At 60.7% G+C, this 114,166-nt stretch carries 108 protein-coding genes, 1 tRNA gene and 1 other RNA gene (1 of these 110 running past the window's edge); 76 read left to right on the forward strand and 34 right to left on the reverse strand.

Annotation, left to right across the window (positions count from 1 at the left end; genetic code table 11):
• Window positions 1-261: 261 nt before the first annotated feature.
• The 3 genes from ACO9S2_RS07560 to ACO9S2_RS07570 form a co-directional block, all read right to left on the reverse strand.
• Window positions 262-1,605, reverse strand: a complete 1,344-nt coding sequence (locus ACO9S2_RS07560) for a TldD/PmbA family protein (protein WP_423721345.1) — start codon at window positions 1,603-1,605, stop codon at window positions 262-264.
• Entirely contained in the window at window positions 1,602-3,059 is a 1,458-nt protein-coding gene (locus tag ACO9S2_RS07565; protein ID WP_423721347.1) for a TldD/PmbA family protein, read from the reverse strand. Before ACO9S2_RS07565 ends, ACO9S2_RS07560 begins: the two co-directional genes overlap by 4 nt.
• Window positions 3,060-3,228: 169 nt before the next feature.
• The gene (locus ACO9S2_RS07570; RefSeq protein ID WP_423721348.1) at window positions 3,229-4,275 is read right to left on the reverse strand and encodes a glycerophosphodiester phosphodiesterase family protein; all 1,047 of its coding nucleotides are present in this window, start codon (window positions 4,273-4,275) and stop codon (window positions 3,229-3,231) included.
• Between the two features lie 83 nt (window positions 4,276-4,358).
• Here ACO9S2_RS07570 and ACO9S2_RS07575 point away from each other — a divergent pair, with 83 nt between their 5' ends.
• Window positions 4,359-4,661, forward strand: coding sequence for a transcriptional regulator (locus ACO9S2_RS07575; protein ID WP_423721349.1), 303 nt, complete (start codon window positions 4,359-4,361; stop codon window positions 4,659-4,661).
• 128 nt (window positions 4,662-4,789) lie between these two features.
• Here the strand turns inward: ACO9S2_RS07575 and hpnR are convergent, their stop codons facing one another.
• Entirely contained in the window at window positions 4,790-6,334 is a 1,545-nt protein-coding gene (gene hpnR, locus ACO9S2_RS07580) for a hopanoid C-3 methylase HpnR (RefSeq protein WP_423721350.1), read from the reverse strand.
• 262 nt (window positions 6,335-6,596) lie between these two features.
• On the opposite strand from hpnR, the gene ACO9S2_RS07585 reads away from it, so the two are divergent.
• Entirely contained in the window at window positions 6,597-6,821 is a 225-nt protein-coding gene (locus ACO9S2_RS07585) for a hypothetical protein (RefSeq protein ID WP_423721351.1), read from the forward strand.
• A 150-nt stretch (window positions 6,822-6,971) separates the two neighbouring features.
• Window positions 6,972-7,301, forward strand: a complete 330-nt coding sequence (locus ACO9S2_RS07590) for a PilZ domain-containing protein (RefSeq protein WP_423721352.1) — start codon at window positions 6,972-6,974, stop codon at window positions 7,299-7,301.
• Between the two features lie 4 nt (window positions 7,302-7,305).
• Here the strand turns inward: ACO9S2_RS07590 and ACO9S2_RS07595 are convergent, their stop codons facing one another.
• Genes ACO9S2_RS07595 through ettA form a run of 4 tightly spaced genes read right to left on the reverse strand, consistent with a single transcriptional unit; the run spans window position 7,306 to window position 11,365 of the window.
• Entirely contained in the window at window positions 7,306-8,118 is an 813-nt protein-coding gene (locus ACO9S2_RS07595) for a DUF1295 domain-containing protein (RefSeq protein WP_423721353.1), read from the reverse strand.
• On the reverse strand, window positions 8,115-9,002 hold the full coding sequence (locus tag ACO9S2_RS07600; RefSeq protein WP_423721354.1) for an SDR family oxidoreductase: 888 nt from the start codon (window positions 9,000-9,002) through the stop codon (window positions 8,115-8,117). Before ACO9S2_RS07600 ends, ACO9S2_RS07595 begins: the two co-directional genes overlap by 4 nt.
• A complete protein-coding gene (locus ACO9S2_RS07605) occupies window positions 8,999-9,670 on the reverse strand; it encodes an SDR family oxidoreductase (RefSeq protein ID WP_423721355.1) in 672 nt (223 codons plus the stop codon). Before ACO9S2_RS07605 ends, ACO9S2_RS07600 begins: the two co-directional genes overlap by 4 nt.
• A 9-nt stretch (window positions 9,671-9,679) precedes the next feature.
• The gene (gene ettA, locus ACO9S2_RS07610; RefSeq protein ID WP_423721356.1) at window positions 9,680-11,365 is read right to left on the reverse strand and encodes an energy-dependent translational throttle protein EttA; all 1,686 of its coding nucleotides are present in this window, start codon (window positions 11,363-11,365) and stop codon (window positions 9,680-9,682) included.
• A gap of 210 nt (window positions 11,366-11,575) precedes the next feature.
• Here ettA and ACO9S2_RS07615 point away from each other — a divergent pair, with 210 nt between their 5' ends.
• The gene (locus tag ACO9S2_RS07615; RefSeq protein ID WP_423721357.1) at window positions 11,576-12,292 is read left to right on the forward strand and encodes a lipid-binding SYLF domain-containing protein; all 717 of its coding nucleotides are present in this window, start codon (window positions 11,576-11,578) and stop codon (window positions 12,290-12,292) included.
• 35 nt (window positions 12,293-12,327) lie between these two features.
• Here ACO9S2_RS07615 and ACO9S2_RS07620 read toward each other — a convergent pair whose 3' ends face one another.
• From ACO9S2_RS07620 to ACO9S2_RS07645, 6 genes are all read right to left on the reverse strand, one after another.
• The gene (locus ACO9S2_RS07620) at window positions 12,328-12,495 is read right to left on the reverse strand and encodes a hypothetical protein (protein WP_423721358.1); all 168 of its coding nucleotides are present in this window, start codon (window positions 12,493-12,495) and stop codon (window positions 12,328-12,330) included.
• Window positions 12,496-12,605: 110 nt separating this feature from the next.
• Window positions 12,606-13,358, reverse strand: a complete 753-nt coding sequence (locus ACO9S2_RS07625; RefSeq protein WP_423721359.1) for an alpha/beta hydrolase — start codon at window positions 13,356-13,358, stop codon at window positions 12,606-12,608.
• Complete coding sequence (locus ACO9S2_RS07630; RefSeq protein ID WP_423721360.1) at window positions 13,355-14,080, reverse strand: alpha/beta hydrolase; 726 nt, start codon at window positions 14,078-14,080, stop codon at window positions 13,355-13,357. Before ACO9S2_RS07630 ends, ACO9S2_RS07625 begins: the two co-directional genes overlap by 4 nt.
• Before the next feature lie 25 nt (window positions 14,081-14,105).
• Entirely contained in the window at window positions 14,106-17,408 is a 3,303-nt protein-coding gene (locus ACO9S2_RS07635) for a hypothetical protein (RefSeq protein WP_423721362.1), read from the reverse strand.
• A 119-nt stretch (window positions 17,409-17,527) separates the two neighbouring features.
• Window positions 17,528-19,003, reverse strand: coding sequence for a protein adenylyltransferase SelO (locus tag ACO9S2_RS07640; protein WP_423721363.1), 1,476 nt, complete (start codon window positions 19,001-19,003; stop codon window positions 17,528-17,530).
• Window positions 19,003-19,374 (reverse strand): DUF2294 domain-containing protein, encoded by a 372-nt coding sequence (locus ACO9S2_RS07645; protein WP_423721364.1) that lies wholly within the window; start codon window positions 19,372-19,374, stop codon window positions 19,003-19,005. The genes ACO9S2_RS07640 and ACO9S2_RS07645 overlap by 1 nt, the downstream gene beginning before the upstream one ends.
• Before the next feature lie 380 nt (window positions 19,375-19,754).
• Here ACO9S2_RS07645 and ACO9S2_RS07650 point away from each other — a divergent pair, with 380 nt between their 5' ends.
• The 7 genes from ACO9S2_RS07650 (at window position 19,755) to ACO9S2_RS07680 (ending at window position 29,837) form a co-directional block, all read left to right on the forward strand.
• The gene (locus ACO9S2_RS07650) at window positions 19,755-21,443 is read left to right on the forward strand and encodes an NADH-quinone oxidoreductase subunit L (protein WP_423721365.1); all 1,689 of its coding nucleotides are present in this window, start codon (window positions 19,755-19,757) and stop codon (window positions 21,441-21,443) included.
• A gap of 218 nt (window positions 21,444-21,661) precedes the next feature.
• Entirely contained in the window at window positions 21,662-23,374 is a 1,713-nt protein-coding gene (locus ACO9S2_RS07655) for an NADH-quinone oxidoreductase subunit L (RefSeq protein ID WP_423721366.1), read from the forward strand.
• A complete protein-coding gene (locus ACO9S2_RS07660) occupies window positions 23,371-24,702 on the forward strand; it encodes a proton-conducting transporter membrane subunit (RefSeq protein WP_423721367.1) in 1,332 nt (443 codons plus the stop codon). Before ACO9S2_RS07655 ends, ACO9S2_RS07660 begins: the two co-directional genes overlap by 4 nt.
• Window positions 24,690-27,911 carry a DUF2309 domain-containing protein gene (locus ACO9S2_RS07665; RefSeq protein ID WP_423721368.1) on the forward strand — a complete coding sequence of 1,074 codons (3,222 nt, stop codon included), beginning with the start codon at window positions 24,690-24,692 and terminating at the stop codon, window positions 27,909-27,911. Before ACO9S2_RS07660 ends, ACO9S2_RS07665 begins: the two co-directional genes overlap by 13 nt.
• A 46-nt stretch (window positions 27,912-27,957) precedes the next feature.
• A complete protein-coding gene (locus ACO9S2_RS07670; RefSeq protein ID WP_423721370.1) occupies window positions 27,958-28,308 on the forward strand; it encodes a P-II family nitrogen regulator in 351 nt (116 codons plus the stop codon).
• 135 nt (window positions 28,309-28,443) lie between these two features.
• Entirely contained in the window at window positions 28,444-28,713 is a 270-nt protein-coding gene (locus ACO9S2_RS07675; protein WP_423721371.1) for a hypothetical protein, read from the forward strand.
• A 185-nt stretch (window positions 28,714-28,898) separates the two neighbouring features.
• Complete coding sequence (locus ACO9S2_RS07680; RefSeq protein ID WP_423721372.1) at window positions 28,899-29,837, forward strand: carboxylesterase family protein; 939 nt, start codon at window positions 28,899-28,901, stop codon at window positions 29,835-29,837.
• Between the two features lie 69 nt (window positions 29,838-29,906).
• Here the strand turns inward: ACO9S2_RS07680 and ACO9S2_RS07685 are convergent, their stop codons facing one another.
• The 3 genes from ACO9S2_RS07685 to ACO9S2_RS07695 all read right to left on the reverse strand — a co-directional run bounded on the left by ACO9S2_RS07685 (window position 29,907) and on the right by ACO9S2_RS07695 (window position 33,151).
• Window positions 29,907-30,458 carry a hypothetical protein gene (locus ACO9S2_RS07685; protein WP_423721374.1) on the reverse strand — a complete coding sequence of 184 codons (552 nt, stop codon included), beginning with the start codon at window positions 30,456-30,458 and terminating at the stop codon, window positions 29,907-29,909.
• A gap of 149 nt (window positions 30,459-30,607) precedes the next feature.
• Entirely contained in the window at window positions 30,608-31,645 is a 1,038-nt protein-coding gene (locus ACO9S2_RS07690) for a tetratricopeptide repeat protein (RefSeq protein WP_423721375.1), read from the reverse strand.
• Between the two features lie 18 nt (window positions 31,646-31,663).
• Window positions 31,664-33,151 (reverse strand): FAD-dependent thymidylate synthase, encoded by a 1,488-nt coding sequence (locus ACO9S2_RS07695; protein WP_423721376.1) that lies wholly within the window; start codon window positions 33,149-33,151, stop codon window positions 31,664-31,666.
• Between the two features lie 193 nt (window positions 33,152-33,344).
• Here ACO9S2_RS07695 and hisS point away from each other — a divergent pair, with 193 nt between their 5' ends.
• The 9 genes from hisS to ACO9S2_RS07740 all read left to right on the forward strand — a co-directional run bounded on the left by hisS (window position 33,345) and on the right by ACO9S2_RS07740 (window position 44,184).
• On the forward strand, window positions 33,345-34,610 hold the full coding sequence (gene hisS / locus ACO9S2_RS07700; protein ID WP_423721377.1) for a histidine--tRNA ligase: 1,266 nt from the start codon (window positions 33,345-33,347) through the stop codon (window positions 34,608-34,610).
• A 106-nt stretch (window positions 34,611-34,716) separates the two neighbouring features.
• Entirely contained in the window at window positions 34,717-35,037 is a 321-nt protein-coding gene (locus tag ACO9S2_RS07705; RefSeq protein ID WP_423721378.1) for a DsrE family protein, read from the forward strand.
• Between the two features lie 22 nt (window positions 35,038-35,059).
• Window positions 35,060-35,401 (forward strand): hypothetical protein, encoded by a 342-nt coding sequence (locus ACO9S2_RS07710; protein ID WP_423721379.1) that lies wholly within the window; start codon window positions 35,060-35,062, stop codon window positions 35,399-35,401.
• Window positions 35,402-35,419: 18 nt separating this feature from the next.
• Window positions 35,420-35,659: a hypothetical protein gene (locus ACO9S2_RS07715; protein ID WP_423721380.1), complete on the forward strand. Its 240-nt coding sequence runs from the start codon at window positions 35,420-35,422 to the stop codon at window positions 35,657-35,659.
• Window positions 35,660-35,996: 337 nt separating this feature from the next.
• On the forward strand, window positions 35,997-37,337 hold the full coding sequence (gene dnaA / locus ACO9S2_RS07720; protein WP_423721381.1) for a chromosomal replication initiator protein DnaA: 1,341 nt from the start codon (window positions 35,997-35,999) through the stop codon (window positions 37,335-37,337).
• Between the two features lie 24 nt (window positions 37,338-37,361).
• Entirely contained in the window at window positions 37,362-38,486 is a 1,125-nt protein-coding gene (gene dnaN / locus ACO9S2_RS07725; RefSeq protein ID WP_423721382.1) for a DNA polymerase III subunit beta, read from the forward strand.
• Between the two features lie 7 nt (window positions 38,487-38,493).
• Complete coding sequence (gene gyrB, locus ACO9S2_RS07730; RefSeq protein ID WP_423721383.1) at window positions 38,494-40,959, forward strand: DNA topoisomerase (ATP-hydrolyzing) subunit B; 2,466 nt, start codon at window positions 38,494-38,496, stop codon at window positions 40,957-40,959.
• A gap of 88 nt (window positions 40,960-41,047) precedes the next feature.
• A complete protein-coding gene (gene gyrA / locus ACO9S2_RS07735) occupies window positions 41,048-43,525 on the forward strand; it encodes a DNA gyrase subunit A (RefSeq protein WP_423721385.1) in 2,478 nt (825 codons plus the stop codon).
• Window positions 43,526-43,536: 11 nt separating this feature from the next.
• The gene (locus tag ACO9S2_RS07740) at window positions 43,537-44,184 is read left to right on the forward strand and encodes a hypothetical protein (protein WP_423721386.1); all 648 of its coding nucleotides are present in this window, start codon (window positions 43,537-43,539) and stop codon (window positions 44,182-44,184) included.
• On the opposite strand, the gene ACO9S2_RS07745 is transcribed toward ACO9S2_RS07740, so the two are convergent.
• Entirely contained in the window at window positions 44,111-44,614 is a 504-nt protein-coding gene (locus ACO9S2_RS07745; protein WP_423721387.1) for a DUF721 domain-containing protein, read from the reverse strand. The two genes, ACO9S2_RS07740 and ACO9S2_RS07745, sit on opposite strands and share 74 nt — an antisense overlap.
• A gap of 54 nt (window positions 44,615-44,668) precedes the next feature.
• On the opposite strand from ACO9S2_RS07745, the gene smpB reads away from it, so the two are divergent.
• A complete protein-coding gene (gene smpB, locus ACO9S2_RS07750) occupies window positions 44,669-45,151 on the forward strand; it encodes an SsrA-binding protein SmpB (RefSeq protein ID WP_423721388.1) in 483 nt (160 codons plus the stop codon).
• Between the two features lie 15 nt (window positions 45,152-45,166).
• Here the strand turns inward: smpB and ACO9S2_RS07755 are convergent, their stop codons facing one another.
• Entirely contained in the window at window positions 45,167-45,706 is a 540-nt protein-coding gene (locus ACO9S2_RS07755) for a hypothetical protein (RefSeq protein ID WP_423721389.1), read from the reverse strand.
• A gap of 305 nt (window positions 45,707-46,011) precedes the next feature.
• Between ACO9S2_RS07755 and ACO9S2_RS07760 the strand changes: the two genes are divergently transcribed.
• The 21 genes from ACO9S2_RS07760 (at window position 46,012) to ACO9S2_RS07860 (ending at window position 64,216) form a co-directional block, all read left to right on the forward strand.
• Complete coding sequence (locus ACO9S2_RS07760; protein WP_423721390.1) at window positions 46,012-46,461, forward strand: DoxX family protein; 450 nt, start codon at window positions 46,012-46,014, stop codon at window positions 46,459-46,461.
• 41 nt (window positions 46,462-46,502) lie between these two features.
• On the forward strand, window positions 46,503-47,249 hold the full coding sequence (locus ACO9S2_RS07765) for a pirin family protein (protein ID WP_423721391.1): 747 nt from the start codon (window positions 46,503-46,505) through the stop codon (window positions 47,247-47,249).
• A gap of 62 nt (window positions 47,250-47,311) precedes the next feature.
• Window positions 47,312-48,208, forward strand: coding sequence for a pirin family protein (locus ACO9S2_RS07770; protein WP_423721392.1), 897 nt, complete (start codon window positions 47,312-47,314; stop codon window positions 48,206-48,208).
• Window positions 48,205-48,867, forward strand: a complete 663-nt coding sequence (locus tag ACO9S2_RS07775) for a DsbA family oxidoreductase (protein WP_423721393.1) — start codon at window positions 48,205-48,207, stop codon at window positions 48,865-48,867. The genes ACO9S2_RS07770 and ACO9S2_RS07775 overlap by 4 nt, the downstream gene beginning before the upstream one ends.
• Window positions 48,867-49,283 carry a VOC family protein gene (locus ACO9S2_RS07780; protein ID WP_423721394.1) on the forward strand — a complete coding sequence of 139 codons (417 nt, stop codon included), beginning with the start codon at window positions 48,867-48,869 and terminating at the stop codon, window positions 49,281-49,283. Before ACO9S2_RS07775 ends, ACO9S2_RS07780 begins: the two co-directional genes overlap by 1 nt.
• Before the next feature lie 99 nt (window positions 49,284-49,382).
• Complete coding sequence (locus ACO9S2_RS07785; RefSeq protein WP_423721580.1) at window positions 49,383-49,829, forward strand: VOC family protein; 447 nt, start codon at window positions 49,383-49,385, stop codon at window positions 49,827-49,829.
• A gap of 527 nt (window positions 49,830-50,356) precedes the next feature.
• Window positions 50,357-50,617: a hypothetical protein gene (locus ACO9S2_RS07790; RefSeq protein ID WP_423721395.1), complete on the forward strand. Its 261-nt coding sequence runs from the start codon at window positions 50,357-50,359 to the stop codon at window positions 50,615-50,617.
• A gap of 129 nt (window positions 50,618-50,746) precedes the next feature.
• Window positions 50,747-51,043: an antibiotic biosynthesis monooxygenase family protein gene (locus tag ACO9S2_RS07795; RefSeq protein WP_423721396.1), complete on the forward strand. Its 297-nt coding sequence runs from the start codon at window positions 50,747-50,749 to the stop codon at window positions 51,041-51,043.
• Between the two features lie 112 nt (window positions 51,044-51,155).
• Window positions 51,156-51,599 (forward strand): Spy/CpxP family protein refolding chaperone, encoded by a 444-nt coding sequence (locus ACO9S2_RS07800; RefSeq protein WP_423721397.1) that lies wholly within the window; start codon window positions 51,156-51,158, stop codon window positions 51,597-51,599.
• A 152-nt stretch (window positions 51,600-51,751) separates the two neighbouring features.
• The gene (locus ACO9S2_RS07805) at window positions 51,752-52,114 is read left to right on the forward strand and encodes a c-type cytochrome (RefSeq protein ID WP_423721398.1); all 363 of its coding nucleotides are present in this window, start codon (window positions 51,752-51,754) and stop codon (window positions 52,112-52,114) included.
• A gap of 49 nt (window positions 52,115-52,163) precedes the next feature.
• On the forward strand, window positions 52,164-52,400 hold the full coding sequence (locus ACO9S2_RS07810; RefSeq protein WP_423721399.1) for a CDGSH iron-sulfur domain-containing protein: 237 nt from the start codon (window positions 52,164-52,166) through the stop codon (window positions 52,398-52,400).
• A 46-nt stretch (window positions 52,401-52,446) separates the two neighbouring features.
• Entirely contained in the window at window positions 52,447-53,187 is a 741-nt protein-coding gene (locus ACO9S2_RS07815) for a ferredoxin--NADP reductase (protein ID WP_423721400.1), read from the forward strand.
• 14 nt (window positions 53,188-53,201) lie between these two features.
• Window positions 53,202-53,591, forward strand: coding sequence for a DoxX family protein (locus ACO9S2_RS07820; RefSeq protein ID WP_423721401.1), 390 nt, complete (start codon window positions 53,202-53,204; stop codon window positions 53,589-53,591).
• 26 nt (window positions 53,592-53,617) lie between these two features.
• Complete coding sequence (locus ACO9S2_RS07825; RefSeq protein ID WP_423721403.1) at window positions 53,618-53,959, forward strand: c-type cytochrome; 342 nt, start codon at window positions 53,618-53,620, stop codon at window positions 53,957-53,959.
• Window positions 53,960-53,973: 14 nt separating this feature from the next.
• Window positions 53,974-54,852 carry a twin-arginine translocation signal domain-containing protein gene (locus ACO9S2_RS07830; protein ID WP_423721404.1) on the forward strand — a complete coding sequence of 293 codons (879 nt, stop codon included), beginning with the start codon at window positions 53,974-53,976 and terminating at the stop codon, window positions 54,850-54,852.
• A gap of 29 nt (window positions 54,853-54,881) precedes the next feature.
• Window positions 54,882-56,426, forward strand: a complete 1,545-nt coding sequence (locus ACO9S2_RS07835) for an FAD-binding oxidoreductase (RefSeq protein WP_423721405.1) — start codon at window positions 54,882-54,884, stop codon at window positions 56,424-56,426.
• 58 nt (window positions 56,427-56,484) lie between these two features.
• Entirely contained in the window at window positions 56,485-57,615 is a 1,131-nt protein-coding gene (locus ACO9S2_RS07840) for an NAD(P)-dependent alcohol dehydrogenase (protein WP_423721406.1), read from the forward strand.
• A 347-nt stretch (window positions 57,616-57,962) separates the two neighbouring features.
• Window positions 57,963-59,033, forward strand: coding sequence for an HlyD family secretion protein (locus ACO9S2_RS07845; RefSeq protein WP_423721407.1), 1,071 nt, complete (start codon window positions 57,963-57,965; stop codon window positions 59,031-59,033).
• The gene (gene rbbA / locus ACO9S2_RS07850; RefSeq protein ID WP_423721408.1) at window positions 59,033-61,834 is read left to right on the forward strand and encodes a ribosome-associated ATPase/putative transporter RbbA; all 2,802 of its coding nucleotides are present in this window, start codon (window positions 59,033-59,035) and stop codon (window positions 61,832-61,834) included. The genes ACO9S2_RS07845 and rbbA overlap by 1 nt, the downstream gene beginning before the upstream one ends.
• On the forward strand, window positions 61,835-62,956 hold the full coding sequence (locus ACO9S2_RS07855; RefSeq protein ID WP_423721410.1) for an ABC transporter permease: 1,122 nt from the start codon (window positions 61,835-61,837) through the stop codon (window positions 62,954-62,956). It abuts the gene before it with no gap.
• A 162-nt stretch (window positions 62,957-63,118) separates the two neighbouring features.
• Entirely contained in the window at window positions 63,119-64,216 is a 1,098-nt protein-coding gene (locus tag ACO9S2_RS07860; protein WP_423721411.1) for a Rieske 2Fe-2S domain-containing protein, read from the forward strand.
• A gap of 26 nt (window positions 64,217-64,242) precedes the next feature.
• Here ACO9S2_RS07860 and ACO9S2_RS07865 read toward each other — a convergent pair whose 3' ends face one another.
• Window positions 64,243-65,103 (reverse strand): lysophospholipid acyltransferase family protein, encoded by an 861-nt coding sequence (locus ACO9S2_RS07865; RefSeq protein WP_423721412.1) that lies wholly within the window; start codon window positions 65,101-65,103, stop codon window positions 64,243-64,245.
• 190 nt (window positions 65,104-65,293) lie between these two features.
• Here ACO9S2_RS07865 and ACO9S2_RS07870 point away from each other — a divergent pair, with 190 nt between their 5' ends.
• From ACO9S2_RS07870 to ACO9S2_RS07930, 13 genes are all read left to right on the forward strand, one after another.
• Window positions 65,294-67,915 (forward strand): sigma 54-interacting transcriptional regulator, encoded by a 2,622-nt coding sequence (locus tag ACO9S2_RS07870; RefSeq protein WP_423721413.1) that lies wholly within the window; start codon window positions 65,294-65,296, stop codon window positions 67,913-67,915.
• A gap of 244 nt (window positions 67,916-68,159) precedes the next feature.
• Complete coding sequence (locus ACO9S2_RS07875; RefSeq protein WP_423721414.1) at window positions 68,160-68,378, forward strand: heavy-metal-associated domain-containing protein; 219 nt, start codon at window positions 68,160-68,162, stop codon at window positions 68,376-68,378.
• Window positions 68,375-70,834, forward strand: a complete 2,460-nt coding sequence (locus tag ACO9S2_RS07880) for a heavy metal translocating P-type ATPase (protein WP_423721415.1) — start codon at window positions 68,375-68,377, stop codon at window positions 70,832-70,834. The genes ACO9S2_RS07875 and ACO9S2_RS07880 overlap by 4 nt, the downstream gene beginning before the upstream one ends.
• A gap of 231 nt (window positions 70,835-71,065) precedes the next feature.
• Window positions 71,066-72,199 carry an alkene reductase gene (locus ACO9S2_RS07885; RefSeq protein WP_423721416.1) on the forward strand — a complete coding sequence of 378 codons (1,134 nt, stop codon included), beginning with the start codon at window positions 71,066-71,068 and terminating at the stop codon, window positions 72,197-72,199.
• A gap of 22 nt (window positions 72,200-72,221) precedes the next feature.
• On the forward strand, window positions 72,222-73,187 hold the full coding sequence (locus ACO9S2_RS07890) for a VTT domain-containing protein (RefSeq protein WP_423721417.1): 966 nt from the start codon (window positions 72,222-72,224) through the stop codon (window positions 73,185-73,187).
• Window positions 73,188-73,197: 10 nt separating this feature from the next.
• The gene (locus ACO9S2_RS07895; RefSeq protein ID WP_423721418.1) at window positions 73,198-73,512 is read left to right on the forward strand and encodes a hypothetical protein; all 315 of its coding nucleotides are present in this window, start codon (window positions 73,198-73,200) and stop codon (window positions 73,510-73,512) included.
• Between the two features lie 99 nt (window positions 73,513-73,611).
• Window positions 73,612-74,847 carry an efflux RND transporter periplasmic adaptor subunit gene (locus tag ACO9S2_RS07900; RefSeq protein ID WP_423721419.1) on the forward strand — a complete coding sequence of 412 codons (1,236 nt, stop codon included), beginning with the start codon at window positions 73,612-73,614 and terminating at the stop codon, window positions 74,845-74,847.
• 3 nt (window positions 74,848-74,850) lie between these two features.
• Window positions 74,851-78,024: a multidrug efflux RND transporter permease subunit gene (locus ACO9S2_RS07905; RefSeq protein ID WP_423721420.1), complete on the forward strand. Its 3,174-nt coding sequence runs from the start codon at window positions 74,851-74,853 to the stop codon at window positions 78,022-78,024.
• Between the two features lies 1 nt (window position 78,025).
• Window positions 78,026-79,438 carry an efflux transporter outer membrane subunit gene (locus ACO9S2_RS07910; protein ID WP_423721421.1) on the forward strand — a complete coding sequence of 471 codons (1,413 nt, stop codon included), beginning with the start codon at window positions 78,026-78,028 and terminating at the stop codon, window positions 79,436-79,438.
• A gap of 5 nt (window positions 79,439-79,443) precedes the next feature.
• Entirely contained in the window at window positions 79,444-80,049 is a 606-nt protein-coding gene (locus tag ACO9S2_RS07915) for a nitroreductase family protein (protein ID WP_423721422.1), read from the forward strand.
• Between the two features lie 12 nt (window positions 80,050-80,061).
• The gene (locus tag ACO9S2_RS07920; RefSeq protein WP_423721423.1) at window positions 80,062-80,793 is read left to right on the forward strand and encodes a glucose 1-dehydrogenase; all 732 of its coding nucleotides are present in this window, start codon (window positions 80,062-80,064) and stop codon (window positions 80,791-80,793) included.
• A gap of 115 nt (window positions 80,794-80,908) precedes the next feature.
• Window positions 80,909-81,859, forward strand: coding sequence for an NmrA/HSCARG family protein (locus ACO9S2_RS07925; protein WP_423721425.1), 951 nt, complete (start codon window positions 80,909-80,911; stop codon window positions 81,857-81,859).
• 24 nt (window positions 81,860-81,883) lie between these two features.
• Entirely contained in the window at window positions 81,884-82,273 is a 390-nt protein-coding gene (locus ACO9S2_RS07930) for a RidA family protein (protein WP_423721426.1), read from the forward strand.
• Here the strand turns inward: ACO9S2_RS07930 and ACO9S2_RS07935 are convergent.
• Complete coding sequence (locus tag ACO9S2_RS07935; RefSeq protein ID WP_423721427.1) at window positions 82,260-82,439, reverse strand: hypothetical protein; 180 nt, start codon at window positions 82,437-82,439, stop codon at window positions 82,260-82,262. The two genes, ACO9S2_RS07930 and ACO9S2_RS07935, sit on opposite strands and share 14 nt — an antisense overlap.
• Window positions 82,440-82,470: 31 nt before the next feature.
• On the opposite strand from ACO9S2_RS07935, the gene ACO9S2_RS07940 reads away from it, so the two are divergent.
• From ACO9S2_RS07940 to ACO9S2_RS07955, 4 genes are all read left to right on the forward strand, one after another.
• Window positions 82,471-83,526 carry a methyltransferase gene (locus ACO9S2_RS07940; protein WP_423721428.1) on the forward strand — a complete coding sequence of 352 codons (1,056 nt, stop codon included), beginning with the start codon at window positions 82,471-82,473 and terminating at the stop codon, window positions 83,524-83,526.
• 3 nt (window positions 83,527-83,529) lie between these two features.
• Window positions 83,530-84,411: an MBL fold metallo-hydrolase gene (locus ACO9S2_RS07945; protein ID WP_423721429.1), complete on the forward strand. Its 882-nt coding sequence runs from the start codon at window positions 83,530-83,532 to the stop codon at window positions 84,409-84,411.
• A 144-nt stretch (window positions 84,412-84,555) separates the two neighbouring features.
• Window positions 84,556-86,190 carry a hypothetical protein gene (locus tag ACO9S2_RS07950; protein ID WP_423721430.1) on the forward strand — a complete coding sequence of 545 codons (1,635 nt, stop codon included), beginning with the start codon at window positions 84,556-84,558 and terminating at the stop codon, window positions 86,188-86,190.
• A 21-nt stretch (window positions 86,191-86,211) separates the two neighbouring features.
• Complete coding sequence (locus tag ACO9S2_RS07955) at window positions 86,212-87,159, forward strand: rhodanese-like domain-containing protein (RefSeq protein ID WP_423721431.1); 948 nt, start codon at window positions 86,212-86,214, stop codon at window positions 87,157-87,159.
• 48 nt (window positions 87,160-87,207) lie between these two features.
• Here ACO9S2_RS07955 and ACO9S2_RS07960 read toward each other — a convergent pair whose 3' ends face one another.
• Entirely contained in the window at window positions 87,208-87,879 is a 672-nt protein-coding gene (locus ACO9S2_RS07960; protein WP_423721432.1) for a class I SAM-dependent methyltransferase, read from the reverse strand.
• Between the two features lie 221 nt (window positions 87,880-88,100).
• Here ACO9S2_RS07960 and ssrA point away from each other — a divergent pair.
• Window positions 88,101-88,450: a transfer-messenger RNA gene (ssrA, locus tag ACO9S2_RS07965) on the forward strand.
• A gap of 422 nt (window positions 88,451-88,872) precedes the next feature.
• Window positions 88,873-89,880: an SUMF1/EgtB/PvdO family nonheme iron enzyme gene (locus tag ACO9S2_RS07970; protein ID WP_423721433.1), complete on the forward strand. Its 1,008-nt coding sequence runs from the start codon at window positions 88,873-88,875 to the stop codon at window positions 89,878-89,880.
• 25 nt (window positions 89,881-89,905) lie between these two features.
• On the opposite strand, the gene ACO9S2_RS07975 is transcribed toward ACO9S2_RS07970, so the two are convergent.
• Window positions 89,906-90,394 carry a macro domain-containing protein gene (locus ACO9S2_RS07975; RefSeq protein WP_423721434.1) on the reverse strand — a complete coding sequence of 163 codons (489 nt, stop codon included), beginning with the start codon at window positions 90,392-90,394 and terminating at the stop codon, window positions 89,906-89,908.
• 360 nt (window positions 90,395-90,754) lie between these two features.
• On the opposite strand from ACO9S2_RS07975, the gene ACO9S2_RS07980 reads away from it, so the two are divergent.
• The gene (locus ACO9S2_RS07980; RefSeq protein ID WP_423721435.1) at window positions 90,755-91,573 is read left to right on the forward strand and encodes a polyphosphate kinase 2 family protein; all 819 of its coding nucleotides are present in this window, start codon (window positions 90,755-90,757) and stop codon (window positions 91,571-91,573) included.
• 747 nt (window positions 91,574-92,320) lie between these two features.
• Here ACO9S2_RS07980 and ACO9S2_RS07985 read toward each other — a convergent pair.
• Entirely contained in the window at window positions 92,321-93,682 is a 1,362-nt protein-coding gene (locus ACO9S2_RS07985) for an APC family permease (RefSeq protein WP_423721436.1), read from the reverse strand.
• Window positions 93,683-93,772: 90 nt separating this feature from the next.
• Between ACO9S2_RS07985 and ACO9S2_RS07990 the strand changes: the two genes are divergently transcribed.
• The 3 genes from ACO9S2_RS07990 to ACO9S2_RS08000 all read left to right on the forward strand — a co-directional run bounded on the left by ACO9S2_RS07990 (window position 93,773) and on the right by ACO9S2_RS08000 (window position 97,087).
• Window positions 93,773-94,771, forward strand: coding sequence for a ParB N-terminal domain-containing protein (locus ACO9S2_RS07990; RefSeq protein ID WP_423721437.1), 999 nt, complete (start codon window positions 93,773-93,775; stop codon window positions 94,769-94,771).
• Window positions 94,772-94,843: 72 nt separating this feature from the next.
• Complete coding sequence (locus tag ACO9S2_RS07995; protein ID WP_423721439.1) at window positions 94,844-95,194, forward strand: 4a-hydroxytetrahydrobiopterin dehydratase; 351 nt, start codon at window positions 94,844-94,846, stop codon at window positions 95,192-95,194.
• A gap of 33 nt (window positions 95,195-95,227) precedes the next feature.
• Window positions 95,228-97,087 (forward strand): RiPP maturation radical SAM C-methyltransferase, encoded by a 1,860-nt coding sequence (locus ACO9S2_RS08000; protein ID WP_423721440.1) that lies wholly within the window; start codon window positions 95,228-95,230, stop codon window positions 97,085-97,087.
• Between the two features lie 36 nt (window positions 97,088-97,123).
• On the opposite strand, the gene ACO9S2_RS08005 is transcribed toward ACO9S2_RS08000, so the two are convergent.
• From ACO9S2_RS08005 to ACO9S2_RS08015, 3 genes are all read right to left on the reverse strand, one after another.
• On the reverse strand, window positions 97,124-97,456 hold the full coding sequence (locus ACO9S2_RS08005; RefSeq protein WP_423721441.1) for an arsenosugar biosynthesis-associated peroxidase-like protein: 333 nt from the start codon (window positions 97,454-97,456) through the stop codon (window positions 97,124-97,126).
• Window positions 97,457-97,526: 70 nt separating this feature from the next.
• A complete protein-coding gene (locus ACO9S2_RS08010; protein WP_423721442.1) occupies window positions 97,527-97,811 on the reverse strand; it encodes a hypothetical protein in 285 nt (94 codons plus the stop codon).
• Window positions 97,812-97,925: 114 nt separating this feature from the next.
• Window positions 97,926-98,753, reverse strand: coding sequence for an inositol monophosphatase family protein (locus ACO9S2_RS08015; RefSeq protein ID WP_423721443.1), 828 nt, complete (start codon window positions 98,751-98,753; stop codon window positions 97,926-97,928).
• Window positions 98,754-99,065: 312 nt separating this feature from the next.
• Here ACO9S2_RS08015 and ACO9S2_RS08020 point away from each other — a divergent pair, with 312 nt between their 5' ends.
• Window positions 99,066-99,578 (forward strand): winged helix-turn-helix domain-containing protein, encoded by a 513-nt coding sequence (locus ACO9S2_RS08020; RefSeq protein ID WP_423721444.1) that lies wholly within the window; start codon window positions 99,066-99,068, stop codon window positions 99,576-99,578.
• 239 nt (window positions 99,579-99,817) lie between these two features.
• Here the strand turns inward: ACO9S2_RS08020 and lpxC are convergent, their stop codons facing one another.
• From lpxC to rplI, 6 genes are all read right to left on the reverse strand, one after another.
• A complete protein-coding gene (lpxC, locus tag ACO9S2_RS08025; protein ID WP_423721445.1) occupies window positions 99,818-100,747 on the reverse strand; it encodes a UDP-3-O-acyl-N-acetylglucosamine deacetylase in 930 nt (309 codons plus the stop codon).
• A gap of 196 nt (window positions 100,748-100,943) precedes the next feature.
• Window positions 100,944-101,615 carry a response regulator gene (locus tag ACO9S2_RS08030; RefSeq protein WP_423721446.1) on the reverse strand — a complete coding sequence of 224 codons (672 nt, stop codon included), beginning with the start codon at window positions 101,613-101,615 and terminating at the stop codon, window positions 100,944-100,946.
• Entirely contained in the window at window positions 101,602-102,711 is a 1,110-nt protein-coding gene (locus ACO9S2_RS08035; protein ID WP_423721447.1) for a histidine kinase, read from the reverse strand. Before ACO9S2_RS08035 ends, ACO9S2_RS08030 begins: the two co-directional genes overlap by 14 nt.
• Window positions 102,712-102,825: 114 nt before the next feature.
• Complete coding sequence (gene nrdR, locus ACO9S2_RS08040; protein WP_423721448.1) at window positions 102,826-103,290, reverse strand: transcriptional regulator NrdR; 465 nt, start codon at window positions 103,288-103,290, stop codon at window positions 102,826-102,828.
• Between the two features lie 30 nt (window positions 103,291-103,320).
• The gene (gene glyA, locus ACO9S2_RS08045) at window positions 103,321-104,562 is read right to left on the reverse strand and encodes a serine hydroxymethyltransferase (protein ID WP_423721581.1); all 1,242 of its coding nucleotides are present in this window, start codon (window positions 104,560-104,562) and stop codon (window positions 103,321-103,323) included.
• A gap of 45 nt (window positions 104,563-104,607) precedes the next feature.
• Window positions 104,608-105,075 carry a 50S ribosomal protein L9 gene (rplI, locus tag ACO9S2_RS08050; protein ID WP_423721449.1) on the reverse strand — a complete coding sequence of 156 codons (468 nt, stop codon included), beginning with the start codon at window positions 105,073-105,075 and terminating at the stop codon, window positions 104,608-104,610.
• A gap of 155 nt (window positions 105,076-105,230) precedes the next feature.
• Here rplI and ACO9S2_RS08055 point away from each other — a divergent pair, with 155 nt between their 5' ends.
• A complete protein-coding gene (locus ACO9S2_RS08055; protein WP_423721450.1) occupies window positions 105,231-106,688 on the forward strand; it encodes a hypothetical protein in 1,458 nt (485 codons plus the stop codon).
• A 65-nt stretch (window positions 106,689-106,753) separates the two neighbouring features.
• Window positions 106,754-106,840 (forward strand) — tRNA-Leu (locus ACO9S2_RS08060).
• A gap of 248 nt (window positions 106,841-107,088) precedes the next feature.
• Here the strand turns inward: ACO9S2_RS08060 and ACO9S2_RS08065 are convergent.
• Window positions 107,089-108,009 carry a MerR family transcriptional regulator gene (locus ACO9S2_RS08065; RefSeq protein ID WP_423721451.1) on the reverse strand — a complete coding sequence of 307 codons (921 nt, stop codon included), beginning with the start codon at window positions 108,007-108,009 and terminating at the stop codon, window positions 107,089-107,091.
• Between the two features lie 494 nt (window positions 108,010-108,503).
• Between ACO9S2_RS08065 and ACO9S2_RS08070 the strand changes: the two genes are divergently transcribed.
• The 8 genes from ACO9S2_RS08070 to ACO9S2_RS08105 all read left to right on the forward strand — a co-directional run.
• Window positions 108,504-109,469, forward strand: a complete 966-nt coding sequence (locus ACO9S2_RS08070) for a formylglycine-generating enzyme family protein (RefSeq protein WP_423721452.1) — start codon at window positions 108,504-108,506, stop codon at window positions 109,467-109,469.
• 69 nt (window positions 109,470-109,538) lie between these two features.
• On the forward strand, window positions 109,539-110,600 hold the full coding sequence (locus ACO9S2_RS08075) for a formylglycine-generating enzyme family protein (RefSeq protein ID WP_423721453.1): 1,062 nt from the start codon (window positions 109,539-109,541) through the stop codon (window positions 110,598-110,600).
• A gap of 52 nt (window positions 110,601-110,652) precedes the next feature.
• Window positions 110,653-111,021, forward strand: a complete 369-nt coding sequence (locus ACO9S2_RS08080; RefSeq protein WP_423721454.1) for a hypothetical protein — start codon at window positions 110,653-110,655, stop codon at window positions 111,019-111,021.
• Window positions 111,018-111,863: a formylglycine-generating enzyme family protein gene (locus tag ACO9S2_RS08085; protein WP_423721455.1), complete on the forward strand. Its 846-nt coding sequence runs from the start codon at window positions 111,018-111,020 to the stop codon at window positions 111,861-111,863. The genes ACO9S2_RS08080 and ACO9S2_RS08085 overlap by 4 nt, the downstream gene beginning before the upstream one ends.
• 380 nt (window positions 111,864-112,243) lie before the next feature.
• Entirely contained in the window at window positions 112,244-112,570 is a 327-nt protein-coding gene (locus ACO9S2_RS08090) for a hypothetical protein (protein WP_423721456.1), read from the forward strand.
• A 46-nt stretch (window positions 112,571-112,616) separates the two neighbouring features.
• Window positions 112,617-113,534 carry a TIGR01777 family oxidoreductase gene (locus tag ACO9S2_RS08095; protein ID WP_423721458.1) on the forward strand — a complete coding sequence of 306 codons (918 nt, stop codon included), beginning with the start codon at window positions 112,617-112,619 and terminating at the stop codon, window positions 113,532-113,534.
• A 13-nt stretch (window positions 113,535-113,547) separates the two neighbouring features.
• A complete protein-coding gene (locus ACO9S2_RS08100; protein WP_423721459.1) occupies window positions 113,548-114,018 on the forward strand; it encodes a DUF4149 domain-containing protein in 471 nt (156 codons plus the stop codon).
• A 19-nt stretch (window positions 114,019-114,037) separates the two neighbouring features.
• Window positions 114,038-114,166, forward strand: the 5' portion of a protein-coding gene (locus tag ACO9S2_RS08105; protein ID WP_423721460.1) for a PDZ domain-containing protein. 324 nt of this gene lie beyond the right edge of the window; only the first 129 of its 453 coding nucleotides appear in the window; its start codon is at window positions 114,038-114,040; its stop codon lies beyond the right edge, outside the window.

Genomic DNA, 114,166 nt, shown 5'->3' on the forward strand with positions numbered 1-114,166 from the left:
GCGGAGGAGGCGAGGTTTGAAGCCCAACAGGACCAGAGACTATAGGACTCGATCGTATCTCATCGGTTCGTTCTCAATCACTTACAGAGGAGTCTGAGGCAGGGAAGGAACCGGTCAAACCTGATCGAACCAGATAGTTCTGCCACAGTCTGGCCACAGTGAGCGTGATGATATAGTTGCGCCGGGTGGTAACCAGAATGAGCCCTATGAGTCCATGTAAACTGTGACCCATGAGTCAGTTCATTGAAGGTGTGGACCCTGCTAAAAGCACGTCACGCTGGAGAAGTGGAACTCCGGCAGGACGATGGCGGGGACCAGCATTTTGCCCGTTTCCGAGGTGACCGCTTCCATAGGCGCAGTCCAGGCGTCCACGTGCTGAAAGGCCCGCAGCGGGCTCTCGTGGAAACGGAAGTTCTTCACCGCCGAGACGATCTCGCCTTTTTCCACCAGAAACGTCCCGTCGCGCGTCATCCCCGTCAGGGTAAGGTCGGTCTGGTTCACGGTCCGGAGATACCAGAAGTTGGTGACGAGGATCGCCCGATCCGTCGATTTGATCAGTTGCGCGAGGGATCCGGCAGGCGTGCCCTCTAGGGACAGACAGGGAGCCTCGATCGTCGGAATGACGCCGATCCGCTCCGCCTGCGCCGTAAACCGGTCGTAGAGGAGTTGTTGCAGGGCTCCGTGGCGGATCCAGCATGACGCGGTGGAGGGCAATCCCTCGGACGTAAAGCCGACGCCGAGGAGATCGGCGTGTCCCGGAGAATTGTCCAGCGAGATCCGCTTGTCGAGCATCCGCCGTTTTAACTTCCCGGCGAAGGGACTGGTTCCCTTCAAGTAGGACTTGGCGTCCAGCATCCAGATGATCCAGGACCAGAGACCGGCCACCGCCGCCGGTTCGAGAATGACCCGATAGCGGCCGGGAGGCAGCTCCTGCGGCTCAGCCCCCATTACCGCCTTGTGGATAGCAGAGAGCGTGCGCTCCTGCACCTTCAGCCGGTCGATGGACCGGTGCGCCGCCGAGGCCCAGCCGGTCGCGTCTCCGGATTGCACGGTGATGCTGAAACGCGCTTCCGTCCGTTCTTCGAACGAGCGCAGCCCCGTTCCCGCCGCCACGCCGACCGAGGCGCGGGATGACGAAAGAATCCCCGCCGCCGACAGGTTTTCCATCCGGCATTGGCCGATCGCTTCATTGGCATATTCCAGGCGCACGGCCGGACCGGCTTTGATAGTCTCGCTGCGCGCCGCCGGACAGGCGCCGTATTCCTGAGGACCGACGGGCGGCAGGTATTCAGGATCCTCGGGAGAAACGCGCGCAATGGCCTCCGCCCGCTTCACGGTCTCGCGCAACGAGCCGGCGGTAAAATCCGTCGTCGTGGCCGTTCCCTGCTGTTTTCCAAAGGCCACGGTCACCGCCACGCTCCCCCGGCGGGTATTCACATTTTGCACGACCTGGTTGTTGGCAAAGCGCGTGGTGCCGCCATCCTGATCCTGCAGCGTCACCAGGGTGTGGTCCGCCGTCGAGCACTTAAGGACCAGCTCGGCGATAAACTGAAACTCCTCGCGGCTGGTCATCTTCGGCCAGGGTTTGGCGCCGGTGGCCATCATGATCGCCCCTCGCCCCGGATCACCTGGATGTCGCGGAAACGCGCGTGCGACGCGGCGTGCGTCATCCAGCCGGACTGGCCGGGCTGACCTTTGCCGCACGTGATGAAGCCGTAGCGTTGCCGATGCGACCGGTCGGCCACGCCGTCGCAGCTGTTCCAGAATTCCGGTGTGATACCGTGGTAGATCACGTCGCGCAGCATATGGGTGCGCCGGCCGTTTTCAATGAGCCAGAAGGCGTCGCCGCCGAACTGAAAATTGTAGCGCCGCTGATCGATGCTGTAGGAACCGTGGCCGGCGATGTAGATCCCGCGCTTCACATCGGCCAGCAACTGGTCGAGCGTTGCCGGTCCCGCCTCCAATCCGATATTGGCGATACGGACCATCGGCACGCTCCCCCAACCGTCGGCCCGGTTGGACCCGCGCGAGCGGGCCTCACCGATCTTCGGCGCGACTTCGCGATTGGTGCAATAGCCCACGAAGATCCCCTCTCGCACGATGTCCCATTTCTGGCAGGCTACGCCGTCATCATCGTAGCCGGTCGCCGCCAGCGTCTCCGGTTCGGTGTTATCCGCCACCAGGTTGACGTGCGTGGACCCGTAGCGAAAGGTCCCGCGCTTCTCGGTCGTGAGGAAACTGGTGCCGGCATAGTTGGCCTCATAGCCCAGGGCCCGATCCAGCTCGCTCGGATGGCCGCAGGACTCGTGCATGGTCAGAGACAGATGCTCTGGATCGAGCACCAGATCGTACCGGCCCGCCTCGACAGCCGGCGCCCGCACCTTCTCGACCGCCTCGCGCGCCACCAGCGGAGCCTGTTGCAAGAAGTCGGCCTCTTCGATCAATTCATAGCCTCGCCGGAGATGCGGCGTATTGAACGACCGGCTGGCGAATCGCCCCTCGTGGAGGGCCGTCGCGGTACAGTCCCCACTCGACGCCACCAGATCGAACTCCAGATGAGTGCGCTCCGTGGAGGCAAACAGTTTCCGATCCCGACGTGCCCACAATCCGGCGCTGCTGCGGACTACGCCCGATTGCCCGTGGAGGGATTCCATCGTCGCCAGGAGGAGGTCGGTTTTCTGTTGGAGCGGGACTGTGAAGGGATCCAGCCGCAGGGGCGTCGCGATCCGGTCGCGATGGAGCGGCTCCCTGGCCAGGACGACCTTTTCGATGGCAATAGAGGCGGAGCCTTTGGCGATCTCGACGGCCAGGTCGGCGATACGCGGCACTTCTTCAAGAGAGAGAATCGAACTGGCCGCGAAACCCCAGGCCCCGTGATACAGGACGCGCACCCCGAATCCGACGTCGTCGTTGTCGCGGATCGACGCGATGCGGCGGTCTTCGCCTCTGATGGTCTGCGTGGTGCTGTGGACAATACGGATGTCGCCATATTCGGCGCCCGAGGCTGCCAGACGTTTCAGCGCCAGGTCGGCGAAGTCATCCCAGCTGGGAGCGCCCATCGCGTGACCGCCTTTGTGAGGAAGGAACGGACGTGGAACGACGTCAGTATAACAGGATCCGGGAGGAGATCGCAGATGGTCAGGGAACGAGAGACGCTCCGGTACCTGAAAGGCCCGGCATGACACAGCCGGTGGTTGTGGACGCCGGTGAGTTAGAGAGGCGAACGCCTCATTGGTAACCGATCCTGTTCCAGAGGCTGTGGAGATCCTCATGCCGTTCCCGGCCGTATGTCGCCAGGGCGAGCTCCGCTCGATTGGTGAAGATCCCGTCGGCGCCGCCGACCCGCACCATCCACATTTCCCACGGGTCGTCGATCGTCCAGGCATGCACGAACAATCCGGCCCGATGCGCGTCGCCCGTGTACCAGGGCCAGGTCATGATATGCCGGGTGGGCGCGTCCCGGAGCGACCAATGAGGTCCGAATGCCCATCGGTATCCATATGTCCCGATACCTGCGCCGACTTCTGTCGCCTTCTTCAAGATACCTTTCCAGCCGTCCTTGCTCGTCATGACCTCGTCGATCAGGAGCAGTCGCGGAACATCGGGAGCCAACTCTTTCAACCGGGCGAGACTATCCGGCTCAAAGGACTGAAAGATCAGCCGGGCGCGCCCCTGGGATCCTCTGCCACTCATCCACCCGTGAGCGGCAAGGGCTTCAACGAGTTGCCGCTCGATCCCCGGAAAGCGCTGCGCCGCCTTGGTCTCAATATAGATCCCGGGACGAGTCGTGCCGGACTCGGCTATTTCAATGATATCCTCGAGTCGGAGAATGCCGAGGCCCTTGAAAGAACCGCGGGCTCGCTCCGGGTTCTGGCGATTGAACCAGGAGCCGGCATCGAGCTGCTGCAATTCAGCGAACGTAAAGGTGTCGATCGTGTCCTTCTCGCGGCCGGGAAAGACCTCGGCCACATTGGTGGTGCGAGAGAGGTCATCGTCGTGCAAGGCAATGAGCACGCCGTCTTTGGTGCGCTGAATGTCAAATTCAAGGTAGTCCGCGCCGAGCTCACGGGCCATCAGGAACGCCGGCCGCGTTTCTTCCGGAGCGAGATAGGAAGCGCCACGATGGGCAATCACGGCGGGTCGAGGAATCCCCAAGGCCCGGACCAGTGTCCTGCCGCTGGAAGGGTCACTGATGAGTCTGGAGACAATCAGTACGATTATTACAGCCAAAACTGCAGCGGCAATCGCGGTGAGGAGCACTCTCAGCCAGCCCATAGCGCTCTTTTCTACCTTTTTCCGACCCCTGTCAAGCCGCAGTGCTTGGCTTCGGTGAGCCGAATCCCCTACGATGGGACATTATGTTGCCGCCGGAGCGGACCCCCCGACAACGAATCATCGACATGATCACCGGCACCAGGCTGTCATCCCATCAACTGGCGCAGATGCTGGGGATTGCGGAACGGCAGGTCGAGGATCATCTCACCCACGTGGTGAAATCGCTCGCCCGGGACAAGACCCGCCGATTCATCCTCGAGCCGTCCCGCTGCCGGGATTGCGAGTTCGTGTTTCGCAACCGCCGGAGACTCACACGCCCCAGCCGCTGCCCCAAATGCCGGAGCGAGGACATTACCGCACCTCGCTACGGCATCGATGGCCAATAAGTCCTACTATCGGCACCGGGAGCATTGGGTTCTGTTGAAGTCGGCCGCCCGCGGCGCTTCCCCTTTCGAGAGGATGGAGCACACAGCCCCTTCCAGGCGCTGCAGGTTGGACCAGAACAGGGACGCGGCTAGAGGCTGCTTCCCATGCGGGTGGTTTCGACGAACTGCTCGGTCGAGTCGTCGATGGCCCGTCCCTGCCGCCCTTTCGGTGGAAGAATGTAAAGGCTCTTCGCGTTCATGCACTCCTGTGCCGGCGGGGGGAGTCTCATCTCGTAGGACACCGGGCGCTGATGGTCGGCCATCTGAAGCTTCGGGTTATACACGCTGTTGAACTTCCAGAGCATCTTCACGAAGTTGGTCTGGCCCCGGAGCAGGTGCCCGGCCGCGAGGCCTGCCGTCGATTTCAAGGCGGCCCAACCCAGATGCTTCTTATTGAGCACCTGTTGCGTCCTGACCAGTTCATCGTAAAACTCGGGAAGCGGGAGTCTTGTCGGCAGCACGGCATGTTGAATGTCGAACAGACGGTAATCCCGCGTCTGAAACTCGCGCGTCTCCGTGTGCCAGCTTTCGGTTCCCGGATAGGGCGTATTGACGCTGATGTTGACGATTTCCGGGATCTCCAGGCACCATTGACGAATCACCTCGAAGCGCTTCCGGTCCCAGTCCGGATCCGCGATCAAATTGATGGCCACGGTGATACCCAGGGAACGGGCGAATTCCAGCGCCTCAAAATTCTTCCCCAGGGAGATCCGCTTCCGATGCATCCGGAGGCCCTCCTCATCGATCGCCTCCACCCCGATAAACATGTACTGAAGCCCGATCGTCTTCCAGAACTTGAAGACCTCCTTGTTGCGGAGCAACACATCGCCTCGGGTTTCCAAGTAATACTGCTTCTTGATGCCCCGCCGGGCGATGGCCTCACCGATCTCAAGCCCCTGTTTCGCCTGGATGAAGGCGACGTCGTCGACCAGAAAAATCCCCGGCTCCTGCACCTGCGCCAGCTCGTCCACCGCCTTCTCAGGGCTGACCATCCGATAGCTGCGGCCATAGAAGGTCCAAGCGCTACAGAAGGAGCAGTCCCAGGGGCAGCCCCGCGCAAACTCGATCGAGGCGCAGGGATCCAGCACACCGATGAAATACTTGCGCCGGTGCCGGAGCAGATCGCGCGCGGGCCGCAGGTTGTCGAGGCTCTCGACGAATTGGGCTGCGGGTCCTTCCCCGTCGAGGGTCACGACCCCGGGGACTTTCGTGATCGCCTTGCGGTCATGCTCGACGGCCGTCAGCAAGATGGGGACCGACACTTCCCCCTCGCCTTTGACAACACAATCAATCGCGCCCTCCGCATGTTCCAGGAACTCCCGGGCGACAAACGACGCGCTATGGCCGCCGACGAAGACGAAGGTGTTCGATCGCGTGGCTTTGGTCAACTTGGCCAGATCCACGATCTCCGGCACGTTCGCCAGATAATTGCAGGAAAACGCCACGACATCGGGTTTCCAGCTATTGAGACAGGCCAGGTAAGCCTTGTGGTCCTCGACCTGCAGGTCGAGGATGCGGACCTCGTGTCCCTCTTGTCGAACCGCCTGGGCCACCAGTTCGAGTCCGAGGGGCTCCAGGCGCAAGTAGATTTTCGTGTACATGAGGGGGCTGGGATGGACGGCTAGAAATTTCATCGCCTCGAACCTCCTTGAGGGAAATCGATGGGCTGATTTTCCGCTATCACCGATGATCCGACTACAATGCCGGTCTGGCCGGCACAGCTGATCTTGATTCAAAGACCGGAGAGGTCGTGATTTTGACAGACCGGTTGGTCCTATTCAATCCTAGCGAGCGCATTACCGCTCTTCGCTCCGGCATTGATGTGCTGGAATCCCCCGTCCCGCGAAGTGGAAAGTAGGGCGCCAACCCGGTAGTATGGCCGCTGAAAGGACCGTCATGAACATCCTACGCCTCATGCTCTACGCCCTGTTCCCCGCCCTCCTCCTGGCCTGCTCCGGCGACAAGGCTCAAGAGCTGCTCGACACCGCGCAATTGGAAGAACAGCAGCGCAACCTCCCCCACGCCAAGCAACTGTACGACGACGTGATCCGCCTCTACCCAAACAGCAAAGAAGCAGAAACCGCCCGTGCGCGCCTGGCCCAGCTCAACACCGGCCACTAGCCACGGACTCCTGTTCGGAGCGCTATCCCCCATCCGGGATTCGCATTCCCCCTCCTTTGAGGCATGGGCTTCGGCCTGGCCCCGGGGTACTCTTGCTCATGACAGCGCACCCGAATCACCGGGGCGCCTCTTATGTTCGAGGAGGACCGAATGGCGAAAACCTACACCCTGCGCAAAAGACCACGCATCCCGACGCAATGCACGTTTCTGTATTTCTGGAATGGGGCCCTGGCGCAGGGGAAAATTTGGGACCTATCGGAAACGGGATGGCGGGCGACCATGGAGCAGCCTCTCCCGGCCGGATCAGAAACTACAGTCTACCTGGCCCTCCCCGACGAGAGCGATTCGAAATACATGACCGTGGACTCTGCCACCCTCTGCTGGTCAGACGGCAAGACGGCCGGCTGGAAAGTCAAGCGGATTGATGAGCCAACCCGAGAACGGTTGCACCAGTATTTAGACTTTGACACGGAGGAATGAGCAACTACCGGCCGGATTGACCGGAGATCGATCTCGGCCACCATGGAATGAAGGCGTTCGTGGTTTCCTGATAACGGCGATACTCCTCTCCGCGCGTTCTGAGCGCCTCCGCCTCCGCCCAGGGAATCCCGGTGATCTTGACCAGCGCCACACCCATCACGACCGGACCGATCCAGGTCAGCAGCCAGCCGGGACTCCCGATCGCCATCACTACATAGGCCCACCAATGGACCCATTCGAAAAAGTAGTTGGGATGGCGTGACCAGTACCACAGCCCCTCGCGGCAGACCCGGTCGTGATTCCAGGGCTTGGATCGAAACCGGGAGAGCTGCCGATCGGCGACGGCTTCGCCCGCCACTCCGACCAGCCACACGACGACCCCGGCGAGTTCCCAGAGCCCGAACGGCGGCCGTGGATTCAGCATCACCGCTAGAAACGGGAGCGAGAAAAGGACGACGGCGGCCGCCTGCAGCTGAAAGTACCCGAACATCCTGATCGGCTCCGACAAGCGCCATTCACGGCGCAGCCGTTGATAGCGACGATCTTCTGCCTTGCCGATCACCCGATTGAAAAGAATGTACCCGCCCAGGCGCAAACCGTAGACTGACGCCATCACGAGCAGGAGAAGTTTCCGTTCCCCCTCACCGGCCGCAAACATGGCATATCCCGCCACGACAGCAACGAGGCCGAAACACCACCCCACGTCCGCGAGCGAGGCATTGTGCCGGTACCGCTGGATCACCCACAGGAGGCTCATCCAGCCCGCCATCGCGACCATGGCGAATTCAATAAGCGTCAAGGGATCGAATGTGGTCATGGATTCAGATCCGTTGTGGGATAGTCCCAGAGGTCCCTGCCCTGTCCCTGGCGGGAAGCCATCCAACTGCGTAGCCCTGCGATACGGAAAGACAAGAGGCGCTGAAGCTTGTCGCAGCGCATCGACAGATCGGGCGGTCGCTGCGGTCCGCGATAGGCACTCACTGATCCTGGCCGGAGGCCTGACGCCAACTCAGGGTACCACTGTGTCAGCGTTTCACCGATTTCCATTCGCGACAGCCGTTCAGCCCCTCCAAGATGATAGAGGCCGGACCGCTTTTGGCCGATCAATTCCCAGACTGCGCGGGCCACGACCCCTGCCGGCACAGGACTGCGAAACTCATCGGTAAACAGCGTGAGTCGTTGATGTGCGCCGGCGCTTCGACGCATGTCTTCCACAAAACTGCGGTCGCCGGTCGGCGAGGCGCCGGCCGTCAGTGCCAGGCGGATCACCGTGTGCCTGGGATGGCTCAAGACGAGTTGTTCGGCCGCGGCTTTGGTTTCTCCATACCGGTTGATTGGATTGATCCGGTCCGTCTCGACATACCAGCCCTGCCGACCGTCGAACACCTGATCGCTCGAAAAGAACAGGAGGGGCCGGTCGCCTGCGAGCGAGACGAGGAGAGCCGTGGCGTCGACGTTCATCTTCCGGGCCAGTTCGGGATCCTGCTCACAGACGGCGGGGCGGCTGATCGCAGCGCAATGAACGACCAGCGCCGGTTGATGCTCGCGCCAGAGCCGACGGACGGTTGCCTCGTCTGTCAGATCCACATCCTCTCTGGTCAGCCCGCGCACGTCCCAGTCAGGCCCCCACCGTGAGGCGGTCCGTACGAGATAGCTTCCGACCAGTCCCCCCGCGCCGGTAATCCATGCCACCGGCTTCACAGAGCGCCTCCTAATCGCCTGATCTCCGGCACCTCGATCACGCGAACCGACTCAGGAGGATGCTCGACGGCCCAGACGAGTGTCATGAGCATGTCGTGAATGGACACGAGACCAAGGCGAAGTGCCATGTCACGCGTTGGCGGGATCAGTTCCATGAGTCGATACGCCGGCTGCAAGACCAAGGGCCACCAATGACCGGGCCCCAGGATATACCAGGGTCTGAGAATGGTCGCACGCAGGCCGCTGGCCCGCAACTGGTCTTCGCACTCGCGACGCACGTCGATGTAGGGTTTCATGATCGGGGCCGGCTGCGCCACGCTGACATAGACGAAGTGTTCGACGCCTGCGGTCTTCGCGGCATCAATGGAGGCGCGACCCGACCGCAAATCGACGGCCCTGAACTGCGGACCTTTCCAGGGCGCCGGCTTCGGGACACCGACCAGTTGGACGACGGTGTCGCTGCCTCGCATGCCCTCTGCCAAGATCGCGCCGTTCAGAGGATCACCGATCATGGATTCGCAGCCGGGAGGAAGTCTGTCCGGTGAGGACCCGCGAGCGAGGGCACGCACGTGATGCCCTCGCTCGACGAGCAATGGAATGAGGCGGCTGCCGAGATAGCCGGTTCCGCCGGTCAGATAGATACGCCGCGCAGGGGACGCAACGGCCACAGACAAACCTTAGCTCCGCGTCAGTTTCCGGTACCGGATCCGGTGCGGCTGGTCGGCTTCTTTGCCGAGACGCTTTTTGCGGTCTGCCTCGTACTCGCTGTAGTTCCCCTCGAACCACACGACTTTACTGTCGCCTTCGAACGCCATGATGTGGGTGGCGATGCGGTCGAGGAACCAGCGATCATGGCTGCTGATCACGGCGCAGCCGGCGAAGCTCTCAAGTCCCTCTTCGAGGGCGCGCAACGTGTTCACATCGAGATCGTTCGTCGGCTCGTCGAGAATGATGAGGTTCGCCCCCTCCTTCAACATGCGGGCGAGGTGCACGCGATTGCGTTCGCCGCCGGAGAGGTCTTTCACCTTCTTCTGCTGATCGGTCCCGGCAAAATTGAACCGGGCGCAGTAGCCGCGGGCATTCACTTCGGCCTTGCCGAGCTTGATCGTGTCCTGGCCTTCAGAAATCACGTCGTAGACGGATTTGTTCGGATCGAGGCTCCGATCCTGATCGACATAGCCCAGCTTCACGGTTTCGCCGATCTTGATGGTGCCGGCATCCGGCTTTTCTTTGCCGATGATCATCTTGAACATGGTGGTCTTGCCGGCGCCGTTCGGCCCGATCACGCCGACGATCCCGCCTTTCGGCAGATTGAAGTTGACGTTCTCGTACAGCAGCCGATCGCCGAACGCCTTGCTGATCCCCTTGGCTTCGACCACCACATCGCCCAGTCGCGGTCCCGGCGGAATGTAGATTTCAAGATCCTCCGCCACCTGCTCCTGCTTCTGATTGACCAACTCCTCGTAGCGGTTCAGACGCGCCCTGCCCTTGGACTGGCGGGCCTTCGGCGACATGCGAATCCACTCCAACTCATGCTCGAGCGTCTTCTGGCGCTTCGACTCGGCCTTCTCTTCCTTTTCGAGCCGGTCCTTCTTCTGCTCCAGCCAGGAGGTGTAATTGCCCTGGAAGGGAATGCCGTGGCCGCGATCGAGCTCCAGAATCCAGCCGGCCACATTGTCGAGGAAATAGCGGTCGTGCGTGACGGCGATGACCGTGCCCTTGTATTGCTGCAGGTGTTGCTCCAGCCACTGGACGGATTCGGCATCGAGGTGATTCGTCGGCTCGTCGAGCAGGAGAATATCCGGCTCCTGAATCATCAAACGGCACAGCGCCACGCGGCGCTTCTCGCCGCCGGAAAGCACGCTGATCTTGGCATCCGCCGGGGGACAGCGCAGCGCGTCCATGGCGATCTCCAGCTCGTTTTCCAATTCCCAGCCGTTGGCCGCTTCGATCTTCTCCTGGATCTGCGCTTGCTTGTCGATGAGCTTTTCCATCTCGTCGGGACCGACTTCGCCGATCTTGTTGCTCACCGCTTCGTACTCGTGCAGCAGCGCGACCAGCTCCGCTTTGCCTTCTTCGACGACTTCCTTCACCGTCTTGTTCGGATCGAGCTGCGGTTCCTGTTCAAGCAGGCCGACACTGTAGCCCTTCGACCGGGTGATCTCGCCGGTATAGTTGGGATCGACCCCCGCAATGATCTTCAGCAGGCTGCTCTTGCCGGACCCGTTCAATCCCAGGACGCCGATTTTGGCGCCGTAGTAAAACCCGAGATAGATCTCGCGCAACACCTGCCGCTTCGGGGGATAGACCTTGCCGACATTGACGAGGGAAAAAATGACTTGTTTATCGTTGGTCGTTGCCATATCGCGTTCGTTCTCCTGGTAATCAGCCTGAATGGAAGGGTCACGATAACAAAGCCCGCCCCGATTCACAACCAGTTGCCGGAACCCGCGACTTGATGGAGAGGCCGGATACCTGCTTATATGGAACACACCTGAGATGCCGGGTTTCAGTGGGTCACTGTGCCGTTCCATCGGCAATGCGCGTTCCCCCAAAGAGGAGGAGGTTCCGCTATGGTCCCTCGAGCTGCTGCGACATTCGGTCATCGACTCGTGGTCCTGCTGCTGGTTCTGGTGATGATGGCCATCGCGCCGATAGCGAAGGCGTCGGATACCGATCGGGAGCAGCGCGACCTGGTGGATCAGGCCAGGATGACGCTCGATAATTTCATGGCAGACCCCAACATGACCTGGTTTCGCGATCACGTGAAGGACGCCAAAGGCGTATTTATCGTGCCGCAGTTTCTGAAAGCCGCCTTCTTTGTCGGAGGGGCCGGCGGCAGCGGGGTCTTTCTGGGCAAAGACGAGAAAACCGGTGAATGGAGCGAACCCGCGTTCTTTACCATGGGAGCGGGGAGTTTCGGCTTTCAGTTCGGCGCGCAAGCCTCCGAAGTCGTGCTGCTCGTGCTGACCCAGCGGGGCGTCGATTCGCTCTTAAGCGGCACGTTCAAGCTCGGCGCGGATGGATCGGTCGCGGTGGGACCGGTTGGAGCCGGCATGGCCGGCGCGACGACGCCCAATTTGAGCGCGGATCTCTTGTCCTTCGTCCGGGCCAAGGGACTCTTCGCGGGGGTGTCCTTGGAAGGCGCCGTCCTCGCCGCCCGGGACGAATGGAGCAGAGACTATTACGGCCGGCCCGTCAGCCCCAGGGACATTGTGATCCGCAGAGAGGTGAAGAACCCTCACTCCGAACACCTGCGGGCCCTGCTCCTCAAGGCCGGAGAAAAATAGTAGAGATCGAGGCATCCCGGCCGGCCTCCACCCGATCAGATGCCGAGTTCTTGCGACAGCCGGAGTTCCGATTCGTCGTCGATTTCTTCCAGGCACGTGAAGCAGGAAAACGGGAAGCGGTCGATGGGAATTGCGCAGACTTCCCCGACTGGCGACTCTTCCATCGCCGGGCCGCCGCACTCTTTATGAATCAAAACCAGCACGTTGCCCTCCTAATTTAGCGGCGTGAACGGGCGGGACTCGCGAGACGAGCAACACCTGACTCAGCCTGTCGCGCATTTCCCCCAAGTCCCGCCATGCTTGCATGGCTATTCTACTTCGGTAAGTCCAACACAAGACGCCGGAACATGTCGACATGCTCGGGGCTGCTTAAGCGATGATCGCCGGGGATCAGATCAAGTTCGATTGGAAACGCCGGAGCTCGTTCCAAGAGTGTTTCCACAAACCGCCTGCTGCCTTCCGGCAGGATCACGCTGTCTTGCATTCCGTGCAGGATGGCCGTACTCACCGGCCTGAGCCGGTCGAAGCTGGCCTTCCAATAGGCTTCACTCTCCTCCACCCACTTCCATGACAGCGGCCAGTCTTTGTGGAGGGGCTCGTCGTCCCAGGGCATCCACCCCGTCGTCTGCCAGGCCTGCCGCCGGGCTGCCGGAATCTGCGCGGCCCTTACTCCCATCATATTGAAAGCCGGGGCGATGAGGATGAGCCGATCCACGAATTCGAATTCCTGCGCCATCAACCAGGCGATCCAGCCGCCGAGCGAATTGCCGACTATAGTAGTTGCCGGGCCGTCCCTCAGCCCATTCAGGACCAGCCGCGCATCGGCGATCCAATCCGCTAGCGTGTAGTCCGTGAACGCTCCCTCCGAGTCGCCGAACCCGCGCACATCGTAGCAACAGAATCCCCAGCCTTGTTCCTGACACCATTGCGCCAGGGCCTTGCTCTTGTTCCCCCAGCGCTTCGAGAGAAAGCCGGTGATGAACAGTATCTGGCGGCCTTCTCCATCGGCTCGATCCCCACGGATCGCCTTACCATCGGCTCCCTTCAGTTCAAACCGGGTCATCATGTTGAGGATTTCATCAACCGCTTGATGAGAAAAGACCCGAGCCGATGAACGACCGGCTCTGGAATCTCATGCCCGCCGCGGAAACTGTGCCATTCGACGGCGAGACCGGCCTGGCTCAGCACATCGCGGAGTCGCTCTGCCCCGATGTAGGGCAGAATTTGATCCTGCAGGCCGTGGCTTTGAAACACCGGCAGCCCTTTGCGCTTCGGCAGGAGCGGGTCCCATACAGGCTGAGCCAATAAATTGCCGGAGAGTTGGATGAGCCCGGCATAGGGACGATCGCTGTGGAGCAGGGCGTCGCAGGAGAGCATGGCCCCCTGTGAGAAGCCACCCAGCACGGTCTTGCGCGGATCTGCGCCGAGCTTCTGTTCGATCTCTTTCAAGAAGACCAGCATCTTCTCGCGCATGGGCGCCAGCCCCTTTGGAATCTCCTGCGACAGGTCGCGCACCCGTCCCGCTTCCCGATCGGCCTGGATCCGCGCCATGTCGATCATCCACCAGGCGCGTGCCTTGCCATCGCCGAATCCGAGATTGAGCGGCCCTTCCGGAAACAGCCAGCGCGTCCCGGACGGGGCATCAATCACGTCGGCAAGCGGCACCAGATCGTCGCCCGGCGCGCCGAACCCGTGCAGCAGGATCACGACCGGACCATGTCCGCCACCCTGCCCGTCCACGCCGCCGGCCAGGCGAACGGTGAGACCCCCGAGTTGAACTGTGCGCATGCGATCCGCGTACCTTCAGGTTCTGTTAGCTCAGATACAAGTATTGGAGGAGCGCCAGCAGTCCATAAAACGACGATTCGACCACCGGCTGCTGCCACAAGGGCGAGAAGGCCCCTTGGCCGACCGCCTCAATGTCCTCGATGACCTGGCGGGTCAACTTCACGTCGGGCTCGCCCGCCGCCCCGCGATCCAGCCCCTGCAGAACCAGGTGATTGAGGCGCGCCACACCCGCATCGCGCGCCTGCTCCGCCGCCCGATAGAGCAGCAGCGCCGCAGCCACGGCCAGGAACACGTTCACCGCCCATCCCACCATCATCATCAGGGGAAAATGCCAGTTGTCGAAATAACTGTTGCGCGCCACCATCATGATGAGCAGCACGATGAACGGATACCGCACGAGGCGATTCACCAGGTCGGTCCGTTTGGCAATCAGTTCGATCTTCATCAACTCCCGGGCTTTCGCCACATTCTCGGCGGACTGCAATTTCAAGCGCTCCGTCAAGGCCTGCGGCCACCCCTCCGTCGCCTGCGCCAGAGAACCGATCCAGCGCCGGCACAGCAGCACGGCGTCGAACACAAACAGATTGAGGAGAGCCGCACAGACATAACTGGCCAGGACGAACACCAGATCCAGGCGGCAGCTGAACGTCCCGCGGCAGGGGCCTGAGAAATCTTCCGCGCCCATGACCTTCCAGAGCAGCACGAAGCACACGGCATAGACCATCGCGAGCAGGAGGATACGCGGGAGCCGATGCCGCCCCGACCCGGCCTCCCGGTAGAGATGCCACAAGTCGCCGACGTGCTCTTCCGACCGCCTGCCGCGAGGGGACAAGACCCACTGCATCGTGGCGAGGTACCGCCGCCATCCCTCCTGACGAGCCTCTTCAGGCTGCGAGCCGAACCCGTACCGCTCCGCCATGCCGTCGAGATTCGACTGGAGATCCCGCCAGGTCTTGACCAGAAAGATGAGCGCCAACAGCGTGGCGATTCCGCGCAGAATTTCCGTCGGCCAAAGACTGACCCCCTCCAGCCAGTAGAACGGTTCGCCCTGGTCGTGGTTCTGCAGGACGATATCCAGGAGAAACCGGTCGACGACGAAGGCGAGCCCGAAGGCGGCCCCGGCGCCGAACACAAGGATTCCCGTGTGCGCCGTCATCCACCGGTGGGACTTCGGTTTGGTCCATAAGACGAGGAACCCGATCACGTAGGCCAGACCGGCGCTGCCGTAGATGACGCCGGTTGAGGGACGCCGCCCGGTCGTTTGCGGGGAGTCCTCGGACAGATCCACGCGGGGGGCATGCAGGGTATACCCTTCTTCCGTCGCCCCGACTGAGATATCGACCGCGCCGTGACGTCCGACTTCGAATATCCGGGGCAGCTCCACCCCGCTGAACCAGACATGGTCGGCCGTCAAGTTGGCCTTGTAGCCGCAGGGCGACAAGGGCGTTTCGGACCGCGAGCCCGGCTGGCCGGCGGCCCCGGGCGGACAGGCGGCCAGCGGACGGATATGCCCCAGGGCCTGGAGAGTGGCGAAGTACCCGGACGTCTGATAGCTGCTTCGGAAGGGCGGCACGTCGCGCTGCAACATGCCGTACAATTCCAACCCGTAATGGGAAGCGGTCACGAGGTTCCTCGTCCAGCGATACTCGTCTGCATAGACCAGCCGGGTATCCAGATCCGTCGTGAAGAAGACGGCGCCGGGAAATCGCTCGCGCATGGCCTGCAGAATCAGCAGGGCGTCGTAGGCATCGCTGCCGAGGATGCCGATGGCCGCGACGGGATTCCGGTTGTCGTCTTCCGAATCCACGGCGGCATTGGCCACTTCGGTCATATCCCGCTCGATGCGGTCGGCCAGCCGTTGCGCGTAATCGAACTGACTCGTGCCGACCGGGCGCTCAAGCACCCGGCTGTCGAACAAGGCGCTCTTGACCGCCTTCGACGCGCTCCCCTTTGAGGCGTCCGCCTTGTCTCCGCCAGGGATTTCTCCGTCGAGCCCGCGGAGATAGCTGTACCGCCACACATTCAGGCCGAGTCCCCTCGTCCCGACCGGGCTTCTGACTTGCAGCTCGACGGCCTGATTGACCGTGGGACATTCCGATCGAATGCGCGCCAGGCGGTCCGCCTCGATCGTGCGATTCTCCTCGTCGGACCGATGGGCGATCCGGTTGCAGACAGCGGCGGTAAACTCGACCGGCAGCACCCGGCCGTAGAACGAATCCCATTCGGCAATGAGGACGACGGCATCCCGCTCGAACTTCACCCGGCGACGCTCGAGTTCCTGCGTCAAGGCGCCGAACAGCTGATCGTCTGATCGGATGCTGTATTTGAGCTCAATGCCGGCCCGCAGCAGAATCCAACAGAGTTGCTCCCGGTTCGGATCGGAGGACGCACACTCGGTGGATTCCGGGGGCTTCGCCGTCACGCTGAGCTCCTGCGTCAGGAGTTTGGGCATGGCCGTGGCCCAGGGCGAATACAATTCCACGCGACCGCCGGCATTCGCCCAGATCAGGTGATCCTCCCGTCCCTGAACCAGACTCGCGGCTTCCTCGAGGAGATTCCGGAAAGCGGACGAGCTCCGCGGCCCGATGATCTTGAACCGCACATGCTGTTCCCGGCGAGGGTCCAGCAAGACCGTCCCGTCCCGACCGGTCTGACAGGCATGGCGTCCGATGGCGCTCTCCTCACAGAGGATGGCCTGCGTCAGTCGCTGCAGGTTGCCGATAGGATAATCGCCGGAGACCTCACTGCTGATCCACAGGATGAGGACGGCCTGCGCCCAGGTGCTTTCAACTGAACATTTTCGCGGCCCTTCCCGGTACCACTCATAGGGCAACACCCGGCTCGCCCCGGCTTGGTCCCGCCATTCGACGTAGGACAGTTGGTCTTCATTTTGAGGGACATAACAGGCAATGCCGAGGGCGGAGCCGATCGCATAGCGATCCCGGATGCGGGTCTCCCTGCTTTCCCCCGATGATCCGCCTTCGGTCGTCACCAGCAGGACGGTAATGGGCCGTCCCTGGTTCTGGTCGATCTTGTCATCCACTTCCTGGCGGATGGCTCTGACCCGATCGATGTCGTCTTTCCCGTTTCCGACGGCCGGCCTGACTTCGCCGTCGAATTTCGCCACGCGGCGCGCGGCTTCCAGCGGGTCCTCCCACAGGCGGGCATGCACGACGCCTTCGGCGACCTGCGGCTTGACGTCGCCCACCATGGAGGGCGGCCGCGCGCTCTTCAACGGCTGCTGAACCAGCATCACACCGGCAATCGCCAGTCCCAGCGTAATCGTCCCCGCCACCGCCAGCTTGGAATCTCCGCCCTTCTTGGCCATGTAATCAGTCCCTGTATGCAGGTTGAGCGCGCAGGCTCAGGATGGGCCGTGCGTCCGGTTCGTAACTGGGGCGGGTCTATACTTACTCAAGAAACGAGGAGCGCGCAAGCACGCGACGGTCACGACGAGCAACTGACGGAGAGGTGCTTGCCCCAGTTCGGCGGAGCGGCGGCGTAGGCTTCCATCCCCGGCTGGTCGTCGAACGGATTCCGGAGCAGGGTCAGCAGCCGGTCGATCTCCGAGAACTCTTTCTGTTGCGCCTTTTCGATGGCCTGCTGCGCCAGATAGTTGCGCAGCACGTATTTCGGATTGACGCGATTCATGCGCGCGCGCCGCTCCTCATCCCGGCTCCCTGCCGCGCGCAATCGCTCCGCATAGCGGCGGGCCCAACGGTCAAAAGCGTCGCGATCAAGGAAGAAGTCGCGCAACCCGTCGTTCGGGTCTCCGGGCGCCGAGCGAAAATCTCCGAGCGCGCGAAAGAAGATCGTGTAGTCGACGCGGTGCTGGTGCATGAGCCCCAGCAGATCCTGGATCAACTCCGCATCCTCTTCCTGCCTATCGAGCAGCCCGACCTTGGCCCGCATCAGCTCCATGTACCATCCTTCGCAGACCGGCGTGTAGCGGTCCAGCGCCGCTTTCAGCTCGTCCTTCCCGGCCAATGGCAGCAACGCCTGGGCAAGACAGCTCAGATTCCAGAGACCGATGTAGGGCTGCTGACTGAAGGCATAGCGGCCGTTGTGGTCGGAGTGGTTGCAGATGAACCCGGGATCGTAGTCGTCGATGAAGCCGAATGGGCCGTAGTCGAGCGTGATCCCGAGGATCGACATGTTGTCGGTATTCATCACGCCATGGGCCCAGCCGACGGCCTGCCATTGGGCGATCAACTTCGCCGTGCGCTCGACGACCTCGTCGAAGAAGCGGGCGTATGGGTCCGGCGCCCCGGCGAGATGCGGATAGTGGCGGGCGATCACATAGTCGGCCAGGACTTTGAGCTGCTCATGTTGCTTCCGATAGTAGAAGACCTCGAACGAGCCGAAGCGGACATGCGAGGGCGCCATGCGCACCACGATCGCGCCGGTCTCCACCTGTTCGCGATAGACCTGGTGGTCGCTGCCGACGATGCAGAGCGCCCGCGTCGTCGGAATGCCGAGGCCGTGCATGGCTTCGCTGCAGAGATATTCGCGGATGGTGGAACGCAGGACCGCCCGGCCGTCTCCGTCTCTCGAAAACGGGGTGAGGCCGGCGCCTTTGAGTTGCAGATCCCATTTCTCGCCCCGCGCGTTTCTGACTTCTCCGAGGAGAATCGCGCGCCCGTCGCCGAGCTGCGGGACATAGACGCCGAATTGATGGCCGGCATAGAGCATCGCCAACGGCTCCATCCCCGGCACGAGCAGGCTCCCGCCGAACACGCCGGCGAATTCCGGCCGCGCCGCTTCCGCCGGATCGAGGTCGATGAGTTCCGCCGCCGCGGCATTGAAGCTGATGAGATAGGGGGAGCTTGAGAAGGGCGTGGGGTTCAGCTTCGCATGAAAGGCTTCGGGCAGACGGGCGTAGGAATTATCGAACGACAGCGCTTCCAATGCACGGCCGGCCATTACCGACCAAGCCCTTCCAGGTCCCGATCTACTGTAAAGACAAGAACTTTCTCGCCGATCTGGGCATTGATATCGGTAAAGAGCGCCAGCGCCTTGGCTCCGGTGATGCCGTTCACCTGCTCGAAGAGCCGCTCGCGTCCCTGGGCGATGAGGGTTTGCCGGATTCGTTTGACCATGTCCACACCTTCGGCGCTCTTGGCGAGTTGCCGTTCGGCCGGCGTCAGCACGCCCTTCAGGCGCACGACGACAAGATCCCGCACGATATAGGCCCGCACATCCTCCGGGCCACGCCCCATGAATTCCTGCTCGAACTTGATGATGGCGTTACGAATCGCCGATTCGATTTCGCCTTTGGTCAGTGCCTTGTTCATCACACAGCCTTCCCCAGCCAGATCGTAGAACCCAAGTATAGAGGTGCCTCTGCGGGGGTCACAAGAGCAAATCTGCAGCCCGGTGGGCCAAAAGGCATGACGCGTGGGCCCGAAGGCCTAGAAAGCTCAGGGCAATGTACCCGATGGCTTGACTCCTCTGAGACGGATCCTTGATAAGGAGATCCAGGTATTCATCTGAGGGTGTGTGCTGTCCGCCGGGGTCGCGCGGGATAGTCGGAACCATCACGATGAAAAAAGACAGAGGCGGTAGGGTGACCGGCACGTTTCGGGCCGGTTGCAGTACAAGCCAACCGTGGTGCGTGGACCTGTCGTCGCGTAGCACTGTTGGCTTTTGTGTTTTCTGAAACCGTGAGGTGCCCGTGTACGCCATCCTGCTTCCGTTCCTCCCGCTCCTGACGACGCTCATGGTCGCAGCAGGCAGCGATGAGTCGCGCCGCGCCCGCACACAGCTCGCCGCCTTCCCGATCGGGGCGGCGTTCTGCGGCGCCATCGCCACCCTCTATATGGTGGCCACGCAGGGACCGATCAGCATCCGCTTCTACGACCCCGCCTCGATGGTGTCGCTCACGTTTCCGATCGGCTTCTATATTGACCGGCTCAGCGCCGTGATGATGGTGCTGATTTCCGGTGTCGGCACGGTCATCTACGCCTATTCCATCGACTACATGTACCAGGATCCCCACGAACCCCGGTACCTGGCTCTCATCGGCCTGGTGATGTTCGTGCTGCTCTGCATGGTCTCCAGTGCGAACCTCATGATGCTGTTTCTCTTCTGGCAACTCCTGAGTTATCTGCTGTATCTCCTGGCCCATAACCATACCCATGCGGGCACGCTGGAAGGCGCCTTCAAGACGTTCACGCTGTTGCGGGTCGGAGACATCGCGTTCCTTGCGGGAATCGTCCTGGCCCATGCCCTCTACGGCACGTTGGAATTTCCGGCCCTGTTTGCCAGGGCCGCCGAGTCGACGGCCGTCATTTCTCTCCTGCCGGGACTCGATATCAGCGGCGTCACGGCCGTGACGCTCCTCCTGTTCATCGGCGGGATGAGCAAGTCCGCGCAATTCCCGTTCCATATCTGGCTTCCCCACTATCTCTATGCCCCGACGCCCGCGACGGCCTTGCTCCATGCCGGGATCATCAATGCCGGGGGGTTTCTGATCAACCGGTTGGCCCCGCTGTTCGGGCTCAGTTCGACAACCCTGCACGTCGCCTTCGTGGTGGGCACGTTGACCGCCGTGCTGGGCGCCACGATGATGCTGGCGCAGAACGACATCAAGAAAACGCTCGGTTTCTCCACGGTCGGTCAAATGGGCTACATGATCATGGAGTGCGGGCTCGGGGCGTTTTCGCTGGCCGTGTTTCATTTGATCGCCCACGGTCTCTTCAAAGCCACCGTCTTCCTGAACAGCGGCAATGTGATTCACAAGGCCCGACAAGAAGCGCATCTCCCCCATGCCCGCCAAGAGGAAGAGGAACAGACTTTTTCCCCGCTCACCTGGTCGACCGGATTCGTGACCACGCTCGCGATTCCCCTGGCCATCCTGCTGGTCACCCACGGGGTCCTGCGCATTCCATTGCTGGAATCCCAGGGCACCGTGATCTTCCTCTTTTTTATTTGGATCACCTCGTCACAAGCGATTCTGACCCTCACCCGCCTGCGAGCGGTGCCTTCCTGGGAAGTATCGGCCGCCATGCTGGTTACGCTCCTGTTTGTCGTGTTCATGTATCTCTTCGCCGTCGAGTCCTTCACCGCGTTCTTGTATCCGAACCCGGAGGAGGTCGCGTCGTATTTCAAGGCCGCCGCTCTTCCCAGCGGACTCTTTGACCTCATGATCCTGCTGGCCACGGTCATGACCGTCCTCAGCTGGTGCTATCTCTATCTGCGTGCCCATGGCCGGACCGTCTGGATGCCGCCCTGGATCGAGGGCCTGCGGATCCGGTTCTATGTGCTGTTTATGAACCGGCTCTATGTGGATGAACTCTATGATCGAATCGGCCGGGCCATCATGCGTATGGCCCATCGTCTCGATAAACCACCGGCGCGATGACGGGCTCGATTCCCGACGCGTGATTGATGGAGCGAACGCTTCCGAACTGCGACAGATCTGCCGGGAGCCTTCGGGCCGGCCCGGTGCTTGACGCTGGTCTAGACAACGTACTAATGATGGACCCTGCGAAAACATCCGCTGCGGTCGTCGATCGACGGATGCCCTGTCCGTGAGGGGTTTGAGACGGTTTCACACCATCCCGGGGTGATGAGGTGTTTGTGTCGTTTGCGTTGCTTGTCCCGCTCCTCCCGCTCCTGACGGCCTTCATGGTCGCAGTGGGCAACGATGAGTCCCGCCGCGCCCGCACACAGCTCGCCGCCTTCCCGATCGGGGCGGCGTTCTGCGGCGCCATCGCCACCCTCTATATTGTAGCCACGCAGGGACCGATCAGCATCCGCTTCTACGACCCCGCCTCGATGGTGTCGCTCACGTTTCCGATCGGCTTCTATATCGACCGGCTCAGCGCCGTCATGATGGTGTTGATTTCCGGCGTCGGCACGGTCATCTACGCCTATTCCGTCGGGTATATGTACCAGGATCCCCACGAACCGCGATATCTGTCCCTCATCGGCATCGGGACGTTCGTCCTGCTCTGCATGGTCTCCAGCGCGAATCTCATGATGCTGTTTCTCTTCTGGCAGCTCCTGAGCTATCTCCTGTACCTCCTGGCGCACAATCACGGCCATGCCGCGACGCTGCACGGCGCGTTCAGAACGTTTACGGTCCTGCGGGTCGGGGATGTCGCATTTCTCGCGGGAGTCGTCCTGGCCCATACCCTCTACGGCACGCTGGAGTTCCGGGAACTCTTCACCAGAGCGGCCGAAACCCCCGTGACACTCTCGCCCCTGCCGGGATGGGAGATCAGCGGCCCGACGGCGGTGACGCTGCTCCTGTTCATCGGCGGGATGAGCAAGTCCGCGCAGGTTCCGCTCCACTTCTGGCTGCCCCGGTCGCTCTATGCGCCGACGCCCGTGCATGCCTTGCTCCACGCCGGCATCATCAATGCGGGCGGCTTCCTGATCAACCGCCTGGCTCCCCTGTTCGGGCTGAGTTCGACGACCCTGCACGTCGCCTTCGTGGTGGGTACGTTGACCGCCGTGCTGGGCGCCACGATGATGCTGGCGCAGAACGACATCAAGAAAACGCTCGGCTTTTCCACGATCGGTCAAATGGGCTACATGATCATGGAGTGCGGGCTCGGGGCGTTTTCGCTGGCCGTGTTTCATCTGATCGCCCACGGCCTCTTCAAAGCCACCGTCTTCTTGAATTGCGGCAACGTGATTCATAAAGCCCGACAGGAACCGCATGTCCCCCATGCGGACCCCCAGGAAGAGGAGGAACACTTCTCCCCGCTCACCTGGTCGACCGGATTCGTGACCACGCTCGCGATTCCCCTGGCCATCCTGCTGGTCACCCACGGGATCCTGCGCATCCCGCTGCTCGAATCGCAGGGAACGGTCATCTTTCTCTTCTTCATCTGGCTGACTTCGTCACAAGCCATTCTGACGCTCACCCGGCTACGCGCGATTGCCTCCTGGAAGGTGTCGTCTGCGATGCTCGTGACGCTGCTCTTCGTGGTCTTCGTCTATTTGTTCGCCGTCGAGTCGTTTACCGCCTTCCTCTATCCCGATCCGGCTGAGGTCGCGTCGTACTTTCAAGCCGCACATCTGCCCAAATGGCTCTTTGAGGGCCTGGTTCTCATGGCCACGGTCATGACCGTCCTCAGCTGGTGCTATCTCTATATGCGCGCCCATGGCCGGACGATCCGGATACCGGGGCGGGTCTCACGCTGGGTCGAAGGCGGACGAAACGGGTCGTATGTCCTGTTCATGAACCGGTTGTACGCCGACGAACTCTACCAACAGCTCGGACGGACGGTCATGCGCATCCTCCACCGTTTCGACAAGCGTGAACGCGGATGGTCCCGATGATCGACGCGACCCTCATCCCCTGGCTCCTCGCGGGCATTCCCCTGCTGGGTGCCGCGTTGAGCCCGGCCTTCTGGGCACACCCGCACCGGCTCATGGCCTGGTCGGTCGGTGTCTCCGCGGTCAGTCTGGCTTCCGTCGCGGGATTCGCCGGCTTTCTGACAACTCCGCCAGAAGGTCTCCTCCTGCTCTTTCTGCTTCCGCTGGCCGCCGGAGTGTCTCTCCTGGGTCAACCGCATCACCAGGACCATCGCGCATCCTGGGTCATGACCCTGCTGTTTCTCAGCCTGGGACTCGGCGCGCTCGCGAGCCAGCCGGTCATCGGCAAACTGTTTCTGCTGGCGATCCATGGTTTCGTCATCGTGCTGCTCTATCGACATCACACGCCGCTCTGGCCCATCTCCTGGTGGGGCCTGGGCGCCTATACGCTCGGCGCGCTCTGCCTGCTGCTCACGCTGGTGGCCGCCCCGCCGCTGTCTTCTATGGCGGCGTTGCTGGCCTGCACCATTCTCTTGCCCGTCGTGCCGTTCCACGACGGCCATCTCACCGCGCTCACCCGATTGCCCGGAAACCTTCCGTCGTTCATGGTCCTGCTGTTTCCGGCGCTCGGGCTGCATAGTCTGGCCCCTCTCGCGGCAACGTTGCCGGATACCGTGGCCGGGATGATGAGTTTCCTCGCCCTGGCCGGTACCGTCTACGGCGCGGTCAAGGCGCTGGCGCAATCGCGTGTGCGGCTCCTGCTCGCCTACAGCAGTCTCTCGTTCTTTTCGATGCTCTGGTGGTGCGTGGTCACCACACGCTCCGCGACGCCGCGCGCCGCGCTCTTCGTGGGCGCCGTGGGACTGGTGATGTGCGGACTCCTGCTGGCCTGGCAGATCATCCGCACCCGCTACGGAGACGACGTGGACCCGCAGGCCATCAGCGGACTGGCCTCCACCATGCCGCAATACGCCGTGCTGCTGTCGCTGCTGGCGCTCGCGGCCATGGGGCTCCCGCCGTTCGGCGTCTTCGCGGGATTCATGGGTTTGCTGCTGTCGTCCACCGCCGCCTTTTCAGCCGGCATCATCGTGCTGGTCTCTGCCTGGCTCTCGTCGTCCTGGTACATCCTGGACCTGGTGCAGAGACTCCTGTTCGGAACCCGCCGCTCCGACTTGCGCTATGCCGATCTCCTCCAGACCGAGCTGGCGTCGCTGGTGATTGTCGTCTTGACTCTGCTCGCGCTGGGCGTGGTCCCGGTCAGCCTCTTCGGGCCGGACCGGACTCCGGCACCGACCGGTGCCAACTCCCAACCGGCCGGCGCCACCTCAGGATCGCTCGCATGGAACAGATAAAGCCGTCGATCGACATCGAATCCCGGCGGATGGAGCTGCGCGGCGTCGTCCAGCTCGCCGGCGAAGTGATTGCGCAGTACTGGCCGATGCGGACCTTCGTCCACCACAATCCGCTCCATAGCCTTGAGTATCTCCCCTTCGAAGAGACCGCCCGGCGCGGCAAGCAATTCATGGGAGGGCATAGTTATCTCCCCGGCGCGCTCTATCGCGAATATCTGAAGGCGGGCCGGATGCAGGTGGCCCATCTCGACGCCGCCTTGAAGCCACTCGTCCTGGATCAGTCTGTCACGATCGGCTTGCGCCGGATCACGCACGGCGAGGTCCTGCGGGCCTGTCTCACGGAAGGACTCTGCGCGCCGGTGGCAGAGCCGCTCGATGATCAACTGCACGATCCCGCGAAAGAGGTGATCGACGCGGTCGCGGCGAGCCTGTCTGTCGAGTGGGCGTTCCCCGATCTCCGCAAACGGATTCACCTCATCGTGGAAAGCGACCAGTCGGCGCTGGGCCGGTGGCTCACCCTCTCGCATTGGTGCGACGACACCTTCGGGACACAGATCGTGCGGCAGATCAACGACCAAATGATCAAATGGTGCGAGGCCTTCCTGGACGAAGGCCATGCGACCTGGTCCATGCCGGAGCGGGAGAAAGGGCTGTACAACGCCTGGAGAGACCTGGCCGCTCAGGAATGGTCGCCCTGCGGGATCGCGGACAGCCGCAGAAAAATTTCGCAGCTCCCCGACTATCCCGAAGACGCCCTGCTGCAGAGTCTGGACGCGCTCGCCATTCCCTCACACCTGCGCCAGGATTATTTGTCGCTGCAATTGACGGCGCTGCCTGGCTGGGCCGGCTTCATCAAGTGGCGCGCAGAAGAACGGGACTATCCCTGGCAGAAGGCCTACCCGGTCGGACTCGTCAAATTTCTCGCCATCCGCCTCTGGTATGCCAGCGAGTTGGTCCGGAAAACCTGCCGTGAAGAACTCGGCATCGAGGGCCGCTACGATACCATCGTCGCCTATATGCGCGAGCATCCCGACGAATACTACTTGCGACGCCAGCGGGTCGCCGGGCGGTTGCCGGCCCTGTATGCCGAGGAAGTGGACCGGCTCCGGCATCACAAGGGAGACGGCTGGGGACGCGTGATCGAGCGCTACCGGACGGACGTGGTCCCGCGGCAGGAAATTGCCGCCCGCCGCGGCGCCGCCAAGCGGTTGATCGCGTTGGCTCGCTCCCTGGAGCTGGATCCGGCGGTCCTGGCCGGGACCCCGCACGCCACGCTCAAACAGCTCTTCGATTGGATGGAGTCCTTTCCCGAATCAGACCATGGACCGGTCTGGCTCAAGGCGCTTGAAGCCGCCTACCAGCAGCGCCTGCTCGCCCAGTTGCAGACGCCGGCGCAGCAGCGAACCGTACCGGCGGACCAGCCGGGCACGAACCGGCCTTATTCGCAATCGGTCTATTGCATCGATGTGCGCTCCGAGCCGTTCCGCCGGCACCTGGAGTCCACCGGTCCGCACGAAACCTACGGCTTCGCCGGATTCTTCGCCGCCTTCATTCGCTATCGGGCCTGGGGGAAGGAACACGACACTGAACAGTTCCCCGTGATCATGCGCGCCAAGAACGAGGTGCGGGAGATTCCCCGGAGTTATCTCGATCACAAGGTCTCGAAACACGAGGCCCGCACCAAGTGGGTCCATGCCGGCCATACGCTGCTGCACGATTTGAAAGAAAACGTCGTGACGCCCTATGTCATGGTGGAATCGCTGGGCTGGTTCTACGGCCTTCCGATCTTCGGCAAGACCCTCTGGCCGTCGCTCTATCAACGCTGGACGTCGTGGTTGCGGCGCCTGTTTGTGCCGGCCATCGCCACGACGCTCACGGTGGACAAGATGGCCCCGGCCGAAACGGCGGAGATGCTGGCGGCCGAGCACCACGCCATCATCAGAAAAGTGTTGCATGAACGTGCGGGATTGCGCAGCTCGCGCATCACTCCGGCTCTCGTGGAAGCCTTGCGCCAACAGGCGTTGGGCGGGCAAGGAGAGCTGGAATCATCACTCGTGGACGCCGCGAAACCCGCCGATCTTTCGCCGGATCTGTTGCGTACACTCGTCGAGATCCTCCGCCGGCAATACGACCTCACCGCGCGATCGGCGTCCCGGCAGAAGGAGCGGATCACCCGCATGGGGTTCACCGTCGAAGAACAGACGCTCACGGTCGACACCGCGCTGCGGATGATGGGGCTGACGAAAAACTTCGCCCGGCTCGTGTTGTTCTGCGCGCACGGCAGCACGTCGGAGAACAATCCCTATGAGTCGGCCCTGGACTGCGGCGCCTGCGGCGGCAACGAGGGAAAACCGAATGCCCGAGTCCTGGCGATGATGGCGAACAATCCGCTGGTGCGGGAACGCCTGGCCAAGAACAACCTGGTGATTCCGCCCGATACGCATTTTCTGGCCGGCCAGATGGATACGACGACGGACGACGTCCAACTCTTCGATCTGGAGGACGTACCCCCGACGCATCGCGCGGACCTGGGGCGGTTGCAGGAGGATCTCAAGGAGGCCTCCGCCCTGACGAGCCTGGAACGGTGCACACGCTTCCCCGACATCCAGGAGTCGCTCGACGAGGGTCAGGCGCGATCACACGTGCGGCAACGGAGTGTGGACTGGAGCCAGGTCCGGCCGGAGTGGGGCCTCTCCGGCAACACCGCGTTTGTGATCGGGCGACGGGAACTGACCAGGGGGCTCAATCTCGAAGGGCGGGTGTTCCTGCAATCCTACGACGCGCGCCAGGATCCGAGCAGCCGCCTCCTTGAAGTGCTGTTGACCGGCCCGCAGGTCGTGGCCCAGTGGATCAATATGGAACATTATTTCTCCGCGGTCGACAACGACGTGTACGGCAGCGGAAGCAAGATCTATCATAACGTCGTCGGGCGGATCGGGATTATGTCGGGGCCCTGGAGCGACCTCCGGTTGGGGCTGGCGAGACAGACCGTGATGAACGGCGACGTCCCGTACCACGAACCGATGCGGCTCCTGACCATCGTAGAGGCGCCGCGCGGGCGCATCGACAAGCTGATCGAGCGGCACGAAGTGTTGCGGCACTATTATCATAACGAGTGGGTGCATCTTGTCGCCCTCGACCCCGATGACCAGGTGTGGTATCGGTATCGCCCCACAGGCGAGTGGATCCCCCTCGACAAAGCTCCATGAACAAGGACACGTCACAGACGGGCATAGCCAGGAAAGGAGTGCGTAGATGGGCGCGTTGACATTGCATCCGATGAAGGAAATTCGCGTGGTCGTCGCGGGGGAGCACCGGGCATTCGTGACCGAGTTGCTGGACCGCGTCAAAGCGACCGGCTATACGATCATCGGCAATCTGTCCGGGAAGGGACACCACGGGATCCGCGAAGCCCACTTCATGTTCAGCGAGCAGGAAAGTCTCGAGATGATCATGACCGTCGTGCCGGAGGACAAGGTCGAGCCGATCCTCGCCGGCCTGCGGCCGCTCTTCGACCGCCATTCCGGGGTGATGTTCGTGACCGACGTCTCGGTCAGCCGGCAGGAGTATTTCGGCAAGACCACGAAGAAGAGCGGCGGGGCCTGACCGACTGCCGACCAGGCCAGATCCGGGTCCGGAAACCGGCTGGTGGTGAAGGGCCCGGCTGGAGGGCCCTGCTCTTGTCTTCCACGCCAAGACTTGTCTAGAATGGGCCCCTCTTGCAGGGAAAGGGAGCACGCCATGAAGGGCTTACGGTTTGAACGGATCGGGCGGGACCGCTACTACAACGTCGTGTTTCACATCGGAAGCACCTATATTCCGGTGAGCGACGACACGATCGAAGAGCTGAAAAACCAGAGCCTGCTGACGCCCGAACGCTTCCTGGATCTCCTCGTAGACCGCGTCGGCTATTCCTCCTATCTCAAAGACCAGATCCGCACCGAGCTGAAGTCCTCCGGCGATCCGGTGACCCAGATTACGGTTCTGCAGGGCGCTATCCGCGATCTATAGAAGAACGCGTCGCTCGTCGTTCGTGACCCGTATCTCGTAAAATCCTCACCTTCTATACTTCCCTTGCTCTCGTCGTAGCACGAACTTCCTGCCGGTTGCAGTTGCGAAATTGTGTGGCCCCCTCAGCCCGCAACGGTATGATGGGTCTGCTGACACTGTGACCACAAGTGAACCGAGGGATACTGATGAAACAGACTCTGCTTTCGGCGGTACTGCTCTTGGGGTTGCTGGGACTTGTCACCTCGGCCTGTGGCGATCCGCTTCGGGAGCGGATCAAGGAGCGGCACGCGGCGACAGCGTCAGACGATGCCGCAGAAATGGAAATGGGCGAGTCATCCTCGTCCCCTGTGCCGCTGCCAGCTGGCGCAAGGTTTGAGCATGACCTCTCCTATGGCACCGATCCTCAGCAGCGTCTGGATGCGTATATCCCTGCCCAGGCCAAGGCTGCGCCGATCCTGTTCATGGTCCACGGCGGCGCCTGGATGCTGGGCGACAAGGCAACTTCACCCTTCGTCTCCAACAAAGTCGCTCACTGGCTGCCCAAGGGCTATCTCCTCGTCTCGACGAACTACTGCATGTCGAAGCATCCCAACCCGCTCGAACAGGCCGACGACCTCGCCCGCGCCCTGGCCTTCGTCCAAGCCAAAGCTTCGTCGTGGGGAGGCGACCCAGGCAAGGTGCTGTTGCTGGGGCATTCGGCCGGTGCGCATCTGGTCTCCCTGGTGACGGCAGACCCCCGCATCGTCACCAGCCAGGGTGGCGCACCGTGGCTGGGCACGATTTCGCTCGACAGCGCCGCTTTCGACGTCGTCGAGATCATGCAGGGCAAGCACCACGGGTTTTACGATCGTGTCTTCGGCAAGAACCCTGCGTTCTGGACTGACACGTCGCCCTACCACCGGCTGACGACAGCGCCGGCGCCGATGTTAGCCGTCTGCTCGACGAAGCGTAGCGACGCCTGCCCGCAAGCGAGCGCGTTTTCCGCTAAGGCCGTCAAATTAGGCGGACGAGTCGTGGTGCTGCCGGTGGACATGAAACACGGTGAGCTCAACAAAGAGCTGGGTCTCCCCAGCGACTACACCACGACCGTCGAAGCGTTCATGCGCTCGCTGGGGCTGCCCTAGTCGGCTGCTGAAACAGGCGCCCAACTTCGTTTCCGTTTCGACAACTTAAAAGCATGGCAAGCCGATATTTTACAATCCAGAATTTTGCCAAGTATCACGCGTTTTAACCGTCTTAACTTTAATAATGGCCAATACATGACCTGGATCAATTGGCTCTAACAACTGATCGGCAGATACGGATACTGAAGTAACCAGGGAGTCGTCTTCAAGCAAACAGAAGAACGGGTTTTCATATTCCGTAGGCTTGTCGCCCTTGGGCAATTCCTGTGAATTGTGCGGCATTCGAAGGCTGTCCAATAGTGTTTTTAGCCGATTATCAATGTCACCTCCGCCCGTGAGAATGACACCCTTTTGCTCTTGGCGCAGGAGCAATACTTCCAACTCGGCATGAAGAAATAGTCGCTTAGAAATCAATGGCGCAAACTTGAAGCCAGCATGTTCGAAAATTACTGACGACGCCATCACGTCTTGTTTGGCTAAGAGGTCTTCTCTCGATTTCAGCGGCTCTTGGCTCCAGAGCTGTTTCAGTTGCAGGTGGAAAGAACGACGGAGCGGCTGTTTGTCTTTAGCCTTAGCATTGTTCCCTTTGAGAGGGCCACGGTAGGTAAGTCGAAATTCCATTGCGCGTTCCCTCCTAGCTCCCCCACATCAAGAGGGTCCGCGATCTTTTCGTTCGACCGCGCGCATTGAGCGAGCACCGACCATGATGTAGAAATCCGATGGTTCCTGCGTGCGCGCTCAGCGAGCGAGGAACGAAGAGAGCGCGGGCCCTAATCCGGCACTTGGCCTTCTTGGAAGAGCTGATTCATGAGCGCGTTGCGCATTTCGGGGTCGCGGTAGTACTTCACCGCCTTGGAGTAGTTTTCCATCGCGCTCTGGCGTTTGCCGCGGATGGCGTAGAGTTCGGCGATGCCGTGGTAGGCGCGGGGATCTTCTTCGTTGCACTTCAGGGCGCGGCTGAACATTTCCTGCGCGTCCTGGAAGCGTTGTTTTCTGAGGGCCAGCCAGCCCAGGGCTGAGTGTGCCGGACCGAAGTCGGGATTGGCCTCCAGCGCGTCGCGATAGGACCGGTCGGCCAGATCGAGCCGCCCCCGTGTTTCGTACAACCCGCCCAGCGCGAAGTGGACTTCGGCGTCTTTCGGATTGAGCTTCAAAGCCGTTTTGTAGGACTGCACGGCCGGCTCCATCTTCCCCTGTTCGGCCAGGGCGCAGGCGAGGTTGGCGTGGGCGACGTGGTCCTCGGGGTTGAGCTTGATGACTTCGCGGTATTGCGGGATGGCCATTTCGAGACGGCCCTGCTCCTGATAGGCGACGCCGAGATTCGTGCGGGCCGGCGCATAGCCGGGCGCGAGGCGGACGGCTTCGCGATATTCTTTGATCGCCATTTCCAGATGGTTCGCCCGTTCGTGGATCTGGGCGAGGAAGTAATGCGGATAGGCCGACTCGGGAGCGAGTCGCGCGGCCTCTTTGTATGACTTCATCGATTGTTCCGACTCGCCGGACTGGGCGAGGAACAGCCCCATGACCAGATGGGCGTTGGCTTTGTCCTGCTTCTGCCCGACGAACCCTTCCACCCATGTCCGCACTTCCGCGATGTCGTCGGCTTCTTGCAGACAGCGTGAATGGGTCTGCCAGGCGTCGGCGAACTGGCCGCGAACGAGGTGCACGACGTTGAGCACGAAATGCGGCCGGGGATCTTTTTCGACCCCAGCCGGGAGGTGGCGGGCCCAGGCCCGGGCTTCTGATTCGGCCAGATCCCACTGTCCGTCGATGAGGGCCGCTTCACATTGTGCTTGGTGGTCAGACATAGATGAGTGTGTGCGTTGTTATCTGGTGAGGGTGTCTTCGATGTCGGGCGACGTGGCTTGGATGCGGTCACCCAGCGCAGGATAGCGCGCCGCCAGCTTGTGTTTCATGAGCCAGGCGATGGTGCGATAGGACCAATGGCCTTTGACGCCGGAACGCAGCTTGGCGATGTATTCAGCTTCGGCATAGTCCATCTTGAACAGGCAGCGGACCTTGAACCCGAAAGGGGTCGCGTAGAGCGAGCCTTCGGCGCTGGTTTTCTTCAACTGCTCGATGTCGCTGCGGACGGCGTTCATCGCCTGCCGATATTCCTGATCCAATCCCGCCTGCACAAGCGGCGGCGGGACATCATACCCGTGGATCGTCGTAAAGTTCTGCTGGATCTGCTGGCAGCGCCGGTGCCGGTGCATGTCGCGCCAGCCGCCGATATCCATCAGGATGTCGAAGGTGAAGGCGTAGCCGCTGCGGAACTCCTTGATGAGTTCGTCGTAGGGGCCGCGCTTGCTCATGGCGACGTCGATGGTGTCCTGCTTTTGCTTCTGCGACCAGTTCCGCACGACGGCGAGGATGCTGCGGTAGGGCGCATGGGAGACGCGGTACAGCAGCGTCGTGACGATCTCGTCCATGGGATCGTGCGGTTCGATCAGATCGACCGGCTCTTGCTCGCCCCAGTTCGCCGGTTGATCCAGCCCTGTGCCCTTCAATGCTTCTTTGGCGTACCGCGCCAGATCTGTATAGACCGTCGCTTGATAGTCGTTCGGCCTGGCGTGGCGCGCCAGCGTCGGCGCCAGCGGTTCGCTGAGCCCGGCCCCCTGGCCGCTGAGTTCGCCCCAGAGATTCACCGGCTGGCGCTGGCAGGCCTCTTTCAGATCGTCCCCGATGAGCCGCAGCTCGGGCATCTGCGAGGACAAGAGTCTGGTGATCTGCTTCTCCAGCGTGCGGATGCTCACGACCTGCCCGACGTTCGTCCGGGCGGCGAGCGGCAGCAGATAGCGCGTGACGTCAAAGGCGCGGGCGGCGATCGTCCGTTGATAGTCGGCCGGCTTCATCGACTCGGGGCGGGGCTCCCGTTCGGTGAGAAACTGGGTCAGCGGCTGGTGCAAAAGCTTATAGACTTCGGACAGGCTGCGCAGAATGCCTTCATAGGTGCCTTCCGTTTCCGATCCGCGCAGGGAATCCGGGATGTACCATGAGCCGGAGGCGAAGTTCTGGTAGCGGCTGGATTTGGCCTGCCCGTCCCAGAGGGGCTCGTCTTCGAGGCGAATGGCCGCCAGTTCGGAGATGCCTTCAAAGCAGATGATGACATGGCCGAGGTCGGCGATCGACGCGTGGCCGTAGTCGAAATAGAACTGGTCCCAGAATTTTTCCGACGAGTGGCCGTGGACCCACTTGATGCTGCTTTCGATCGAATCGGGGGACCGGCTGTAACGCGCCAGGGCGTAGGCGGACTTCTCCGGCGGCATGGGGGCCAGGGCGATGACGCGACGGCTGGATTGATCCTGATTCATGGAACGACAGACCCCGGTTCGGTGACGACATCCGCGAGGGCCGAACTATACCCCCCGTGCCGGCGAGGCGCAAGGTCCGATCCGTTGACTTGCCGCGGAATGCGCCGCTATAGTCCGTCCCCATTGGCGAGGGGCCAGAGGCGCCAGGCGAGAGGAGATCTCGCCTCGAAACCTCTGGCCTTGTGCGGAGCACATGATGATCAAAGGCATCAAGGGCGTCAAAGATCTGCTTCCCGAGGAAGCGCCGCGCTGGCGTTTCATCGAGGACAAGGCCCGGCATTGGGCTACGACCTTCGGGTTTCAGGAAATCCGCGTCCCGATTTTCGAAGTGACGACATTGTTCGCCCGCAGCATCGGCGCCTCGACGGACATCGTCGAAAAAGAAATGTACACGTTTCAGGACCGGGACGGGACGTCGCTGACGCTCCGTCCTGAAGGCACGGCCGGCACGGTCCGGGCCTATATCGAACACAACCGCGCGGCGGATCCCCTGCCGCAGAAATATTTTTACTTCGGGCCCATGTTCCGCCATGAGCGGCCGCAAGCAGGCCGGCTGCGGCAGTTCCACCAATTCGGCGTGGAGTCGTTCGGGATGGCCGACCCGCGCGCCGATGTCGAGGCCATCGCGCTGCTCTGGCAGCTCCTCTCGGACCTCACGCTTCCGGCCTTGACCCTGGAAATCAACAATCTGGGATACACCAGCGACCGCGAGACCTATAAACCGGTTCTGGTTTCGTACCTCCAGCAGCAGCTTTCGAAGCTCTGCGCCAACTGCCAGCGGCGGATCGAGACGAATCCCCTGCGGGTGTTGGATTGCAAGGTACCGGATTGCAGAGCAGCCACGGAAGCGGCGCCGAAACTGGCCGAGTCGATGTCGGACAAAGCCCGCACCTATTTTGACGCGGTTCTAAAAGGGCTTGATAGCCTGGACATTCCCTACCATCTCAATCACCGGTTGGTTCGCGGGTTGGACTACTACTGTCTGACGACGTTTGAGGTGACCACGACGAGCCTCGGCGCGCAGAACGCAGTCGGCGCCGGCGGACGATACGACGGGCTGGTTGAGACTCTCGGGGGACCTCCGACTCCGGCCGTTGGATTCGCCGTTGGAATCGAACGGGTCTCCATGATGCTGCCGGAGAGTCAGGCTCCTCCCCCTGCCGGGGATAGGACGGTCTATGTGGCGGCATTTGGGGATCAGGGAGCTTCAGTGGGTTTCTCCGTTCTTCAAGATCTCCGCCGATCTGGCATCCGCGCGGTGGTCGATTTCCGGTCCGGCACCCTCAAGGCTCACCTTCGTCAGGCTGATCGCCTGAAGTGCCGCTATACCCTCATGATCGGCGATGACGAAGTGACTAAGGGCCTGGCGCTCCTGCGCAATATGGAAACGAAGGGGCAATCCGATGTCCCTCTTTCAGCCGTTGTTGCGTCAATCAAGCCGTTGATTTCTCCTTCTTGATCCCCCATTTTCAGGGTTGACTTTCCTCCTAAAAGTTCGTAGTCTCACACCTGTGTGTAATTTTATAAGTGTTTGATTAATTAATGTAAATATCTGTGGATTTCCTATGAGCAATCGGAAGCTTGGATTGCTTCTTTCTGTCCCGCCGACACACAAGAGTGTCGATACCGTTTTTCAACTGTCTCAAGCCGCACTCCGTCAAAGGGATGAGGTCTACTTGTACCTCATTGATGAGGGAGTAAAGAACATCCGTGATGCCCGTTATGAAGAGCTTGCAGCCGGCGGAGTGAAACTCTTTGCCTGCGCCTATGGATGCCAGCAACACCAGGTCCCTACAGAGGGGATATCCGACAAGATCTCTCTCTGCGGTCTGGTGGTGCTCTCAGGACTCATTGAGGCTTGCGACCAGTTCTTAGCCTTCACGTAACGCTCTCGCGGAAGTTGGCATCATGGCAAAAAAAGTCGCCGTCGTGATTCGAGAAGATCCCCGCAAGACTCACCGCCCGGTGGAAGCCTTGCGGATTGCCCTTGGTCTTGTGGCCGGGACGCATAAGACGACCGTCGTATTGCTCAATGATGCCGTACGACTCTTATCAGAAGACCTTGATGATGTGGTCGATGCCGATATTCTGGAAAAATACCTTCCCTCAATTGAGCATCTCGAAATTCCATTTATTATTCAGCATGATACAGACCGGTCTCTGGTCCAATCCCAGTTTGCCGCGACATATGAGACTCCTGATGCGATCAGGACATTTCTCGAATCTGTCGATCGGACGCTGGTTTTTTAACCTGTCAGGAATTGTGATATGACGTCGAGTCTTTATTTAGTCAGGAGTCCCCTTCAGCAGGTTGAACAGAGCTTGCTGGTGCCGGGCGATGTTGCTTCCCCGGTGATCGGGATTGAGAAAGCCTTGTCTCCTGCTTCAACGAATTTTGCCGAAGTTCTTTGTGAAAATCAGGCAACCAGCCAGTTTTCCGGGCAGCCTCTGACGGCGGATGATCTATTGGAACTTGCCTTTAGTTGCCCCAAGGTTATTGTGCTCTGACTTCTTAATAGCTTGCTTAAGAGAGAAAGATAGTCGGAGCAGTCGGAGTCGTAGTAGTGCATGGGTACAGTGTGAAGAGAGGCTACGTTGTTGGAAGATAAGGACAATAATTGACCGGTCGCTGCGGATGACATTGGGGATTTCCTCTGAACTTGTCAGAGAGTTGATCGGGATAAGATGTGGATCGGATTGGGAAGAGGTAAAGTCCGGCTCGACATTAGGGCGGCTACATGATAATCAGCGATCTGTTTGCTGGGCCAGGGACGGGGAAATCAGGGGTAAGTGATTGGTTATCCACAGGTGTGTATAACCCTGTGTATAGGAAATTTAAAGGGTTATGAGCGTCGATACGGTCTGGCAAGAGGCTCTTCATTACATTCAGGGAAAGGTGCCGAAGCAGGTCTATGATACCTGGTTCACTCCCGTTCATCTGGATCGTATAGAAAACTCTACGGCCCATATCGGTGTTCCGAACAAATTCTTCGGAGATTGGCTGAGTAATCACTACGGTCCCCTTCTGGCGGAAGCTGTCTCCTCTGCTCGCGGGGGCGGAGAGATGACCGTATCGTTCTCAGTCTCGCAAAGAACGTCCAAGCCGGCAGAAGCCCCGGCCGTTCCTCCCGCGGCCAAGAGCCAGGCACAAACCAAATCGCGTCGCGGCATCCAGCTCAACCCGAAATATACCTTCAAGAATTTCGTGGTCGGCGCAGGGAATCAGTTTGCCCACGCGGCCTGCATGGCCGTCGCGGAGCAGCCGGGGAAGGCCTATAATCCCCTGTTTATTTACGGGGGTGTCGGTCTCGGCAAGACGCACCTGCTGAACGCCATCGGCAATCATGTGGCCGAGGGGACCGATCTCCGTATTGCATACCTGACGACCGAGCAGTTCACCAACGAGGTCATCAACTCCATCCGCTACGACAAGATGATGGATCTGCGGAAGCGTTACCGGCATATCGACATGCTGATGATCGACGATATCCAGTTTTTGGCCGGCAAAGAGCGGACGCAGGAAGAATTTTTTCACACGTTCAACGCCTTGTATGAAGGCCACAAGCAGATCGTCCTCTCCAGCGACCGGTTTCCGAAGGACATGCCGGACATCGAGGAACGGCTGCGGTCCCGCTTCGAATGGGGGCTCATCGCCGACCTTCAGCCGCCCGACGTCGAAACCCGCATCGCCATCTTGCGCAAGAAGTCCGAGGATGAAGGGGTCAAGCTGCCCGAAGACGTCATCCAGTTCCTCGCGACGACGATGAAGAGCAATATCCGCGAACTGGAAGGGAGCCTCGTGCGATTGGGCGCCTACGCGTCGCTGACCGGCCAGGTGATCACGCTCGAGATGGCGAAAAACGTGCTGCGCGATCTGATCGGGGACAAGAAAAAGATCGTCGCGATGGAAGATATCCAGGAAGCGGTGTGCACCCAGTTCCATTTGAAGATGACGGAACTGAAATCCCGGCGGCGCAGCAAAACGCTGGTGCATCCCCGGCAGATTGCCATGTATCTCTGCCGCGAGCTGACCGATGCCTCCTATCCGGAAATCGGCCGCCATTTCGGCGGGAAGGATCACACGACCATCATCCATGCCTGCCGTCAGGTCGCGAAGGCGAAGGACACCGATACGACGCTGAACGCTACGCTGGAGAATTTGAAAGAGCAGATTCTGAGGGGCTGAGTATTCTGCGAGGGAGAAGGGACGATGAAAGTACGCATTGGGCGCGATGAATTGTTGACGGGGCTCCAGCGTGTGCAGGGTGTGGTGGAGAAGCGGAACACGATGCCGATTCTGTCCAACATCCTTCTTGAGGCGAAACAGGACGGGGCCGAGATCGTGGCGACGGATCTGGAGATCGGAATGCGCGGGCTCTACAAGGCGACGGTGCTGCAGCCCGGCGGCGTGACGCTGTCGGCCAGGAAACTGTACGAGATCATCAAAGAATTGCCGTCCGGGGAGATCGAACTCACTGCGGGCGACAACAATTGGACGACGATTCAAGCCGGCAAGAGCCAGTTCAAGATCGTGGGCCTTCCCAGCGCCGAATATCCGGCCCTCCCGACCATCGACCGCGAAGGGCTCATTCCGCTCTCCGGCACCGGGCTCCTGGAATTGATCCGGAAGACCCTCTTTGCCGCAGGCGACAACGACGCGCGCTATATCCTGAACGGGTTGCTCGTGACCCTGATCATCACCGACAAGAAGACCGCGCTGCGCCTCGTCGGCACGGACGGTCATCGCCTGGCGGTGGCGGAACAGGAAGTGGGGAAAGCCGGCAAGGGGGGTCCGCAGGAGATCAAGGCCATCATTCCCAAGAAGGCCGCGCAGGAAATCCGGCGTCTCCTGGAAGAGGGGGGCGATGGCGAACCGCTGATCGGGTTTACGAAAAATTTGATGATCTTCCGCAAGAGCGGCCTGCTCATGACCTCGCGCCTGATGGAGGGCAATTATCCCAACTATCAGCAAGTGATTCCGAAGGACGGCGGCAAGAAGATCACCGTGAACCGCGCCGAACTGGAAAGCGCGTTGCGCCGCGTGTCCGTCCTGTCGAAAGACAAGGCGAATGCCGTCAAGGTCACCTTCTCACCGGGAAATATGACGCTGTTCTCGAGCAATCCGGACTATGGGGAAGCCACCGAAGAACTGGCGGCCGCCTATGAGGGTGAAGCGCTCAACACGGGATTCAATGCCCGCTACCTCCTGGACGTCTTCAGCGTCATGGATGGCGAGACGATTTCCCTGCAGATGGATACGCCCCTCAGTCCCTGCTTGATCCAGGAGTCCGAGAGTCCCGGATTCAAGTGTGTCGTGATGCCGATTAAAATCTAGGAGACGGATGACCACGAACGAGTCGATCAGCAAGCCCAAGTCCGACAGCTACAGCGCCGACCAGATCAAAGTCCTCGAAGGCCTCGATGCCGTGCGCAAGCGCCCGGCCATGTATATCGGCAGTACGGGCGTCGACGGGTTACACCACCTCGTCTACGAAGTCGTCGATAACAGCGTCGATGAACACATGGCGGGGTTCGGCGAGACGATCGAGGTCACGATCCACATTGACGGCAGCGTGACGGTGATCGATAACGGCCGGGGCATTCCCACCGGCATGCATTCCACGCAGAAGAAATCGGCGGCCGAAGTCGCCTTGACGGTCCTCCATGCCGGCGGCAAGTTCGAGCAGGGCGCGTACACCGTGTCGGGCGGTCTGCACGGTGTCGGCATTTCGGTCGTCAATGCGCTCTCCGAGTGGCTGGAGCTCGAAATCTGGCAGGACGGCCAGGTGTTCGAACAGCGGTACGAGCGCGGCAAGCCCGGCGCGCCCCTGCAAGTCACCGGCAAGACCAAGCGGCGCGGGACGATGGTCACGTTCAAGCCGGACGGGCAGATCTTCGAAACGCTCGAGTTCAGCTTCGACGTCCTGGCGCAACGGCTCCGCGAACTGGCCTTCTTGAACAAAGGGCTCGAGATCGCGCTGAAGGACGAGCGCAAGGAAAAGGAACAGGTCTTCAAGTACAAGGGCGGCATCGTCTCCTTCGTCGAGCATCTCAACGAGGCGAAGACGCCGATCCATAAGCCGATTTATGTGAACGTCGAAAAGCCGGACATGATCCTGGAGCTGGCGCTGCAGTACAACGACAGCTACGCGGAAAACCTGTTTTCTTTCGCCAACAACATCAATACGAAAGAAGGCGGCACGCACCTGGTCGGTTTCAAAGCGGCGCTCACGCGCACGATCAACAGCTATGCGAACGCCAACGATCTGCTCAAGAAAGAAACCGAATCGCTCAGCGGCGACGATGTCCGCGAGGGCCTGACGGCCGTCGTCAGCGTGAAGGTGCGCAACCCTCAATTCGAAGGGCAGACCAAGGCCAAGCTCGGCAACAGCGAGGTGAAGGGCATTGTCGAGGCGGCGGTGAACGACGCCCTCGGCACCTATTTCGAGGAGAATCCGACCGTCGCCCGGAAGATCATCGGCAAAGCCATCGACGCCGCGCGCGCGCGCGAGGCGGCCCGGAAGGCGAAGGAACTGATTCGCCGGAAGAGCGCGCTGGACGGAGGCTCGCTCCCCGGCAAGCTGGCCGACTGTTCCGAGAAAGATCCCGCGCAGAGCGAGCTGTATATCGTCGAGGGAGATTCGGCCGGCGGTTCGGCCAAGCAGGGCCGCGACCGGAAGTACCAGGCCATCCTCCCGCTCAAGGGCAAGATTCTCAACGTCGAGAAAGCCCGGTTCGACAAGATGCTGACGAGCGATGAAATCCGCACGCTCATCATGGCGCTCGGGACCGGCATCGGCCGCAAGCGGGAGGAAGGCGACAAGGCAGAAAAAGACGCCTTCGACATCGCCAAGGCGCGGTACCACAAGATCATCCTCATGACCGACGCCGACGTGGACGGCAGCCACATCCGGACGCTCTTGCTGACGTTCTTTTTCCGCCAGATGCCGGAGCTGCTCGAGCGCGGCTACATTTACATCGCGCAGCCGCCGCTCTTCAAAGTGAAGAAGGGCAAGACGGAGAAATATCTCAAGGACGAAGGCTTGCTCAACGAATACCTCGCCGATCTGGCCGTGGAGGACGTCGAAGTGTATGTCGAGGGCAGCCAGGGCTACGTCACGGGCCGCCGTCTCCTGCCGGTGCTGAAGAAGCTGATCGCCTTTGAAACGTTCCTGCTGCGCCTCAACAAGAAACAGCATGAGGCGACGATTCTCCGGGCTTTCGTGGACGAGCCGGGGCTCGATCGCGAGATGCTGAAGAATCGGGCCGCGCTGGCGGAGGTGGTGGCCAACGCCAAGCGGGTGCTGGAAGCCGTCTATCCCAAGTCCACGGCCAGTCTCGAGATCGTCGAGGATGAGGAGCATCAGTCGAACAAGGTGGTGGTACGCATCGCCGGAGCCGGCATGGTGCATACCCTGGACCTCACGCACGAACTGGTCGGCTCGGCGGATTTCCGGGAACTGCAGAAACTGGCCCCCTCGTCGATCGGGTTGGGCCGCGCTCCATACAAGCTCAAGGCCAAGGGGCAGGAGCAGGTGGTATCGGGGACGTCGGAGCTGGTCAAAGCCATCATCGACATCGGGAAACAAGGGTTGAGCATCCAGCGCTATAAAGGGCTGGGAGAAATGAATCCCTCCCAATTGTGGGAAACCACCATGGATCCCGAAACCCGGACGCTCCTCAAGGTGAAACTGGAGGATGTGCCCGGCGTGGACGAAATCTTTACGATCCTGATGGGCGACGAAGTCGAGCCGCGCCGCAACTTCATTCAAGAACATGCGCTCGAGGTCAGAAACTTAGACGTCTAACATCGTTTGTGCAGCGTGAAGTGAGGGCGGATCGGAGATTTCCCGCCGTACGTTTCACGTTTCACGAGATACGTTTCACGAGGATGCAATGCCGCCTGATGAACGCCTAGGTTATATCGCCATTGAAGATGAGATGAAGTCGTCGTACCTCGATTACGCCATGAGCGTGATCGTGGGACGGGCGCTGCCGGACGTGCGCGACGGGCTCAAGCCGGTGCACCGCCGCATCCTCTTCGGCATGAACGAAATGGGCCTGGCCCACAATCGGGCCTACCGCAAGTCGGCCAAGATCGTCGGCGAAATCATGGGCAACTACCATCCCCATGGGGACTCGGCGATTTACGACACGCTCGTGCGCATGGCGCAGGACTTCAACATGCGCTATCCCCTGGTCGACGGCCAGGGCAACTATGGCTCGATGGACGGCGATTCCGCGGCGGCCATGCGGTACACGGAAGCGCGCATGACCAGGCTGGCCGAAGATCTGCTGGCGGATATCGACAAGGAAACGGTCGACTTCGGCCCCAACTACGACGAGTCTCTGCAAGAGCCGCTGGTCCTTCCGACCAGAGTCCCGAATCTGCTGATCAACGGCGCGGGCGGCATCGCCGTCGGCTACGCGACCAATATTCCCACGCACAATATCGGCGAGGTGATCGACGGGTTGCTCCTGTTGCTGGAGAACCCCGAGGTGACCGTCGCGCAGCTCATGAAGAAAATTCCCGGCCCGGATTTCCCCACGGCAGGGTTTATATACGGGATGAGCGGCATCAAGGACGCCTACGAAACGGGGCGCGGCCTCCTGAAAGTGCGGGCGAAGGTCAACGTGGAGTCGGACGAACGGACCGACCGGGAGCGGCTGATCGTCACCGAAATCCCCTATCAGGTGAACAAAGCCAAGCTGATCGAGAAAATCGCGGAGCTGGTGCAGGAGGAGCGGATCAAGGGCATCGCGGACCTGCGCGACGAATCCTCCGATCGCGAAGGGGTGCGGGTCGTCATCGAATTGAAGCGCGGCGAGATCCCGCTCATCGTGTTGAACAATCTCTACAAGCACACGCAGCTGGAAACCACGTTCGGCGTCATCATGCTCGCGCTGGTGAACAACCGTCCGGAAGTCCTGAACCTGAAGCAGATTCTGCACCACTTTATCGAGCACCGGCGGGAAGTCATCGTTCGCCGGACCGCCTATGAGCTGCGCAAGGCCGAGGAGCGGGCCCATATCCTCGAAGGCCTCAAGATCGCCCTCGACAATCTGGATTCCGTCATCGCGCTCATCCGCCGCGCGCAGTCGCCGGACGAAGCGCGGGCCGGGCTCATGAGCCAGTTCGGCCTGAGCGAAATCCAGGCGACCGCGATTCTGGAGATGCGCCTGCAGCGCCTCACCCAGCTCGAACGCCAGAAGCTGGTGGAGGAATACCAGGAAGTCCTGAAGCAGATCGAGTACCTCAAGTCCGTGCTGGCCAGCGAAGCCCTGGTCCGCAAGATCATCCATGACGAGCTGGTCGAAGTCCGCGAGGCGTACAAGGACGAACGGCGAACGCAGATCGTCAAAGAGGAAGCGGAGTTCACCCTGGAGGATCTCATCGCGGAAGAAGAGGTCGTCGTCACGATTTCCCATACCGGCTATATCAAGCGGAACGCGGTCTCGCTCTACCGCGCCCAGCGCCGTGGCGGGAAGGGCAAGATCGGGATGGGGATCAAGGACGAGGACTTCGTCGAAACGCTCTTTACCGCCTCGACGCACGACTCCCTCCTGTTCTTCACCGATGCGGGAAAAGTGTTCTGGCTGAAAGTTCACGAGATTCCGGAAGCCAGCCGGGGCGCGAAGGGGAAGGCCCTGGTGAATCTGCTCGCCCTCTCGAAGGACGAGAAGGTCACGGCGACCATGCCGGTGAAGGAGTATCGCGACGACCGGTATGTCGTCATGGCGACGAAACAGGGCGTGATCAAGAAAACGGAACTCTCGGCCTACAGCAACCCGCGGCAGGGCGGCATCATCGCGCTTTCTCTGGATCCGGGAGACAAGCTCATCGCCGTGCATGTGACGGACGGCCAGCGGGAAATTCTCCTGGGAACCAAACAGGGTATTACGATCCGCTTCAAGGAAGAAGACGCCCGTCCCATGGGACGGACCGCCCACGGTGTGCGCGGGATCACGCTGGAAGAAGGCGACGAAGTCATCGGGATGGAAACCATCACACCCGATTCGACGACGGCGATCCTGACCGTCACCGAAGGCGGTTACGGCAAGCGGACTCCGGTGAATGACTACCGTGTCCAGGGCCGTGGCGGAAAAGGCATCATCAGCGTGAAGACGACCGAGCGGAACGGGCTGGCGGTGGGCTTCCTCCAGGTCCGCGAGGGCGACGAGATCATGTTGATGGCCGCGAAAGGCAAGTTGCTCCGCTGCAAGGTGGACGACATTCGCGAAGTCGGCCGGAACACGCAGGGCGTCCGCGTGCTCGAGCTCGAGGGCGAAGACGATCGGGTGATCGGCGTCGCCAGGCTGGCGGAAGTGGTCGAACGAGAAGACCCGGCTGCGGAGGAGACGCCCGGCGCCTGATCCGGCTGGTCATGCGGTCCACCGCGCCGGGCTGCGCACATTCTTCCATGCACGAGCAGGCCTCCGCCCCAACGTCCTCCTCAAGTCCGGCGCCCAAGAAGCGGCTGGACACGGTTGTCAAATTGGCGCTCAGCGTGTTCGTGGGCTCCTTCGCGCTTATCTGGGGCGGGATGTATCTCAGCCGCCCGGACCGGTCGATCCCTCCCTATAGTGTCGGCTCGCAAAACGGCCACCTCGTCGCGACGCATGTCCCTCCCGCGACGACGGATCAGCAGATTGAGACCTTGCTGAACCGGTTTCGAAAGGTGGGTCACCAGACACACGATTTCGGTCCCATGAAGATCCGGCCCACCACGCCGGAAGATCCCGGTGGCCGGTATCGGCAAGTTCTGATCTATGTCTTTGACGATGACGGATGGACCGATCCCGAGGTGCTGGCGAAGTATGTGGCCGGGGATGCGGCAGTTGCGAAAGAGTTCGAGAAGTCCGTTCGGGGCTATTATTGGCTGCGCGATCAGGACGAAGAGGGCGGAATCGGTCCTCTGCCCAAGCCCGGCATGATTTCCGATGCGACGCGTGTGCTGTTCAAGGGACGCGTGACGGATCCCCTCCCGGTGGAGACGGAGTCCGAGCAGGATAAGTCGATATCACCTCTGTAAACCGCTGACGTATGTCAGGGTCCCGGATTACGGCCGTGTGAGATGCGGCTTCGGCTTGTGAGACCCCGGGAACGGGGGACGGTCCAGTAGCGGTAGAGGCTCCGGAAGAGTCCGCGGCGCGCGCGGGGATCTCGCCCAGGCGCAGCACAATGTCGGTGACCAGCTCCGTTCCGGCTTCCGCGTTCAGTTTGGCCAGCAAGGTGGGTTTCAAGAACGTGAGTTGTTGAAGCCAGACGGAATTCGGGACGACGAGGTAGAGTGTTTTGGCGCGAAGCTGAGCGGGCCAGGTGTGCGACGCGATGGGCTCCCCGACGATCTCGCGCCAATGCTGCTGCAGACGCAGTTCCACCAAGTGGGACTCGAGACCCAGCCGCTTGGCGAGCCCCGAGAGAATGGCGCCGAATGAATCGAGGGGACCGGATCCAGCCATGGGGCATCTTAGGCCGTAGCGGAGAAACGGGTCAAGGCGGCGTCCAGGACATCTATGACCAAAGAGACGGAAGACCAATATAAAGTCGTCGCCACGAATCGCAAGGCCTACCACGACTATTTCATCGAAGAGAAGTTCGAGGCCGGGATTGTGCTCAAAGGAACCGAAGTCAAGTCACTGCGCGAGGGGCGGGTGAACCTTCAGGACAGTTACGCGTCCGTCCATGAAGGCGAGATGTTTCTCCATCACTGCCATATCAGCCCCTACAGCCACGGCAACATCATGAACCAGGATCCGATGCGGGTCAGAAAGTTGCTGCTGCATAAGAAAGAGATCAACAAGCTGCTGGGCAAGACCCAGCAGAAGGGGCTCACGCTCGTTCCGCTCCGCATCTATTTTTCCAAACACGGCCACGCCAAGGTGGAACTCGGTCTGGCGAAAGGCAAGAAACTCTACGACCGGCGGGAGTCTCTGAAAACCCGCGAAGCAGGTCGAGAGATGGAACGGGCGATCAAAGGCCGGAAGCGGGACGAGTAAGCCGCGAATCTGCGGCTACTTGCGGGCAGGCCCGATCCATATCACCAGGACTTGGGCCGACCTTCCTGAACCCTCCGCCTCCTTGTTCGCGACCACCCGCACAAAGAGATCGATAGGATCACCCGCTGCCAGCGTCGAGGCGCGCAACCGGCTGGTATTCCCGCCACAGGCTCCCTGATCGAACACCTCAATTGTTCCCGTCTCGCCTTCCAACCTCAGGATCGTCGGCTCGTAGGGTCGGCCACAACCTTGCGGGAGGACAACGGTCTGAACAGACTTGCTCGTCCCGGTCATCCTGATCTGTCGCAGGTGGTAATCGCCGGGATTCGCCAGGACCATTCGTATGGGGATGGGGTCGAACCAGGCTAGTGGCATGTTCGTGGGGCCGAAGAGCGGACTGCCTGGAAGCTGGTCTTGCGCCCGAGTTGTCCCTGGAAATCCCGCGTTCAGGAGGCTGATGACAGAGAGCGAGGCGGTGATCCACCGCAAGCCCCTCTTCTGAACCAGCATGCGTTGGCAGGGTGAATCGCCGAATCTGGAACGGGTGTCCGGCATGGTCACGTCCTTGTTGCCAGCCTGTCACAGTCCACTATGTTCTCACGGCGATACGCGATTCCGGCTCCTTGGAGGAGCCATGCACAATCGCCGTGGCTTTGCCGATTTAATCTCATTGCCGCGATGAGGCCCGGCGGCCACCTCGCAAAAAGCCGCCTATCGTAGCATGTCGTGGGATGGTGCGACGAGGGCCCTTGACTTTGTACTAGTTAGTACTATTATGGTCTGTACGGTCGCATGACGGGATGGCCGCCTGGCTGCATGAGGCATGCACTCATGCAGACCCAAACTTAGGAGGAGATGCCATGAGGAAGTTCTTTCAAACGGATGACGAGTGGACCGGGCTGATCCTCCGACTCACGGCGGGGCTCGTGATGTTTCCTCATGGGGCGCAGAAGCTGTTGGGCTGGTTCGGCGGATTCGGCTTCAACGGGACAATGGGATATTTCACGGAGACCCTGCATCTTCCCTGGCTTGTGGCGTTCCTCGTGATCGTCGGGGAATCGTTCGGCAGTGTGGCGCTGATGTTGGGGCTGCTGACGCGGTTTACGGCTGCCAGCTATATCGTGATCATGCTGGGGGCGATTACAATGGCCCATCTCCCCTACGGGTTCTTCATGAACTGGTTCGGCAAGCAACAGGGCGAGGGATTCGAATTTCATCTGTTGGTCATCGGGATCGCGGCTGCGTTGCTCGTAACGGGAGCAGGCCGGTGGTCGGCCGATCGTCTGATCGCGGAGAAGGCCGGGAGATAAGCGAGAGACGTGGCGGAAGACTCGCGAAGGGAGGCGTCACCATGAACAGGATTGACAGGAAGCTCTCCGAAATCGATATCCGTCGAGCCCATGAGCGCTTCCACACGGAGATCAGCTGGCTCGATTCCTGGCACAGCTTCAGCTTTTCGAACCACTACGATCCGGCCAATACCCATCATGGGTTGTTGCTGGTGAGCAACGACGATACCGTAAAGGCCGGGACCGGGTTCCGCACGCATCCGCACCAGGACATGGAAATCGTCACCTGGGTGCTGGACGGCGAGCTGGAACATAAAGATTCCGAAGGCAACAAGGGGATTATCTATCCGGGACTGGCGCAGCGCATGAGCGCGGGCACCGGCATCTGGCACTCCGAGATGAACCCGCGGGCCGATCAGGATGTGCATTTCATTCAGATGTGGGTCGTTCCTGACACCCAGCGGATGACCCCCGGTTATCAACAGCTCGACGTCAACGGGCAGCTGGCGAAGGGGGGGCTCGTCCCGGTTGCTTCCGGCAAGGGACAGGACAGTGCGATCTCAATTCATCAGAAGGGAGCGGTCCTGTGGGTCGGGCGGCTGCAACCGGGAGAAACCGTGACCGTCCCGGATAATGCACACGTTCATCTGTATGTAGCGAAAGGCTCGGCGCAGCTGGAGCAGGCCGGCCGTCTGGACGCAGGCGATGCCGCGCGACTTACGGCAGCGGGAGCCCGGAGGCTCACGGCAGACGGGGCGAACGGCGCCGAGGTGCTCATCTGGGAGAGCGAAGGAACGATTGAATTCTAATGAGAGACGGTTACTACGTCTCTTGCCAGACGAGGTCACTGACGAACGGAAGGAGAACGACGATGAATAGACATGCAACCGCTGAGACGGCACAGGCAAAAGGAATTCTCGGAGTCTTTCAGCCAGGGTCGACGCATATGGTCGGGGACGGGTTTCCCGTGCGCAATCTCTTCCCGAGCAACGATCTCGATCGCGACGTCAGCCCTTTCCTCATGCTGGACTATGCGGGGCCGCAGTACTTCCCGCCGACGGACCATCCGCGGGGCGTCGGCGAACATCCGCATCGGGGGTTTGAAACCGTGACCATCGTATACGAAGGCATGGTGGCTCATCGCGATTCCGCCGGGAACGCCGGTGTGATAGGTCCGGGCGATGTGCAATGGATGACCGCGGCATCCGGCATCGTGCATGAGGAGTTTCATGAGAAGGAGTTTGCCAGGAAGGGCGGCACACTCCACGCCGTCCAACTGTGGGTAAACCTGCCGAAGGCCTCGAAGATGTCGGCGCCCGGCTATCAGACGATTCTGAACGGCGACATTCCGGCGATTGAGCTTGAGAGCGGAGCCGGCCGGTTGCGGGTGATCGCCGGGTCATTTCGCGGGCGCAAGGGCCCGGCTCACACCTTTACCCCGGTCGAGTTGTATGACCTGCAACTAAACAAGGACCATCACGTTCAGCTCGACCTGCCGGGCGGGCAGAACGCCTCGATCCTCGTGTTGCAAGGCCGCGCCTCGGTGAACGGATCGCATGAAGCGGGAGAAGCGGAATTGATTGTGTGCAAGCGGAGCGGGTCACAAGTCACGGTGGAGGCCCGGGAAGACAGCCGGCTCTTGGTCATGAGCGGAGAACCGATCGAGGAGCCGATTGCCCGCTACGGTCCGTTCGTCATGAATACCCGTGAAGAGTTGATTCAGGCCGTGCAGGACTATCAAGCGGGCCAGATGGGGCACTTGTCATGACGGATCGCGGACTCCATATCGAGGTGTATTCCGACGTGGTCTGCCCGTGGTGCTACGTCGGGAAGCGGCGGCTTGAACGAGCGCTCGCCTCGTTCGGCGGAGACGCACGCGTGACCTGGCGGCCGTTTCAGCTGAATCCGACAATGCCGAGAGAGGGCATGGATCGCACGGCCTATCTTGAGGCGAAGTTCGGGAGCCTGGAGGCATTCCGGCAACTGGAGGAGCATGTGCTGGCTGCGGGCGCGTCGGAGCGGATTTCCTTCGCCTTCGAGAAGATCGCGCGGACGCCGAACACGTTTGCCGCGCACCGGTTGATCTGGCTTGGTGAACGGGAAGGTTGCCAGGACGCGGTGGTCGATTCGCTCTTCCGGGGCTACTTCGAGGAGGGAGCGGATATCGGCTCGGTCCCTACCCTCCTTCAACTCGCTTCTCGTGCAGGATTGAGCGCGGAGCTTGTGGAACGTGTTTTCCGGAGCGATGAAGGAACAGCGGAGGTCAAGGCTGAAGAAGCGGCCGGTCACAAGCTCGGCATCCGCGGGGTCCCCTATTTCGTCGTCGACGGGGCCTACGCGATTTCCGGAGCGCAACCGGTGGACATCTTTGTGTCCGCGCTCAAGCGGGTGGTCGCGGACCGGGCTGAACGAAAGGCAGGTGTGTGATGGCGGTACAGGTCTATGGTTGCAATCATGTAGTCATCGAAGTGACCGATGCGAAGAAGGCCGTGAAATTCTATTCCGACGTGTTCGGCCTCACCATGCTCCGCGGGGGCGAGGGGGCCGCCTGGTGCAAGCTCGGCGAACATCAGTTCATGGCCATCTTTGAGGTCGAGCAGCTGCAGCCGGATCGCGTGAAGCACTTCGGTCTGATGGTCCGCGATGCCAAGCAGATCAAGGAAGTCAGACAGAAGCTGACGAAGAAGTACAAGCTGAAGCTGCATCCGGGTTTCCGTTGCGACTTTCGCGATCCCTGGGGCAATCGCATCCAAGTCGGCGACCTGAGCGACGAGTCGCTGGTCTGGCTCCTCCCCTACCAGGAAGTCCAGAAAGCCGGCATCACGTTCAAATCAACGAAGTGACGTCAATCGTATTTCGTGAAGCGTGAACCGTCGAGAATGTAAGCCAGGCTATTGTCTCGCGAGAGACGAATAACGCGTCACAGACGACAGGAGCGAATGATGAAAGCGCACTATCTCGGTCATGTCGTGTTCTATGTGAAGGACCTGCAACGTTCCCTCGCCTTCTATCGAGACCTCTTGGGCTTCAAGGAGGTCGGGAGGATTTTCAACGGCGCAGCGGCGGCACTCACCTCCGGCCGCACGCATCACGAGTTGTTGCTGATCCAAGTGGGCGATGCGCCTGGCCCGCCGGAAGGCCGCAGGCGCGGGCTGTATCACATCGGCATCAAGGTCGGCGACAGTCTTGATGAACTGCGCGCCGCGAAGCGTGAACTGGAAGATGCCGGTGTGACCATCGACGGCATGAGCGACCACACGGTGAGTCAAAGCCTCTATCTTCGCGATCCCGACGGCAACGAAGTCGAAGTGTATGTGGATGCGGATGAGTCGGTGTGGAAGAACAATCCGGCCGCAGTTGTCTCGCCGATCAAGCCGCTGCACATCTAGAAAACTCTTAGGAGGAATCCCAAGGGAGATGACAGATCGAGCTCCGGGACGGTCTCTCATTCGCTTGGTGCTGCCGAGGCCGGCGATGAGCGTCACCCTCTTAATCGAAGCATCTTCCATTCTCTCTATCTTATTCGGACGTTAGCAGCACAATGGTCATGTGCCCCTTTTTTCCCCAGATCCAAGGGGGAACTGTCGCGGATCTCCCCGATCTTCTTGTGAGGTTGCTCTATAAGTGATGGAAATACCAGACTTTGTACATGGCAAGGGTTTCGCACTATTACTTATCCCATGGCATGTGGGGACGGTGGCGAGACGAATCAAGAGACGAGAGTCTCACAACAGAGGGGCAACTATTATGAGTAAGACGACGGTTCTTGGTGCGATGGTCCTGGCCTGGTGATGCTGGCATCCCAGGGGTTTGCCGACGAGGGGGGCAACACCGAAAATCGACGCGCATGAAGGTCGATGGTGTCGTCTCGAAGTTGCTGTCAGGTCATACGACTGTGAAGACCTCATGGGGGTCGATGACGTTTTCTACTTCCACCGGGCTGAACAATCTGGAAGTCGGCGAAGAAGTGGCAATGCAGGTGAATGAGAACAATGATGGAAAAGAAAAGCATATGAAAGGAACTCACCGCCTGATTTCTGGCAAGTTGATCCGCACCGGCCCCAACAAGAATCAGGTCAAGTTCTCCACTCCGGAAGGAGAGAAAGTGTTCCCGCTGGAGCGGATGGAGGTGAAGACCAAGCACATCGCGGAGGCGCCAATATCGTGGTGGAGCTGAACGAGGAAGGCCCAATAACCAATAAGTAGGCGGAAGGAACTGGTCGTCCTGGGATGGCCAGTTCCCTCAGGATGTCACCTGCTCCTGAGAAGCGGATTGTCCCCCCTGCAGCCAAATATGGAGGGTGCCATGCCGGTAACATTAATCAACGTGTTTTCTGTCCCGAAAGCGAAGGAAGAAGAATTTGTGAAGTGGTGGCAAGACGTCAAGGACAACATCACCAAGCAGCCGGGGTTCATCAGCGGCAAGTTCCACAAGAGCATCAAGCCGGACAGCAAGTTTAACTTCATTAACGTTGCGATCTGGGAAAATGAGGATATCTACTGGAAAGCGTACGAGAAGAGCGTCACGCCCATGAAGGCGAAGTTGCAGCAGTTGGAGGTTGAGATGACGCCGGCTCTCTATCATGTCGCCTTCGAGTACTGATTCACCGTTCCTCACGGTGAAAGGGCTGTTCATGCGAAGGAGGGTGTCATCCAGGCGCTTGTGTTGACGGCTAAAGCTTGATGAAGGTCATCTGGTCTAAAAGGAGGACAGCATGGTAATACGCAGCACATTTAGAGTGGTAGTCGGGATTTTGGTGATCGCCGGGGCGCTCGCAGCTGCGGCTTGTCACCGCCATCATACGCCGGCGGAGCGAGCCGATTGGATGACGGGCAAAATCGCCAAAGAGCTGAAACTTGACGAACAGCAGAAAGCCAAGCTGGCTGCCGTGAGAGACGAAGTGTTGGCCGCTCGCGCCGAATCAAAGAAGGAGCGTCGCGCGATGATGGAGGAGGTGATCGCTCAGGTGCAAAGCGAGCGATTGGATCAGGCGAAGGTGAGCCAGCTTTTCGAACAACACCAAGCGGGGCAAACTCGCATGCTGACGCGTGTGTTACCCAAGGTAGCGGAATGGCACGCCAGCCTGCGACCAGAACAAAAGGCGGAAGCGGTGGAACACTTGCGGAAATGGATCGAACGCCATGAAGACGGGGAATAAGAGATTGGCCTGCCAAAGATCACGATGCAGAAGAACGGGCAACCGGTGAGGTTGATGTTGCAAGCCAAGCTTGCCGGCGCCTGGGTGGAGGACGCACGACAAGTGTGGCAAAGTCGATTGCCGAAGCATCCAACATTGGAGAAGGGTCGATCATGAGAAATGATCTGTTGTGGGTGGCTCCTCTGGTACTGCTTCTTGTATCGTTCGGAACGTGGATGACTGCGACACCTGCGCATGCGGCAGCGGGAGATGCTCGAAAGGGCAAGGCCGTTTACGAGAAGACCTGTGTGCTCTGTCACGGTCCTCAAGGGCGAGGAGACGGCTCCGTCGGAAAGACCACCAATCCTCCCGCGGCCGACTTCACCAGCGCGGCGAGCAAGAAGAAAACCGATGCAGAATTGCCCGACACGATCGAGCACGGCCGCCCGCCAACGGCGATGGTGGGCTGGAAGGGACAACTGTCGGATGCCGAGATTCAGGATGTCCTGGCCTATGTGAAAAGTCTGAGACAGTGATTCACGGGATGACAGGGGGGTGTAATTCAAATAACCAGGAGGAGAACTCATGGAAAAACCAGTCGTCGCAGCCAAGCAACCGGCGGTGTTGGAGTTGGAACCCGGCACGTACTATTGGTGCCGGTGCGGCCGTTCGAAGAAGCAGCCGTTTTGTGACGGGTCTCACAAGGAAACCAGTTTCACGCCTATGGAGTTCACCACGACCGAGAAGAAGACGGTCGCGTTGTGCCAGTGCAAGCAGACCAAGAACCCCCCGTTCTGTGACGGGACGCACAAGACGCTCTAAGCTGACGGGTTGAATAGTACGAACGGTGCGCGACAAAAGGTGAGCCATGAGCGAAGCGCTGAACGAGGATGGATATACGGTAAGGCTGACCGAGCGACGGCTGGTGGCGGAGGGGACGATGGCGTTCCATTTCGAAAAGCCGGCACAGTTTGTGTTCGCGCCGGGGCAGTTTGTCGATTTCACGCTGCTTCAGCCATCCGAGACCGATGCGGCCGGCAATACGAGAACCTTTTCTATCGCGAGCGCGCCGCAGGAATCGACCCTGATGGTGGCGACGCGGTTGCGCGATACGGCATTCAAACGGGAATTGCAACGGATGCCGATCGGCGCAACCCTCCGGATGGAAGGGCCATTCGGGAAATTGGTGCTGCATGCAGACCAGACCAGGCCCGCCGTGTTTCTGGCGGGAGGCATCGGGATTACGCCGTTCCGCAGCATGGTAGTCCATGCGGCGCTGCAGCGATCGCCGCACCGCATAGTGCTGTTCTATTCCAACCGGCGGCCGGAGGATGCGGCATTCCTGGATGAACTGCAGGCCCTGCAAGAGAAGAATCCGCATTATACGTTCGTGGGCACCATGACCGAGCCGGGGAAGTCTTCTCGTGCCTGGCAGGGCGAGACGGGATACATCAACGCCGCCCTGCTCTCCAAACATCTCGTGAATGTGGAGAAGCCGATCTACTATGTGGTCGGTCCGCCCGGCATGGTGACCGGGTTGCGGACCATGCTGAAAGACGCCCACATCGACGATGCGGACATTCGAACTGAAAAGTTCGCGGGCTATTAACCGAGGAGGCGCCCATGCCGTCTTTCGTGCGTTCTTATGCCAGCCATACCTATGCCTTGATGCGCATCGTCACCGGATTCCTATTCCTCTGGCACGGCACCCAAAAACTCCTCAGCGTGCCGATGCCCCCGCCCCCGCAGGTCCCGCCGTTCGTGATCGCCATTGCCGGGCCCATCGAGCTGATCGGCGGCATGCTCGTGATGATCGGGCTATTCACCGGCTGGGCGGCGTTTCTCTGCAGCGGGCTTATGGCTTTTGCCTATTGGATGGCCCACGGCACGCAGGCACTGTTGCCCATTCAGAACATGGGCGAGCTGGCCGCGCTCTATTGCTTTGTGTTCTTGTACATCTCGTCTCACGGCTCGGGCATCTGGAGCATGGACGCGGCTCGCGGGGCGGCGTAGGTCAGGCCGGATGGAGAGGAGGCCCTATGAAAGCGACCAGAGGAGAAGGGATTGCGTCCGCGTTGATCATGACGGTGTTGTTTGCGATGGGGGCAGCGGCAGGCATCGCAGGGGCGACGCCTCAGGAACCTCCTGCGACAGGGTTCGTCTGGAGGGACGGAGCCGAGGTCTATGCCAAGGTCTGCGCATTCTGTCATGAAGCCAAGGTCGGGCCGACGATTCGCGGCCGCGGCCTCGATCCCAACTACATCCGCTTTATAGCCCGCCACGGCAACCGGGCCATGCCAGCCTTCCGTGCAGCGGAAATCGACGACGAGTCGCTGGCGAAGGTGGCCGAGTATGTGTCGAAAGCAGCAGCCAACCAGTAGGGAGGGCTCACGCCATGGAGATTGATCGACGCAGCCTCATGAAAGGTCTGTTGGCGGGCGGAGCGTTGCTGGCGCTCGGCACTCCTCCCTGGGCGTTCGCGGATTCACCTACACGGAAACCCAGGCGGTGCCTGCTCTTCTTGGGAGGCAACAACGTGGACGACCTGTTTGAGAAAGGTGTCCGCGCGGCCTGTGTGGAGATGGGATATGACGGGCTGCAGACCGTGAAGGTGAACGGCGGTCTTCTATCCGATCCTGGCAAGATGGCCACGTTACTCGAACAGTCCGGAGGGGCTCGCTGGATTGCCGTCATGGACGATGCGAGTGCGGCGGTTTTTCAGGAACTGGCGCGGACGACAGGGGGTCGGCTGCTCTCCGTCGGCTCTCATGTGTCGGGGAGCGAGGGCCGTCCATCGCGGCATGTGTGGCTCGCGGCCTCGCCCGCTCAGGGTGCCGGCGGGCTCCTTGCCGCGCAACTCAGCGGCGCGCGTGAGAGTTTTGCGATCACAGAAAGCTTCCTCAACGAATCATCTGCCGCGAACAATCTGACCGGTTGGTCTGCACCGGGATTTTCCTCCTATCGGTCTGCCGGATCTGAATCGATGCATCTTCACTGCTCGGGACTCTCTGTCTCAGAGGCCTGTCGAGAACTGGGCCTTACCGGCCCCGAAGACTGGACGTCGATACCCCCGCATGTCTGCAAGCTTGAGACGGTTTCGCGGCAGTCTCCGCACTGGGTGGAATCCGTGGGTTATGCCGTAGCGGCTTCGGCCCTCGGGGTACATTCGATTCAGGAGTCCTGCTCCACCCGCGCGTTCGTCCATCGAACCGGCGGCCTTGATGAGCGGATAGTGAGCAGCGCACGATTCGTTTCATTTGTCATGGATATTTAGGCTCGAGAGAACGAGGAGGAGGACGAGCGATGGCCAGCAAATATATCGCGTTACCGAAAGGCGTCTCCGAGAAAACCTTTACGGCGGCGATCGCGGAGTTTCGGAGGGTGGTGGGTCAGGACTCCGTCCTCGTGACGGCGGAGCAGCTTGCTCCTTACATTAAGACTATGATGCCGGTCCCGGATGCGGACCATACCCCGTCCGCGGCGCTCCTGGCGCAGTCGGTGGAACAGATCCAGAAGATCGTCGGGATCTGTAATAAATACAAAGTCCCGATCTGGATGATCTCGACCGGCCGGAACTTCGGCTACGGTTCCGCGGCGCCGGCCGAACGGGGCCAGGTGGTGCTCGATCTGAAACGGATGAATCGCATTCTGGAGGTCGATCCGGACCTCTGTTTTGCGCTGGTCGAACCGGGCGTCACGTATAAACAGCTCTACGACTACATCCAGGAGCACAAGTATCCGCTCTGGCTCTCCTGTCCCGCCCCATCCGCTATTGCCGGACCGACGGGCAATACGCTGGATCGCGGGGTCGGCTATACGCCCTATGGAGAACATTTTCTCTTCGCCTGCGGCATGGAAGTCGTTCTCGCAAACGGCGAGGTGCTGCGCACCGGGATGGGATCGCTGCCGAAGTCGAACACCTGGCAGGTCTTCAAGTGGGGATACGGACCCTACCTGGACGGGATCTTCACCCAGTCTAATTATGGCATCGTCACCAAGTTCGGATTCTGGCTGATGCCCGCCCCTCCCGCGTTCAAGCCTTTCGTCATCCAGTATGAGCAGGAAGACGACATCGTGGAGATCGTGGAGACCATCAGGCCGCTCCGTATCAGCGGGGTCATTCCCAATGCGGTCGTGATCGCCCATGCTTTGTATGAAGCGCCGACGAAGGCCAAGCGGAGCGACTATGTCACCGGGCCCGGGGCAATCACCGATGAGGCCGTGCGGCAGATCATGAAGGATCACAAGCTGGGGGCCTGGAATGTCTATGCGGCCCTCTACGGCACGCAGGAGCAGATTGACGTGAACTGGAAGATCGTGACGGAGGCATTCAGCAAATCGAGCAAGGCGAAGATCCTGACGGAGCAAGAAGCGGGCGATGACCCGGCCTTCCAGTATCGCGCGGCCTTGATGCGCGGCGACATGACCCTCAAGGAATTTTCCCTCTACAACTGGCGCGGCGGCGGCGGCTCCATGTGGTTTGCGCCGGTCTCGCAGGCCCGCGGGAGCGAGACGCTCAAACAGATGGCCATGACCAAACGCATTCTGGGGAAATACGGATTGGACTATTCCGGCGAGTTCATCGTCGGCATGCGGGACATGCACCATATCGTGGACGTGCTCTATGACCGGACCGATCCTGCCGTCGTGAAGGCCGCGTACCAGTGCTTCGATGAACTGCTCACGGAGTTCTCGGCGGAGGGCTACGGCACCTATCGCGTCAATACGGCCTTCATGGACAAGGTGGCGCACACCTATGGTCCGGTACAGCGCCATGTCCACAAAACGCTCAAAAAGGCACTGGATCCCAACGGGATTCTTGCGCCGGGGAAATCCGGCATCCGATAGCCCGGCGGCTCGTTTCGTTCAGCCGATGCGATGAATATCGCGCGTGAAGGAGCGACACATGACCAACATACCCAAGATGCAAACCAGAGAGATTAAAGCGGCGGTGGTCCGCAAGAAAGGCGGACCGTTCCAGGTCGAGACACTCACCTTGGAAGCGCCCCGTCCCGACGAGGTCCTGATCCGGATTGTCGCGACCGGCATGTGCCACACCGACATGGTGGCACGAGACCAGCTCTATACCGTCCCGCTACCGGTTGTCCTCGGCCACGAGGGGGCCGGTGTCGTCGAAGGGGTCGGCAGCAACGTCAAGAAACTCGCGCAGGGCGATCATGTCGTGCTCACCTACATGTGGTGTGGCCACTGCAAACCCTGCCTGCGCGGCGACCTGACCTACTGCGCGAATTTCTATTCATTGAATTTCGGCGGCGCCCGTGAAGACGGAAGCACCGCCACGCGCGACAAACAGGGCGCGGTTCACGACCACTTTTTCGGGCAGTCTTCGTTCGGCACCTTTGCGCTCGCCCACGAGCGTAACGTAATCAAGGTTCCGACCACTGCACCGCTGGAATTACTCGGCCCGCTCGGCTGCGGCATTCAAACCGGCGCGGGAGCCGTGCTGAATGCCTTGAAGGTTAGGCCGGGCAGCAGTTTCGCCGCGTTCGGCGGCGGCGCCGTCGGGTTGAGTGCCGTGATGGCCGCCCGTGTGGCCGGTGCGACCACCATCATTGCCGCTGATGTTGTCCCGTCGCGTCTTGCACTGGCCAAGGAACTCGGAGCGACCCATACCGTCAACAGCCGTGAAACGGATCCCGTCGAGGCCGTGCGCAAGATCACCGGCGGCGGCGCCGACTTTTCACTCGAATCGAGCGGGCGTCCTGCCGTGCTGCGCCAGGCTATCGACGCGCTCGCGATTCGCGGGGCCTGCGGCATCGTCGGGGCTCCGGCGTTGGGTACTGAAGCCAGCTTCGATGTGAACGGCGTCATGACGACCGGCAAACGGATCATCGGCATCATCGAGGGCGACAGCGTCCCGGATCTCTTCATCCCGAGCCTCGTCGAACTCTATACGCAGGGACGTTTCCCGTTCGACAAGCTGGTGAAATTCTACAGCCTCGACCAGATCAATCAGGCGGCGGAGGACAGCGAGAAGGGCATCACGATCAAACCGATCGTCCGTATCGGATCGTGAACGCTGGTCACTGGGCATCTCTCCTTGTGTCTCGGCTGCTGGACCGGAGTGTTAAGGAATCTTGAAGATCGCATTGATGGGAGCCACCGGCTTTGTCGGGTCGGCTATTTGACAGGAAGCGTTGAATCGTGGGTATTCTCAGACAACGGGTATTCCTCAACGGGCCGCTTCGTCGAGCTCCGGCGAGGCGCCCACTCACTAGTGTGTGTGGGCAACGCGCAGAAGATAGAGCGGATGATCTTTTCGATCGTTATCCGGTTCAGCCTTAGGGACGTCGGCGCACCGTTCGCCACTACTAAAAATCCCATACGTCACCGCCGACGCGGCAGCAGTCACCGGATACCGGAATGATGAAGTTGAATAAGATTTGGCTCGTGAGGATCGGATTCATTGCGGTGGCGGCGGGGCTCATCTTTCTGGCCTGGCGCTATTTGCAACCGAAACACCTGGGTGATGGCTTTGCGAGCGGCAACGGCCGCATCGAGGCAGTGGAGATCGACATCGCCGCCAAGACCCCGGGCCGTATCAAGGACATTCTTGTGAATGAGGGAGACTTCGTCACCGCCGGGCAGGTCCTCGCGCGCATGGACACCGAGGTGCTCGAGTCCCAACGCCGGGAGGCCGAGGCGCAGTTGCGACAGGCTCAGAGTGCGGTGGAACGATCCCACAGTCTGGTGGCGCAGCGCGAGGCCGAGAAAGTCGCGGCCCTGGCAGTGGTGGCGCAGCGCGAAACGGAGCTGAAGCTGGCGCAAAAGCGCCAGGCGCGCTCCGAACCGCTCGCGGCCGATCAGGCCATTGCCCTTCAGGACCTGGACGATGCTCGCGCCGCTGCCCGTGGTGCGCAGTCGGCGGTCAGCGCGGCAAAGGCGCAGGTGGCGGCCGCGGAGGCCGCGATCGCGACGGCTCAGACTCAGGTGCTCGAGGCCCAATCCGTGGTCGAAGCGGCGCGGGCGACGATCGAACGACTCCAGGCGGATATCGACGACAGTACGCTGAAAACACCCCGGGACGGCCGTGTGCAGCATCGCATCGCCCAGCCCAGCGAGGTGCTCAGCGCCGGCGGCAAGGTGCTCAACCTCCTCGATCTGGCCGATGTCTACATGACCTTTTTTCTCCCCACGGCTGCCGCCGGCCGGCTCGCGATCGGTTCCGAGGTGCGCCTGGTGCTCGATGCCGTGCCCCAGTACGTCATCCCCGCGAAGGTGTCCTTCGTAGCCGACGCCGCCCAGTTCACGCCCAAGACCGTGGAAACTGCCATCGAACGTGAGAAGCTCATGTTCCGGGTGAAGGCGCAGATCGACCCGGAGCTCCTCAAGAAGCATATCCATCAGGTCAAGACCGGCCTGCCGGGGATGGCCTATGTGCGCCTCGATCCCAACGTCGAGTGGCCTGCCGCTCTACAGGTAAAGTTGCCGTAATGACCCACGACCGGCCATCTACCACCGCGATGGCAGCAGAGGAGGCGTCGGTCGTACGCATCTCCAACGTCAGCCTGCGCTACGGCAAGACACTCGCCCTGGATGGCATCACCCTCGATCTGCCGGCGGGGAAAATGGTCGGGCTGATCGGACCGGACGGCGTGGGCAAGTCGAGCCTGTTCTCATTGATCTCTGGTGCCCGCGCGATCCAGGAAGGGCGGATCGACGTGCTCGGCGGCGACATGGCCGAGGCGCGCCACCGTCTGGCCGTGTGCCCGCGCATCGCCTACATGCCGCAGGGTCTGGGCAAGAACCTCTATCCGACGCTGTCGGTGTTCGAGAACATCGACTTCTTTGGCCGCCTGTTCGGCCAGCACGACGCCGAGCGGGCGCGGCGCATCGACGACCTTCTCGACAGCACCGGGCTGACGCCGTTCCGCGATCGGCCGGCGGGCAAGCTTTCCGGCGGCATGAAACAAAAACTCGGACTGTGCTGCGCGCTCATTCACGATCCGGATTTGCTGATTCTCGACGAGCCGACTACCGGAGTCGATCCTTTGTCGCGACGGCAATTCTGGGATCTGGTCGAGCGCATCCGGACCGGACGGCCCGGCATGAGCGTGCTCATGTCGACCGCCTATATGGAGGAGGCCGCGCGTTTCGCCTGGCTGGTGGCGATGGACGCCGGCCGCGTGCTGGCCACCGGCACGCCTCAAGATTTGCTCGCGCGCAGCGGCACCGCCTCCCTTGAGGAAGCCTTTATCGCACTGCTGCCGGAGGAAGAGCGACGCGGCCACCGGGCCGTGGTGATCCCGCCCCGCACAGGGGACGACGGCGACATTGCGATCGAGGCGAAAGACCTGACGATGCGCTTCGGCGACTTCGTCGCGGTCGATCATGTGACCTTTCGCATTGAGCGCGGGGAAATCTTCGGCTTTCTCGGCTCCAACGGCTGCGGCAAGACCACGACCATGAAAATGCTGACAGGCCTGCTGCCTGCCGGCGAGGGACAAGCCTGGCTGTTCGGCCAGGCGGTGGACCCGAAAGATCTCAAGACCAGGCAACGCGTCGGCTATATGTCGCAATCCTTCTCGCTCTACTCAGAGCTGACCGTGCGCCAGAATCTGGCCCTGCACGCCAAGCTGTTCCATGTGCCGGCAGAGGAGATCAGCGGCCGGGTCGAGGCAGTGGCTGCACGCTTCGATCTGGCCGACGTGATCGACGCGCGGCCCGATGCCTTGCCGCTGGGCCACCGCCAACGCCTGTCCCTGGCGGTGTCGATGATCCATCGGCCGGAGATGCTGATCCTCGATGAACCCACCTCCGGCGTCGACCCGATCGCCCGCGATGCCTTCTGGCAGATCATGATCGACCTGGCGCGCCGGGATAAAGTCACCATTTTCATCTCGACCCATTTCATGAACGAGGCCGATCGCTGCGACCGTATCTCGCTGATGCATGCGGGCCGGGTGCTCGTCACCGGCTCACCGGCCGCGCTGACGGAGCAGCGCGGGGCGAAGACCCTGGATGATGCGTTCGTCGGCTTTCTGGAAGAGGTCGTGGCACAGGACAAGACGAAGGAGTCGCCGTTGCCCGCAGGCAGGGTGCCGTCTCCGGCCCCTGCCCCCTCCGCTCCTCCGACACCCGGCCCGAAGGCCCGTGACAAGAGGCGGGCGTTCGATCTTGGCCGCCTGTTCAGCTACACCCGTGTCGAGGCCCTCGGACTGCGTCGTGACCCGATTCGCGCCACGTTGGCGCTGCTCGGCAGTATCCTGCTGATGTTTGTCATGGGCTACGGCATCAGCATGGATGTCGAGGACTTGTCCTTTGCCGTGCTCGACCGCGACCAGTCCTCCACCAGCCGCGACTACGTACTCAACCTCGCCGGCTCGCGTTATTTTATCGAACACGCGCCCATCTCCGACTATGCCGAGCTGGACCGGCGCATGCGCAGCGGAGAGCTGAGCCTTGCGCTCGAAATTCCCCCCGGCTTCGCCCGCGATCTGGGCCGGGGTGAACGGGTGGAAATCGGCGCCTGGATCGACGGGGCCATGCCCCAACGTGCCGAAACCGTGCAGGGCTATGTGCGCGGCATGCACGCCCATTGGCTGGCCGATATGGCCTCTCGCCGGTTCGGACAAAAGCCGGCTGCCGGGTTGGTCAACATCGAAACCCGGTTTCGCTATAACCCCGACGTCAAGAGTCTGGTCTCGATGGTGCCGGCAATGATCCCGCTGCTGTTGATGCTGATTCCATCCATGCTCACCGCGCTCTCCGTTGTGCGGGACAAGGAGATGGGCTCGATCGTGAACCTCTATGTCACGCCGGTGACCAGGTTGGAGTTTCTGCTGGGCAAGCAACTGCCCTACATCTTGCTAGCCATGCTCAACTTCCTGGTCATGGCCGCGCTCGCGGTCACCGTCTTCGGCGTACCCATGACCGGCAGTTTTCTCACCCTGGCTGCCGCAGCGCTGCTCTATGTCATCTCCGCCACCGCCATGGGACTCTTGATTTCCGCCTTCATGCGCAGCCAGATCGCCGCCATTTTCGGCACCGCGGTGCTCACCATTCTGCCGGCGACGCAGTTCTCCGGCATGATCGATCCGGTCTCCTCGCTGGAAGGCGTCGGCGCCCTGATCGGCCGTCTCTATCCGACCACCCATTTCCTGACCATTTCCAGGGGGACGTTCTCCAAGGCGCTGGGTTTCGCCGACTTGCAGCCCGCCCTGTTGGCCCTGGCGCTGGCCGTGCCGGTGTTGATGGGGCTCTGCGTCGCCCTCTTGAAAAAGCAGGAGGCCTGAATGCGCGCCGCGAACATTCTGCAGCTGGGGATCAAAGAACTCTACAGTCTGGCCCGTGACTCAAGGCTGCTGATCCTGATCGTCTACTCGTTCTCCGTTGCGATCTATATCGGGGCGACGGCCATGCCGGAAACGCTTAACAAGGCCCCGATCGCCATCCACGACGAGGATCGGTCGCCGCTCTCGGCGCGCATCGTCGGCGCGTTTTATCGCCCGCACTTCATAACCCCGGCGTTGGTCTCCCAGGCCGGTATGGATTCAGGCATGGACGCCGGCCTGTTCACCTTCGCGCTCAACATTCCGCCGGAATTCCAGCGCGACCTGCTGGCCGGACGGGGGCCGACGATCCAGCTCAACGTCGATGCCACCCGCATGAGCCAGGCCTTTGTCGGCAGCGGCTACATCCAAGCCATTATCAGTGACGAAGTGAGCGAGTTCGCCCAGCGCTATCGCGGAAGCCCCGCGCCACGGGTGGATCTGACGCTGCGGGCGCGCTTCAACCCTTCGCTGACCCAGACCTGGTTCGGCGCGGTGATGCAGGTCATCAACAACGTCACGATGCTGTCCCTCGTGCTCACCGGGGCCGCGCTGATCCGCGAGCGGGAGCGCGGCACCATCGAACATCTGTTGGTCATGCCCGTGACGCCATTGGAGATTATGACCAGCAAGGTCTGGCCGATGGGGTTGGTCGTCCTTGCCGCCTGCGCCTTCTCACTCCTGTTCATCGTACAAGGGCTGCTGGCGATGCCTATCGAGGGCTCGCTCGCCCTGTTTTTCGCCGGCGCCGCCGTGCACCTGTTTGCCACCACCTCCCTGGGCATCTTTATGGCCACCGTCGCACGCTCGATGCCCCAGTTCGGTCTGCTGCTGATGCTGGTCCTGATCCCGCTGAATATGCTGTCCGGCGGGGCCACGCCGCGCGAGAGCATGCCGGAGTTCGTGCAGACCGTGATGCTGGTGGCGCCCACCACCCATTTCGTCGCGCTGGCCCAGGCCGTGTTGTATCGCGGCGCAGGCCTGGAGGTAGTCTGGCCACAACTCATCAGCCTCGCGGTCATCGGCGCCGCCTTCTTCGGTGTCGCGCTGGGCCGCCTCCGGAACACGATCGGGCAGATGGCGTGAGCGGACAGCTGGACGTCGAGGATCACGGTACTGAACGCTCCCCGCGGGAGCAGGCAGGTCGGGCACAAATCTTTCGCGCCGGTGTGTTCCTGCCTTCGATCCGGATACCGGTTTGCGAGCGGCGAAGGGTCGATGAACAGATGCAACTGAGGGAGGCTTCTGATGCCGGATGAACAATGGATTGAAATCGGCGCAGTCGGAGAGCTGAAGCTCAAACCTTTGCAGGAGATCATGTGCGGCACGACGCCGATCGCCCTGACCTACAAGAACGGGTCGTTTGCCGCGATATCCGGCGCCTGTAACCACGTCGGCGGTCCCTTAGGCGAAGGCACCCTTGACGGCGAGTACGTCGTCTGTCCCTGGCATTACTGGAAGTTCCATAGGCAAACCGGCCAGGGGGAACCGGGATACGAACAGGATCAGGTTCCGGCCTATGCGACCAAGATCGAGAACGGCCGCCTCTTCATTGACCTTTCCTCGGCCTCGAAACGGAAGAAGCAACCTCACCAACCTCATCCATTGGCCCGTCCGGTCGTCCGTCAGCCGGGCTCGATCCGCGTGGTGGGGATTTCGACGACATCGATGACGCAGGAACATCCGCGCTACAGCGCATCGGATGCGTTGCTCGATGCGGCATTGGAGCATGCCAAGACCGCCCTCCTGCTTGAGACGCAATGCATCAGGCTCCGCGAGCTGAGCTTTCGGGCGTGCGAGGGGTTCTATTCGAAATCGGCCTATGCCTGCACCTGGCCCTGTTCCATTACGCAGATGGATCCGGAGGACCAGCTCGATCGTGTGTACGAGGCCATCGTGCACTGGGCCGACGTCATCCTGATCGCGACCCCGATCCGGTGGGGCAACGCCAGCAGTCTGTATTACAAGATGGTCGAGCGGATGAACTGCATCCAGAATCAGGACACCATCGCGAACAAACACCTGCTCAAGAACAAAGTCGCGGCCTTCATCATCATGGGCGGGCAGGACAATGTGCAGGGCGTGGCCGGTCAACTCATGACCTTCTTTTCCGAAGTGGGCTGCCAGTTCCCGCAATTCCCGTTCATCGCCCATTCACGGGGCTGGAGCGCGGAGGATATGGAACGGAACGTGAGGGAGGTGCAGAACAGCCGGGAACTCCGGGAAGGGGCGCAGGAGCTGGTTACGAGGGCGGCCGCCATGGCGAGGTTGATGGTCGAAGGGCAACTGCCGGAGCATCCCCTGGCGCGCGGCGGCCGCAAGGCGCATCACCTGGATAGTGAGTGAGCAGATAGCCGGTTCGTTCGCCGGGGCTAGGCGCGTTTCCAGCGGTTGTGGATCCAGAACCAGTTTTCGGGATGGCGGCGGATGAGATCCTCAAAGAGGACGTTGATGGCCCTGGTGTAGATCGCGATGCGATCGGCCTCGTCGGAGACCGGCGGAAAGGCGACGGGCTGGAACACCTGCCGGAACCGGTCGCCTTCACGCAAGGTGTACGTAATGAGGACAGGCGCGCCGGTGCGCACATGGAGCAGCGCCGGCAGCGTGGTGGTGGCGGCTGTCCGGCCGAAGAACTCGACGGACAGGCCGGACGACAGACTCTGGTCGATCAGGATGCCGACGATGGTTTTGGCTTTCAAGCATTTGAGCGAGGCTTTCACCGCCTCTTGCGCAGGAATGATCTTCATGCCCCCGGCCAGCCGTTTGCGCTGCACCCATCGATTGACGTAGGGGTTGTGCACGGGGCGGGCGATCGCGGTCATGGAGCCGAACAGACGCTGGACGAAGGAGCCGGTCAATTCCCAATTCGTGAAATGGGCGGTGAGCAGAATGACACCCTTCCCTTCCCCGATCGCCCGCTCCATATGTTCGCGTCCTTCCACCTCCACGAGGTCTTCGATGGGGCGGCGGGCAAAGTCCGCGATACGCACAAATTCGACGGCCGTCCGGCCGAGGTTGCGCCAGACCGCCTGCGCAATCCCGGCTTTCTCCTCTGCGGATTTGTCGGGAAAGACGCGGGTGAGATTGTCCAGGATCAGCGCCTGGCGTTTGGGAATGATGGTCGGCAAGCGCAGGCAAAGCCATTCGCCCAGCGCGATCGCCCAGGTGCCTGGAAGGGCTTGCAACAGCAGGTCAACAAATCGGAGCAGGACATACTCACAGAGATATTTCATCGGCGGTGGGCGAGGATCGGTTCAGACTCGCTGTGTGACGATCGTTGGTGGTCCTGAGGCACAGTGAGGCCTCAGGATAGGCGAGTCGACGAGGTTCCGCAATCTTTTTACGCTGCGGCGAGCCGGGCGGGGTGAAAGGAATGCGCCGCCGTTGCGTACGGGCATGGGCGAAGGCATACTACGATTCGGTATGGATGAGGAATCACCCGCAAAGTCCGCTGAGTCAGATACGGCGCAATACTGCGCTCTCCTGAAAGTCTCCGAGTCCGTCGCGGCTCACCGTGACCTCCAATCGCTCTTTCGGGACCTCGCGCTGCGCCTTCCGGCCGTGGCGCCGTTCGATTTCATCGGCCTGGTCCTCCATGACCCGGCAAAATATGTGATGCAGGTCCATGTGCTGGAAACCGCGGCCGCCCGGCCCGACACCGGCAGACTCGACGGACTTGAGCTGCCGATCGAGGAATCGGCTACCGGTTGGGTCTGGACCCATCAACAACCGTTGATCATCCCGTCGCTCGCCGATGAAACCAGATTCTCAAAAGGCATGACGGCCCTCCGGGGGATCGGCGTCCAATCGGTGTGTCTCCTGCCGTTAACCACCGCGATGCGCCGGCTGGGGGCGATCGGATTCGGGAGCCTGAAGCCCCAGGCCTTCGGCGACAAGGACCTGGCCCTTCTCGAGCAGGTGGCCAAACAGGTTGCCGTGGCCGTGGACAACGTGCTCAATTTTGCCAGCGCGGAAGCGTCGAAGCAGGCGCTGGTCCGGGAACGAGACCGGCTGAATCTGCTGCTGGAAATCAACCATGCGGTCAACGCGACGCTCGACCTAAAAGCACTGCTGGGGGCGATTGCCACGGCGCTTCGCCGCGTCATGCCGCACGAACGGACCGCGTTGCTCTTGTACGAGCCGGATCAAGAGCAGTTCAGGCTTCATGCCCTCAATTTTGATCTCACGAAGGGGTTTCTTTCTGAAGGCTGGCTGACGCCCGTCGACGGGTCCCCGGCAGGGATCGCTCTCCGCTCCCGCAAACCGTTCTATTATGCCAGAGCCGATCTCCAGGGGTTTCGTTCCGATGTCGCCGAGCGTCTGTTGGCAGAAGGCATTCAATCGGCCTACTGTTTCCCCCTTCTCTCTCACGACCATGTCCTGGGCGTGTTGACGATCAGTAGTCTGACCGAAAAAACGTTCGAGGCCGATGACCTCGCACTCCTGGGGGAGGCGGCCAAACAGATCGCCATCGCCGTCGAGAACGCCCTGAACTACGGCCAGGTCCTCAAAGCCCGTCAGGAATTGGCCCGGGAGCGGGACCGGCTGCAGTTGCTGCTGGAGACGAACAATGCGGTCGCCTCTCATCTGGAAGTGCGGGATCTGTTTGAGTCCATCACCGCCAGTATCCGCCGTGTGCTGAAGGCGGACGTCATCAGTCTGACTATCCTGGACCCCGAGTTGAATCAATTGAAGCTGTACGCTTTGGACTTTCCCGGACGGAAGGGATTTCTCGAAGAAGGCACCACCTGCACGCTGTGCGGGTGCCCGGCGACCACGGCGATCACGCAGCGGGAACCGGTGGTGCTCAACCGGCAGGACCTCGATCAGTCGGAGAGCACGGTCTCCAAACGGCTCGTGGCCGAAGGGGTCAAGTCGGCCTGCTGCGTTCCCCTGCTGTTGCGGGACCGGACGCTCGGGGCCTTGAACGTCGGCAGTCTTGAGGACGCAGCGTTCACGCAGGCGGATGCCGAGATGTTGAGCGAGGTGGCGAAGCAGATCGCGCTGGCCGTCGCCAATTCAATCGCCTATCAGGAGATCGCCGCGCTGAAAGACAAGCTGGCGAAGGAAAAGTTGTACCTCGAGGAGGAAATTCAGACCGGATACAACTTCGAGGAAATCGTCGGCGACAGTCAGGCACTGAAACGGGTGCTCAATCAGGTCCAGACGGTGGCGGCAACCGATTCCACCGTATTGATTCTGGGCGAGACGGGCAGCGGAAAGGAGCTGGTCGCGCGGGCGCTCCATAATCTGAGCGACCGGCGGGAACGGACCTTCGTCAAGCTCAACTGCGCGGCCATTCCAACTGGTCTGCTCGAAAGCGAACTGTTCGGACATGAAAAAGGGGCCTTCACCGGGGCCATCGCCACGAAGATCGGACGGTTCGAATTGGCGGATCGCGGGACCCTGTTCCTCGACGAAGTGGGTGAAATCCCCCTGGAGCTGCAAGTGAAGCTGCTCCGGGTGCTGCAAGAGCAGGAATTCGAGCGGCTGGGGAGCACACGCACCATTCGCGTCAATGTCCGGGTGATCTCCGCAACGAATCGCGATCTGGCGCAGCTTGTGGAAGACCGGGAGTTTCGCAGCGACCTGTACTACCGGTTGAACGTGTTTCCGATCACTGTGCCGCCCCTCCGTGAGCGCGCTGAAGACATTCCGGCGCTCGTCCGACACTTTGCTCAGAAATTCGCGCTGCGCATGAAGAAGCGCATCGAGACGATTCCCGCCGAGGCGATGAAGGTTCTGCAGCAATACGCCTGGCCGGGCAACGTGCGGGAACTCGAAAACTTTATCGAGCGCGCGGTGATTCTGACGCAGGGGCCGGATCTGTCCGTTCCGATTGCCGAGCTGAAACGGACGCAGAACCATACGAATCATTCCACGACCACGACGCTCGAGCAGGCGGAGCGGGAACATATTCTGAAAGCCCTCAGTGAAACCGGCTGGGTCATCGGAGGTTCCTCAGGGGCCGCAGCCAGGCTCGGCATGAAACGCACCACCCTCCAATCCAGGATGCAGAAGCTGGGGATTGCCCGTCCCGGCTGAGCCTCTTGAACCAGACAGTTCATTCAGGCCGCCAGGGCTTGAATGACGCCCCGAGTCAGATCCACTTCCAGTCGGCGGTCTCCGCGCCGTGCTTCTCCAGGACTTCACCGGGTGGCGAGGTCTTGGGCTGGGTCTCCCCTCGCCGATTGTCCCCACTGTAATAATCGACCGACTCCTCCGTCTGTAAGAGTAACGAAGCCTCCCGGTTACCGGGAGGGTCCATCATCAACGGAAGGAGGATCCGATGAACCAGGTCACGCTGCAGATTGAAGGGATGAGCTGCGGTCATTGTGTCGGACAGGTGCGGAACGCCCTGGCGCGGTTGGACGGGGTACAGGTCCGCCAAGTGAAAGTGGGTGAGGCCGATCTGAGCTACGATCCGGAGACCCTGACGCTGACGGAGATTGTTGAGGCGGTGAAGCGGGCGGGCTACGAGGTTCAGGACGCCGGGAGGGCCGCATGACCAAGATGGATTGGTTGGTCATCATCGGCGGCCTCGCCGCCATTGCCTGGATCAATTGGTACTTTTTCCTCGCGAAACGGCGCGGGCCACAGACAGACAGGGCCAGGGTCGAGGGTCGGACGGGACATGAGCGCACAAGTTTCTCCATCGGAGGCATGACCTGCGCCGCCTGCCAGGTCAGGGTCCAACGGACACTCGAGCAGGAGCCGGGCGTGCTCGACGCCTCGGTGAACCTGCTCTTGAAGACCGCCGCTGTGACGTACGATCCGGCCGCCACGTCGCCGGACAGGCTCGTTGAGCTGGTGCGGAACACCGGGTACGAGGCGGAGCTCAGGGCACCGGGCCGGACCGCTGTGGAAGAGCAGGAAGCCAGGGATCTGGAACAGGACGAAGAGTTTCGGAATCTGAGATTCAAGGCGGTGGTGAGCGGGACCATCGGCATCCTCGCGATGGTCCTCTCGATGCCGCTGATGGGAGGGGCCGGAACCGGCTCCGCTCATGATCCCGTCATGCAATGGGCTATGGGCTCATTGGCACCGATTCTGATCCCGGTTGCTCCCCGGCTCTTCACGATCGCGCCGGCGCTGCTTTCGTTCACGTTGCTTCTGGCCACGCTCGCGGTCATGGCCTGGGCGGGGCGGCACTTCTATGTCCGGGCCTGGGCTTCCTTCCGCCACCATTCGGCGGACATGAATACGCTGGTCGCGGTGGGCACCGTGGCCGCGTTCCTCTATTCACTCATTGCGACCGTGGCGCCAGGGTTGTTTCTCTCCCGGGGAGTTTCTCCCGACCTCTATTACGAAGCCGTCATCATGATCATCGCGCTGATTCTGACGGGCAATGCGCTGGAATCCAGAGCTAAACGGCAGACATCCCTTGCCCTGCGGGGCCTCGCTTCTCTCCAGCCGAAACGTGCCCGGGTGCTGAGAAACCAGGTCGACACCGACGTGCCCGTTGAAGAGGTCCGGCCCGGAGACCTGGTGTTGGTCCGCCCCGGTGAGCGCATCCCGGTGGACGGCGAAGTCCTTTCCGGGAGCGGCTCCGTGGATGAGTCGATGCTGACCGGCGAGCCGCTGCCGGTTGTGAAACGGGCGGGCGATCGCGTCATCGGCGGCACGATCAACAAGACCGGGGCGATCCGTTACAGAGCCACCACGGTCGGAACCGGGAGCGTCCTCGCTCATATCATGGCGCTGATGCGCGCCGCGCAGGGCTCGCGCGCCCCGATTCAGAAACTGGCCGATCGCGTGAGCGGGATCTTCGTGCCGGTGGTCCTGTCGCTGGCGGTGGCGACCTTCGCGGTCTGGTTCGTCTCAGCCGGAGATGCCCCGGCGGTCCGGGCCTTCGCCGCCGCGGTCGCGGTCTTGATCATCGCCTGCCCCTGCGCCATGGGCCTGGCCGTGCCGACCGCCGTGATGGTGGCGACCGGGAAAGGGGCTCAGCTCGGCGTGCTGATGAAAGGCGGGGAGGTGCTCCAGCGGGCCAGTCAGGTGACCACCGTCGTCTTCGACAAGACCGGCACGGTGACGGAGGGATTTCCGTCCGTGACCGAGCTGGCGCTGCAGGACGGATCCCGTTGGACTGAACAGAGCCTGTTGCGACTGGTCGCGGCCGTGGAAGCCTCGTCGGAACATCCGCTCGCCGATGCGATCGTGCGTTATGCGAAGGCCCGGTCGATCGACCAAACGACGGTGGAATCGTTCGAGTCGCTGAGCGGGCGCGGCGCGGTCGGGATCGTCGAAGGACATGCCGTCGCCGTGGGCAATGCCGCGCTGATGGCCGACTATTCGGTCGACACTGGCTCTGTGGCGGGGAAGACGGAGCAATGTGCGGCGGAGGGACACACGCCGGTGTATGTCGCCATCGACGGGCGGCTCGCAGCCGTGATCGCCGTTGCCGATGCGGTGAAGCCCGGCTCGCCGGAAACCATCGCGAGGCTGAAGCAGCTTGGCCTGACCGTTACCATGTTGACGGGCGACCATCGGGGGACTGCGGAGGCGGTTGCACGGATCAGCGGGATCGGCCGGGTGGTGGCGGGCGTTCTGCCGGAGGGGAAGGTCGCGGAGATCAAACGGCTGCAGGAGGCGGGAGAAGTGGTGGCGATGGTCGGAGACGGTATCAATGACGCGCCGGCGCTGGCTCAAGCCGATGTCGGTATCGCCGTCGGGACCGGGGCAGACATTGCCCGGGAAGCGAGCGACGTCACCTTGATGCGGCCGGATCTGCGGGCGGTCGTCTCCACGATTCTGCTGGCGCGCCGGACGATGGGGGTGATGAAGCAGAACCTGTTCTGGGCCTTTGTCTACAATGTCGTCGGGATTCCGATTGCGGCAGGCGCGCTCTATCCGCACTTCGGATTGTTGCTCAGTCCCATCCTGGCCAGCGCCGCAATGGCAGTCAGTTCCGTGAGCGTGGTGGCCAATAGTTTACGGCTTCAACAGGCCAGGGTGCTGTGAGTGAGTTCATATGGTGCAAATGAAATCGAGAAGTGCCGAGACTTCGGCATGTGCCGAAATATCGGCGGCAAGAGTTTCGGCACTTCATCGGCTGCCGCGGGATCGAATAAGAAAGATTCGTAATTCCGTTGAGTTGTGTGATTGAAGCGGGAAAGGTGGGCTGGAACGGCCCTTGCCAAGATATCCGGTTATTCAGAAGAGATCAGAACGACAAGCAAGGGGGAGAAAAACATGCAGACAGCCACGACGATCTTTGAACCGACGAATATCGGGGGACTCACTCTGAAGAACCGGATTGTCATGGCTCCCATGACGAGGAACAGGGCCAGTGTTGCGGGCGTGCCGTCCGACCTGGCCGCGACGTACTATGCACAGCGGGCCTCGGCCGGCCTCATTATTACCGAAGGTACCCAGCCGAGCCCGGATGGCCAGGGCTATCCCAGGACACCCGGCATTCACTCGGCTGAGCAAATCGAAGCCTGGAGGAAGATCACCGACGCGGTCCATGCGAAGGGAGGGCGGATCTTCCTGCAGATCATGCATACGGGCCGGATCGCGCACCGGCTCAACCGGACGGTCTATAGGCCGCCGGTGGCTCCGTCCGCGATTCAGGCACTGGGCACGATCTACACGGACTCGTTGGGTCCCCAACCCCACAGTCTGCCACGGGCGCTGGCCACGGAAGAAATCCCCTCAGTCATCGAGGAGTATCGTCGGGCGACGATCAACGCGCTGGCGGCCGGCTTCGACGGGGTCGAACTGCATGCGGCGAACGGGTACCTGCCGATGCAGTTTCTTTCCTCGAACAGCAACCAACGGACCGACCGCTACGGCGGCAGCGTGCAGAATCGCGCCCGTTTCGTCATCGAAACGCTGGAGGCGATGATCGACGGGGCCGGGTCAGCCTCAAAGATCGGCCTCCGCGTGAGCCCGGGCAATACGTTCAACGACATGCACGACGCCAATCCGGTCGGGACCCATCTCCACCTGACCGAGGAAGTCAGCCCGCTGGGACTGGCCTACCTCCATATTCAACAGCAGCCGAAAGATGTCCATACCGGTGGTGTGTTCGATCCGGTGAAGCTGCTGAGGCCGATCTTCGACGGGCCGATCATCGCGACCGGGGGGTTCGACCGGGACAGCGCGAATCGGCTGCTCAGCAACGGAGGCGCGGACCTCATCGGCTTTGCCGCCTTATTCATCACGAATCCGGACCTCGTGGAGCGATTCCGGTCGGGGGCGCCGCTGGCGCCACCGGATGCCGCCACGTTCTACACGCCGGGACCGAAGGGATACACGGATTACCCGGTGCTCGGCACCGAGGCGTTGGTCGGCGCCCTGGCAGCGGGAGGCCGGTGGTCCTGAAGGCAGCGACAGCGGGAGCATCATGAACGAGACCATTCAATTTTTGACAGAGTACGGACCGCTGGTGTTGTTCGCCGTCGTGTTCGTCGAGCAGATCGGCCTGCCGTTGCCGGCTCTCCCGGTCCTGGTCGCGGCCGGGGTGCTGGCCGGAACCGGGCATGTGAATCTCTGGATCGCGCTCGGGGTGACGGTGTCAGCCGCGCTCGCGGCTGATTGGATCTGGTTCGAGCTGGGCCGTCGGCAGGGTCGCCGGGTGCTCGATGTGCTCTGCCGCATCGCCCTGGAACCGGATTCCTGCGTGAGACGGACGGAGGATTTTTTCACCAAGCACGGCCCCCATTCGCTGGTGGCGGCCAAGTTCATTCCCGGGTTGAGCACGATTGCGCCGCCCCTCGCCGGCATCGTCGGGTTGGGAGTTCCGTTCTTTCTGCTCTACGACGGGCTCGGCGCGCTGATCTGGGCCTGGTCCGGCCTGGGGATCGGCTATCTGTTCAGCGATCAGATCGAACAGGCCGTCACTTATGCGGAGCAGGTCGCGCCGGTTGCCACCGGCGCGGCCATCGGCGCCCTCGTCCTCTACATTGCGCACAAAGCCGTTTCACGTCGCCGGCAGCTCCGCGACGTGCCCCGTATCACGGTCGAGGAACTGAGGGGAAAACTGCGGACGGACGAGCCTCCCCTGCTGATCGACCTGCGGCCGCGCGCCGGTGCGGAGGTGGAACCGGGGATTCCGAGCGCGGTCCTGATGTCGCTGGACGAGTTGATTCGCCGCCACCATGAACTGCCGCGCCATCGCGATCTGGTCCTGTACTGCGGCTGCCCGGAGGATGTCACGAGCGCCCAGGGCACGATCCTCCTGCATAAGCGGGGGTTCACCCGCGTCTGGCCGCTGGCCGGTGGGATCGAGGCCTGGCGCAGGCACAGCGGAACGGGCGCGGGCCGTGAGTATGAGGCTGGTCCTGCCGTGGTTGTGGGAATGAGGGTGTGAGGAAGCTGACATGTTGAAGATCACGTCACTCAGGACCGGGGACTCCACGAGGCTCATACTGGAAGGACGTTTGGCCGGTCCATGGGTGGGGGAGCTCGAGCGGGCCTGGCGGGACAGCAAGGAGTCGACCCCCGGCTCCCTTGTCGTGGACCTGACGGGCGTCACATTCATCGAGCAAGAGGGGAAGGGGCTCTTGAGCAGGATATGGCTGGACGGGGCGGAACTGCTGGCGGCCGGATGTTGCTCCCGGTCCATCGTGGAGGACATTCGGTCGGCGGGCCGGTCCAATCCATCGGACCGTCCCACGAAGAATCCCTCGTGCTAGCGGGTCGCCCGATTGCCGGTCCCTGGCCGACGAAGTACGCCTTGCTAAGCTGGCCGTCGGACTACTAAGATTGCGCCGGGAGCGCAGGAGAACGTATCCATGAAGAGCCACTTGTCCCTGTCGACAGAAGCCGGAACGCCAATGATGACGCGCACAAACGTGAGGATGGCCCTTGTTCTCTCTTGTGTCCTGGCGACCCTGACCGGCTGCAAACCGGACGCCGGTTCAGCGCCCGCGCCGCCGATGGCGCAGGTTGAGGTGGTGACCGTCACGACGCAAACGATTCCCGACGAGCCGGAATTTATCGGCCAGGCCGAAGCCTCGCGTCCGGTCGAGATTCGCTCCCAGGTCACGGGCCTGCTCAAGGCGGTGTTGTATCCCGAAGGACGGGATGTCAGGAAAGGCGACCGGCTCTATCAGATCGATCCGGTGCCCTTCCAGGCCGCCGTGGCCAGTGCGAAGGCCAAGATCGCCCAGGCGGAAGCAAAGGTGGTGCAGGCCAAGCAGGACCTGGCCCGGGTGAAGCCCCTGCTGGCTGAGCAGGCCGTGAGCCAGAAGGATGTCGATGATGCGGTCGCCGAGGATATGGCGGCGAAAGCGCTCCTGCAGGCCGCGAAGGCGGATCTCATCAAGTCGCAGTTCGATCTGGATAACACCCTGATCACCGCGCCTATCGACGGGTTGATCGAGCGCAGCCGCTACTACGAAGGGCGGCTGGTTTCCGCCCAAACCGATTTGCTCACGACCATTCATCAAGTCAATCCCATGTTTGTGGTCGTCAGTGTGCCGGAGAGTTTCATCTTGAAGCGGCGGCGCGATATCGAATCGAAGAAGATCCATCACCCGGGCGTGTATCAATTGCGCGGCCGCCTGACATTGATGGACGGGACCGAATACCCCGAAGAGGCCGTTCTGGACCTGCTTGAGCCGGGGCTGCGGACCGAAACCGGGGCCCGGCAGGCCCGTCTCACCATCCCGAATCCGCAACGGATGCTGCTGCCCGGTCAGTTCGTGAAGGTCCGGTTTACCGGAGACACCAAGACGGACGCGATCCTGATTCCGCAACGCGCCGTGTTGCAGGGACCACAGGGGCCGTTTGTCTATGTCGTGGGGCCTGATGAAAAAGTGCAGATCCGCGACGTGGTGGCTTCCACCTGGAAGGGAGACCAGTGGCTTATCGACGAAGGGCTGAAGGCCGGAGACCGGGTCGTCGTGAACGGGCTCATGAAAATCGGTCCTGGTGCACCGGTGACGGCCGTCCCGGTCGGCGCCGAGCCGGCCCCGGCGGAAGCTCCCGCGGCTGCTCCTCCCTCCCCCGCCCAGAAACAAGGATAACGCGTGAAGGGACACGTCTTCATCGACCGGCCGATTCTGGCCTCTGTGGTCTCCATCATCATCGTGGTGATGGGGTTGCTGGCGTTGCAATTCCTGCCCGTCGCGCAGTTTCCGGAAATCACGCCGCCCGTCGTGCAGATCGATGCGGACTATCCCGGCGCCAGCGCGGAAGTGGCGGCCGAATCGGTCGCCCGTCCGATCGAGGTCACCCTCCCCGGCATCGACAATTTATTGTATTTCGATTCCACCAGCAGCAACGACGGCCACGTCACGATCAAGCTGACCTTCGAGATCGGCACCGATCCGGACATTGCTCAGGTGCAGACGCAGAACCGGGAAAAGCTCGCGGAAACGCAGCTGCCGACGGAAGTCATCCGGCAGGGGGTGTCCGTCAAGAAGATGTCTCCCGACCTCGTGGCGGTGGTCGTGCTGAAGTCGACCGATCCCCGCCACGATGCCGTCTTCCTCTCGAACTACGCGACGCTGCGGGTCGTGGACGATCTCAAGCGGGTCAAGGGCGTGGGCGATGCGATGGTATTCGGCCAGCAGAATTACAGCATGCGGATCATCCTCAATCCGCTGCAGATGGCGAAGCTGGGACTGATGCCGAGCGACGTCGCGGCGATCATCCGCGAGCAGAATCGCGATTATCCTGCCGGGACGATCGGGCGGGAGCCCGCGCCGAAGGGCACCGAGCTGACGATCCCGATCATCACCAAGGGCCGGCTGACCGATGTGAAGGACTTCGAGGAGCTGATCGTGCGGGCCCTGCCGGACGGGTCCACGGTCCGGCTCAAGGATGTGGCCCGCATCGAACTGGGCGCCCAGTCCTATTCGCTGGAAGGGCGCTGGAACAGCACCCCCACGACCTTTATCCTGACCTTTTTGTCTCCGGGGGCCAACGCCCTCGATACCGTGCGCCGGACCCGTGCGCAATTGGATGAGCTGGCGAAGAATTTCCCGCCCGGCGTGTCCTACGACATTCCCTATGACACGACGCGGTTTATCGAGGTCTCGATTCAGGAAGTGGTGAAGACCCTGGCCGAGGCCATGGTCCTCGTCGTGCTCGTCGTCTACGTGTTCCTCCAGAGCTGGCGCGCGACGATCATCCCCACCGTCGCCGTGCCGGTGTCGCTGATCGGGACTTTCATCGGCCTGTATGTCCTGGGCTTCTCGATCAATACCATCACCCTGTTCGGCATGGTATTGGCTATCGGGATCGTGGTGGACGACGCGATCGTCGTGGTGGAAAACGTCGAGCGCCACATGCGCGAAGACCGCGTGTCGGCAAAAGAAGCCGCCAAGCGGGCGATGAGCGAAGTCACGTCTCCGATCATTGCGATCGTCTTGGTTCTCGTGTCCGTCTTCGTCCCGGTCGGGTTTGTAGGCGGTATCACGGGGGCGCTCTATAAGCAGTTCGCTGCCACCATCGCGATTTCGGTGACGGTGTCGGGATTTGTCGCGCTCACGCTGAGCCCGGCCCTCTGCGCGATGGTGTTGCTGCCCCAGCATGGGGCGCGGGGCGGATTCTGGGCCTTCTTCGATCGAAACTTCGGGCGAACACAACAGGGATTTTCCCGCGTGGTCGGGTTGTTCCTGTCACGACCCGTCATGGTCATGTTGCTGTTCGGGGTCCTGCTGGTGGTGTCGGCCGGGCTCTTCAAGGCTTTGCCCAAGAGCTTCCTGCCGGAGGAGGATCAGGGCTATTTCATCGTTGTGGCGCAATTGCCGGACGGCGCCTCGAAGCAGCGGACCGATGCCGTGCTCGACCGCATCGAACATTTCTTCCAGGGGCACCCCGCCGTCCATTCGACTGACGCCATGTCAGGCCAGAATTTCGTCTTTGGGACCAGAGGGCCGAACGCGGCGACGATGTTCGTGCCGCTGAAGCTCTGGGACGAGCGCCCCGGGCCGCAGAACCATGTGAAGGCCCTGATCGGGGCGGCCTATGGCGAGTTCGCGAAGATTCCCGAGGCGCTGCTGCTGGCCTTCAACGCCCCGGCGATCCGCGGTGTGGGTGCGGTCGGGGGATTCTCGGCGCAGTTGCAAGATCCCAGCGGCGGGGACTTCAAGAAGTTCGCGGCGGTCGCGCAGCAGTTTGTCGAGCGGGCGCAGAAGGAGCCGGCCATAGGCCGCATCGGGACGAATTTCCGTGTCTCCTCCCCGCGGCTCTATGCGCACGTGAACCGGGAGCGGGCCAAAGCGCTCGGCATCCCGATCTCCGATGTCTTCGATACATTGCAAGCCTACTTCGGGAACTTCTACATCAACGACTTTGTGAAATTCGGGCGGGTCTATCACGTGCAGACGGAAGCCGAGGCCGAGTTCCGGGCGAATCCCGACGACATTGGCAAAATCTACGTCCGCGCGCAGAGCCCCCAGGGCATGAACATGATTCCGCTTGATACCGTTGTGACAACGGAGTATCAGAGCGGGCCGGACCCGGTGAATCACTTCAACGGGTACAACACGGCGATGGTGCTGGGTGCCGCCGCGCCGGGTTACAGTTCCGGCCAGGCGCTCGAAGCGCTGGAGCGAGTCGGAAAGGAAGTGCTGGTGCCGCAAGGGTACTCCATCGATTACAGCAACATTTCCTTTCAGGAGCGCCGGGTGGGCGGCCAATCCGGTGTGGTTTTCGCCGTCGGCCTCTTAATGGTGTTCCTGGTGCTGGCTGCGCAGTTCGAGAGCTGGGTCGTTCCCTTCGCGGTCATTCTGGCCGTGCCCTTCGCCATTTTCGGCGCGCTGACGGCGGTGTGGATCAGGGGATTTGAGAACGACATATACTTCCAGATCGGGCTGGTGACCCTGATCGGTCTCTCGGCCAAGAATGCGATCCTGATGGTCGAGTTTGCCAACACCCGTTACGAAGCGGGACGCCCGCTCATCGAAGCGGCCACGGAGGCCGCTAGGCTGCGGTTCCGGCCGATCATCATGACCTCGATGGCCTTCATTTTCGGCATGTTTCCCCTTGTCATGGCGCAGGGAGCCGGGGCCGCGAGTCGCCAGTCCATCGGGACCGGCGTGCTGGGGGGCATGCTGGCCGCCACCTTCCTCGCGATCTTCTTCGTGCCGTTGTTTTATGTGTTAATCCGGAAGCTGACGACCCGCCGCCGGGCTGCGGTCGCTGCTGCCGGACCGGCGGAGACGCCGAACCTGTTACCCGATGAGGAGCGTTGATATGCAGAGGTTCATAGCTCTCGGACTGTCGTTCCTGCTGGCATCCTGTGCGATGGGGCCGGATTACGAACGGCCTAAGACCGAGACCGGCGACCGGTTCCGGATGGCGGAAGCTCCCGCCGATGCGCCGTCGCTGGCCAACCTGCCCTGGTGGGAGTTGCTTCAAGATGAAGAGCTCCAGGGGTTGATCAAGATCTCGCTGGCCGAGAACAAAGATCTTCAGCGGGCGGTGGCGGCGGTCGATGAGTTTCAGGCCCGCGCGCTCCTCGCGAAATCCGATTTCCTTCCAGGGCTGGCGGCTACCGGTAATGCGCCGTTCGGGCGGAAAACCGTCTTCCTCGTCCCCGGCTTTCCCAACCCGTTCAACTATTATCTGCAGGCGAATCTTACCTGGGAACTGGATTTCTGGGGCCGCATCCGGCGCTCCAATGAGGCGGCGCTCGCGGACCTGTTCGCGAAAGAGGAGAACCGGCGCGCCGTCGTCTTGCAGCTGGTCAGCGGGGTTGCGGAAAGCTACTTCAACCTGCTGCAGTTCGATGCCCAGCTCGATATTGCGAAGCGCACGTTGCAATCGTGGGAGGAATCCGTCCGCATCGCTCAGGCCCGGTTGAAGCAGGGCCTGACGTCCCGACTGGATACGGATCAGTTTGAAGCCGAGCGGGCGAACGCCGCGGCCCGGGCCGCCGAACTCGAACGGCAGATGGTGCAAGCGGAAAATCAGTTGAGCGTGCTGCTCGGGCGGAAGCCCCAGGCGATCCCACGCGGCCGGTCGTTGGACGAACAACCGGTTCCGCCGGAGGTGCCCGCCGGACTTCCGTCGGAGCTGCTCCAACGGCGCCCCGATCTGCTCGACGCGGAGCAGCAACTGGCCGCGGCGACCGCCCGGATCGGCGCCGCCAAAGCGGAACGGTTCCCCAAATTCTCGCTGACCGGCATGCTCGGCACGGCCAGCCCGCACCTCTCAAAGTTCTTCACCGATCCCGCGTCCTTCGGGGTCGGCGGCGGCGGCATTACCGCCCCGCTCTTCAGCGGACAGTTGCTCGGCTATCAACAGGAGGCCATGGAGGCCCAATCCAAACAGGCCCTGGCGCAGTACGAGAAAACGGTCCTGACCGCCTTGCGTGAGGTGGAAGACTCGCTGGTGTCGGTGCGGACCGCTCGTGATCAGAACAAGGCGCAACAGCAGCAAGTCAACGCGCTGCAGTCCGCGCTGCGTCTGGCCGAATTGCGCTATAAAGGCGGACTCGCCAACTATCTGGACGTGCTCGTGGCTCGCCGCAATCTGTTCGAAGCCGAACTGGCCATGACAGGGTCGCGCCGGCTTCACTTGGTCTCGGTGGTCCAGCTCTACAAGGCGCTCGGCGGCGGCTGGTCGCCTGACATGGAGCGGGTAAAAGAGGCCGGCAAGGAATAAGTCCGATGGAGAATCCGGCTGAGACGGTCTACCCGATTCACGAATTGCTTGCACGCCGGTGGAGTCCCCGCGCCTTTGCGGAGCGACCGGTTGAACCGGAGTTGCTTCGCAGCCTGTTCGAAGCGGCCCGTTGGGCCCCCTCTTCCAGCAATGAGCAACCCTGGCGGTTTGTCGTCGCAACCAAACACGACCAGCCGGCCTATGATCGACTCCTGGCCTGTCTGCTGGAAGGTAACCGGAAGTGGGCCTTCCGCGCGCCGGTCTTGATCTTGTCTGTGGCATGCATGAATTTTAACGATAACGCGAAGCCGAACCGGCATGCCTTTCACGATACCGGGATGGCCGTTGAGAATCTTCTCCTCCAAGCGGCCGCGCTCGGACTTATCGGGCACCCCATGGCGGGATTCGATATCGAGCGGGCGCGCGGGGAGCTCAAGATTCCGTCCGGCTATGAGCCGGTTGCGATGATCGCGGTCGGGTATTCCGGCGATCTGAACGTGCTGCCGGACTATTTGCAGCAGCGCGAGGTGAAGCCACGGGCACGGAAGCCGCTGGTGGAGATGACCTACGCAGGACTGTGGGGCGTGCCCCTTCCGCTCCCCCGATCGTGAGAGGACGAACCGATGGCGGCGTTGAGCGGAAAGGTGGCGATCGTGACCGGCGCGTCCAGCGGGATCGGGCGGGCTATCGCCGAACGTCTGGCCGAAGAGGGCGCGCTCGTCGTGGTCAACTACGCCAGGAGCGCTGAGAAGGCCCAACAGGTCGTGACGGGGATGCAAGCCAAGGGCGGAAAGGCGGTGGCGGTGCAGGCCGACATGAGCCGCGTGGCTGAGGCCCGCCGCCTCGTGATCGACACGGTGAAGCAATTCGGCCGCTTGGACATTCTCGTGAACAATGCGGGGAAGTTTCTCCCGAAGCTGCTTGCGGAGATGACCGAAGCGGAGTTCGATCAGGTGCTGGCCCTGCACGCGAAGGGACCGTATTTTGCGATGCAGGAGGCGGCGAAGGCGCTCAAGGAGGGCGGTCGGATCGTGAATATTTCGACCGCCGGAACACAGAGGACCTTCTACGGAGCGACGGCGCATCTCGGGAGCAAAGCCGCGCTGGAACAATACACAAAGGGTTTGGCGCTGGAGCTGGCGCCGCGAGGCATCACGGTCAATGCCGTTTCGCCGGGTATTACGGACACAGGGGTGCTGACGGAGCAGTATCGCCAGTTCGGGATTCAGTGGTCGCCGTTCAAACGGCTCGGCTTGCCGAACGACATTGCGGATATTGTGGCCTTCCTCGTGAGCGAGGACGCGCGCTGGCTGACCGGGCAGAATATTCAGGCCGGCGGCGGCATCGTGATGTAAAGCAGGCCAAGGCTTAGGCTCAGGCTCAGGGAAATCGCCGGAATGCTTCCTCAACCCTGACCTCAGCCTTGGCCTGGCTGGCGGGACTTGTGAACATTCTCTCAGGAGGTGAACAATGGCAGATAAAAAAGTGATTGCGGTGGTGGGTGCCACCGGGGCGCAGGGCGGAGGGCTCGTCCGGGCGATTGTGAACGATCCGGGCAGCGGATTCGTCGCTCGGGCCCTGACCCGGGATGTGAATTCGGACAAGGCCAAGGCCTTGGCCAAGCTCGGCGCGGAAGTGGTGGCGGCCAATCTGGACGATGCCGAAAGTCTGAAACGGGCATTTACCGGGGCTTACGGCGCGTTTTGCCTGACGAACTTCTGGGAGCATTTCTCGCCGGAAAAGGAATATGCGCAGGTGAAGGCGCAGGCCGACGCGGCGAAGCAGGCAGGCGTGCAGCATGCTATCTGGTCGACGCTGGAGGACACGCGCAAGCGGGTGCCGTTGACGGACAACCGGATGCCCACGTTGATGGGCAAGTACAAGGTGCCGCACTTCGATGCCAAGGGCGAGGCCGACCAGGAGTTCACGAAGCTGGGTGTGCCGACGACGTTCCTGCTGACCTCGTTCTATTGGGACAATATGATTTTCTTCGGGATGGGGCCGAAGAAGGGGCCGGACGGCGCCTTGGCCCTCACGCTCCCGATGGCCGACAAGAAGCTGCCGGGCATTGCCGCGGAGGATATCGGGAAGTGCGCGCTCGGCATCTTCAAGCAAGGCCGCGAGTATATCGGCAAGAGGGTCGGGATTGCCGGCGAGCACCTCACGGGCGCTGAGATGGCCGAGGCGATGACGAAGGCCTTGGGCCAGCCGGTGCGTTACAACGAGGTGACACCGGAGGTGTATCGGGGATTCGGATTTCCCGGCGCCGACGATCTAGGCAACATGTTTCAGTTCAAGCGCGATTTCAACGACCTGTTCTGCGGAGCGCGGAACCCGTCTGTGGCGAGGAGTTTGAACCCCGGGTTGTTGACGTTTGAGGCGTGGCTGGCGCAAAACAAGAGCCGGATCCCTCTCACATAACGCGAACATCCCAAAGGAGTGACGATGGCACGACAGAACATTTCAACCGGCGGTCCCTGGGAAGGCAAAATCGGGTATTCACGGGCGGTACGCGTGGGCGCCCATATTTCTGTGTCTGGTTCGACGGCGATGACGCCTTCCGGCCTGGCGGGGAAGGGCGATCCCTATGCCCAGACGATTCAAACCTTCAAAACGATCGAAGCGGCGCTGCAGCAGGCCGGCGCCTCCCTGGCCGATGTGGTGCGGACCAGAATTTACATGGCGAATATCGATCAGTGGCAGGAAGTCGGACGCGCGCACGGCGAAGTCTTCGGCAATATCAGGCCTGCGACGACGATGGTGGAAGTGAAGCGGCTCATCGATCCGGACATGCTGGTCGAAATCGAAGCCGACGCGATCGTCAGTCAGGGGTAACATCCGCGCGACCGCCCTTCAGCAATTCCATGAGAAGGCCGCGGAGCGTATCCGGAAGCGGCTCATCGCGCTGTTTCCGTTCGTCGGTCTCCTTGGCCTCAGGAGCTTCTCGCCGCCGATCGGGCCACAACCGAATCGTGAGGACGAGCGCAGACGTGCGCGGCACATCCTTCATTGAGCAGGAAGGGGGGCAGACTATGGCAGCCAAACAGCGTGGAAGGACAAACACGACGAAGGCCAGGAAGCAACCGGCCGTGAAGCCCGATGCGATTATGCAGTTGGGGATGGGATTTTGGGGGTCGAAAACGCTCCTGAGCGCCATCGAGTTGGGACTCTTTACGGAGCTGGCCAAGGGGGCGCTGGACGCCGACGCGATTCAGGATCGTCTGTCGCTCCATCCGCGCGGCGTCCGGGATTTTCTGGATACGCTGGTGTCCCTCGGCATGTTGCAGCGACGAGGCAGCCGCTATGCCAACACGCCGGAGACCAACCTGTTTCTCGATCGGAACAAACCCTCCTATGCCGGGGGGATGTTGGAGATGTGCAATGCGCGGCTGTACAAGTTTTGGGGCTCGTTGACGGACGGACTGCGCACCGGGTTGCCGCAGAACGAGGCGAAAGAAGGAGGAAACTTTTTTGCCGCGCTCTATGCGGATCCCGTCAGGCTGGAGGGATTTCTCAAGGCCATGACGGGGTTGAGTTTCGGCGCGGCCCGGGCGATTGCGAAACGATTCCCCTGGAAACAGTACAAGACGTTTGTGGATGTGGGTTGCGCCCAGGGCGGCGTGCCGGTGCAGGTCGCCCTGGCCCATCCGCATCTGACCGGCGGCGGGATGGACCTGCCGGTGGTGCAGCCGATCTTTGAATCCTACGTGCGGGAGCAGGGGCTGGAGAAGCGTCTCCGGTTCCATCTTGGGGACTTCTTCACCGCTCCCCTGCCTCAGGCGGATGTGATCATCATGGGTCATATCCTCCACGACTGGGATCTTGAAGAAAAACGGATGTTGCTCAGGAAAGCCTACGATGCCTTGCCGAAAGGCGGGGCGTTGATCGTGCACGAGTCGCTGATCGACGACGACCGGAAGACGAACACGCTGGGTCTCCTCATGAGTCTGAATATGCTCATCGAGACGCCGGGGGGGTTCGATTACACGGGGAAAGATTGCCGGGGCTGGATGAAAGAGGCGGGGTTCCGCAGGACCTATGTGGAGCCGCTTGCCGGACCCGATTCGATGGTGGTAGGGATCAAATAGATCATGGCCGATCCGAAGAACCGGCTGGTGTCCAACGTGGCGGGCAACTTCTACGTGGATGCGACCTGCATCAACTGCGATACCTGCCGTCAGCTGGCCCCGTCCAGCTTCGAGGAATTCGGTGAGTTCTCAGCCGTGCGGCATCAGCCTGAAGGCGAGAGGCAAATCCATCAGGCCTATCAAGCGCTGCTGGCCTGTCCGGTCGGCTCGATCGGGACGGAGCAGGGCGACAAGGGCGCGCTGCACGCGGCGATGGCGAGCTTTCCTCTCCTGCTCGAAGACGGGGTGTTCTTCTGCGGCTTTAATGCGAAGAAGTCGTTCGGGGCCAACAGTTTCTTCGTCGAGCATCCGGCGGGCAACTGGCTGATCGATTCGCCGCGCTACGTGAAGCATCTGGTTGAGGCCTTCGAACAGAGAGGCGGGATCGCCTGCATCTTCCTCACGCACGAAGACGACGTGGCCGACGCCGATAAATACGCCCGGCATTTCGGGGCTACGCGGATCATTCACAGCGGCGATGCGGAGGCCGTGCCGGATGCCGAGCGGATTCTCGAAGGGCTGGACGCAGTCCTGCTCGCGCCGGACTTTCTGGCGATTCCAGTCCCGGGTCATACGGCCGGCAGCATGGCCTTGCTGTACAAAAACCGGTTTCTGTTTACCGGCGATCATCTCTGGTGGGATGCTGCGCAGCAGCGGCTCGGCGCCCCGCAACGGCTGGTCTGGAGGAAGCGCGTGCTGGTGGACTCCATCCAGAAACTGCTCAACTACCCGTTTGAATGGGTCCTGGCCGGGCATGGCGACCGGATCAGGCTTACAAGCGACGAGATGAACAGGCAGTTGCAGGCGTTGGTCGAACGGCGTCAGATCACCCCGGTCTTGTCCTGACAGGATGCTGAAAAGTCCGTCAGGGCGTGCTCGCGTTGCCGGCCGGAATTGTTGAGCCTCCTGTGGGGTGAGGGAACCTCAGTGTAGATGTGCGATGCAGCAGCATATTGGTCGAAATAAGACGGATTCCGTAGCCTGCTAACGATGTTCACACCGCTTGCCCAGTGGATTGATCGCAATATCCTCTCGCTCGGACGTGACATGCGGTTGTCCTACCTGCCGCCGCTCATGGTCTACATGGCCTACGGCATTTCCGGGTTGACCGGTATCGTCGGCACCTTTTTCGTGAAAGACTACTTGGGGCTCTCGGCCTCCTTCCTGGCGGCGCTGGGATTCTGGGCCGGCATTCCCTGGGCGCTGAAGATGCCGATCGGACATACGGTCGATCTCCTGTGGCGGTGGAAAAGCTGGCTGGTGGGGTTGGGTGCCGGATTCTTAGCCCTCAGTCTCGGGATCATGGCGGCGCTGATCGGGAATCGCGAGGCGATGACGGCCATCCTCCCCGCGGAGGTCTGGTTCGTCATAAGCGCACTGCTGTCCCCCATCGGGTACGTCATTCAGGACGCGGTGGCGGATGCGATGACGGTCGAGGCGGTTCCACGCGTCGATGAACGGGGCCGGCCGTTCGACGAGCCGACGCGCAAGCTCATGCATACGACGATGCAGACGCTGGGCCGTGTGGCGATTGTCGGCGGCGGAATTCTGGTGGCGATGATCAATGTCTATGTATTCACGGGTGTCGAAGGGCTGCCGCAAACAGAGATCGTGCGGCTCTATAAGCAGGTCTACCTGATGGCGCTGGTCATTCCTTTCGTGTCGGTCCTCGGTCTGGGGGTGGCCTGGTGGCTCAGAAGGCAGCACCGGCAACAGCTGTTGCAACAGGGATTCTCGCGCGAGCAGGCCGAGCAGATGGTGCAGGTGCGGGAAGAGTCGGGCGAACCGACGAAGCCGAATTGGTGGATTCTGGGCGGCAGCCTCGCCTTCGTGCTCTTCACGCTGACGGTCGGGTTCGGGGGCTTCGCCTATAGCGAGGAGATCGTCTTCGCGGGCTCGATGTCCATCGTCCTGTTCCTCATGGCCAGGCTGGTACGCGAACTGGAACCGGACAAGCGGTTCACGTTGGTGGGTACGGCGGTGGTGGTCTTTCTCTTCCGCGCGATTCCCGGCTCCGGGCCCGGCGCGACCTGGTGGATGATCGACCAACTCAAGTTCGACCAGCAGTTTCTCTCGGTCCTCTCGCTGATCGGGAGCACGTTGACGCTGGTGGGCATGTTTGTGTTCCGCCGGTTCATGGCCGAGCGATCCATCGCGTACGTCGTGGGCTTTCTCACCATCATCGGGACCCTTCTCGCGCTGCCGATTGTGAGCATGTTCTATGGCTTGCACGAATGGACGGCGAGGATGACCGGGGGATTCGTCGATGCGCGGTTCATCGCGTTGATCGACACAGCGCTGGAGTCGCCGCTCGGTCAGATCTCCATGATCCCCATGCTGGCCTGGATTGCGAACTCGGCGCCGGCCAACTTGAAAGCCACCTTCTTCGCGGTGATGGCCTCCTTCACGAACCTGGCCCTCTCCTTCAGTCAACTCGGCACCAAGTATCTGAACGAGATCTTTATTGTCACGCGGGAGGTGAAGGATGTGGCCACTGGTGTGATCCAAACGCCCGCAGACTACAGCCAGCTCGGGTCGCTGCTCATCGTCCAATTACTCCTGGGCCTCGCCCTCCCCTTCCTCGCGATCATGTTTGCCAAAGTGACGCGCTTCAAAAGTGCATGACGACGTAAACAGGATGGCTGTATGAATGCCTTGCAGTTTCTCGTCGATCACGGCGCCTCCGTTCTCTTTTGGGTCGTGTTTGTCGAGCAAGTAGGCCTGCCGATACCCGCCATCCCTCTGCTGGTTGCGGCGGGCGCGCTGGTCGGAGCCGGCAAGATGAGCCTGGCAACGGCGCTGCTGATTCCTGTCGCTGCATCGCTGCCTCCCGATCTTGCCTGGTACTACTTGGGCCGTGTGAAGGGGGGAAAGGTGTTGGGGTTTCTTTGCCGCATGTCTCTCGAACCGGACTCATGTGTGAGGAGCACCGAGAACCTGTTCCTGCAACATGGCTCGCGCGCCCTGCTTATGGCGAAGTTCGTCCCAGGATTCAGTACTGTTGCGCCACCGCTGGCCGGGATCGTCGGCATGGGTGCCGTCTCGTTTCTCGTCTACGATACGGCCGGAGCCCTCGTCTGGGCAGGCCTCAGTGCCGGAGTCGGAGCGCTCTTCAGCAATCAGTTGGAACAGCTCGCTCAGCTCTTTGACCAGGCCGGCGGATTGCTTCTGGCCGTCGCCTCTGCCGGTCTTGCCGGATTTATCGGGTACAGGTTCTATCATCGACAGAAGTTCTTGCGAGACCTGCGGATGGCGAAGATCTCCGTGGAGGAACTCAAGCAGCGCATGGATGCCGGGCATCCCATCACGATTGTGGACGTTCGACATCCTTTCGCGTTGGAGCTGGATCCTGAGAGAATCCCCGGCGCGCTCCATTTCACGCTGGAGGAGATCGAGCATCGGCATCATGAGATTCCTCGCGACCGCGAGATTGTTCTCTATTGTTCCTGTCCGAACGAGGTTTCGAGCGCCCGGACTGCGTTTCTCCTTAAGAAGAAAGGCGTCCATCGGGTCCGCCCGCTCGAAGGCGGCCTTGACGCCTGGCGAGAGCGGAAGTTTCCGCTTGAGCGCCGTTCAGGTGTGGCAGGCCTATGACTGTACGGAGGCAGACGAGGGCCGGCAGGGCTGTTCTTGCCTGGCGTCTTACGCATGTACGCGAACAAAGCTGAGGAGTCGACCCTGAAAAAATGGCATTTCTTTCTCGGGCAACCGGAGACGCCACTCCGTGCGTGCATAGCCCTGGGAGGCCATGTGGGTGCTGAATTGGCCGCAACGGCTGCGGCCGGGGTCGGCCAGGAGAATTTGGCAGGACGGGTTGGCATGATCGGCGAGGAATCCCGCCAGTAATGAGGGATGATCCCGCTCATACAGGAGATCGCTGCCGATGATCAGGTCAAAGCGGCCGAGATCCAGATTCGGCTCGATCCACGCCGCTTTGAAAAAGTGGATCGGCGCGAGGCCGTTCAGGTCGGTATTGTGTCGCAGGAACTCTTCCGCCAGCGGATGGTGGTCGCTCGCAGTAATGTTCGCGCCGCGTTGTTGCAGTACGAGACTCGGAAGGCCGATGCCGCACCCGACTTCCAGGATGCTCTTGCCTTCGATCGGGAACCGGTACATCTCTTCTGCGAGCGCCAGCCCTGAAGGCCATACGACGCCGAAGATCGGCCAGGAGGCGGAGGAAATGCCGGCCCGTTCGGCGCAGCCGTCAGGGTCTGAGAATTGCCGGCGATCGAGAAGCGTTCGAATCTGATAGGGGATCGCTCCCATCCGATAGCCGGTGGTTTCGACCTCATAGCCTGGTTGGTGAAGAGCCATTCACGGTTCAGCATAGACTCTTCTGTATCGCAGAGCCATGCAATTCACGGTCTAACGTTGGGGCAGGAGTCATTGCACGCGGTCCTGGTATCCCCTTGATCCGTGCGGTATGATGAGCATCTATTTAAAAGGCGTGAAGAGTGGCAGAACGCCCGGATGAATCCTTTCGGTGGATTGCGCCTCTCACAGTCCATGCCTTACGTTTCATGAATTGAATGAAAGGGGGCGACCGGTTTCGACGGGGATACTGAAGTCATCGGTGCATGTCGAGCTCCTGGGGACTCGTTAAACCTCTAGGAAAATGCAACTGCCAATCAAGAACTGGCACTCGCAGCTTAATTAACTGCGACGTTCCTCCACCTGATGCCCGCGGGGGTGGTTGGAGCGCGATGCAGCGGGCTGGTCCAAGGCTGGTGCTCAGCGGCTGAGGACGAGAACTTTCTGGGCTAGCGGCCAGTCTAAGCCAGCCGATGGGCGTGGGTGGCCGCGAAATTAAAACGATCGGCTACACATGTAGATCCGGTGCGCTGACGATCTTCGGACAGGGGTTCAACTCCCCTCGCCTCCACCAAACCGCACTTCGTGCGACCCGGCGCCTCTTTTTCGAATTATCGTGATTGAAGGCGCCGGATAAAACCCTTCAGTGAGTCCCTCGCTCTGGCAACATTCGCTCGACCCGGAACCACTATGATGGCTCTGGGCGACGGGAGAAAACCATCCAGTCGTTCGTGCGTTGATGCCGCACCTGGTGCGGCCCGCTGGCCTTCCGATGGAGACCAGCGGATAAGTGCCACCAGTGTTCTTCATACACCCCTCTTGTTTGCCTCGCATGTTCAGTACAGATACCTTGCGAAGGGTGTCCCCAGAACCACGATGCTTCCGTGCTTCTTCCGGTCTCAAGAATCTTCGCTGATGTTTTGTCTGCGCTGGATTTGTTCCCGCCTATTTGGGTACTCTGACTGAGCGGCGTTTCCCGGATCGGTAGGAGTGCCTATGGTGTGGATCAGAGCGATAGGGGTCCTGGCATTAACGGGCTTGGTCTCGACCGGTTCAACCGGACCGGTGTCTGCACTGGCGAACGAGCCGGCGGCACAAAAGACCGATACGACTCCCGTGCCTCCTCCCGCAAAGACAGAGCCGGCTCCCGCTCAGGCCCCACAGCCTATAGTCCCGAAACCAAAAGCGGTCGAGGCGGAACCGAAGCCGGCCACGAAACCACAGCATCCCGCGAACAATGTTGGCGGAGCGAAACCGGTTCCCGCACCGCCTCTTCCTGCCGACATCACCGGCAAGGATGGCGCACCGATGGTCTTGGTGCCAGCGGGTGAGTTTACGATGGGGAGCGACAAGGGTGATGAAGACGAAGCCCCGATCCATCGTGTCTATCTGGATGCGTTCTATCTGGATAAGTTCGAAGTGACGAATGGGCGCTTTGCGAAATTTGTCGAGGCCGTTCAGAGTGAGCCTCCCTGGGGGTTTGCGGATAAGGACACGCCCCTTGTCCAGGCGGATCGGCCGGTGCGTTGGGTGAGCTGGATGGATGCGACGGGCTACTGCTTGTGGGCGGGCAAACGGTTACCGACGGAAGCGGAATGGGAGAAGGCGGCTCGTGGTACCGATGGAAGGACCTATCCCTGGGGCAATGACCCCCCCACTCCAGCCCATGCGGTGTTTGGGCTGAAGGAAGGCGGCGCTGAGACCGTCTCGCCGATCGGCAACCGCGATAAAGGAAAGAGCCCCTATGGCGTGCACGATCTGGCCGGGAATCTCTATGAATGGGTGATGGACTGGTACGACGAGGAGTTTTACACGAACTTCGCGAAAAATCCGGCGATCAACCCTCGCGGTCCGAGTGAAGGGACGGCGAAGGCGCAGCGCGGCGGATCGTACATCAACAACCCCTACCGGCTGCGGTCTTCGTTTCGTACCAAGGGAGATCCCACGGAACAGGACCCGAATGTCGGCTTCCGCTGTGCGCAGGATGTTCCCAAGCTTCCTTAGCCTGTCCGTATACAGCTACCTCGGCTCAGGCTTGCTCTGCCGCTGCGACTCCCTTCTTAAAGGTCGCGTACACATAGACGGGAATGCCAAGGTCCTTCAGCGTCGATTGGATCAGGGGTTGCACCTCATCCCACGTCAATCCTCCCACTCCCGTTGCCAGCCTCGGCAGAGCCAGGCTTGTGACTTGTTGTGCCTGTACTTCTTTCTTCAGGGCCTGGAGGACGTGATTGATATTAGGGATGGTCGCTTTCCCCGGCTTGCTCTGATGGCCGTCCGGCGCTTCCTGGGTAAACAGATTAATGATGACGGGCGACCCAGGTCCCTTCCAGCTCCACAAGGTTCCCGGTTTGGGATTGTAGGTTTGGCAATAGTGCCGGAAGTCTTTGTACATCCCGGGCCATTGTTCACGAAGCGATAACGCCAGGCCTTGCTTGAAATCGTCGTGGGGCGCGACCCCATGGGCAATCGCGGCCGCTTTGGATAAGAGCAAATCCCCTGTCACTTCTGTGATCATTGCGTACTCCTTATTGAGGTGATGAGTGTTCGCATATCAATAAGGCTTCTTCTCCGCGTGGTCAATCGGGGCTGAGAAAAAGTTCTCGCGGACCACCTGTGTCCGCATTAAGTTGGTCCTTTGGCGAAGTGCCGCCGTTTGCTGTTACGGGCGGATATGTTTCCTGATGAGGGATGAGGCCCGGCCGTTCTCGTAATTCGTGGGGTGCGTGGCCTTGTGATTCAGGTGTGTGCTTCCCTAAGTCTTACACAGCAGCTCCCCCTCCGGTTCTCTCCTTCTGTTCCATCTTTGAAGTGTTCGGCGTAAGGTAGTCATGCTCAGGACTTCTATAAGAACGAAAGAGGAAGGGGTACCATCACCATGACCCACTATCAGGTGAAGTCCGGAAGCAAATTGCTGTTGAAGGACTTTGATCCGGATGAGACCGGACACTACAAGAACACGGATCAGGAGAAAGACAAGGCCAAGGCGGAAACGGCTCAACTCATCGCGAGACTGGATGGATTACAGGAGCGCCTGTACGCCAATGCCACCAGGTCCTTGCTCATCGTGCTGCAGGGGATGGATACCAGCGGCAAAGACGGGACGATTCGACACGTGATGTCGGGTGTGAACCCGCAGGGATGCAAGGTTGTGGCCTTCAAGGTCCCGTCCCAGGAGGAATTGTCGCACGATTTTCTCTGGCGGGTCCATCGCGAGGCTCCGCCGAAGGGCTACATCGGTATTTTCAATCGGTCGCACTATGAAGATGTGCTCGTCACACGGGTGCATGGGTTGGTGTCCGAAAAGGTCACGAAACAGCGATTCAACCAGATTAAGGAATTCGAGGAGCTCTTGTATGAAAATGGGACGGGTATTCTGAAATTCTTCCTCCACATCTCAAAAGACGAACAGAAAAAGCGACTCGAAGCCCGCGTCGCCGATCCAGAAAAGCGCTGGAAGTGGGACTCCGGGGACTTGGAAGAACGGAAGTTCTGGGATGACTACATGAAGGCTTTTGAGGATGTCATTTCAGCCACGAGCACGAAGTGCGCGCCCTGGTATGTCGTGCCTGCCAATCGGAAGTGGTATCGCAACCTCGTCGTCGCGGATCAGGTCGTTGGAGCGCTGGACGGCATGAATCTCAAGACGCCGCCGGCGCCCGAAGGCGTCGACTTCTCCAAGCTCAAGATTGTCTAGAGGCAGCCGGGTCGGATGTGCCCATATCTATGTAGTGTTTTCTGGTCGTAGGGGAACCTGCCCATGACTGCATCTCCTGACGGCAATTACCCGGTGAAGGTCTGATCTTGTATGGCATCGCGTATGCCGAAACTATTTTATGAAAAAGTCTCTTCTTCCCATTGACAGGGTTTTCTAATGGGCGTAGGAGGAGAACTGCGGCCCATGATTTACCGAAGTGCGGGAGATCGGGCAGACCGCGCGGCTGCTATCCAGGTCTCCCGGTGATTTCATCAGAGAGGAGGGTGGGTATGAGCGACGCAACGCCACCTGGTCCGTCAGGCCTACCGATGCAAGGGTAGGCTTCTCGTCGGTTGTGCCAGCCGGTTCTCCACTGGCTGTGCCTCACGGCACCTGAAATCGACAGGATTCCAGCCAGACTTTTATGGAGTGCCGTTCACCGGCGCAAGGAACTCAATTCCCTGGGGTTGACCAAGTCTCCCCAGACGAGAAGTCTTCTGAACTTGCTTCGCGCAGGTCTCACGGGCCGCACACAAAAGCTAATCACTCGGCGTCCTAAGCGCCACTCACGGGCGACCTCCAACCACAGTGCAGGGTCGCCCGTGCTGTTTTTTGTGGAGGCTGAAAAAGCCCGCCAGTTTTTCTAAAGGCTGAGGTCGGGCTGAGAAAATAGAAGCCGATCATCGCTCAACCTCACCCTGCCTCGCTTGCTGCCGCCTTGTTTGGAGAACTTTTTGACGAGCCTCATCAGAGCTTACGAGTGTGGATCTTATGAGGGCTGCGCCAGAAGAAGTAGAGCGGGATGCCGCTGAGAATGGTTGCCGCGCCGTAGAGCGATTCTGCCGGTCGTTCGAGTACGCTGTAGATCACCAGGGCGCCGGCTCCTGTGACGAGCATTGCGGGTAACAAGGGATAGAGCGGCGCGCAGTAGGACTGGCCGTGCGGGGCGGATGTTCGGCGGAGGCGGAAAATGGTGGAGAGGGTCAAGGCCATGAAGAGCGAGAGGACGAGGCCGCTGTAAACCAGCAGTTGTTCGAAGGTGCCGCTCAGAATCAAGAGCGAAGCCCAGAGGCTTTGGAAGACGATCGCGCAGGCAGGCGCACCGGTTCTAGGATGGACCTGGGCAAGCCAGGGGCTGATCATGCCGTCACGGGCCATGGCCCAATAGACGCGGGGTCCCGCCCAGGTCATGGCGCTGACCGCTCCCGCGATAGAGAGACAGAGAATGGCGGCGACCAACCGCCCGCTCTGCGGCCCCCACAGGGCCGCGGCGGCTTTCTCCGCCACCGGCACAATCGGCTCCCGGGCCAGCTCTGTGATAGAGAGGGTTGACACATACACAACGTTCAGTAAGAGATAAACGACTCCGACGAATGCCGTTCCCCCGATCATGATCCTGGGCAAAGTCCTCTGAGGGTCGGCGATATCGCTGGCGATGTAGCCGGCGACGTTCCACCCGAGATAGCAGTAGGTCACGATCACCAGCGCGATGGCGGCTGCGCCAAGCGTCGGTTTCTGTACAGTGGGTTCGGTGAAGAGAGGGTGCCCCTGCCCGATCACTGCCGAGAGTCCGCCCAATATGAGTCCTCCGATCGCGAGGACTTTCGTAGTCGTGAGGAGCAACTGCAGGCGGCCGCCTGCTCCAACGCCTCGACAATGGATGAAGGTCGCGCTCCAGAGGAGCGTGAGCGAGAGGCCTTTCGCCACCAAGCCTTGTTCATCCTGGATCGGGACGATGCGGAGGGCATAGGAGGAGAAGCTGATGGCCGAGGCCGCCACAGCTGCGCCGAAGCCGATGGTAAACGAGGTCCAGCCGCTGAGGAAGGCCATGAGCGGTCCGTAGGCTTCTCGCAGGTACACGTAGTCCCCGCCGGCATGGGGCAGACGCGAGCCCAGCTCTCCATAGATCATCGCTCCGCCGACCGCGAACAGCGCTCCCATGAGCCACAGGAGGAGAATCAGCAGCGGATCGCCGAGATCGCGGGCCATGATGCCGGTGGTCGTGAAGATGCCGCCCCCGATGATGTTGCTGACCAGCACGCAGGAGGCGGTGAACCAGCCGATGCGAAGGTGTGGGGAGTTTTCACTGCGCAATGAAGTGGACGGCATGGTTGCGGCATGATGCGCGGAAATCGCCCACGAGGCAAGCCACAGATGTCTGCCTTTCTTTTCGCATGAGCCTCGCCTACCATAGGGGTCATGGCTGAGGGGAAGCCCAAAAAGACTCGATCGGCAGCAGGCACGAGAACAAGACGGAAGCCTGCCGGTGCCTCAACGGGACTCACTGCCACGGAGCTGCAGGCGGCCGCGCCTCCCGGTGAAGTGGCGGCGTTGCATCGGGCCATCGATGAGGACGGCGGCAAGGTCTTGTCCGTCTACCGCGAGCCTTACGGAGGGCGCTGGTTGGTACTTGCTGCGTTGCCCATCGAGCTGGTCGAGCCGACCCCCTATCAACGGAATCTTTCCGATACCCATGTGCGGAAGCTCGAAGCGGTTATCGGGAAAATCGGGCGGTTTCTGGACCCGATCATTGCGGTGCGGAACGCCAAACCGGACCACGCCGCGAAATACTGGACACCGAATGGCAACCATCGCTTGTCTGCGATGCGTACGCTCGGGGCGAAGAGCATCGTGGCGATCGTGGTGCCGGAAGCCAGCGCGGCCTATCAAATCCTCGCCCTCAATACGGAGAAGGCCCACAACCTGCGAGAGAAGGCGCTGGAAGTGATCCGCATGTACAAAGAACTCGCGCAGCTCGACGACGCGACGGAAGAGACCTACGCCTTGGAGTTCGAAGAACCGTCCTTCATCACCCTGGGTCTCTGTTACGAGGAACGGCCGCGGTTTAGCGGCGGGGCCTATCATCCGGTGCTCAAACGGGTGGAGGAATTTCTGACGAGCCCGATGCGCGCTGCCATCGATCTGCGCAGGGAACGGGCCGGAAATCTTTTGGCGCTCGATGATGTGATCGTGAGGCAGGTGGAAGCGTTGAAGGCCAAAGGGTTAACCAGCCCCTATCTCAAGAGTTTCGTTGTGGCTCGCGTGAATCCCGTTCGCTTTCGCCCCAAGGATGCTCCTCCCCTCTCGTTCGACGAGGCCCTCGCACGCATGACGAAGGCGGCGGAAAAGTTCAATCCCGACAAGGTGAAGATGGATGACCTGGCCAAATCAGGCGGGGCTCCGGAGGACGGCGACTAACTCTCCCCCGCCTTGTTTCTGCGCTCATGGCCCCTTTACAATACCTCGTCCCTCTCACCAAAGGAGGCCGCCATGGGTCTTGCCGATAATCAATGCGTGCCTTGCCGGGGTGGTGTGCCGCCTCTTCCTGCCGAGCGGGTCCAGACGCTGCTGAACGAACTCGGCCGGGGCTGGTCGCTGAATGCGGCGGGCCATCTTGAGCGGCTCTACACGTTCAAAGATTTTGCTCAGGCCCTTGCCTATGTCAATAACGTTGGTGCGATCGCCGAGGCCGAAGGCCATCATCCGGATCTCTACCTGGCTTGGGGAAAATGCAAGGTGGAGATCTGGACACACAAAATCAACGGGCTGACGGAGAGCGACTTCTACCTGGCGGCGAAAGCCGACCGGGAATTCGAGCCATTCCGATCCGCGGTCAGGTAATCACGGGCAATCTATGATGTCTCGAGGCAACAGATGAGCGATCAAGCCCGGGTGGCGCTCGTCAACATGCCGTTCAGCTATTCGAAGTACCCCTCGATTCAGCTCGGGACCCTGTCGGCTCTGCTCAAGTCTAAGGGCGTCCCCGTCGATTGCCATCACCTGAATGTCCGTTTTGCGCATAAGATCGGCGTGCCGCTGTATGAAATGATCTGCGAGAAGCGGGCGCTCTTCGGCGAGTGGCTCTTTTCTTATCTCCTGTTTCGAGACAATCCGAAACGCGCGGAATACCCGCGGGTCTTTAAGCCGGTCTTCGAGCAAGTGGCCCGGGAGAGCGGGCATCCGATCTCCTTCTTCGAGGAGATGGCGACGAGGACGGCTCCCCAGTTCCTCAGCTGGGCGATGACGGCGATTGACTGGGGCCAGTACAAACTGGTGGGCTTCACCTCGACGTTCGACCAGAATGTGGCGAGCCTCACGCTGGCGAAGCTGATCAAGGATCTCTATCCCCACGTCAAGATCGTGTTCGGGGGGGCGAATTACGACGGCGAGATGGGCAGGGAGTATTTCCGCGCGTTTCCCTTTATCGATTATGTCGTCGTGGGAGAGGGAGAAGAGGTGGTTCCCGCCCTCGTGCGCCATATCTTAGAAGGTGGTTCTGAAGCGGTTCAGAATGGAGTAATCTTCCGGGAACAGGATCAGATTCGATTTACACCGAATCCGGGACTGTTTGCGGACTTCGCGAAGACCGGTCCGCCGGACTATGACGACTACTACCATCTGCTGGCCGAACTTGGTGATGCGGCGCAGGGTCTGGATCGTATTCTCCTCTACGAAGGCTCGCGCGGATGCTGGTGGGGGGAGAAGCACCACTGCACGTTCTGCGGCTTGAATGCGCAGAGTATGAAATTCCGCGCGAAGTCGCCGGATCAGGCCGCCCGCGAGATGACGGCTCTTTCCAGCCGGTACGACACGACCCGGTTCAGGCTGGTCGACAACATCATTGACATGAAGTATGTCGAGAATCTGTTCGGGCAATTTGCCGCCGCGCACTGCGATCTCGACGTGTTCATTGAAACCAAGAGTAATCTCCAGAAGAGTCAGATCCGCACGCTGGCCGTGGGGGGCGTGAAGTGCATGCAGCCGGGGCTGGAAAGCCTCAGCCTGACTCAGCTCAAGGCGATGGACAAGGGCGTGACGCCCATGCAGAACATCGTCTGCCTCAAGTGGAGCTACTATTATCGGGTCGCGGTGTCCTGGAATATCCTGCTCGGCTTTCCCGGCGAAACGAACGAGGACTATCGGCGGCAGATCGATCTCCTTCCGTCCCTTTTCCATTTGCAGGCACCGGAGGCGACCGGAAAATTCTGGCTTCAGCGGTTCAGTCCCTACTTTACGAAACCACACGAATACGGTGTGCGGATCACAGGGCCGGGGATGGCCTATGAGTATGTGTATGACGCCGCGCGCGTCGATTTGCTGAAGATCGCATACGATTTCGAGTATGAGCTCGATGACTGGCCGGTGGACCCGCACCTCTATCAGGAACTAGTCGGTCTGGTGGAGGAATGGCAGCGACGGGCGCGCGGCAGCGACCGGCCGTTCTTGTATTATTCCAAGGCGATGGACTACGTCACGGTCTATGACGGGCGGGATCCTCAGGCGCCGACCAGGCAACGGTTTGACTGGCCTGCTGCGGGTATCATCGAGGCCTGCAATGAGGCTCCGAAGAGCCGGGATCAGATTCGTGCGGCGTTGAAAGATGCGAAGAGTGACGGGGTGCTGTCAGATGACGAACTGAACGAGGCCCTGGGCATCTTGACGGGCCGTCGCATCCTCTATGAAGAGCGGGGCAAGTACTTCACGCTCGCGATTCCGGAAAACCAGTATCTCTGAATCACGTCCGTCTGCTCTCAGTCGCGCCGCTCTGCCTTACATCGACAGCTTCTCGGCCACATTGCGCATCTGCACGCCATGGACGAGTGATGCGCCGCCCCGAATGGCGCAGGCCACGTGCACCGCTTCCGTCATCTCCTCAACATTCGACCCTTTCTCCAGCGAGGCTTGCGTGTAGGCATCGATGCAATAGGGACATTGCACGGCATGCGCCACGGCGAGGGCGATCAAGGCCTTCTCCCGCTCCGTGAGGGCTCCCTCGGCGAATACCGCGCTGTAGTAGCTCATGAACTTGTCCCAGAGTTCCTTATTGCCCTTGCCCATCTCGGCGAATTTCCCCAGATCGTGTGCGTGATAATACGAGTCCATCGTTCAGCTCCTTTGGCTGTGGATGAGGAATCAACGAAGCGGAAAGGAATACGGACGTGAACGTGCAGGGTCAGGCATGACCGGGAGGATCAGGCTCAACATGTGAGAGGACTTCAGAGAAACGGCTGCCCACAATATCCGTCACCTTGGCCATCAAATCGGTGACTTCTTTCCATTCGGCCGGCAGCAAGTCCTGCTTGAGTTGCGGATGAATGGCCCACTGGGCATCGACCTGCGTCCCAGTGCGACTGACGAGGACGCGGAGGAGTTCGACATCCCAGGTGGTGGATTCTGCCGGACTTTCACCCGACGGATTGTTGTTCGATGGCCATGAGGGAGGTGTTGATGTCGCCATATTCAGGTACTCCACATTGATCGTCAGCAATTTTATCCTACGGAGAGTCCGGCTGTATACGGGGTTGAATTAGCAGGTGCGCGAAAGGCCCGATGGTCTGAGGAACTGATGGTTCTATGCGCCGGGTGGCGTGGCGTCAAGGGATTCCTGAATGACGGTGAGCATGGCTTCATGGATGAGCCCGTTGCTGGCCACAAGTTCTTGGCCATACAAGGAGTGGGCTTCTCCACGAAAGTTTGTGACCTCTCCTCCTGCCTCTCTCAAAATGACCGTTCCTGCCGCCATATCCCACGGGTTCAGCCGCACTTCCCAAAACCCGTCGAATCGTCCTGCTGCGACATAACACAGGTCCAGCGCAGCGGATCCTGTTCGACGGATGCCTTGTGCGCGGAGCGCAAAGCGGACGAAATGATCAAGGTTGTTCTGTTTGGTCTCCCGGATATCGTACGCGAAACCGGTGACCAGCAGCGACTGGTCGAGAATAGCCGTCTCTGATACATGGATCGGATGGCCGTTCATATGCGCGCCGCCGCCATGCGTTGCGCTGAAGAGTTCATCGCGCGTCGGGTCATAGATCACCCCCAGGACACTCTGTCTCTGGTATTCCAATCCTATGGAAACACAATAGGCAGGGAATCCGTGAGCGAAATTGGTGGTGCCGTCGAGCGGGTCGATGATCCAAACGTACGGGGAGGAGCCGTAATCGAGACGGCCGCGTTCCTCGGCAAGAAAGTTATGCGACGGATACCGTGAGCGGATGGAATCAATCACGGATTGTTCCGCGGCGTGGTCTGCTTCTGTTACCAGATTGATGGGATTCTTGTACTCGACGCGAAAGCCTGACAGGGCATAGCGCGTCAAAATGGATCCAGCCTGTCTCGCCGCCGTCATGGCGGTTTCAAGCAGTTCTGTAAAGTCTGATTGATAGGGAGGACAACCCATGGGAGTAGTGGCAGACTACCATAGACCGATGATCCCAACGCAAGCATGAGCCGAAAATCAGGCGCGTAGGTTTGGAGTGGCTGAATGAGTGGAGAGTTGGCTACGTGATCAAAGCACTAGATTGGAAGGCATTGATAATACAGGGTGTGAGTAAATGATGAGTCATTGATCAAGCCTTGTGATGCTATTTTGTGCAATGCTTCCTTCTATGCATTGAGCAATGGCAATAGACGGCCGTGTTATTGTAAAATACATGCTTGACAGTGTTTAGAAGCAATGCTATAAAGCAAGCATGCTTCGTAAGAGGATATAGTGGAAGAGTTAACAGACATACTTGTAGGGCTGGAGCAGAGAATTCATGCCTACAAGAATCGATTTCAGGAACTAGAGAAAAAGAAGCGTCGTCTGGATGACGAAATTGCGACGATCAAGAAGTATCTTGAGCTTGCAGAAACTCTCTACCGCGTCGAGGCCGACAAAGCCAAGCTTGCCAGCCTTTCCAGCCAAATCATCACCGACGACAACAAAGGTGTTCGTGCGTTGCCTGTGATGGACGTGACGGATCAGTCGCGGGAAATTCTGTTGGGCCGAAGCAAGTATGTGGGAAAGAGCGTCCCGGAAGCGGCGTACGAAATTCTTCGCGAATCGAACCGAGCCATGCATGCGAAGGAGTTGGTTCAGCGCTTAGTCGAAGGCGGGCTTCAGATCAAGGGGAAGACGCCGTTGACGTCGGTGGCCACGTCGCTCAAGCGGGACAAGCGCTTCAGGAAAGTGGGCCCCAATACGTTTGAAGCTTTGGAAGATGTGTTGATACAAGCAGTGTAGCAGTCAATCTAGGACCATCTCTTAACTAGGAAGGGGGGTGAGACTCTTGGCAACGAAGAAAGCAGCAAAGAAGCCGGCGAAGAAGGCCGCAAAGAAGAAGTAACCCGCCTCGCATTACACGCCGAGGGTGAGGCCACTCACTCTCGGCGTTAATTTTCTCATCACCCCCGCGACAGAAACAGCGATCCCCTGCCAAGAGAACGCGCATCGTCCGTTAAAGAGGATGGGCGGAAAACGTACTAGGAAGCTTGAAGAGCGACTGCCGGCAGGTGACGGCTCAGGGGTAGCACTGGACGGGACTCTGACTGAGCCGGTTCCGTGTTGAGGAGCACCCATTTTTCCGGTTGAGCGAGGATCTGCTTCACCAGACGGTTGTGAAGGGCATGACCGGATCGTTCAGCGCTCAGGTGGCCGATAAAAGGCATGCCGAGGAGCGAGAAATCGCCAATGAGATCGAGGATCTTGTGGCGGACAAACTCGTTGGGAAATCTCAGCCCTGATTCGTTGACGACGCCGTCTTCAGATAGCACAACGGTGTTTTCCAGGGTTCCGCCTTGGCCAAGGCCCCGGGCCCAGAGAGCTTGCACTTCATGGAGAAATCCAAATGTGCGCGCCTGGGCAATGTGCTGCTCGAAGTTGTCGGGAGAGCATTCGTGCATATAGGTCTGCGTCTTGATCGAAGGGTGATCGTAGTGGATCGTATAGGTAATGCGAGGGGTTGCAGATGGTTCGATGCGAACCCACTTGGAGCCCTCGGATACCTCAATGGGAGCCATAATCTTCAGATAGGGCTGCCGACGATTCTGTGAGATGCGGCCCACCGATTGGATGAGTCGGACGAACGGGGCGGCGCTTCCGTCCATGACGGGGACTTCCCCGGCGGTCACATCAATATAGACATTATCGATTTCAAGTCCTGCAAGGGCTGAAAGGACATGCTCGATCGTTTTGACCTGAAACCCGTTGCCATGAATGGCCGTGCAGAGTTCAGTGGGGACCAAATTTTCAATAGATGCCGCAAGCGAACCGTTGGCTTTTCCAGTACGATTCACGAAGACCACCCCGGTGTTCGGGGGGGCGGGACGAAGCGTCATGGTCGCAGGCTGGCCTGAGTGAAGCCCGACGCCTGTGCAGGTAACCGGTGCGGCAAGAGTCTGTTGGTTTCTCACGTTTCCTCCAATGGCTAACGACAGACACCGCCAACATACAGCAATATGCGTGCCGACGCATAAGTTTAGTAAGCATTTGAAAGTTATGCTAAAAGTGACAATGTGATAAATGCAGCGCTGTTGTAAAAAAAATACAACTGTGCGTTTTCATTGAGCGCCGTGTTCGGGTAGGAAGAATCTATGTGAAAGGATGCGGTTAGGGGCGAGGATCCAATTCAATAAGGCCTTTCCGAATAGCCAAGATTGCCGCTTGCGTCCGGTCATACACTTGCAGCTTATGGAAAATATTCCGCACATGGTTTTTGACGGTCTTTTCGCTCAGGTCGAGGCTGTTGGCGATTTCCTTGTTGGTTTTGCCGTCGGCGACTAGGCGAAGCACGGTGATTTCTCGCTCAGTCAAATCGTGTTCGACCCACGCCGGTTTCTTGCCCTTTTTCTGGGCCATGAGAGAAAACTCTGCCAGGATCTTGCTGGCCACTGATGGATGGATGAGCGACTCGCCGCGGTAGATGGCGCGAATCGCCGCCACGATTTGCGATGACTCGGAGTCTTTCAACAGATACCCGGTGGCTCCGGCGCGGACAAGATCGAAAATGTATTGCTGTTCCTCGTACATCGTCAGTGCGACGATGCCGATGTGGGGGAACTCGCGCTTGATTTGCCTCGTGGCCTCGACGCCCCCCATGCGTGGCATGCTGACGTCCATCAAAATCACGTCGGGCTCCAGGGCCCGCGCCTTTTCGACCGCTTCTATCCCGTCCTGAGCCTCGCCCACGATCTGGAGATCTTCTTTCGTCTTGAGAATGGCGGCCAATCCTTCGCGCACGACCCGATGATCGTCGGCGATCAAGACTTTAATCTTTTCCATGGTCGACAGCCTCCTTATTCACGAGGGGTACTTCAACGATGATGGTGGTGCCTCGCCCTTTTTTCGACTGGATGTGACCCTCTCCTCCGACGAGCCGGGCCCGCTCGATGATCCCGCGAATGCCGAAGTGATCCCATTTGTCGGGATCGCGAAGGACGGCGTCCATGTCGAAGCCGATCCCATTGTCTGAAATCGTGACCCGCAACATTTCGAGATCGATTTCCAGCTGAATGGAGACGCGGTCGGCCTTGGCGTGTTTCTGGACGTTGCTCAATGCTTCCTGGATGATCCGGAACAGGAAAATCTTGGTGCGGGGGAACAGGATCTGCTCATCCCCCGTGACGGAAAACCGCGCTTGAATATGGGACTGTGTTTCGTAGGATCTGAGGTAGTTGGTGAGCGCGGGAATCAGCTCCATCTTATCGTAGTGGAGCGGCCGCAGATTAAAGATGACCTGCCGGGCTTCTTGAATGGCGAGTTTCAGCTGCGCCTTGCTCTCCTTGATCGTCGCCAGGCTGGCGGCCGGGTCCTTCCGAACGAGCTGCTGACAGAGGTCGAGCTTGAAATTCACGCCGGCGAGGCTCTGCACCAGTCCGTCATGGATCTCGCAGGCGATTCTGGTCCGTTCCTCGGTGACCGCCGCTCCGGTTTCCTTCACATAGAGCCGGTAGAGAGACTGGTACTTATTGAGGGTCTTTTCAATCTCCGCCGTCGCCCGGATGCGCGCCTCAATCAGTTCCCACATGAATTTGGCGCTGGCGCCGCCGATAATGGTGACACCCATGCGGTGAAAATCCTGCAAGAACTGCCATACATCGGCATCCCCCGACACGTCGATGACGAGGTCGACCTGCTCCATTGCCAGGAGCTTCCGATAGTCGCGCGTGACGGGAATGCGGAGGCGCTTGGCGAGGGTGATGCCGGGAGCTTTCGTGTTGACCTCTGCGACGCCCACGATCTGCACCAGGGGGTCGTTGGCAAAGATCTCCATGAGCGCGGTTCCGCCGCGTCCGGCTCCGATGATGGCCACGGTGGTGGCGCCGACCTTGGGCGGTTTGTTTCGGGCTCGAGGGGAAGGTAATTTGGTGCTCGCCATGAATGTCTGACCCGTGTTCAGATGACCGCGCGTGACCGATGGAGACGCTCCTGGACCGGAGGAGAGAAAGGACGCAGGGCAAGAGCGGGGCAGCGGGCCAAGGGGTTTTCTGGGTTACCGCTCCCGGCGTTGCTGGGCCAGAGATTTCAGCTCGTCCATGAACTGGTCGATATCCTTGAACTCCCGGTACACGGAGGCAAACCGGACATACGCGACCTGGTCCAGTTGATGGAGCTCTTTCATCACTTCTTCGCCGACGATCCGACTCTCGATTTCGCTTTCGCCCATCTCTTGAATGCGTTTCTCGATCCGATCCGTGACCGCTTCAATGGTGGCGGTGCTGATCGGCCGTTTCTCGCAGGCCTTCTTCAGACCCGAGAGAATTTTGGTCCGGTCGAACGACTCGCGCCGCCCATCCTTCTTCACGACCACGGGAAGAATTTCCTCCACGCGTTCGTACGTCGTATAGCGTCGCTTACAGCCGAGACACTCGCGGCGACGGCGGATGACCTCGCCTTCTTTCGCCATGCGCGAGTCCACCACCTTATCCTCGAGTTCGTCACAGAACGGACATTTCACAGGTGGCGACCCTGCCCTAACAAATGTGGGCTAGTAGGAGTGGAAGATAGGGAAGCGGCCGCAGAGTGCCTTGGCTTGCGCACGGACCTCTTCCAGCACGGCTGCGTTCTGCCGGTTCTGCAACACGCGATCGATCAGCTCCACGATTTCCTTCATCTCGGCTTCGCCCATCCCGCGAGTCGAGACGATGGGAGTGCCGAGCCTGATGCCGCTGGCCACGGCCGGGGGCTTTTCATCATAGGGGACGGCATTTTTATTGACGATGATGCCCGCAGCGTCCAACGCCGCATCGGCCTCTTTCCCGGTAATGCCCTTGTTGGTGAGGTTGACCAGGAAGAGATGGGTGTCGGTGCCTCCGGAGACGATCTTGTACCCGCGGTCGAGCAGGCCCTGGGCGAGCACGCGGGCATTCGCGATCACCTGTTGCTGGTATTTTTTGAAGGACGGCGACAAGGCCTCCTTGAGCGCCACGGCTTTGGCCGCGATGACGTGCATCAAGGGTCCGCCCTGAAGGCCCGGGAAAATGATCTTATCGACGGCCTTGGCATGCTCGGCTTTGCACATCACGATGCCGGCGCGGGGACCGCGGAGGGTCTTGTGCGTGGTTGTCGTGACGAAATCAGCAAAGGGGACCGGGCTGGGATGGAGTCCCGCTGCGATCAGGCCGGCGATATGCGCGATATCCACCATGAGATAGGCGCCGACGGACTTGGCGATCTGTTGAAAGCGGGGAAAGTCGAGCACGCGCGCGTAGGCGCTGGCTCCGACGACGAGCATCCGGGGGCGGCATTCCTCCGCGATTTTCTGCACCGCATCATAGTCGATCGTCTCGGTCTGGCGGTCCACTCCGTAGGAGAAGGCCTTGAAGATCATGCCCGAGAAACTGACCTTGCTGCCGTGTGTCAGGTGGCCGCCTTGGGCGAGGTCCATTCCGAGAATGGTGTCGCCCGGCTTGAGAACGGACAGGTAGGCTGCCATGTTCGCGGATGAGCCGGAGTGCGGCTGAACATTGACGTGGTCCGCACCGAAGAGTTCTTTGGCCCGTTGGATGGCAAGATTTTCGACCGTGTCGACGTGCTGGCATCCGCCGTAGTAGCGTTTGCCGGGGTACCCCTCCGCATACTTGTTCGTCATGATGCTGCCCTGGGCAGCCAAGACGGCGGGGCTGGCAAAGTTCTCCGACGCGATCAGCAGTAACTTGTCGTGCTGGCGTGTCTCCTCTGCTTCAATGGCAGCATAGACATCCGGATCCGTCGCCTTGAGCGCATCCAACGACCCTATCGCGTCCCGCATCGATCCTCCAAGCGTCTGTATGTCTTAAGCGGAAGGAGCTTCCGGTTCCTGCTTCTTCACCACCCGCACCGTGACGGTTGCGGTGACCTCGCGCGGCATCTTGATCGGCACGGTCACGGTGCCCAGTTCCTTGATCGGCTGGGCGAGCTGCACTTTGCGACGATCCACGGTGAAGCCCTGAGCGGCCAATCCGTCCACAATGTCCTTGTTCGTCACGGAGCCGAACATCTTGTCGTCTTTGCCGACTTGCGCTTCGATCGTCAAGGTGACGGCCGACAGGCTCTTCGCGTGGGTCTCGATTTCGAGCTTTTCCTTCTTCGCCTTTTCTGCCGCGACGCGCTTCACATGTTCAAAGGCCTTGATGCTGCGGCTATTCGCCTCCACGGCTTTGCGGCGCGGGAGGAGGAAGTTCCTGGCAAACCCGTTGGACACATCGATCAAATCGCCCAGGTGTCCGACCCCTTCGAGCGTCTCTTGTAGAATGACTTTCATACCCCTAACTCCTTCTGTTGGAAAGGGAAAGAGGATACTGGGCCGGCGGCAAAAAGTCAATTATCAAAGTCTCCATCCTGGGCACTCTCCGGCTGGACACCGGCTCTCATGGCCCTTTATCATGAGTCGATCTCATCGATTATTTGAGAGGTTCGATGTCACTGACGGCGAGAGATTACCTTGAAACCTGTGCCGTGCGATTAGAGGCCGAGGGCCAACAGCTCACACAGGCCGGCCTCGACGCACCGGTGATGGTGACGCAGGGTCGATTGGTGCAATCAATCGGCGGGCTTCATCTGTACGAGTTCACCCTCCCTTCCGGCCGCTCATTGGCCATCGATCTTCCGGTTTCGATTATTCCCGGCGAAGAGATTGAAGCCACCGAAGGGGTGGTCATTAGCTGCCACGATGGTATCGCACGGGTGCAGGCTGTGGACGCCATCGGTTCATCGGTGCCGTCAGCGACTTTGATTCCCGACCGGGCGGGACATCTGCAGACGGTTGCGAAGCGGTTGCTGGAGATGATGACCAAGGCTGACGCCTACAATCTCGGTCCGGCAGAGCGGTTGGTCCCGCTGCTTCGGTCGGCGGGGGATCCCGAGCAGGTTCATCAAGGGTCTTCCGCCATTCTCGGCACCATCTGGCTGGAGGATCGGGTGGTGCGCCGGCAGAAGCTGGCCAGTCTGGTTCTGGAGCTGATTCGGGCCAATAAGCGCATTCTGCTGATCAGTCCGGACCATCACGCCTGCGATGAAATGGCCGGCATCGTCGCGCGTGCCATGAAGGCCAGCGGCCTGACCTACAAGACATGGATCAGCCGGTATGAAATGACCATGGTGTCCCAGGTGGCCGGGCTCTCGATTCAGGAGCTGGGCTTCGAGGCGCAAATGCATCAGTTTTATGCGAAGTCCAGGGCGGAGAAGGCGTCGCTGCGGCGCAAGTATGACCGGTTTCGTGAGCTGACCCCCTTGCTGGCCTACAAAGGCCAAAAGCAGAAGGATCTCGATGAGGTGCGCCTGCTGGAATGGCGCCTCTTGACCCAACTGAGCGAGTTGCAGGCCAAAATCAAGGATGTGACCGCGATTCTCACGGAGTATGAGAATCTCCCCCTCTTGCGGCGACTGGGCATGCAGGCCGTGGGCAAGAATGTGGAATCGCTCCAGCAGTACCGGGTGTTGTATGAAAAACAGATTGGTGAATTGACCAAAGAGCTCGATATTGCGAAAGCGCGCATTGAGGAACTCGTTCCGGAAGCCGCCGTGCCGAAAGATCTGCGGCCGGAATTCGAGGAGCTCAAAGAGGACATCAAGAAATTAGGCGGCACGAAGAAGATTCGCGAACTGTTAGCGGCTGAAGAAGATACCAACCGGCAGGCCTTCATCCAGAATCGCCGCCTTGTGGTGGCGACGCCGGCTCGCGTGGCGAGCGATCCGCTGTTCAGCCGCGTCCGATTCGACGTGCTCATTGCGGAAGAAGCGCCGTGGATCGAGACGGCGTTCCTGTTTGCGGCCTCCGGGCTGGTCCGGGAGCGGATCGTGTTAAGCGGGGACATTCGTGATGTCGCGTCTGCGGGGTGTTGGACGATCCCTGAGGATCAGCCCGCCTCGACGTAGAAAATCCCATTCAATTGCTTGACGCCGGTAGCGATAATTCAGGATAATCCCCTTCCGACCCGAATGCCGAAGTGGCGAAACTGGCAGACGCACTAGATTCAGGGTCTAGCGCCCGCAAGGGTGTGCGGGTTCAAATCCCGCCTTCGGCACCATACCTCCCTCGCGCATCCCACTCTCTCTTCGTTGATGTCTCGTCACGACCATCGGTTCATGACGTCATTCGATAGTTGCCTGCAGAGGTAAGGATTCGTTTGTAATCTGCCTGCTTCCTGTTTCGGGGCAAGAGACTGGCTTCCGGCGCTATCTCTTCAATCAGGAGCATGCTGCGAGCCGCGGCATGACTGGTTCGAGGAGCGCTTGTTCTGATGCGAGGGGCTGCTCAGCGAAGGGAGCCGTGATGTCAGCCGCGGGCGGCCAGCATGCGGGTTGAGACGAGAACCATGAGTCGGCTGTGCAGCGCGGTGAGATCATCGAGTAGCTCAATGTTGGTTTCGTGAAGGAGGTGCCCAAGGGCGCGGGCACCCTGGCCGCCCACGGCCACAGGCCAGCGGCCGGCGATCGCCTCAAGATCTTTGAGCTGCTGGATGGCTGCGGCTTCCGGTTTTGTATCAGTGAGAGAGAGAAGGACGAGATCGGGTGTGATTCGTTCGCAGAAGGACAGGAGATCAGACGTGGGGAGATTGGGGCCGAGGTAATACACCTGACATCCTCGCGTGGCCGCGATGTAGGCCACGGCTTGCGCGCCGACTTCATGAATCTCCCCTTCCGGGCAGGCGATCAAGACGCGCGGACCCGATTCATTCACCGGCAGTTGATTCATCACCGAAAACAACTTCTGCTGGACCAGCTTGGTCACGTAGTGCTCAACGCCGACATTCAATCGACCCTCATGCCACAGCTCGCCGATGCGCCGCTGTAAGGGCAGCAAAATGCGGTGAAGCGCTTCTTCAAAGGGAATCACCGCCACAGCCCCGTTGAGTTTGCGCTCGAAGGCTGCCTTGTCGAGCGGATCGAGCGATCCGATCAAATCTACTAAGAGCCGGTCGTGAGGCTTTTCTTCTTCCGGAGTCACCGGAGTCGCGGCGCGCATGCGTGCGACGAGCGCATCGTGTCCCTCCGCTGCCAGTCCGCCGATCGTTGCGCCTAGATCCATCTGGGCCTTCACAAAGCGAAGGAGCGCCACTTCCTCGTCGCTGTATTCGCGGTAGCGATTGGAGCTCCGCGAAGGTTTGACAAGCCCGTAACGCCTTTCCCAGACGCGAATCACGTCCTTCGAGAGGCCGGTCAGCTTTGCAACCCTATGAATTCTATGGCCATTCATTGTCACGATCCTATTATATTTAAGCGTCCAATGTTTGTCAAATATTTTACTGTAAAACACTTGACACATTGGACAATGTGGGTTATACATTAGACATACTTGCTGCAAACATTGAACGAGCAACCTACGGAGGTGACCATGGCAACAGGATCGGCAGAGGGAACGAGAAGAGAGGGGCAACTGCAAAAGCGGGCAGCGTCTTCCGTGGTCACCGCTGAATCAACCTGCACCAGATGCGGCGGGCTTATGGTGAATGACTTCTGTATGGATCTCCTGAACAGCACCGGCGAGCTCGAGTTTGCCGCGAAGCGTTGTGTGCAATGTGGGACAGTTGTCGATCCTGTCATCCTGCATAATAAACAGCTTCGGCAGGAATCGATGCCGAGTCGGTCTGTGCGGAGATCGGTTCAATCAATGGAGTGTGAGGCGGGGTCCTAACAAGGGTCTCAATCGGCCAGGGTGTTCCTGGTGTGTCCAAACCAAGGAGGTTTCCAATGCGGAGTCAAACGGTTCTTCAGGTGGGATTAGGAGTGGCGTTAATGACGGGAACCATATCTATGGCGGCGGCAGCGGATTCGTCTGCCGGCGACAAGGACATGGTGTTGATCCCGAGAGGCGAGTTCACCATGGGGAGTCACGAACATGCCGATGAGGCCGCGCATCAAGTCGTCCTCGATGCCTACCTCATCGACAAGTACGAAGCGTCCAACGCCCGGTACAAGGAATTCATGAAAGCCACCGGCCATCCGGCACCGGCTTACTGGGACGATCCCCGGCTGAGCAAGCCCAATCAGCCCGTGGTCGGGGTGAGCTGGATCGACGCAGATGCCTTCTGCAAGTGGGATGGCAAGCGCCTCCCGTCCGAAGCGGAATGGGAGCGGGCGGCCAAGGGCCCGGACGGCGATAACCATTATCCCTGGGGCCACAAACTTGACCCCAAGAAAGCCAACTACGGACAGAATGTCGGTCGGACCATGCCGGTCGATTCGTATCCGGAAGGGGTCAGCGGATTCGGCGTCTATAACATGGCCGGTAATGTGTTCGAGTGGGTGAATGACTGGTATGACCCGAAGTCCTACAAGGATAGCGTTGCGCTCAATCCGCAAGGGCCGGAGAAGGGCTACAACTTTGCCAATCAAGGTCCGGTCAGGGTGCTGCGCGGCGGCTCCTGGCTGGCTCCGGAAACCTCCTTGCACACGAGCCACCGGTTCTGGAATCAGCCGGAGAACAACTCGTACGGCGTCGGCCTCGGATTCCGTTGCGCTAAGTCGGCACAGACGGTGTCCGATGAAGCCGTGCAAGCCGGTCGCGATGCCTTCATTCAGGCCTTAGTGGCCATGGGGGCGGAGAAGAATGCCGATGCGATGGCTTCCATCGAAAAGGCGCTGGCAGCGGATCCGGGGAACAAGGAGTACCTGGCCACCCGTGATCTCATCAAGAAGAGCATGAAGAAGAAATAGCCATGAGACGGAAGGGGGGCGGCATCGCCGCCCCCCTTCCGGGATCCGAGCATGCACAGGAGGTCAGAGATGAAGACACATACAGCGATGACGTTGGCGGTGTTCCTGGCCCGGTCCGTGATGCCCATCGCCGCAGGCCATGCAGAACAATCGTTGATCCCCCCGGACATGGTGTATGTAGCGCAAGGGCCATCGGTGATGGGGATTGATAAAGAACAGCCTGCTGCGGACTCGGGGAAAACGCTCACGCCCTATGAGCGGCGGATGAACACGCCCTGGTCGGCCGACGCGTTGAACGATGAGACTCCTGCGCACATGGTGATGCTGGATTCCTACCTCATCGACAAGTACGAAGTCTCAAACAAGGATTATGGCGACTTTATCAGGACCAAAGGCCATCCCGCCCCGGCCTATTGGGATGATCCGCGGTTGAATAAGCCCGGCCAGCCGGTGGTGGGAGTGAATTGGTACGATGCCACAGCCTATTGCGAGTTCCGGGGCAAACGCCTTCCGACCGAAGCGGAATGGGAAAAGGCGGCTCGTGGACCGAAGGCCAACCTGTATCCCTGGGGCAATGAGTTTGATCCGGCCAAGTCCAACTTCGGCAAGAATCATGATGCGACGATGCCCGTGGATGCCTATCCCGACGGAGTCAGCTACTACGGCGCCTACAACATGGCCGGCAATGCATTCGAGTGGGTCTCCGATTGGTATGACCCCCGCTATTATGGACGGTTTGACACGAGTGTAAACCCAACCGGACCGGCGCAGCCCTTGTGGTTGGGGGGAACCGGCACCTATGTGGACCGGCTGACCGTCGGAGAAAAGCGGGTCATTCGTGGCGGATCGTGGATTGCGCCGGAAGGCACAGTCAGGGCGACCCACCGGTTCTGGAATCACCCGATGAACAACAGCTATGGCGTCGGCCTGGGCTTCCGCTGCGCCAAGACGGCGCCGTCCGAAATCGAACAGCAGATCAGGGATGCCTATGTCACCGCATTGGTGGAGATGGGACGGGAACGGTTTGCGGACGCTCAACAGGCGGTATCCCGCGGGCTGGCCATCGATCCCAAGAACGTGGAACTCCTGGAGCTCCATCAGCTGATTGAGCAGTCAATGAAGCGGTCGTGAGGGGAATGGGCACCGTTCTTCCTGACGGTGCGATTGTGACGGAGGCGTACAGATGAAACGGTACACAACCATAGTTCTGGGAATCTCGTTTAGTGTGGTCCTGGGCGCAGCGGCGGCGCTGGCCGGCCCCATCGATCCGGCCCGCCATCCGCACCCGGAAAGCGCGAAGGCGGTGCATGATGCCGAGCACGATGTGGATCATGCCTGGGAGGTCTATCATCGCGCGGCCTTGGGGGGCACCGTAGCCTCGCCCGCGCTGCAAGCCGAAATCGAGGAACATCTGCACGAGGCCAGAACCCTCGTCACTCAGGCGCACGAGGCCGCTGAGCGGGGGGACAACGGTGAAGTCAAGCGTCTTGTCGGCCAAGTCAAAATCCATACGACCCATGCCATTGAGGGGAGCAAGGAGCAGAAGAAATGACACCAGGTCTGAACAGGAACAGAGCTCGCTGGAAAATAGTTGCGGCGATTGTGGCTATCGCCGGTGCCGTCGCGCAGTCGCCGGTCGCGGCGGCGCCACCGGCCTCGAAAGAGCTTGACTCGGTCCCCATGGTGACGGTTCCGGCCGGAGAATTCTTGATGGGGAATCCGGAAGGAACAGGGCGAGCCGATGAATGGCCGCAACGATCCGTCTATCTCGATGCCTTTGCGATCGATCAAGTGGAAGTGACCAATGAGCGGTACATGGCCTTCGTGACCATCACCGGCCATCGCAACCCGCCGAATCCCTATGGCACGGGGCCGCTGGTGTCCGTCAAGGGCATTGAGCAACTTCCGGTCGTGCAGACGACGTGGTACGACGCCAAGGCTTATTGCGCGTGGGCCAAGAAGCGGCTGCCTACGGAGGCGGAATGGGAAAAGGCCGCTCGCGGCACCGATGGCCGTCTGTTTCCCTGGGGGAATGAACCGCCGACCGTGACGCGCGCGAACTTTGATCGCGAATGGGAGGACGAGAAAACCTTGTACCCGGTCGGGACGTTGCCTGCTGGAGACTCTCCCTATGGAGTGAAAGACATGGCCGGCAATGCCCGGGAGTGGGTCTCCGACTGGTACGACGCGGACTACTACAAGCATGCGCCGGAACGGAATCCGCAGGGTCCTGACAAGAAGGGTGTGGTGCGATCGATTCGCGGCGGCTCGTGGCACAGTCCTCTGGCCGACATTACGACCTCCGCCAGAGGCCGCGGCGGGTTTGCGCTCCAAACTCACGGCACAGGGTTCCGTTGCGCCCGCAGTCTTGAGGGAGAGATTCAGCAGAAATAGGAGAGGTCATAGTGTGATGGAGCTCAAGGAGAATCGTGACAGACAGGAGGCCGGTTTCTTGTTCCCATCCGGGTGGCGCCGCGACTCCGCACGGCGTCTCTCGCTGAGGTCGACGGGTCCCTCCCTCCGGAGGGACCTGTCCCCTCGGTAGGCCACGGGAGCGGGTCTCGCAAAGGTAGTCCGGTACCGTCGGCAGCGAGTAGGAGGACGGCATGATTACGATCATATGGCTGGCAATGGCAGTGGGTCTGTGGATCGGCTCGGCGCAGATAGCACGCTGGAGCACAGCTGTCGCGGTTCGGCGACGGGCTGGATTGAGCAGGCGTTGTGGCAGGTAAGGAATATTCGGTGGTCCTTCTTTATCGCCCTCGAGGGGTCCCATGGAATCGAATGGGAGACCGGACAATCTTTCTTTCTCCGCCGGGCAGAGCGACGAAACCTGCACGCGTTGCGGCGGACTGATGGTCGTGGAGCACTATATCGATTTACAGGACGATACGGGCCAGATCGGCCTGACGGCGTGGCGCTGCACGAGTTGCGGGGAGGTCATCGATCCGACCATTCTTCGGAATCGGGAGAAGCCGGCCCCGAATCTCTTGTACGGCACGAAGCAGCGGAAGTACGCGCAACGGGTGGATCCGGCGGAATCGGATGGCCCTGGAAGCCGGGATGGGAATGGAACCGGTGGAACACCGGAGGACAACTAATCTGGTGTCGTTGTCGATGCGGTCGCGTCAATAAGGAGATGAGACGATGCGTATCGTGGTGACTGGCGGAACGGGATTCATCGGTCGGCCCTTGTGTTTGTCCCTCTGTCAGGAAGGCCATACGGTCACTCTCCTGACCAGAAGGCCGGCGGAGGCCCAGCGGTTGTTCGGCGCGGCTGTGGCAGCCGTCGAGTGGAATGGTCGGGAGACCGGATCATGGGAGCAGGTGCTTGAAGGGGCCGACGCCGTGATCAACCTTGCCGGCGCCCCGATCGCCGATGCCCGTTGGACGACCGCGCGCAAACGCCTTCTCACGGACAGCCGCGTGCTCGCCACCCGTCTGCTGGTGGAGGCCATGTCCCGCCGGTCGGTGAAACCCCGGAGGCTCATCAGTGCGTCAGGCATCGGTTACTACGGGGCCAGCGATGATCGTGTCCTGGATGAGGGAGCGGCCCGCGGTCAGGGATTTCTGGCCGATCTGTGTCTTGAATGGGAGTCGGCTGCCATTCGGGCTGCGCAGTTCGGGACGCGTGTGGTCCTGTTGCGGACCGGAATGGTTCTGGAACGGGACGGCGGCGCCTTGCCGAAGATGCTGCTGCCGTTCCGGCTGTTCGCGGGCGGCCCGATCATGCCGGGAACTCAGTGGGTCTCCTGGATCCACCGGCGCGACCACATCGGATTGATTCAGTGGGCGCTCAGCACCCCCACGGTGTCCGGTCCCGTCAATGCCGTGGCCCCGTCGCCGGTGACGATGAGGGAGTTCAGTGCGACCCTTGGTAAGGTGTTACAGAGGCCATCCTGGTTCCCGGTGCCGGGGTTGGCGCTGAACGTGGCACTGGGCGAACTGGGCACGCTCATGACGACGGGTCAACGAGTCAGTCCGGCGAAGGCGATGTCCGGAGGCTACGCCTTTCACTACCCGGCGCTGGAGTCGGCCTTGCAGGCGATTCTCGCGAAGAGGTGAACAGGAGCTGAGCATGGAAGACACGATCCTCTATCTCCACTCGCTGGCCATCGCGGTCCTGATCGGGAAGGTGGTGCTCTTGTCGTTCGTGGTCGCGCCCGTTCTTGCGAAGCAGCTCGATCGGGAGCCCTTCGGCAAGGTGGTCAGGGAATTGTTTCCCGCCTATTATGCGCTGGGCATGGGAGCCGCGGCCATAGGAGTTCTGTCCGTGCTCATGCTGGGGATCATTCACGAGACGAATGTGATCCGGCATCTGACGGCAGGCGTCTGGCTGGTGGTCCTGGCGGCCGAAACCTATTGCCGCTCCCCGCTCACTCCCCGGAGCAATGCGATGCGGGATCGGATCAAAGAGCAGGAATCACAGGGACCTGTCGATCCCGTTCTGCAGGCCGCGTGGAATCGATTACATCAACGATCGGTCTATCTGAACTCGCTCGTACTGCTTGGAGGTCTTTGTTTACTCGGACTGGCCGGTCGATGGTAATTCACAAGGAGGAGTAGAGATGAAGATCACAGGCGTTCATTTCGCGACAGGATTGATGGTGGGACTTCTCTTCACGGCGGCCGCCGGGGCTGCTGACCAGCCCGGGAGCCCGGCGCCCTATGCCCATGGGGATGAATCGTCCCTGCCC

Origin of the sequence: Nitrospira sp. NS4 (genome assembly GCF_049546785.1) — a bacterium.
GTDB lineage: Bacteria > Nitrospirota > Nitrospiria > Nitrospirales > Nitrospiraceae > Nitrospira_D.

Coding starts and splice junctions, on each gene's coding strand:
- ACO9S2_RS07560 (WP_423721345.1), bottom strand. CDS start 1,605: ATGATGGCCACCGGCGCCAAACCCTGGCCGAAGATGACCAGCCGCGAG.
- ACO9S2_RS07565 (WP_423721347.1), bottom strand. CDS start 3,059: ATGGGCGCTCCCAGCTGGGATGACTTCGCCGACCTGGCGCTGAAACGT.
- ACO9S2_RS07570 (WP_423721348.1), bottom strand. CDS start 4,275: ATGGGCTGGCTGAGAGTGCTCCTCACCGCGATTGCCGCTGCAGTTTTG.
- ACO9S2_RS07575 (WP_423721349.1), top strand. CDS start 4,359: ATGTTGCCGCCGGAGCGGACCCCCCGACAACGAATCATCGACATGATC.
- hpnR (WP_423721350.1), bottom strand. CDS start 6,334: ATGAAATTTCTAGCCGTCCATCCCAGCCCCCTCATGTACACGAAAATC.
- ACO9S2_RS07585 (WP_423721351.1), top strand. CDS start 6,597: ATGAACATCCTACGCCTCATGCTCTACGCCCTGTTCCCCGCCCTCCTC.
- ACO9S2_RS07590 (WP_423721352.1), top strand. CDS start 6,972: ATGGCGAAAACCTACACCCTGCGCAAAAGACCACGCATCCCGACGCAA.
- ACO9S2_RS07595 (WP_423721353.1), bottom strand. CDS start 8,118: ATGACCACATTCGATCCCTTGACGCTTATTGAATTCGCCATGGTCGCG.
- ettA (WP_423721356.1), bottom strand. CDS start 11,365: ATGGCAACGACCAACGATAAACAAGTCATTTTTTCCCTCGTCAATGTC.
- ACO9S2_RS07615 (WP_423721357.1), top strand. CDS start 11,576: ATGGTCCCTCGAGCTGCTGCGACATTCGGTCATCGACTCGTGGTCCTG.
- ACO9S2_RS07625 (WP_423721359.1), bottom strand. CDS start 13,358: ATGATGACCCGGTTTGAACTGAAGGGAGCCGATGGTAAGGCGATCCGT.
- ACO9S2_RS07630 (WP_423721360.1), bottom strand. CDS start 14,080: ATGCGCACAGTTCAACTCGGGGGTCTCACCGTTCGCCTGGCCGGCGGC.
- ACO9S2_RS07635 (WP_423721362.1), bottom strand. CDS start 17,408: ATGGCCAAGAAGGGCGGAGATTCCAAGCTGGCGGTGGCGGGGACGATT.
- ACO9S2_RS07640 (WP_423721363.1), bottom strand. CDS start 19,003: ATGGCCGGCCGTGCATTGGAAGCGCTGTCGTTCGATAATTCCTACGCC.
- ACO9S2_RS07645 (WP_423721364.1), bottom strand. CDS start 19,374: ATGAACAAGGCACTGACCAAAGGCGAAATCGAATCGGCGATTCGTAAC.
- ACO9S2_RS07660 (WP_423721367.1), top strand. CDS start 23,371: ATGATCGACGCGACCCTCATCCCCTGGCTCCTCGCGGGCATTCCCCTG.
- ACO9S2_RS07665 (WP_423721368.1), top strand. CDS start 24,690: ATGGAACAGATAAAGCCGTCGATCGACATCGAATCCCGGCGGATGGAG.
- ACO9S2_RS07670 (WP_423721370.1), top strand. CDS start 27,958: ATGGGCGCGTTGACATTGCATCCGATGAAGGAAATTCGCGTGGTCGTC.
- ACO9S2_RS07675 (WP_423721371.1), top strand. CDS start 28,444: ATGAAGGGCTTACGGTTTGAACGGATCGGGCGGGACCGCTACTACAAC.
- ACO9S2_RS07680 (WP_423721372.1), top strand. CDS start 28,899: ATGAAACAGACTCTGCTTTCGGCGGTACTGCTCTTGGGGTTGCTGGGA.
- ACO9S2_RS07685 (WP_423721374.1), bottom strand. CDS start 30,458: ATGGAATTTCGACTTACCTACCGTGGCCCTCTCAAAGGGAACAATGCT.
- ACO9S2_RS07690 (WP_423721375.1), bottom strand. CDS start 31,645: ATGTCTGACCACCAAGCACAATGTGAAGCGGCCCTCATCGACGGACAG.
- ACO9S2_RS07695 (WP_423721376.1), bottom strand. CDS start 33,151: ATGAATCAGGATCAATCCAGCCGTCGCGTCATCGCCCTGGCCCCCATG.
- hisS (WP_423721377.1), top strand. CDS start 33,345: ATGATGATCAAAGGCATCAAGGGCGTCAAAGATCTGCTTCCCGAGGAA.
- ACO9S2_RS07705 (WP_423721378.1), top strand. CDS start 34,717: ATGAGCAATCGGAAGCTTGGATTGCTTCTTTCTGTCCCGCCGACACAC.
- ACO9S2_RS07710 (WP_423721379.1), top strand. CDS start 35,060: ATGGCAAAAAAAGTCGCCGTCGTGATTCGAGAAGATCCCCGCAAGACT.
- ACO9S2_RS07715 (WP_423721380.1), top strand. CDS start 35,420: ATGACGTCGAGTCTTTATTTAGTCAGGAGTCCCCTTCAGCAGGTTGAA.
- dnaA (WP_423721381.1), top strand. CDS start 35,997: ATGAGCGTCGATACGGTCTGGCAAGAGGCTCTTCATTACATTCAGGGA.
- dnaN (WP_423721382.1), top strand. CDS start 37,362: ATGAAAGTACGCATTGGGCGCGATGAATTGTTGACGGGGCTCCAGCGT.
- gyrB (WP_423721383.1), top strand. CDS start 38,494: ATGACCACGAACGAGTCGATCAGCAAGCCCAAGTCCGACAGCTACAGC.
- gyrA (WP_423721385.1), top strand. CDS start 41,048: ATGCCGCCTGATGAACGCCTAGGTTATATCGCCATTGAAGATGAGATG.
- ACO9S2_RS07740 (WP_423721386.1), top strand. CDS start 43,537: ATGCGGTCCACCGCGCCGGGCTGCGCACATTCTTCCATGCACGAGCAG.
- ACO9S2_RS07745 (WP_423721387.1), bottom strand. CDS start 44,614: ATGGCTGGATCCGGTCCCCTCGATTCATTCGGCGCCATTCTCTCGGGG.
- smpB (WP_423721388.1), top strand. CDS start 44,669: ATGACCAAAGAGACGGAAGACCAATATAAAGTCGTCGCCACGAATCGC.
- ACO9S2_RS07755 (WP_423721389.1), bottom strand. CDS start 45,706: ATGCCGGACACCCGTTCCAGATTCGGCGATTCACCCTGCCAACGCATG.
- ACO9S2_RS07760 (WP_423721390.1), top strand. CDS start 46,012: ATGAGGAAGTTCTTTCAAACGGATGACGAGTGGACCGGGCTGATCCTC.
- ACO9S2_RS07765 (WP_423721391.1), top strand. CDS start 46,503: ATGAACAGGATTGACAGGAAGCTCTCCGAAATCGATATCCGTCGAGCC.
- ACO9S2_RS07770 (WP_423721392.1), top strand. CDS start 47,312: ATGAATAGACATGCAACCGCTGAGACGGCACAGGCAAAAGGAATTCTC.
- ACO9S2_RS07775 (WP_423721393.1), top strand. CDS start 48,205: ATGACGGATCGCGGACTCCATATCGAGGTGTATTCCGACGTGGTCTGC.
- ACO9S2_RS07780 (WP_423721394.1), top strand. CDS start 48,867: ATGGCGGTACAGGTCTATGGTTGCAATCATGTAGTCATCGAAGTGACC.
- ACO9S2_RS07785 (WP_423721580.1), top strand. CDS start 49,383: ATGAAAGCGCACTATCTCGGTCATGTCGTGTTCTATGTGAAGGACCTG.
- ACO9S2_RS07790 (WP_423721395.1), top strand. CDS start 50,357: ATGACGTTTTCTACTTCCACCGGGCTGAACAATCTGGAAGTCGGCGAA.
- ACO9S2_RS07795 (WP_423721396.1), top strand. CDS start 50,747: ATGCCGGTAACATTAATCAACGTGTTTTCTGTCCCGAAAGCGAAGGAA.
- ACO9S2_RS07800 (WP_423721397.1), top strand. CDS start 51,156: ATGGTAATACGCAGCACATTTAGAGTGGTAGTCGGGATTTTGGTGATC.
- ACO9S2_RS07805 (WP_423721398.1), top strand. CDS start 51,752: ATGAGAAATGATCTGTTGTGGGTGGCTCCTCTGGTACTGCTTCTTGTA.
- ACO9S2_RS07810 (WP_423721399.1), top strand. CDS start 52,164: ATGGAAAAACCAGTCGTCGCAGCCAAGCAACCGGCGGTGTTGGAGTTG.
- ACO9S2_RS07815 (WP_423721400.1), top strand. CDS start 52,447: ATGAGCGAAGCGCTGAACGAGGATGGATATACGGTAAGGCTGACCGAG.
- ACO9S2_RS07820 (WP_423721401.1), top strand. CDS start 53,202: ATGCCGTCTTTCGTGCGTTCTTATGCCAGCCATACCTATGCCTTGATG.
- ACO9S2_RS07825 (WP_423721403.1), top strand. CDS start 53,618: ATGAAAGCGACCAGAGGAGAAGGGATTGCGTCCGCGTTGATCATGACG.
- ACO9S2_RS07830 (WP_423721404.1), top strand. CDS start 53,974: ATGGAGATTGATCGACGCAGCCTCATGAAAGGTCTGTTGGCGGGCGGA.
- ACO9S2_RS07835 (WP_423721405.1), top strand. CDS start 54,882: ATGGCCAGCAAATATATCGCGTTACCGAAAGGCGTCTCCGAGAAAACC.
- ACO9S2_RS07840 (WP_423721406.1), top strand. CDS start 56,485: ATGACCAACATACCCAAGATGCAAACCAGAGAGATTAAAGCGGCGGTG.
- ACO9S2_RS07845 (WP_423721407.1), top strand. CDS start 57,963: ATGATGAAGTTGAATAAGATTTGGCTCGTGAGGATCGGATTCATTGCG.
- rbbA (WP_423721408.1), top strand. CDS start 59,033: ATGACCCACGACCGGCCATCTACCACCGCGATGGCAGCAGAGGAGGCG.
- ACO9S2_RS07855 (WP_423721410.1), top strand. CDS start 61,835: ATGCGCGCCGCGAACATTCTGCAGCTGGGGATCAAAGAACTCTACAGT.
- ACO9S2_RS07860 (WP_423721411.1), top strand. CDS start 63,119: ATGCCGGATGAACAATGGATTGAAATCGGCGCAGTCGGAGAGCTGAAG.
- ACO9S2_RS07865 (WP_423721412.1), bottom strand. CDS start 65,103: ATGAAATATCTCTGTGAGTATGTCCTGCTCCGATTTGTTGACCTGCTG.
- ACO9S2_RS07870 (WP_423721413.1), top strand. CDS start 65,294: ATGGATGAGGAATCACCCGCAAAGTCCGCTGAGTCAGATACGGCGCAA.
- ACO9S2_RS07875 (WP_423721414.1), top strand. CDS start 68,160: ATGAACCAGGTCACGCTGCAGATTGAAGGGATGAGCTGCGGTCATTGT.
- ACO9S2_RS07880 (WP_423721415.1), top strand. CDS start 68,375: ATGACCAAGATGGATTGGTTGGTCATCATCGGCGGCCTCGCCGCCATT.
- ACO9S2_RS07885 (WP_423721416.1), top strand. CDS start 71,066: ATGCAGACAGCCACGACGATCTTTGAACCGACGAATATCGGGGGACTC.
- ACO9S2_RS07890 (WP_423721417.1), top strand. CDS start 72,222: ATGAACGAGACCATTCAATTTTTGACAGAGTACGGACCGCTGGTGTTG.
- ACO9S2_RS07895 (WP_423721418.1), top strand. CDS start 73,198: ATGTTGAAGATCACGTCACTCAGGACCGGGGACTCCACGAGGCTCATA.
- ACO9S2_RS07900 (WP_423721419.1), top strand. CDS start 73,612: ATGAAGAGCCACTTGTCCCTGTCGACAGAAGCCGGAACGCCAATGATG.
- ACO9S2_RS07910 (WP_423721421.1), top strand. CDS start 78,026: ATGCAGAGGTTCATAGCTCTCGGACTGTCGTTCCTGCTGGCATCCTGT.
- ACO9S2_RS07915 (WP_423721422.1), top strand. CDS start 79,444: ATGGAGAATCCGGCTGAGACGGTCTACCCGATTCACGAATTGCTTGCA.
- ACO9S2_RS07920 (WP_423721423.1), top strand. CDS start 80,062: ATGGCGGCGTTGAGCGGAAAGGTGGCGATCGTGACCGGCGCGTCCAGC.
- ACO9S2_RS07925 (WP_423721425.1), top strand. CDS start 80,909: ATGGCAGATAAAAAAGTGATTGCGGTGGTGGGTGCCACCGGGGCGCAG.
- ACO9S2_RS07930 (WP_423721426.1), top strand. CDS start 81,884: ATGGCACGACAGAACATTTCAACCGGCGGTCCCTGGGAAGGCAAAATC.
- ACO9S2_RS07940 (WP_423721428.1), top strand. CDS start 82,471: ATGGCAGCCAAACAGCGTGGAAGGACAAACACGACGAAGGCCAGGAAG.
- ACO9S2_RS07945 (WP_423721429.1), top strand. CDS start 83,530: ATGGCCGATCCGAAGAACCGGCTGGTGTCCAACGTGGCGGGCAACTTC.
- ACO9S2_RS07950 (WP_423721430.1), top strand. CDS start 84,556: ATGTTCACACCGCTTGCCCAGTGGATTGATCGCAATATCCTCTCGCTC.
- ACO9S2_RS07955 (WP_423721431.1), top strand. CDS start 86,212: ATGAATGCCTTGCAGTTTCTCGTCGATCACGGCGCCTCCGTTCTCTTT.
- ACO9S2_RS07960 (WP_423721432.1), bottom strand. CDS start 87,879: ATGGCTCTTCACCAACCAGGCTATGAGGTCGAAACCACCGGCTATCGG.
- ACO9S2_RS07970 (WP_423721433.1), top strand. CDS start 88,873: ATGGTGTGGATCAGAGCGATAGGGGTCCTGGCATTAACGGGCTTGGTC.
- ACO9S2_RS07975 (WP_423721434.1), bottom strand. CDS start 90,394: ATGATCACAGAAGTGACAGGGGATTTGCTCTTATCCAAAGCGGCCGCG.
- ACO9S2_RS07980 (WP_423721435.1), top strand. CDS start 90,755: ATGACCCACTATCAGGTGAAGTCCGGAAGCAAATTGCTGTTGAAGGAC.
- ACO9S2_RS07985 (WP_423721436.1), bottom strand. CDS start 93,682: ATGCCGTCCACTTCATTGCGCAGTGAAAACTCCCCACACCTTCGCATC.
- ACO9S2_RS07990 (WP_423721437.1), top strand. CDS start 93,773: ATGGCTGAGGGGAAGCCCAAAAAGACTCGATCGGCAGCAGGCACGAGA.
- ACO9S2_RS07995 (WP_423721439.1), top strand. CDS start 94,844: ATGGGTCTTGCCGATAATCAATGCGTGCCTTGCCGGGGTGGTGTGCCG.
- ACO9S2_RS08000 (WP_423721440.1), top strand. CDS start 95,228: ATGAGCGATCAAGCCCGGGTGGCGCTCGTCAACATGCCGTTCAGCTAT.
- ACO9S2_RS08005 (WP_423721441.1), bottom strand. CDS start 97,456: ATGGACTCGTATTATCACGCACACGATCTGGGGAAATTCGCCGAGATG.
- ACO9S2_RS08010 (WP_423721442.1), bottom strand. CDS start 97,811: ATGGCGACATCAACACCTCCCTCATGGCCATCGAACAACAATCCGTCG.
- ACO9S2_RS08015 (WP_423721443.1), bottom strand. CDS start 98,753: ATGGGTTGTCCTCCCTATCAATCAGACTTTACAGAACTGCTTGAAACC.
- ACO9S2_RS08030 (WP_423721446.1), bottom strand. CDS start 101,615: ATGGAAAAGATTAAAGTCTTGATCGCCGACGATCATCGGGTCGTGCGC.
- ACO9S2_RS08035 (WP_423721447.1), bottom strand. CDS start 102,711: ATGGCGAGCACCAAATTACCTTCCCCTCGAGCCCGAAACAAACCGCCC.
- rplI (WP_423721449.1), bottom strand. CDS start 105,075: ATGAAAGTCATTCTACAAGAGACGCTCGAAGGGGTCGGACACCTGGGC.
- ACO9S2_RS08055 (WP_423721450.1), top strand. CDS start 105,231: ATGTCACTGACGGCGAGAGATTACCTTGAAACCTGTGCCGTGCGATTA.
- ACO9S2_RS08065 (WP_423721451.1), bottom strand. CDS start 108,009: ATGAATGGCCATAGAATTCATAGGGTTGCAAAGCTGACCGGCCTCTCG.
- ACO9S2_RS08070 (WP_423721452.1), top strand. CDS start 108,504: ATGCGGAGTCAAACGGTTCTTCAGGTGGGATTAGGAGTGGCGTTAATG.
- ACO9S2_RS08075 (WP_423721453.1), top strand. CDS start 109,539: ATGAAGACACATACAGCGATGACGTTGGCGGTGTTCCTGGCCCGGTCC.
- ACO9S2_RS08080 (WP_423721454.1), top strand. CDS start 110,653: ATGAAACGGTACACAACCATAGTTCTGGGAATCTCGTTTAGTGTGGTC.
- ACO9S2_RS08085 (WP_423721455.1), top strand. CDS start 111,018: ATGACACCAGGTCTGAACAGGAACAGAGCTCGCTGGAAAATAGTTGCG.
- ACO9S2_RS08090 (WP_423721456.1), top strand. CDS start 112,244: ATGGAATCGAATGGGAGACCGGACAATCTTTCTTTCTCCGCCGGGCAG.
- ACO9S2_RS08095 (WP_423721458.1), top strand. CDS start 112,617: ATGCGTATCGTGGTGACTGGCGGAACGGGATTCATCGGTCGGCCCTTG.
- ACO9S2_RS08100 (WP_423721459.1), top strand. CDS start 113,548: ATGGAAGACACGATCCTCTATCTCCACTCGCTGGCCATCGCGGTCCTG.